The organism is Streptomyces sp. GMY02, assembly GCF_019056675.1.
Taxonomy (GTDB): domain Bacteria; phylum Actinomycetota; class Actinomycetes; order Streptomycetales; family Streptomycetaceae; genus Streptomyces; species Streptomyces odonnellii.
In genome coordinates, this window is record NZ_CP077658.1 from 3,684,313 (window position 1) to 3,799,655 (window position 115,343).

The following is a 115,343-nucleotide window of genomic DNA, read 5'->3' on the forward strand; positions in this document are numbered from 1 at the left end:
CGGCGGCATGGGCCGCTTCGGGCTCGATCCCGTCGCGCCGTATCAGGACATCGGCGACGGCTTCCACCGGTGGGGTACGCAGTGTGAGGTGGCGGCAGCGCGAGCGGATGGTGGGCAGCACGTCCTCCAGGGAGGGCGCGCAGAGCAGCCAGACCGTACGGGGCGCCGGCTCCTCCACCGCCTTCAGCAGCACATTGCCCGCGCCCTCGGTGAGGCGGTCGGCGTCCTCCAGCACGATGACCTGCCAGCGGCCCACGGCCGGGGAGAGCTGGGCACGGCGCACCAGCTCACGGGTTTCCTTGACTCCGATGGACAGCAGATCGGTACGGATCACCTCGACGTCGGCGTGCGTGCCGATCAGGCTCGTGTGGCAGCCGTCGCAGAACCCGCAGCCCGGCTCCCCGCCCAGCGCGCGATCCGGGCTCACGCACTGGAGGGCTGCGGCGAAGGCGCGGGCCGCGGTGGAACGGCCCGAGCCCGGCGGTCCGGTGAACAGCCACGCATGCGTCATCTTCGACGCCTCGGGCGGCGCGGTGCCCGAGGCTTCTGCCGTCACGAGCGCGTCCGCGTCACGGGCGGCGGCGGACAGCGCCGCCTGAACGCGGTCCTGCCCGACCAGGTCTTCCCAAACGGTCATTCGCCGTCACCGCCTCCTTGCCGTCTGCTGTCCTGCGGATACGGATCCGTGACGGCCCTGTACGGATCCGTGCAGCCATACGCGGCCACACGCGGCCGAGCCCAGGCGCACCGCCCACTGTGCCGCCCGGAACGCTCGGTGCCGCTCGGAATCCATTGTGGGGCCGGGGTCTGACAGCCCGGCCCCACCGGCGCGAACACGCCACTCGAACAAACAGCACCGACCGGCGACCACACCACCCGAATCCAGCGCGGCCGGCCGAATCCAGCTACAGCACGGACCAGTGAGCCAGCACCGGCCTACCGGCGGCGGCGCCTGCTGTCGGGCTCGTCGTCGTCCTCGCGCGGGCCGAGCAGTTCGTCCGCCAGGCTCGGAAGATCGTCGAGCGGAGTCTCCTCCGCCCAGTCCGAACGCCGGCGCGGGCGATCCGACCGCTGCTCCGGCTCCCGTACCGCACTGTCCTGCGGGTCGAACTGCGGCAGCTCCCGCGTACGTTCGTTGCCGCCGTCCCCGCGCGGAGCGGTCTCGTCCTCGCGGAAGAATCCCTGCGGCACCCGGTCGGCCGGATCGGCGTCCCGTACGGGCTGCTCGGCCTGTAGCGGCGGAAGCACGGCCGTCTCGTCGGCCTTACGTGCCCAGCTAGGCACCTCCGGCCGCTCCGGCACCTGCGGGATGACCGCCGTCTCCTCGGCGTCCGGCACGTCCCTCTTCCGCAGATCGTGCCGCCGTACCGCCGGAACTTCCTGCGTCACGTCGTCCGAGGCAAGCGGCTGCTTCACGAGGCGCGTGGGCACCGTGATCTCATTCGGCGAAATCCCGGAGCCGGCAGACGCACCCGAAGCCCCGGCGCTCCCGGCGGCTGCACCAGGCCCACCGGTTCCGCCGCCTCCAGCGCCGCCGCCTTCAGCGCCGCCGCTGCCTTCTGCGCCTCCGGCCGACGAAGCCTCTGCCTCCTCGGCCAGCCTCCGTGCCTCCTCGGCCCGGAGCAGTGACTCCTCCGCCCTGCGTTGCTTCTCACGGCGCCGCTCCTCGGCCTCCGCGCGCAGCCTCGCCTCTTCCTGGGCCTGCCGCCTGAGCCGCGCCTGTTCCGCTTCGTACGCGCGCTCCTCGGCCTCCCGCCGCTTGCGCTCCTCCTCGGCCAGCCGCCGCGCCTCCTCGGCACGCTGCCTGGCCTCCTCCGCCTGCCGCTCGGCCTCGCGCTGCCGCTCCTCCTCCAGCTCGCGGCGCTTGCGCTCCTCCTCCTCGGCGCGGAGCTTGGCGAGCTGCGCCTGGCGCTCGCGCTCCAGCCGCTCCTCCTCGGCCTTGCGCGCGGCCTCTTCCTCCGCCCTGCGCCTGGCCTCCTCGATGGCGGCCTTCCGCGCCTCCTCCTGGGCCTTCACCTCGGCCTCGGAGAGCGGCAGCATCTGGTCGAGCCGGTGCCGTACGACGGTGGTGACCGCCCCCGGCTCCTGAGCGGCGTCGACGACCAGATAACGACCCGGGTCGGCGGCGGCCAGGGTCAGGAAGCCCGACCGTACCCGCTGGTGGAACTCGGCCGGCTCGGACTCCAGCCGGTCCGGCGCCTCCGTGAACCGCTCGCGTGCCGTTTCCGGCGAGACATCGAGCAGCACGGTCAGGTGCGGTACGAGCCCGTCCGTCGCCCAGCGCGAGATACGGGCGATCTCGGTCGGCGAGAGATCGCGCCCCGCGCCCTGGTACGCCACGGACGAGTCGATGTAGCGGTCCGAGATGACGATCGCGCCGCGCTCCAGGGCGGGGCGCACGACGGAGTCGACATGCTCGGCACGGTCCGCCGCGTACAGCAGCGCCTCCGCGCGGTTCGACAGACCTCCGCTCGACACATCCAGCAGGATCGAGCGCAGGCGCTTGCCGACGGGCGTGGCACCTGGCTCGCGGGTGACCACCACTTCGTGGCCCTTGGCACGGATCCATTCCGCCAGCGCCTCGACCTGGGTCGACTTGCCGGCGCCGTCTCCTCCCTCGACCGCGAGGAAGAAGCCGCTCTTGGCTGGAGCCTGCGCCGGATCGGCGCCACCACGCAGCGCGTCGCGGAGATCGCGACGCAGCGGCACCCCTGAACGGTCGTCCGTCTTGGCCAGGACGACCGCCGCGACCGGGAGCAACAGCGCGCCTACCAGCATCAGCGTGAAGGCCGCGCCGTCGTGCGCGAAGACAAAGGTTCCATTGGCGAGGCGGTGCGGGCCGATGGCGGCTGCGACGAGGGGGGCGACAACCACGCCGAGCGCGACAAAAACCCTTACAACGGCTTGCAGGTGTTCGGTGACTCGATTACGACGGTACTCCTCCGCCTCCAGGTCGATAAGCGCGTGGCCGGTACTCGCCACGACCCCGGCCGTGAAGCCCGCGAACAGCGCGAGGAACACCACAGTCGCCGTGTCCGGCACCAGCCCCATGGCCAGCAACGCGATCCCGGTGACGGCGATCGCCAGCGCGAACAGACGCCGCCGCGACAGTGAGGGCAGCACCTTCGCGGCGCCGCGGATGCCCAGTGCCGTACCACCGGTCAGGGCGAGGACCAGCAGAGCGAAGGCGACAGGACCGCCGCCGAGGTCCTTGGCGTGCAGTACGGAGACGGCCACGGCGGACGCGACGGCCGCCGCGATCGCGCCGCAGGCGAGGACCAGCAGAGGCAGCGCGCCCGTACGCCCCTTGTCCCGGGCGCCACCACTGCCGTCGGCGCCACCGGCACCGCCGCCATCAACAGCGTCAACGCCCGCGCCGACACCAGTACCGCCCACGGCCGACGGCCTGCGCAGCCCTTCGAGCGGCGACCGCGGCCGGGGCGTGTGCCCGTCCGGCAGCTCCAGGAAGTACAGCGTGGACACGGACGCGGCGAACAGCCCCGCCGCGACATACGAGCCGAGCGCCGCCTGATGCAGCGAGAACCAGTCGACGCCCGTGCCGATCAGGCTGCCGACCAGCGTGGCCACCAGCAGGACAGCCGCCGCGACGGGCACCGCGGCGAAGGTCGTACGGAGGGAGAGCCGGCGCAGCGCGTCGAGGTGGTCGGGCAGCGGCCGTACCGCGGCGCCCTCCAGCGGCGGGGCCGGCAGCAGCGCGGGCGCGGCACTCTCCTTGGCGACCGTCCAGAACCGCTCGGCGACCCCCAGCACGAAAACGGTGCTGAGAAGGATCGGGAGCGCGCGGTCCGGCGACCAGTCGATCCACAGCGGCGCGATGATGAGCAGCACAAGGCGGAGCACATCCGCGACGATCATCGTCCAGCGGCGGTCCAGAGGCCCACCGTCCTTCGCCTGCTTGACCCGCTTGGCCCGCTTCTTGGCCGCCTCACCCGCCCCGTCGGCCGCCTCGTCCACAGGCTCTGCCACGGCCTTGGGAGCAGGCCGTGCGGACCGTACGCCACTGCCCGGCTCGATCAGCGACGACAGCGGCCCGAGCAGGACCGCCCCGAACAGCAGCGTCGCGAGAACCCGGGCGCCGAACACCGCCGCGACGGCGAACGCCGCGCCCCGGTATCCCGCCCCGAACGAGCCCTCGGCGATCGCCGCCTGCAACGACAGCAGCAGAAGCACGAGTACGGCGAGTACGTCGCCGACGCCGCCGGCGAACTGCGCGCCCCACAACCGCCTCAGCGGAGGAAGGCGCAGCAGAGATCGCACGGCACGCTCTCGTGAGTCTGCGGCAAGTGCGTCGGAGTCGGAGGTGGGGCTCACGACCGTTGGCTGCTCGGCTCGCGTCATTCGGCCAGCCTATCGGGAGCTGTTGACTCCCTGGTGTCCCCGTCCGAACATGCGGGCGCCCATTGCCTGCGGCAATCCGGAACAACTCGGACCACCCGCCGCCATCCAGACTCCCGCACGAACCGCGCCGTGCCGTCCCATAAACGAACCGCACCGTGAACGAACCGCATCGCACCGAACCGCACCGCGATCAACCGCAGCGCGGCCAACCCCCCGCCCCCGCACCGCAACCAGCCGACGCGCGCCCTACCGCTCCCGGTCCGTCACTCGTCCGTCTTCGCCGAAGCCGCAGCCTTCGCCGACGCCGTCTTCTTGGCCGCCGCCGCGGTCTTCGCAGCCGCGGTCTTCGACGCCGTCGTCTTCGCCGCGGCCTTCTTCGCCGTCGTCGTCTTCTTGGCCGGAGCCTTCTTCGCCGCGGCCTTGGCCGTCTTCTTCGCGGTCTTCTTGGCCGGACCCTTGGCGCGCTTCTCCGCGAGCAGTTCGTACCCGCGCTCCGGAGTGATCTCCTCGACGCTGTCCCCGGTCCGCAGGGTCGCGTTCGTCTCGCCGTCGGTGACATACGGCCCGAAACGCCCGTCCTTCACCACCACCGGCCGCTCGCTCACCGGGTCCGTGCCCAGTTCCTTCAGCGGCGGCTTGGCCGCGGCCCGCCCGCGCTGCTTCGGCTGCGCGTAGATCGCCAGCGCCTCGTCCAGCGTGATGCTGAAGAGCTGGTCCTCGGTCGCCAGCGACCGCGAGTCCGTGCCCTTCTTGAGATACGGGCCGTACCGCCCGTTCTGCGCGGTGATCTCAACGCCCTCGGCGTCCTGGCCGACCACTCGCGGGAGTGACATCAGCCTGAGCGCGTCGTCGAGCGTGACCGTGTCCAGCGACATGGACTTGAAGAGCGAGGCGGTACGCGGCTTGACCGCGTTCTTGCCGGTCTTCGGGGTGCCGTCCGGGAGGATCTCGGTGACATACGGCCCGTACCGGCCGTCCTTCGCCACGATCTGATGACCCGTCACCGGATCCGCGCCCAGTTCGAAATCGCCGCTCGGCTTGGCCAGCAGCTCCTCCGCGTACCCGACCGTCAGCTCGTCGGGCGCCAGGTCCTCCGGCACATCGGCCCGCTGATGACCCTCTTCGTCCTTGTCGCCGCGCTCGACATACGGCCCGTACCGGCCGACGCGCAGCATGATGCCCTCACCGACCGGGAAGGACGAGATCTCGCGCGCGTCGATGGCGCCGAGGTCCGTGACCAGCTCCTTGAGACCGCCGAGGTGGTCTCCGTCGCCGTTGCCCGCGCCCGATGCGAGCCCCGCGTTGTCGTCGCCCTCGCCGAAGTAGAACCGCTTCAGCCACGGCACGGCCTGGGCCTCGCCCCGCGCGATGCGGTCGAGGTCGTCCTCCATCTTGGCCGTGAAGTCGTAGTCGACCAGCCGGCCGAAGTGCTTCTCCAGCAGATTGACCACGGCGAAGGACAGGAAGGACGGGACGAGCGCGGTGCCCTTCTTGAAGACATAGCCGCGGTCGAGGATGGTGCCGATGATCGAGGCGTACGTCGACGGGCGGCCGATCTCGCGCTCTTCCAGCTCCTTGACCAGCGACGCCTCGGTGTAGCGGGCCGGAGGCTTGGTCGCGTGACCGTCGACGGACAGTTCCTCGGCGGTGAGCGCGTCGCCCTCGGCGACCTGCGGCAGCCGGCGCTCGCGGTCGTCCAGCTCGGCGTTCGGATCGTCCGCGCCCTCCACGTACGCCTTCATGAAGCCGTGGAAGGTGATCGTCTTGCCGGAGGCGCTGAATTCCACGTCACGGCCGTCGCTCGACGTGCCGCCGATCTTGACGGTGACGCTGTTGCCGATCGCGTCCTTCATCTGGGAGGCGACGGTCCGCTTCCAGATCAGCTCGTACAGCTTGAACTGGTCGCCGGTCAGACCCGTCTCCGCAGGCGTACGGAAACGGTCGCCCGAGGGCCGGATCGCCTCGTGCGCCTCCTGCGCGTTCTTGACCTTGCCCGCGTACGTGCGCGGCCTGTCCGGCAGATAGCTCGCCCCGTACAACTGCGTGACCTGCGCACGAGCAGCCGAGACGGCCGTGTCGGAGAGGGTCGTGGAGTCCGTACGCATATAGGTGATGAAGCCGTTCTCGTACAGCTTCTGCGCGACCTGCATCGTGGACTTCGCCCCGAAGCCCAGCTTGCGCGAGGCCTCCTGCTGGAGGGTCGTCGTACGGAACGGGGCGTACGGGGAGCGGCGGTACGGCTTGGACTCGACCGACCGGACCGAGAAGGAGGCGTTCTCCAGGGCGGCGGCGAGCGCACGCGCGTTGGCCTCGTCGAGGTGCAGCGCCTGAGGGGTCTTGAGCTGTCCGTCCGGGCCGAAGTCCCGGCCCTGGGCGACACGCCGGCCGTCGACCGCGTTCAGCCGGGCGACCAGCGAGGACGGGTCGGAGGCGTCTCCGGCGCGGCCGGTGGAGAACGTACCGGTCAGGTCCCAGTACTCGGCGGACCGGAACGCGATGCGCTCGCGCTCCCGCTCGACGACGAGCCGGGTGGCGACGGACTGCACCCGGCCGGCGGAGAGGCCGCGCATGACCTTTTTCCACAGGACCGGCGAGACCTCGTAGCCGTACAGCCTGTCGAGGATACGGCGGGTCTCCTGCGCGTCGACCATGCGCGAGTTCAGCTCACGCGGGTTGGCGACGGCGGCCCTGATCGCGTCCTTGGTGATCTCGTGGAAGACCATCCGCTTGACGGGGACCTTGGGCTTGAGGACTTCCTGGAGGTGCCATGCGATGGCTTCGCCCTCGCGGTCCTCATCGGTGGCGAGGTACAGCTCGTCGGACTCGGCCAGCAGCTCCTTGAGCTTTCTGACCTGGGCCCGCTTGTCGGCGTTGACCACATAGATCGGCTGGAAGTCATGTTCGACGTCCACACCGAGGCGGCGCACCTCGCCGGTGTACTTCTCGGGCACCTCCGCGGCGCCGTTCGGGAGGTCGCGGATGTGCCCGACGCTCGCCTCGACGACATAGCCGGGGCCGAGGTAGCCCTTGATCGTCTTCGCCTTGGCAGGCGACTCGACGATGACGAGTCGGCGGCCGCCGTGTGCGGTCTCGCTGGTCGGGGACAACTTCGCTCTTCTCTCCGGTCGACGCTCGGTGGGCCCGTACGGCACCGTACGGGCGTACGGCACGGCCGGGCGCGGACGGCCCAGCGGTGACGCTGCTTCGCTGCGGAGTGTGACGGTACAACCCGCCCCCGTGTCAAACGGCAAAAGCCCGCAACGGCCACTCGAACGGTAACCCGACTCCAGCCATTCCTGCCGCCCGGACCCCCGGGCCCGTCGCGTCGGGAACCGGTGGCGAAGGTTCCGCCGGGGTGCTTCAAGCTGCCCCGGTCGCGGGGCTCCGAAACCCGTCCGGTGCAGGTCGAGCCGCCTGGCGGCGGTCTGCGCGCACCTGTTCGATCATGGCCCGGGGATTCCGGCCGGGCTCGGAGAACCGGGATCAGACGCGACCGAAGCACCACACGCCGAGAGCGAGAAAGACCACGCCCGAGAGTGTCGCGAGCGTGATGGACGCCGCAGGCCGTATCCCGTGGGCGACGGGTGCGCGATGGAGCACGCGTACCCCGGTCCACAGCAGCAGTCCGGCGCCGAACAGCGCGAATGTCGCCCCCGCGAAGATCGCCGGCCCACTTTCCATGCCCGTACCTCACTCCTTGCGCGATGCCGTCCCGTGGGGCGGCAGGGATCCAGGAGGCCGAGGCTGGCACCTCGGGGCGTCAGCGGTACGAATTCCGGGTGAACGCCCCGCACGCGTTCCCCCGGCCCGCTACGGCCGGTGCGAGGGTGCCGCCCGGCATGCCGCAGCACCAGCCGAGAGCCACGGCGCGCCCGGGGCCGGTCTCGGTCGGCCTCGGCAGCCGCTCGGCCGCCGCCGGACGGTCCAGGCGGCGTTCCGGACAGGGTCGGTCAAGTCCGGTCCAAGCCAGATCGAGCCGGACCGAGTCGGATCGAGCCGGGTCAGACTCGGCCGGATCGGACCGCCTCAAGGCGTCGCTGAGCCCGCATCGGCCCCTGGCGCATCGCCCGCCGCGCGCCTGCGCGCCCGACCGCCCGGCCGATCCCGGGAGCCGTCAGCCCGCATGTCGATCATGTACGTACCGGCCCGATCGCGTGCGTCCGGCCGATCAGGTACGTACCGACCGAGTGCACGCGCCGACCCAGGTACGCAGGCCGGCCCGAGTACGCACCATGCCCGGCCCGCCCGGCACCCCGCGCCGCCCGCCCGTCGTGCCCGCCCGTCATTCAGAAGTCGGTGCCGGTTCCAGAAAGCCCTCCTCCACCAGGAGACGGATCGCCTGCGGCGTACGGTCACGGAGCAGCACCGGATCCTCCTGCATGAGCTGAGCGATCGCGTCCACGATCCGGCCGGCGCTCAGCCTCCCGTCACAGACCCCCGCGAATCCGGCCGCGACCGCGTCGACCTTCGTCGCCCGCCGCATACCCCGGTGCTGCCGCAGCACCACATGCTCCGGATCCTCGGCGCCCGGCAGCCCCACCTGCTCCTGGACGACCTCGGGCGCCAGGACGAAGTGCCCGGTGAGCAGGCCCGCGTCGTCGTGCGCGCGCAGATAGTCCTGCCGCTCGAAGTGCGCACGTACGGTCTCGCCGAGCGGCTGCTCGACCGGGTGCGGCCACTCCTCCACGACAACTGACTGCCGCTGCGCGCCCGACTTCCTGAGAGTGATCCAACCGAAGCCGACGGCCTTGGTCTTACGGGTCTCGAACTCGTCCAGCCACGCTTCGTACCGCGCGGCGTACTCCTCCGGATCCTCCCGGTGGTCCCCGCTGTCCCGCAGCCACAACTCGGCGTACTGCGTGACGTCCTGGACCTCGCGTTGCACGATCCAGGCGTCACACCCGGCCGGCACCCATGAGCGCAGCCGCTGCTCCCACTCCTCCCCCTCCACGTGCTGCCAGTTGGCGAGGAAGTGCGCGAAGCCGCCCTCGCGCAGCCGCTCCCCCGCTTGCTGAACGAGCGTCCGGCACAGATCGTCCCCGCCCATCCCGCCGTCCCGGTAAGTCAGCCTGGCGGCGGGCGAGATGACGAACGGTGGGTTCGACACGATCAGGTCGTACGTCTCGTCCCCGACCGGCTCGAACAGCGATCCCTCGCGCAACTCGGCGGCCGGCGCGCCGGACAGAGCCAGCGTCAGGCGGGTGAAGCCGAGCGCCCGCGGATTGAGATCGGTGGCGGTGACCCGTGTGGCGTGCTGGGTCGCGTGCAGCGCCTGGATACCGGAGCCGGTGCCGAGATCGAGCGCCTTCTCGACGGGAGTACGTACGGTGATCCCGGCCAGGGTCGTCGAGGCGCCGCCGACGCCGAGCACCACCCCCTCGTCATGGCCGCTGGCCCCTGAGGCGCCCCCGACTGCGAGCCCCAGGTCGGAGACGATGAACCAGTCCTGCCCCGCCGGCCCGCCGTACGGCCGGACATCCACCGTCGCGCGGACCTCCGCCCCGTCCCGTACCAGCCAGCCGTCCGCCAGCGTCTCGTCCAGCGGCAGCGCGGCCGCCGCGCGCTCCCCCGAAACCGGCCTCTGGAGCAGAAAGAGCCGTACAAGCGTTTCGAGCGGCGTGTCGCCACGGGTGGCGCGCAGCGCGGGCACGGTCTCGCTGCGGGCCAGCGCGGCGTACGCGGGCGCGCCGAGCAGGTCGAGGAGGCCGTCGACGGTGAAGTCCGCGGCGAGCAGAGCCGCACGGAGTCGGGTCGAGTGGTCGGGCGTGGGAAGGCTGGTCGTACTCACCCGCCCATTGTGGCGGCTGCCACTGACAACGGCCCGCGGCCCGGTCCCTCCGTTCGGGGGGACCGGGCCGCGGTGCGGTGTTCGAGAGCGGGAGTTGCGGGGTTTACAGGAGGTACGGGGGTACGACGTACGGGCCGTGACGCGAGCGGGACACGAGGCGGAGGCGCGCCGCCCAACCCTGGCAGCGCGCCGCCACCGTCACGCCCGTACGGCCTGGTGCCCATCGGGTCGGCCGGGCCCTGGGGAGGTGTCTTGCCGAGGGCCTGGCCGCCGGACCGGGCCTAGCTGCCGTCGGCGGGCGCGCCGGTGCCGCCGGCGTTCGCCGCCGGGGTCTTCTGGCAGCCGGACTGCTTCGCCATCGCCGCGCCGACAGCGCCGGACTGGAGCTGCCGGAGCGCCTGGTCACCGCTCTTGCTGAGCTTGTCCAGCTCGTCCGCGACGTCCTTGAGGCCGTCGGCGAAGTCCGCCTGGTCCTTCGTGTCCAGCCCGTCGACCTTCTTCTGGAGGCTCGCGTACGCCGCCGAGGTGGCGTTGAGTTCCTTCACGGCCTCCTGCTGCGTCTTCTCGCCGTCGGCGACGGGCGGGGCGCCCGCGCTGTTCACGGCGGAACCCAGCGCCTTGTAGGCGCCGGAGATGGACTGGAAGGCCGCGGAGTCGGTCTTCTGGACATCCGCGGGCTTGGTGCTGTCCGAGGTCGCCTGCTGGATGGAGGTGTTGGCGGCCCCGATCTTGCTCAGCTCGGGCTGAACCTGGTCGCAGACCTTCTTGGCCCAGTCGTTCACCTTGCTCTCGCTGTCGTCACTGCAACCGGACAGCGCCATGAGCAGTACCGCACCGCCGGACAGCGCGGCCACAAGCTTCTTGTTCACCGGATGGTCCCTTCCAAGGCTCTCGGCCCCGGAACATACACGCCATGTGGGCGACAACCGCGCCCCAGTAGCCCAGTCTGTGTGCTATTGCAGCCATTTGCACCAAGGGAGAGAACCCTCACGCTCACCACACGTTCCCGGTGGTGCCCACGGGCGGGCGGCGCGTCCCTCCGCGCCGCCCACCCGCTGCCTCTCCGGTACGGTCATGGACCGGCCGGTACGGTCACGGGCCCCGGTCGGACCTCCGGCCGGCCATCAGGAAGCCACCGCCGGATCGGGCGACTTCTCGCTCCCGCCGCCGGAACCCTCGCCGCCGCTGCCGTCCCCGTCGCCCACCGCCACGGAACGCCGCTTGGAGACGTACACGGCCCCGACGATGACGGCGATGGCGAGGACCGCCACCACGGCGCGGATCCCCGCGCTCGCGTCGCTCCCGTAACTGAACTGCACGACCGCCGGCGCGATGAGCAGCGCCACCAGGTTCATCACCTTCAGCAGCGGGTTGATCGCCGGACCCGCGGTGTCCTTGAACGGGTCCCCGACCGTGTCGCCGATCACCGTCGCGGCGTGGGCGTCGCTGCCCTTGCCGCCGTGGTGGCCGTCCTCGACGAGCTTCTTGGCGTTGTCCCAGGCGCCGCCCGAGTTGGCCAGGAAGACGGCCATCAGGATGCCGGTGCCGATCGCGCCGGCCAGGAAGGAGCCGAGCGCCCCGACCCCGAGCGAGAAGCCCACCGCAATCGGGGTGAGGACGGCGAGCAGCCCCGGGGTGGCCAGCTCGCGCAGCGCGTCCTTCGTACAGATGTCGACGACACGCCCGTACTCCGGCTTCTCGGTGTAGTCCATGATCCCGGGGTGCTCGCGGAACTGCCGTCGCACCTCGTACACCACCGAGCCGGCAGACCGCGACACCGCGTTGATCGCCAGTCCCGAGAAGAGGAAGACGACCGCGGCGCCGAGGACCAGGCCCACCAGATTGTTGGGCTGGGAGATGTCCAGGCTGAGGGTCAGCCCGCCCGCCGTGGCGCCCACGTCCGCGACGGCCGTGGCGATGGCGTCGCGGTACGAGCCGAAGAGCGCCGCCGCGGCGAGTACGGCCGTGGCGATGGCGATGCCTTTTGTGATCGCTTTCGTGGTGTTGCCGACGGCGTCGAGGTCGGTGAGCACCTGGGCGCCCGCGCCCTCTACGTCGCCGGACATCTCGGCGATGCCCTGGGCGTTGTCGGAGACCGGACCGAAGGTGTCCATGGCGACGATGACGCCGACGGTGGTGAGCAGTCCGGTGCCGGCCAGCGCCACCGCGAAGAGGGCGAGCATGATCGACGTACCGCCGAGCAGGAACGCCCCGTACACCGCGAGACCGATCAGCAGCGCTGTGTAGACGGCGGACTCCAGGCCGATGGCGATCCCCGCGAGCACCACGGTGGCGGGGCCGGTCAGCGCGGACTTGCCGATGTCCCTGACCGGGCGCCTGGTGGTCTCGGTGAAATAGCCGGTGAGCTGCTGGATCAGGGCGGCGAGCACGATGCCGATGGCGACCGCGACCAGGGCGAGCACGCGCGGGTCGCCGGAGTGCGTCAGGATCGCCTGGTCGTCCACTCCGTCCAGCCCGGCGTACGAGGACGGCAGGTAGACGAAGACCGCGACGGCCACCAGGGCGAGCGAGATCACTGCGGAGATGAAGAAGCCCCGGTTGATGGCGCTCATTCCGCTGCGGTCGGCGCGGCGCGGGGCGACCGCGAAGATGCCGATCATCGCCGTGATCACGCCGATCGCCGGAACGATCAGCGGGAAGGCGAGCCCGAAGTCCCCGAACGCCGCCTTGCCGAGGATCAGCGCGGCGACGAGCGTCACGGCGTACGACTCGAAGAGGTCGGCGGCCATGCCCGCGCAGTCCCCGACGTTGTCGCCCACGTTGTCGGCGATGGTCGCGGCATTGCGCGGATCGTCCTCGGGGATGCCCTTCTCGACCTTGCCGACCAGGTCGGCGCCGACGTCGGCGGCCTTGGTGAAGATACCGCCGCCGACTCGCATGAACATGGCGATCAGCGCGGCGCCGAGCCCGAAGCCCTCCAGTACCTTCGGCGCGTCGGCGGCGTAGACGAGGACCACGCAGGAGGCACCGAGCAGGCCGAGGCCCACCGTGAACATGCCGACCACACCGCCCGTACGGAATGCGATCTTCATCGCCGTGTGCGCAACGGCCGTGAGATCTTTTTGCGGCTCGCCCTCCGCCGGGGTCGCCTCGCGCGCGGCGGCGGCGACCCGCACATTGCTGCGTACGGCGAGCCGCATGCCGATGTATCCGGTGGCCGCCGAGAAAAGCGCACCCACCAGGAAGAACAGCGAACGTCCCGCGCGCTGCGACCAGTTGTCGGCCGGAAGCAGCATCAGCAGGAAGAACACCACGACGGCGAAGACGCCGAGGGTGCGCAACTGCCGGGCCAGATAGGCATTGGCGCCTTCCTGTACGGCCGCCGCGATCTCTTTCATCGAATCGGTGCCCTCGCCGGCTGCCAGGACCTGCCGGACCAGTAGCTGGGCGACAAACAGCGCCGCCAGCGCGACCACCGCGATGACGATCACGATGAGCCGGTTGTCGTCCGTGAGTATCGCGGCCGCGAGAGAAGTGGGGTATTCGGACAGTTGTGGATGGAAGTGCCCCGCCATTCGTCCTCCTTGACGCTCAGCGTTCAAGATGGACGGATTGTAGGGAGCAGAACCTGATCAAAACAGAGCACGCCACATGTAATTGACCTTGACTTATCCGTAAGCAAATGATCGCACTGAAAATAAGTAATGGGATAAACGCATTGATGAAATGATCGACGATCTTCCGGGAAATAGGAAAGGCCCTGCTCAGCAGGGCCTTTCAAGGCAGGACGGCAGGGCCGTTCGATCAGGGCATCGCGGCTCGGAGCAGCACGGCTCAGGGCATCGCCACGGCCGGAGTCGTCGGCCAGCTCATCCGGATGACGCCACCGTCGTCTCCGGAGGTGACTTCCACATCGTCGACGAGCCCGCTGATCACCGCGAGCCCCATCTCGTCCTCGCCCTCGGCGTCGCCGTCATGGAGATCACCGGAGGACGTTCCCTCGGGCGTGCCCGAGTCCGCGCCACCGGCACCGCCACCGGTGCCGGTGACGCCGTCGCCGACCTCGATGGAGAAGTTCTTCTCCTCCTCGGTCAGCACGACCCTCACCGGGGCGGTGATGCCATGGCTGCGGTGCAGCCCGACCGCCCGGCTGCATGCTTCACCGACCGCGAGTCTGACCTCGTCCAGGACTGCTTCGTCGACACCGGCCCGGCGTGCCACAGCGGCCGCCACCAGGCGGGCCGTCCTGACATGTTCGGGCTGGGCGCTGAAACGCAGTTCAACGGTGGCCATGCGATCCCCCTCGAACGTACGAGCGTGCGAACTCACGAGCGAGGGCATCCGGGCGGAACGCCCGGTGCCTCTGCCCTCTTCCGGAAGCTGCGGCCGGCCTCAGTCGGTGGCCGCCACGGCCTCGTCGACCGTGGTGTGGATCGGGAACACCTTGGTGAGACCGGTGATCCGGAAGATCTTGAGAATGCGCTCCTGGTTGCACACGAGACGCAGCGAGCCCTCATGGGCGCGCACACGCTTGAGGCCACCCACGAGCACGCCGAGACCGGTCGAGTCCAGGAAGTCCACGCCCTCCATGTCGACAACCAGGTGGTAGCTGCCGTCGTTCACCAACTCGACCAACTGCTCGCGCAGCTTGGGCGCGGTATACACATCAATCTCGCCACCGACCTCGACGACCGTACGGTCGCCACCAGGGCCGGACACATTGCGAGTCGACAGGGACAGGTCCACGGATCCTCCAGCACCTTGCTATCGAGCGGTCGCCCCTCGGGTCTCCCCGACGGAGCCAGGGGACGTATCGCCAGCCGCGATGGCATTCAATCACTTACCAGCAGTCGCGCACGACGCCTTGAGCCCATTGTCCGTCACACCAGTGACACACTCGATCCCGATGGCCAGGAATCTCCACCCCAGTGGGCCCCCAGCGAGCGGGGGCGACCGGCCCTCCCCGGCCACGGTCCTCGACCGGCTCGCCGCGGGAGCGGGCCGTGCTACGCGCATCACCCATACGGAGCACCTGCCCCCGCGCCCGGGACGTCATGCGGTCTGGCCCGACCGCGTCAGACCCGAAGTGATCAACGCCATTCTGCGGGCCGGGATCGATCACCCGTGGGCCCACCAGGCGGCCGCCGCCGAGCACGCCCTGGACGGCGAGTCCGTCGTCATCGCCACCGGCACCGCCTCGGGCAAGTCGCTCGCGTATCTCGCACCCGTACTGACCACGCTCCTCGACGGGGCCGAGGCCGCCAACGGCCGGGGCACCACCGCGCTCTATCTCGCCCCGACCAAGGCGCTCGCCGCCGACCAGCGCCGGGCCGTACGGACGCTGGCGGACCCGCTCGGCAACCGTGTGCGCCCCGCCGTCTACGACGGCGACACCCCCGTCGAAGAGCGCGAATGGGTCCGGCAGTACGCCAACTACGTCCTCACCAATCCGGACATGCTGCACCGGGGCATACTCCCGTCCCACCCCCGCTGGTCCTCCTTTCTGCGCTCCCTGCGCTATGTCGTCATCGACGAGTGCCACATCTACCGCGGCGTCTTCGGCTCGCACGTGGCCCAGGTGCTGCGCCGGCTCCGCCGCGTATGCGCCCGTTACGGTGCGAATCCGGTGTTCCTGCTTGCCTCGGCCACCGCCGCGGAACCCGCCGTGGCCGCCGGACGGCTGACCGGCCTGGCCGTACGGGAGGTCGCGGACGACGCCTCGCCGCGGGGCGAACTGGTCTTCGCCCTCTGGGAGCCCCCGCTCACCGAGCTGCACGGCGAGAAGGGGGCTCCCGTCCGCCGTACCGCCACCGCCGAGACCGCCGACCTCCTCACCGACCTCACCGTCCAGGGCGCCCGTACCGTGGCCTTCGTACGGTCCCGTCGCGGCGCCGAACTCATCGCCGTGATCGCCCAGGAACGCCTCGCCGAGGTGGACCGCTCCCTGGCCCGCCGGGTCGCCGCCTACCGGGGCGGTTATCTGCCCGAGGAGCGCCGCGCCCTGGAGAACGCGCTGCACTCCGGCGAGCTTCTCGGCCTCTCCGCCACCACCGCCCTGGAACTCGGCATCGATGTCTCAGGACTGGACGCCGTCGTCATCGCCGGCTACCCGGGCACCCGCGCCTCGCTGTGGCAGCAGGCGGGCCGCGCCGGGCGGTCCGGGGAAGGGGCGCTGGCCATCCTGGTCGCCCGGGACGACCCGCTGGACACCTTCCTCGTCCACCACCCCGAGGCGCTGTTCCAGCAGCCCGTCGAGTCCACCGTCCTCGACCCCGACAATCCGTATGTGCTCGCCCCCCATCTGTGTGCCGCGGCATCGGAACTTCCGCTCACCGACGACGATCTGACGCTCTTCGGCCCGGCCGCCCCGGGGCTGCTCCCGCAACTGGAGACCGCGGGGCTGCTGCGCCGCCGCGCCTCGGGCTGGTACTGGACCCGCCGCGAGCGGGCCGCCGACCTCGCCGACATCCGGGGCGAGGGCGGCCGTCCCGTCCAGATCGTCGAGGCTGCGTCCGGCCGGCTGCTGGGCACGGTCGACGAGGCGGCCGCCCACACCTCCGTCCACGACGGCGCCGTCCATCTCCACCAGGGCCGCACCTATCTGGTGAGGCAGCTCGATCTCGCGGACTCGGTCGCCCTGGTCGAGGAGGCGTCCCCGCCGTACTCCACCACCGCCCGCGACACCACCGCCATCTCCGTGCTCGAAACCGAGACCGAGGTGCCGTGGGGCGACGGACGCCTCTGCTACGGCTCCGTCGAGGTCACCAACCAGGTCGTCTCCTTCCTGCGCCGCCGGCTCATCACCGGCGAGGTGCTCGGCGAGACCAAGCTCGATCTCCCGCCGCGGACGCTCCGGACCCGGGCCGTCTGGTGGACGGTGACCGAGGACCAGCTCGACCGGGCCCGGATCAATCCGGAGCAGCTCGGCGGCGCGCTGCACGCCGCCGAACACGCCTCCATCGGGATGCTCCCGCTCTTCGCCACCTGCGACCGCTGGGACATCGGCGGAGTCTCCGTGCCGCTCCACCCGGACACCCTGCTGCCGACGGTCTTCGTGTACGACGGCCATCCCGGCGGCGCGGGATTCGCGGAACGGGCCTTCCGGACGGCCCGCGAGTGGCTCGCGGCCACCCGCGAGGCCATCTCCTCCTGCGAGTGCGACGCCGGCTGCCCGTCCTGCATCCAGTCCCCGAAGTGCGGCAACGGCAACGATCCCCTCCACAAGCGAGGCGCCGTACGCCTCCTCACCGAACTGCTGAGATCGGCTCCGGACCCGGCCGCCGTGGAAACCCCGGAGGCCGAGCCGGTCGGGCCGGTCGCGGAGTAGCGCCACTGCGGGCCGCGCTGTCATCTCATGGCGGCCTCCCCGCCTCCGGGCGGCAGCGTCGCCAGGGGCGGACCCGCGCGGGCCCTGACCGTCGGGGCGTACGGTCCGAAGGCGGCCCGGGCCGTCACATCCGCGATGCCCCCGCTCAGCGCGCACCTCACCACCTCCGCTCCCTGCGCCGACGCCACATCGGCCGCTCTGCGGCAGGCGTCCGCCGACCCCAGCAGTGCGTGGTCGGCCGCGGCGAGGGCCGCCAGATCGGCCGCCGCTGCCGCTCGGTGACGGGCGACCACCGCCTGTCCCATGGCGAGCACCGCCGCGAACACCACGCATATCGCGGTGGCCGCCATCGCCACCCACAGACTCGCCGAACCCCGGTCCCTGGTCACGACGCCGCCTCCACCGGTCCCGTGCCTTCCACGCCGTCCCCAGCGGCCTCCACGCCGTCCTCGGCCGACGCGGCGGCCTCGGCCGTGAGCGTCAGGCCCAGGGCGCCCGGCCCCGGCGTCGGAGCCTCCACCCGCGCCCGCCACAGATCGCCCGTACGCCCCAGCGTCACCTCGGCGCCCTCCGGGGCGGCCGAACGCGCCGCCTCCAGTGCCACGGCCCGTGGCTCGGACCGGGCGGCGGCCCGCGCCGCCGCCCGTGCCGCGTCCACGCACTGGATCTGGGCAGAGGCCGCCATCAGGGCCCAGACCAGGGCCATCGCGAACACCACCAGCGCCGGAAGCGCCACGGCCGCCTCCGCCGTCACCGACCCGCGCTCCGAACGGACGGCCTCAGATCTGCGCATTGAGCGCCTTCCCGAGCACCGACTGCAGCGCGGCCGAGACCGTCGCGCTCGTGACCACCTTGTAGAGCACCGCCGCGAGCGCGCAGGCCGCGATCGTCGCCACCGCATACTCCGAAGTGGCCATCCCGCTGTCGGTACGGAGCCGACGCGCCCACAGCCACCTCGTCCGGCCCGTCCGACCCACCTGACCCGCACGAACCATCCGTCGCATGGTCAACCACATGTCTGCCTCCCCGTAGGAATCGCTGGTTGGAAACTGAAGAGAAATCCCGGCCCAAGAGCCGGGCCGAAGGGCTCAGTTGCCCTTCAGCAGCCCGGTCGCGAGACCGATGACAACCGGGGCCACGCCCACCGCCAGAAACGCGGGCAGGAAGCAGAGCCCCACCGGAGCGGTGATCAGCACCTGAGCGCGCTGGGCCCTGGCCAGGGCAGTGCGCGACCGCTCCGCCCTCAGGCCGTCGGCCAGCCGGGACACCGGCTCCGCCGCCGGGGCTCCCGTGGCCCCGGCCCGCTCCAGGCAGCGGGCCAGTCCCGCCGCGCCCGGTATCGCGCCGAACCGCCCCCACGCCTCGGCCGGTTCACCGCCCAGCCGCAGCTCCGCCGCCGTGCGCGCCAACTGGTCGCCCACGGGTCCGCCCAGCGACTCGCCGACCGCCTCAGCCGCCTCCCGCGGCCCCGCTCCGGACGCCACACAGGCGGCCAGCAGGTCAGCGGCGAGCGGAAGCTGACGGGCCGCCTCTTCGGTCCGGGGACGGTCGTCCGGCTTCCTGGTACGCAGCCATCTCCGCACCCCGTACGCCCCGGCCAGCCCCACCAGCAAGCCGGGCACACCGCCGACCAGGACCCAGCCGCCGATCAGCGCGCAGAGCTGCGGGCCCCAGCGCCGCGCCCACGCCGCCGCCGCCGGTTTCGGCCGCCGCCGTCGCTCCTCGACTGCCAGCAGGGCCACGAGCCGCCCCCGCACCCGCCGTTCACGCCGTACGGCCACCACCGCCAGAGCCGCGCATCCCAGGGCGACGAGCACCGGGAGCGTTCCCCACAGCCTGTGGACGAAGTCCTGGCTCATGACGCCTCCCCGGCCCGTACGATCCGGGCGGCCCACCACAGGCCCACGCTCTCCAGCGCTCCGCCCACCAGCAGCAGGCCCCAGCCCGCCGGGGTGTGCAGCAGCACCCGCAGCGGATCCGCGCCCAGCGCCGAGCCCAGCAGCAGACCCGCCACCGGAAGCAGCGCGAGAAGCACGACCGTCGACCAGGCGCCCGCCAACTGCGCGCGCAGCGCTTCCCGTTGATCCCGCTCGGCCCGCAGCGCGGCCTCCAGCCGGTCCAGCCCCGCCGCGAGCCCCGCCCCGCCGTCGACGGCCACCCGCCAGCAGGCGGCGAGCCCCACAAGGCCGTCAGCGCCCGACTCACCCGCCGCCTGCCGCAGAGCGCGCGGTACGTCACCACCAAAGCGCGCAGCGGCCAGTACGGCGGCCTCGGCGCCCGCCAGCCCGCCCGTGGCCGCCGAGGCGGCCAGCAGGGCCTGTACGGGCTGGAGACCGGCCCTCAGCTCACCCGCCGCAGTGCCGCACAGCGCGACAATCCCGTCGGCCCGGCGCTCCCGCGCCCGCTTCCGCTCCCCGGCCCGCAGTCTCCGCCTCATCAGCGGCACCGCCAGCGCGCCCGCGATCAGCGGCAGCACCGACTCCCCCAGCACAGCGAGCACCACCGCCGGCGGCAGACAGAGCCACTCCCGGCCCAGCCTTCCCGCCCGCGCACGAGCCTCCGCCGCCCAGCGGCCCCGTAAAGGCCCGGCCAGGGCCTGGTCCGGCACGCCTGTGTCCGCGAACAGCAGCCTGGCCCGGCGCAGCCCGCGCCCGTACCCGGCCGTCAACCGGACCGCGGCTCCCGCGCACAGCGCGGCCGCGCATACGCAGGCGAGCATCCACAGGCCCGTCACAGCGCACCCCCGATCAGCTCCCGCAACCGTGGCCAGCCCCGCTCGTACGCGAAGCCCTCGGCTCCCCAGCTCAGCGCGGGCACGGGCACCACCAGCCCGGCGGTGTCCCGCTCCAGCACGTGCACCTCGGCGATCCTGCGGTGCCCGTCCCGGTCCCTCACGAGATGGATCACGGCCGAGAGCGCGGCCGCCAACTGGCTGTGCAGCGCCGTCCGGTCAAGGCCCGCGGCCGTCCCCAGGGCCTCCAGCCGAGCGGGAACGTCCGCCGCTGTATTGGCATGGACAGTGCCGCAGCCACCTTCGTGGCCAGTGTTCAAAGCGGCCAGCAGTTCGGTGACTTCAAGGCCTCTCACCTCGCCGACGACCAGCCGGTCGGGTCGCATCCGCAGCGCCTGCCGGACGAGATCGCGCAGTTCGACCAGGCCCGCGCCCTCCTGGTTGGCCGGCCGGCCCTCCAATCGCACCACATGCGGATGGTCGGGCCTCAACTCCGCCGAATCCTCGGCCAGTACGATCCGCTCCCGCGCCCCGACCAGGCCCAGCAAGGTCGAGAGCAGCGTTGTCTTTCCCGTACCCGTGCCGCCACTGATCAGGAACGACAGCCGGGCCTCGATCAGCGCCCGCAGCACGCTCTCGCCACCCGGCGGCACCGTCCCCGCCGCGGTCAACTCGCCCAGAGAGAACGCCTTCGGCCGCACCACCCGCAGCGACAGATACGTCGAGCCGACCGCCACCGGTGGCAGCACCGCGTGCATCCTGGTTCCGTCGGGGAGCCGGGCGTCCACCCAGGGTCTGGCGTCGTCCAGCCGGCGTCCCGCCACCGCGGCGAGCCGCTGAGCCAGCCTTCGTACGGAAGCGGCGTCGGCGAACGACACCGCCGTCAGCTCAAGACCGCCGCCCCGGTCCACCCACACCCGGTCGGGCGCGGAGACCAGCACATCGGTCACCGACGGGTCGGCGAGCAGCGCCTCCAACGGCCCGGTGCCGACCAGCTCGCACCGCAACTCCTCGGCGGCGCCCAGCACTTCCGTATCGCCCAGCAACCGCCCCTGTGCCCGTAGCGCAGCCGCCACGCGTGCCGGTGTCGGATCCGCGCCGCTCTGTGCGAGCCGCTGCCGTACGGCGTCCAGCAGCCCTCCGGAGGCCGTCCCGGCGGTCATGACGCCACGCTCCCGTCCCCGGCCAGCGCACGCTCCCAGAAGGCCGTACAGAACGCGGCCAGCGGTCCGCGCGCCCGGGCCCCCGGCGGCACCCCGCCGTCCTGGGCCTGCGGCAGGCCCGGCTCCAGTGGCACTTCGCCCGCGAGCGGGAGCCGGAGCGCGTCGGCGATCCACTGCTCGTCCAGTCCGGCCGCGTACGGACCGCGGACCACCGCCCGAAGGTCCGGGAGCACCATGCTCACCACCGAGGCCACCCGGCGGGCCGCCGCGACGGCCCGCAGCTCTGCGGGGACGACCAGCAGCCCCAGATCGAGCTGGGCCAGCGCCTCCGCCACGGCCTCGTCGACACGGCGCGGCAGATCCACGACCACGACACCACCGCGTCTGCGGGCGGCGGCGAGCACCGACCGCATCGCCTCCGGCTGGATCACCACCGAGTCTCCTCGGTCCCAGCTCAGCACCCGCAGTGCGTGGAGACGGGGCAGCGACTCCTCCAGCGCCCCGCCCGCGACCCGCCCCTTGGAAGCCGCGAAATCCGGCCATCGTCTGCCTTCCGCCTGCTCTCCGCCGAGCAGCACATCGAGCCCGCCGCCGAGCGGATCGGCGTCGATGAGCATCGTGCGGCGGCCGGCCCGCGCCGCGGTGACGGCCAGGGCGCACGCCAGCGTCGAGGCCCCGGCACCGCCCCGACCGCCGATGACTCCGACCGTCAGCGCCTGGCGGCCCACGCCCTCTACGGCGTCCGCGATCCGGTCGACGAGCCAGCTCTCCGCGTCGGGCAGCCGCAGCACGCACTCGGCGCCGATCTCCACCGCCCGCCGCCAGACTTCGGGGTCGTCCTGGTCACGCCCGACGAGCATCACACCCCGCCTGCGGGTGGCGCCTCGGCACCGTGCCGCCGCGTCGTCCCCGACGAGCACCATCGGGGCCTCTTCCCAGATCTCCTTGCGCTCCGGCACCGAGTGGTGCACCTGCGGCTCGGCGCCCGCCGCGGCGCACAGCCGCAGCAGATCGTCGAGCAACCCCATGTCCTCGGTGACGATCAGCGGTCCCGCCCCGCGTCCTTCGGCGACCTCCGACCGATCGGATGTCATGGATCCAGCCACGATCTCCGCCCCCTATCTATCTCTGTCCCGATCCGGATCTGCGAACGCTCTCTCGCGATCTCGCACTCATCCGGTATCGGCGATTCCGGCTTCCGCGAACTTCGCGACAGGAATCACCGTGCGGCGGAACGGAAAATCGTGTGGATCTTGCTCGAAAACTGTGGACAACTCACCAGTTGTGAATATCCCGCTCGCTCATACCGGTGACTTCCGGAGAGCAGCGCACCGACTACGCACCGTGACGCGTATACATGGAGAGAGGCCGCCGCACAGAGCCACCGAGAAGAGGAGGACGGCGTGATGGAGAGCCCAAAACGCGTCCGGACATGCGACGACCCCCGCCGGGGGGGAGAGCGGGGGTCGTCCCCACGGCCGACTCGGGGGGGAGGAGCCGGACCGGGTTAGCACGGTCGCGAACGATCCGTGACTTCCATGGTGTACCCGAGAGCCTTCTCAGGCAAACCCACGCGCCCGAGCTTACGCCGAATGGTGGGCGCATATGCTCATGCCCGTGGAAAACCACTCCTTGCCGCGCACAGCAGCCTTCTTTGACCTGGACAAGACGGTCATTGCGAAGTCATCGACGCTGACCTTCAGCAAGTCCTTCTACCAAGGCGGCCTGATCAACCGCCGCGCCGTACTGCGTACCGCATACGCGCAGTTCGTCTTCCTCGCCGGAGGAGCCGATCACGACCAGATGGAGCGGATGCGGGAGTACCTCTCCGCGCTCTGCAAGGGCTGGAACGTCCAGCAGGTCAAGGAGATCGTCGCCGAGACACTGCACGATCTCATCGACCCGATCATCTACGACGAGGCAGCGTCCCTCATCGAAGACCATCACACCGCCGGCCGCGATGTGGTGATCGTCTCCACCTCCGGCGCGGAGGTCGTCGAGCCCATCGGCGAGCTGCTCGGAGCCGACCGGGTCGTGGCCACCCGCATGGTCGTCGGCGCCGACGGCTGCTTCACGGGCGAGGTGGAGTACTACGCGTACGGACCCACCAAGGCCGAGGCGATCGAGGCGCTCGCCGAGTCCGAGGGGTACGACCTGTCCCGCTGTTACGCCTACAGCGATTCCTTCACCGACGTACCGATGCTCCAGTCGGTCGGCCACCCCTACGCCGTCAATCCGGACCGCGCGCTCCGCCGCGAGGCGCTGGCGCGAGATTGGCCGATTCTGGTCTTCAACCGGCCCGTTCGGCTCAAGCAGCGGCTGCCCGCGTTCTCCATGCCGCCCCGCCCGGCACTGGTCGCGGCAGCGGCCGTCGGTGCCGCCGCGGCCACGGCCGGACTGGTCTGGTACGCCAGCCGGCGACGCCAGTCCACACCCGCCTGACCGGAAATTGACGCAGCCGACAGAAAGCCATCAACACATGACCGATTCGCCCTTATTTGAAGCTAAAAGTAAAGAAGTGCGAGTAAGGGTTCCGCATTACCGCAGGCTGGAGTACAAAGGATTCAACGGCCCGCGAGACCAAGGACATCCGAGAGGATCACCAGTTAACGCATAAGGCCCCACGGACCGAAGTATGAAAACGGAGTACCCACGCGACGTCGACCCGTCGAATACGGGCCAGCCGCACCAGGCGACGGGCAAAGCACCCGACCTGATGGGCAACTTATCGAGGACGCTTGGTAACTCGGTGGACATACGGGCGGCGGCGCCAACTGGGTGCCGCCGCAACCCCGTTCGGGCAGCGCCGATCAGGCCGCGCCCCGCTGAAGCGCCTCGCAGACGGCGATCGATTCCCTGACACCCAGCTCCACCGCGCGTCCGCAGTGGGTGATCCACGCCACCATGCCGCCGGGAGTCCCCGAGAGATAGCCCTCGAAGGCGGCGGCGTACGCAGCGCGCCCCAGCTCCGCGTGGCCGACCTCCGCCGGGCAGACCGATTTGGGGTCGAGACCGCTGCCGACCAGCACGACCCGCTCGGCCGCCCGCGCCACCAGACCGTTGTACGAGCCGAAGGGACGCAGCGCGAGCAGTTCGCCGTGCACCACCGAGGCAGTCACCAGGGCCGGGGCGGGGCTCGCGGCGACAATCAGCTCGGACAGCCCCTCCAGCCGTCCCGCGACCTCGTCCGCGGCGGGCAGCGGAGCCTCGGCCAGCGGCCCGCCCGTCCCGGGCACCTCGCTCCCGGGCACCTCGGTCACCGGCTCGCCCGCCAGCCGGGGCCGGCCCACCGTACGGTCCGGGACACCGGCGCCACCCGCGGCCACCAGATGCAACCGGGCCAGAACGCGCAGCGGCGACTGCGCCCAGATGGAAAGGAGTTGACCGGCCTCCGCGTTGAGCCGCAGGGCCGCGCCGACCGTACGCGCCTCGGCATCCGAGCCGAAGTCAGTGCGTCGGCGTACCTCTTCGAGCGCCCAGTCGGCGCCGGACAGCGCTGCGGAGCCGCGTGCTGCGCGCAGGGCCGCCTCCGAGGTGACTTCGTTGCTGCGGCGCCGCATAACACGGTGGCTGTAGACGCGGTCGACCGCCGCGCGTACGGATTCCACCGCGCCGGGGACCCCCGGGAGGGCGGCCAGCGCGGCCAGGGGATCCTCCGGCCGCGGCGCGAAGAAGGCGTCAGAGGCTGTCGTACTCATAAGTAGGGAGGCTACGCGCCCATGGCGTGCGCCCCACCTTGGAGTGGTCTTCGTCACGCCAATTGGTCACCTTGAGCGAGATCACCACTACCCTATGTGAACATGAAGATCGCTTTCGTAGGCAAGGGCGGCAGCGGCAAGACGACGCTGTCCTCGCTCTTCATCCGCCATCTCACCGCCAACGAGGCCCCCGTCATCGCGGTGGACGCCGATATCAACCAGCATCTCGGGGCCGCGCTCGGCCTCGACGAGAGGGAGGCCGCCGCGCTGCCCGCGATGGGGGCGCACCTTCCGCTGATCAAGGAGTATCTGCGCGGCGGCAATCCACGGATCGCCTCCGCCGAGGCGATGATCAAGACCACGCCGCCGGGCGAGGGCTCGCGGCTGCTGCGGGTCCTTGAGGACAACCCGGTGTACGACGCCTGCGCCCGGACCGTCTCGCTCGACAGCGGCGAGATCCGGCTGATGGCCACAGGACCGTTCACGGAGTCCGATCTGGGGGTGGCCTGCTACCACTCCAAGGTCGGCGCGGTGGAGCTGTGCCTCAACCATCTGATCGACGGCCCCGAGGAGTATGTGGTCGTCGACATGACGGCCGGTTCGGACTCGTTCGCCTCCGGGATGTTCACCCGGTTCGACATGACGTTCCTGGTGGCCGAGCCGACCTGCAAGGGGGTGTCCGTCTACCGCCAGTACAAGGAGTACGCCCGGGACTTCGGTGTCTCGCTGGCGGTCGTCGGCAACAAGGTGCAGGGCCAGGACGACCTGGACTTCCTGCGTACGGAGGTCGGCGACGACCTGCTGATCACGGTGGGGCACTCGGACTGGGTCCGGGCCATGGAGAAGGGCAGGCCGGCCCCGTTCGATCTGCTGGAGGCGGACAACCGCTGCGCGCTCCAGACACTCCAGGACGCGGCGGAGGATTCGTACGAGCGCCGCGACTGGGAGCGGTACACGCAGCAGATGGTCCACTTCCATCTGAAGAACGCCAAGAGCTGGGGCAACGCGAAGACGGGTATCGACCTGGCCGCCCAGATCGACCCGGCCTTCGTGCTCAGCGAGACCCTCGCCGTGCCTCAGCCGTCGTAGTACGTACGGCCCCAGCCGCCGCGGAGCGGCCCCGGTCCACGCGGCCGGGGCCACCGCGGGCCGTCAGTGCTTCTCGGCGTGGCCGGACGGCTGGGACGACGGGCCGCCGCTGCCCTTCGGGCCCGCGGCCGCCGTGGCCAGGAAGGATTCCCACCCGCCCTTCGGAGCCTGGCCGACGCGGAGCGTGCGCAGCTTGGCCAATTGCGCCGGGTCCTGTACGTCCAGCCAGTCGGCGAGCTGACGGAACGACACGCACCGTACGTCCTTCTGCACACAGATCTTCTTGATCGTCTGCTCGACGGCGCGCATGTACGTACCGCCGTTCCAGGACTCGAAGTGGTTGCCGATGATCAGCGGGGCCCGGTTGCCCTTGTGGGCGCGGTCGAAGGCCTGGAGCAGACCGTCCCGCATCTGGTTGCCCCAGTAGGTGTGCTGTGACGGGTCGCCGAAGACCGTACCCGACTGGTTCCACATGAAGTTGTAGTCCATCGAGAGGGTCTCGAAGTCCCGGCCCGGTACGGGTACGAGCTGGAGCGGGATGTCCCACATGCCCTCGGTCTTCTTGGGCCAGACCTGGTTGCTGATCCCGCTGGAGTCGTAGCGGAAGCCCACCGTCCGCGCCGCCTTCATCATGTTCTTCTGCCCTTCCAGGCAGGGCGTGCGGCCGCCGACCATCTCCTTGTCGTAGTCGAACGGCAGCGGGGCCTCGGTCTTCAGTCCGGCATTGGTCTTCCAGTTCTTCACGAAGGACATGGCCTGCTTGATCTCGCTCTTCCACTCCTCGACGGACCAGGTGCCGACACCGCCGTCGTCGCCGCAGAAGTGGCCGTTGAAGTGGGTGCCGATCTCATTGCCGTCGTTCCAGGCGGCACGCAGCTCGCGCAGGGTGGCCTTGATCCCCTTGATGTCGTTGAAGCCGATGTCCGAACTGCCGGGCGAGTGCTGGGGCGGTTTGTACTGCTCCGCCTTCTCCTCCGGCAGCAGATAGACGCCGCTCAGGAAGTACGTCATGGTCGCGTTGTACTTCTTGCCCAGCTCGCGGAAGTGGGAGAAGAGCTGCTGGCTGTCCTCGCCGGCCCCGTCCCACGAAAACACCACGAACTGCGGGGGCTGCTCCCCCGGTTTGAGCCGCTCGGGTTTGGCCAGATTGGGCTGGGCGCCGGTGAACGCGGTCGAACCGTCACCGATCAGCTTGACGATCGCCTTGGGGGCGCCGGGTCCCTTCTTGGCCGCGGGGGCGTCCTTCCGGGCTTCCTCCGCCTCCGGCCCGGAGCATCCGGCCATGCCCACGACAAGCGCCGTGACGACGGCGCCGAAGGCGGTTCTCCTAGTAACGGCCAGCATCCGCCCACCCTCTTCCTTCAGGTTTCAGTACCGAAGTGCCGAGCGGCGACTGCCGACACGGCGCCGAGCGTGGACACCGTCGCATCAGGGCCGACGAGACGAAGAAACGACAAGCCGTACAAAATCACTAATCACTGACACAGGTGAATGGTTGACCTATTTGCCCGGAAAATCCTGCCGCAATCTTTACCCTCCATTACGATCCGTTTACCAATAGTTGAGCTGCGCATTCCGCTGCTGCACGCCGTGCCTCACGGCCGCGCTCATGCCCGCGACCGCGCCGCCCCCGGAGGAGACGGAGAACATGTCCAGTTGCGTCAGCACCCGTACCGACCACGCCTCGCAGACGAGCCGCACCACTGCCAGATCCCGATTCCGCCGGATCTCGCGCTTCGGGAGACCCCACAGCCCGCCTCCGGGCGGGCGCCGCTTCCGGATCGCCGGGGCGGATCTGTCCGCCTCGATCTCCGTCTTTCTGATCGCGCTGCCGCTCTCCCTGGGCATCGCGCTCGCCACCGGCGCACCGCTCCAAGCGGGTCTGGTCGCGGCCGCGGTCGGCGGGCTGGTCGTCGGCCGGCTGGGCGGCGCACCGCTCCAGGTCAGCGGGCCCGCGGCCGGACTCACGGTCGTGACGGCCGATTTGATCCAGCGGTACGGCTGGCGCACCACCTGCGCCATCACCATCGGCGCCGGGCTCGCGCAACTCGCCCTCTCGGCGCTGCGGGTGGCCCGGTCGGCGCTGGCCGTCAGCCCGGCGATCGTGCACGGCATGCTCGCGGGCATCGGCGTCACCATCGCCCTCGCCCAGCTTCATATCGTGCTCGGCGGTTCGCCCCAGAGCTCGGCCGTCGCCAATGTGCTGGGGCTGCCCGCCCAGTTGGCCAATCTGCATCCGGGCGCGTTGTCCGTGAGCGCCCTGACCATCGCGGTGCTGCTGGTGTGGCCGCGGATTCCGGGCCGCGTGGGCCGGATCGTACGGAAGGTTCCGGCCGCGCTCGCCACAGTGGCCGTGGCGACGACCGCGGCCGCCCTGGTCGGGCTCAGTCTGGAGCGCGTCGATCTGCCTTCCTGGCGGAGCCATGCCATGCCCGAACTGCCCGAGGGGCCGGTGCTGGGGCTGCTCGCGGCCGTACTCACCGTCACGATCGTCGGAAGTGTCGAGTCGCTGCTCTCCGCTGTCGCCGTGGACAAGCTGGTGGCCGGCCGCAAGGCGCCGCGTGTCCAGATCCCGCCGGCCCGTCTTGACCGGGAGCTGGCCGGGCAGGGCGCGGGCAATGTCGTATCCGGCGCGCTCGGCGGACTGCCCATCACCGGGGTCGCCGTGCGCAGCGCCGCCAATGTGGCGGCCGGGAGCGTCAGCAGGAATTCGACCATGCTGCACGGCCTGTGGATCGCGGTCGCGGCCCTGCTGCTGGTGCCCGTACTCGATCTGATCCCGCTTGCGGCCCTGGCGGCGCTGGTGATGTTCGTCGGAATCCAGATGGTGAACCTCACGCATATGCGGAACGTGCGGCGGAACCGCGAGTTGGTGGTGTACGTGGCGACGCTGGCCGCGGTCGTGTTCACCGGTGTGCTGGAAGGCGTGGTCATCGGGATCGCGGTGGCGGTCGCGCTGTCGCTGCACCGCCTGACCAGGACGCGGATCACCACGGAGGAGCAGAGCGGTGTGCACCGTATCCATGCGCGCGGGCAGTTGACGTTCCTCGCCGTGCCGAGGCTCAGCCGGATGCTGCAACAGGTGCCGGACGGCGCGGACTGTGTCATCGAGCTGGACGGGTCCTTCATGGACCACGCGGCGCATGAGGCTCTGTACGACTGGCGGGCCGCGCATATCGCCCGGGGCGGTACGGCAGAGTTCACCGGCGGCGCGGGCGCGCAGCTCGAACCCGCGGTCGAGTTCCATGCCTGCTGCCGGCCCTGGACGTCCTGGCGCAACCACCACTGCGGCCGGCATCCCACGGATGAGCACGCGACATCGGAGCAGCCAGCCGCCGCGAGATCCAAGGAGCCCAGCTACGCCGGCGTGGGGGCGGTGGGGAAGGAGCACGCGGCCAACGGCCGGACCGGAGGCGGGGCTTCGGCCGACTTCTGGCCGCGCCGCGACCGGCCCGACGGCGCCGAGGCCAACGCTGTCGGGGTCAACACCACCGGGGCCACCGCTGCCGGGGTCAACGCCATCGGGCCCAACGCTGCCGCGGTCCAGGCCACCGAGGTCAAGGGCGCTGTCAACGGCGTTGGATCCGGCGTTGGATCCGGCGGCGATCCGTGGGACGAGACTCACCGGCCCGGCCAAGCCCGGTCGGACGGACAGGAAGGAGCTGAAGGAACTGGAGGCCCGGGCCTGACTCCGGGCATCCGTCAACTGGCCAGCGGGCTCAGCTCTTTCCAGCGAAACACGGCGCCGCTGATGCGCGACGAACTGGCGCGGCTGGCGCGGGAGGGCCAGCAGCCCTCGCAGCTCTTCCTCACCTGCGCCGACTCCCGGCTGGTCACCAGCATGATCACATCAAGCGGCCCGGGCGACCTCTTCACCGTACGGAACGTCGGCAATCTGGTGCCGCTGCCGGGGACGGACGGCGGGGGTACGGACGATTCGGTGGCCGCGGCGATCGAGTACGCGGTCGATGTGCTGCGGGTGGACTCCATCACCATCTGCGGGCACTCGGGGTGCGGTGCGATGCAGGCCCTGCTCAACGCGCCTGACGACGCGGACGACGAGCCTCCGACACCTCTGCGGCGCTGGCTGCGCCATGGCCTGCCCAGCCTGGAGCGGATGAGAAGCCCGCACCACTCCTGGGCCCGGATCGCCGGACGGCTGCCGGCCGACGCGGTCGAGCAGCTCTGTCTCACCAATGTGGTCCAGCAGTTGCAGCATCTGCGGGCCCAGGAATCGGTGGCGCGGAGACTGGCCGAGGGCACCTTGGAGCTGCACGGTATGTACTTCCATGTCGGCGAGGCCCAGGCCTATCTCCTGGCGGACGGCATCGGCACCGGCCTCGGCGGCGGAGCCGGCGAAGAGGTGTTCAACCGGGTGACCCCGACCACGCTGGAGGAGTCGCGCGCCTGAACCCGGCCCCTGCCCCATCCGTGAGAGTGTGTGGCGCCCCTTCCTCATTTGCCCCGGAAGGGAGGGCCGCCCAGCACCGTACGGAACGCCGCAGCGGGGCAGGCGCCGCATAGGTCTAAACCAATTTCCGGAACACCCTTGTCACCCGGGCATCCGCCTGATGAGCTAGGCCCGGGACACATAGGACGCCCTGGGAAAGGGAGATGTCGTGAGCAACGAAAGCCTGGCCAACCTGCCGAGGACGGAGGGGGAGCGATGAGCGAGACTTCTTCCCTCTCCAACCTGCTCAAGGAGGAGCGGCGGTTCGCGCCGCCGGCCGAGCTGGCCGCGCACGCCAATGTGACGGCGGAGGCGTACGAGCGGGCCGAGGCGGACAGGCTTGGCTTCTGGGCCGAGCAGGCGAGGCGGCTCACCTGGGTCACCGAGCCGGCCGAGACGCTGGACTGGTCGAACCCGCCGTTCGCGAAGTGGTTCGCGGACGGCGAGCTGAATGTCGCGTACAACTGCGTCGACCGCCATGTGGAGGCCGGCCACGGCGACCGGGTCGCGATCCATTTCGAGGGCGAACCCGGCGACAGCCGCGCGATCACCTACGCGGAGCTGAAGGACGAGGTGTCCCGCGCCGCCAACGCCCTCGCCGAGCTGGGAGTGCGCAAGGGCGACCGGGTCGCGGTCTATCTGCCGATGATCCCCGAGGCCGCCGTCGCGATGCTGGCCTGCGCGCGGATCGGAGCCGCGCACTCCGTGGTCTTCGGCGGCTTCTCCGCCGAAGCGGTCGCCTCCCGTATCCAGGACGCCGACGCCAAGCTGGTGATCACCGCCGACGGCGGCTACCGCCGGGGCAAGCCGAGCGCGCTCAAGCCCGCCATCGACGAGGCCGTGACCAGGTGCCCGCAGGTCGAGCATGTGCTGGTGGTACGGCGTACGGGCCAGGACACCGCCTTCGACGACACCCGTGATGTGTGGTGGCACGACATCGTGGGCCGCCAGTCCGCGGAGCACACCCCGGAGGCGTTCGGCGCGGAGCACCCGCTGTTCATCCTCTACACCTCGGGTACGACGGGGAAGCCGAAGGGCATCCTGCACACCTCGGGCGGCTATCTCACCCAGGCGTCCTACACCCACCACGCCGTCTTCGACCTCAAGCCCGAGTCGGACGTGTACTGGTGCACCGCCGACATCGGCTGGGTGACCGGCCACTCGTACATCGTCTACGGGCCGCTCGCCAACGGCGCCACCCAGGTCATGTACGAGGGCACGCCCGACACCCCGCACCAGGGCCGCTTCTGGGAGATCGTCCAGAAGTACGGGGTCACGATCCTCTACACGGCGCCGACGGCGATCCGTACGTTCATGAAGTGGGGCGACGACATCCCCGCCAAGTTCGATCTGACCTCCCTGCGCGTCCTGGGTTCGGTCGGCGAGCCGATCAACCCCGAGGCCTGGATCTGGTACCGGGAGAACATCGGCGCGGGCAAGACCCCGATCGTGGACACCTGGTGGCAGACCGAGACCGGCGCCATGATGATCTCCCCGCTTCCCGGGGTCACGGAGACCAAGCCCGGCTCGGCGCAGCGGGCCCTTCCCGGTATCTCCGCGACCGTCGTCGACGACGAGGCCAATGAGGTGCCGGACGGGGGCGGCGGCTATCTGGTCCTGACCGAGCCGTGGCCCTCCATGCTCCGTACGATCTGGGGCGACGACCAGCGGTTCATCGACACCTACTGGTCGCGCTTCGAGGGCAAGTACTTCGCCGGGGACGGCGCCAAGAAGGACGACGACGGCGACATCTGGCTGCTGGGCCGGGTCGACGACGTCATGCTGGTCTCCGGCCACAACATCTCCACCACCGAGGTCGAGTCCGCGCTGGTCTCCCACCCCAAGGTCGCCGAGGCCGCCGTGGTCGGCGCGGCCGACGAGACCACGGGTCAGGCCATCGTGGCGTTTGTGATCCTGCGCGGCAGCGCGACCGTCGACGACGGTCTTGTCGCAGAACTCCGCAACCATGTGAGCACCGCGCTCGGCCCGATCGCCAAGCCGAAGCGGATCCTGCCGGTCGCGGAGCTGCCCAAGACCCGCTCCGGCAAGATCATGCGACGGCTGCTGCGCGATATCGCCGAGAACCGCCAGCTCGGGGATGTCACCACCCTCACCGACTCCTCCGTCATGGAGCTGATCCAGCGGCAGTTGCCCACAGCGGCGAGCGAGGACTGAGCGGCAGCGGTACGGCGGGGCACGCCCCCACCACCACGGGTACGCATGCGCAGAGCGGGGCGCCCGGCACATCCATCGTGCCGGGCGCCCCGCTCTGTGCCGTACCGCTCCGCGTGAAGACCAGGAGATCAGGAGATCATCGGATACATGTTCCGCGCACCCCGGGTAAGGTGGGCAGCGCGTCAATAGCTCAACAAGATTGTGGGTGCGCCGGGAAGTCTGGTCGGCATGCGATCCGTCATGTTCGCCGATCGCACAGAACCGACCCGGAGGTCAAGACCCGTGTCAGCGCCCACGCCCCCCACCCGCAAGTTCCTCGGACGCCTGTCGCTGCCCGAGCGGAACTATCTCGCGGACGCGCTGCGCGCCGAGACCGTCGGCGGTGTGATTCTGCTGGTCGCCGCCGTCATCGCTCTCATCTGGGCGAACACTCCGCTGAGCGGCAGTTACGTATCCCTGAGCGAATTCCACTTCGGGCCCGCCGCCCTGGGCCTCGACCTCTCCGTACAGCACTGGGCAGCGGACGGTCTGCTGGCCATCTTCTTCTTCGTCGCCGGTATCGAGCTGAAGCGTGAGCTGGTCGCGGGCGAACTGCGCGATCCCAAGGCAGCCGTGCTCCCCGTGATAGCGGCGCTCTCCGGTATGGCCGTACCCGCGCTGGTGTACGTACTGGTCAACGTGGTCGGCGGCGGGAACCTGGATGGCTGGGCCGTGCCCGTGGCCACCGATATCGCCTTCGCGCTGGCCGTCCTCGCGGTCATCGGCACCTCGCTCCCCTCCGCGCTGCGCGCATTCCTGCTCACCCTCGCGGTCGTCGACGACCTCTTCGCGATCCTGATCATCGCGATCTTCTTCACCAGCGATCTGAACTTCGCGGCGCTCGGCGGCTCCGTCGCGGCCCTCGCCGTCTTCTGGCTGCTGCTGAGGAAGGGGGTGCGCGGCTGGTACGTGTACGTACCGCTGGCGCTGGTCATCTGGGGCCTGATGTACAACAGCGGCGTCCACGCCACCATCGCCGGTGTCGCGATGGGCCTGATGGTGCGCTGCCACCGGAGGGAAGGCGAGAAGCAGTCGCCGGGCGAGCGGATCGAGCATCTCGTACGGCCGGTCTCGGCAGGTCTGGCCGTACCGCTCTTCGCTCTCTTCTCCGCCGGTGTCCCCGTCTTCGGCGGCGCGCTCGGCGAGGTCTTCACCCAGCCGGAAACCCTCGGGGTCGTCCTGGGACTGGTCGTCGGCAAGGCCGTCGGGATCTTCGGCGGCACCTGGCTGGCCGCCCGTTTCACCAGGGCGGAGCTGAACGACGACCTGGCCTGGCCCGATGTCCTGGCCCTCGCCTCGCTCGCCGGGATCGGGTTCACGGTCTCGCTGCTCATCGGCGAGCTGGCCTTCGCCAACGATCCGGTCCTCACCGACGAGGTGAAGACGGCCGTCCTGACCGGTTCGCTGATCGCCGCCGTCATATCCTGTGCCCTCCTCAAGATGCGGGTCCGCACCTACCGTGTGCTGTGCGAGGAGGAAGAACGTGACGAGGACCTCGACGGCATACCCGACATCTATGAGCAGGACGATCCGGCGTACCACCTGCGCATGGCGGCGCTGTACGAGGCGAAGGCCGCGGAGCACCGCAGGCTGGCGGAACACGCGGGGGCGGCGCGCGGCAACGGCAACAGTCCGGCATGATCGGACATCGGATCCGTAGCACAGAAGCGAGAAGAGGGAGTCACGATGAGCGACCCCGGCAAGCATGTCGCCGACGCTGTCCGGACCGGCACAGTGGTCGAGCCCGTCGGCACCGACCGCAGTATCGGTCAGTTGGTCGCCTCGGCGACCGCCGAGATGTCCGCGCTGGTGCATGACGAGATCGCCCTGGCCAAGGCCGAGATCCGACAGGACGTCAGGCGGGGCGCGATGGGCGGTGCCGCGATCAGCATCGCCGGTGTCTTCGCGCTGTTCTCGCTGCCGGTGCTGAGCTTCGCCGCCGCGTACGGGATCCACAATCTGGGGCTCGGGCTCGCCTGGTCGTTCCTGATCGTCGGCGGAGCGTTTCTGGTGCTCGCCGCGCTGGCCGCCGGGCTCGCCCTGCTGAAGTTCAAGAAGGTCAAGCCGCCGGAGAAGAGCATCGCCTCGGCGAAGCAGACGGCCGCGGTGCTGCAGAACGTCAAGCCCCACCCACGCGAGGTGGGGAAGCGCGTCACGTCTGTGGCACGCTCGTCTGTATGACCGCCGCTGATTCGCCGGCCTCTGCCGTCCGTCTTCCTGGTCCCTGGACACATAGGGATGTGGCGGCCAATGGTGCCCGCTTCCATATCGCCGAGGTGGGCGAGGGGCCGCTGGTCCTGCTGCTCCACGGTTTTCCGCAGTTCTGGTGGACCTGGCGGCATCAGCTCACGGCGCTCGCGGACGCCGGCTACCGGGCGGTGGCCATGGATCTGCGCGGGGTGGGCGGCAGCGACCGTACGCCCAGGGGGTACGACCCCGCCAATCTGGCCCTCGACATCACCGGGGTGGTGCGATCCCTCGGTGAGCCCGACGCCGCGCTCGTCGGGCATGATCTGGGCGGCTATCTCGCCTGGACCGCGGCCGTGATGCGGCCCAAGCTGGTGCGCAGGCTCGCGGTCTCCTCGATGCCGCATCCGCGGCGGTGGCGCTCGGCGATGCTGTCCGACTTCTCGCAGAGCCGGGCCGGTTCCTATATCTGGGGCTTCCAGCGCCCATGGCTGCCGGAGCGTCAGCTTGTCGCGGACGACGCGGCGCTGGTGGGACGGCTGATCCGGGAGTGGTCCGGGCCCGGGCTGCCGGACGACGAGTCGATCGAGATCTACCGGCGTGCGATGACGATCCCGTCGACGGCTCACTGCTCGATCGAGCCGTACCGGTGGATGGTGCGGTCGATGGCGCGGCCCGACGGCATCCAGTTCAACCGGCGGATGAAGCGCGCGGTACGGGTGCCCACACTCCAGTTGCACGGGTCGCTGGATCCGGCCATGCGGACGCGCAGCACGGCGGGATCGGCCGAATATGTGGAAGCGCCCTACCGCTGGAGGCTGTTCGATGGGCTGGGGCACTTCCCGCACGAGGAGGATCCGGCGGCGTTCTCCTCAGAGCTCATCAACTGGCTCCAGGACCCCGAACCGGATCGCTGACCATATAACCCGAATCACCGACCATCACCCGGACCGGTGATCCGAACGGCTGATCAGCAGGGCCGCACGGCGGCGCCCCTGGGCCGTTATGGTCACCCGCTGAACGCTTGTCCTACGAACAGCCAATTGCCTCGCGCATAGGCCAATTGGCCCTCTCCCGTACGGTTACCGACCATGGGGCCCGGGCAGACGTCGGGGTATGGGCTGGACGCACGACTACGGTGACGCAGCACGCAACCGCCGCTCGGCCGCTGGGCCGATCCCCCACAAGAGGGGCGGCGCGGAAGGTCAGGGCCATGATCCGCGGCTCGGCATTTCCCTGATTCTCCGCCGGAGGGCGCGCTGGGTCTCGGCCCGACTCCGCCACCAGCGCAGCTAGGCCCTCTCCCGCGCCAGACCTGTCCGGCACCGGGCCGGTCCGGCACCGGGCCGGTCCGGCACCGGGCCGGTCCGGCGTCAGGCCTGTCCAGTGCCGGACTTGCGACCTCGGGCTGCGACCGGGCCGGTCCGGTGCCAGACCTGTCCGGCACCGGACTTGCGCCTTCGGCTACGACCGGGCTCGGAAGCCTTCCGCTACAGCGCGCACTGGTCGGTGTCGACCTGCTGGTTGGCGGTCCTGCCAAGCGCGATGTCGTCGCGGATCTCATCGGCCGTCAGGGCATAGCCGGTCTGCGGGTCGTCGAGCGACCTGGCGAAGATCACTCCGTACACCTTGCCCTCCGGGGTGAGCAGCGGACCGCCGGAGTTGCCCTGGCGTACGGTCGCGAACAGCGAGTAGACATCGCGTCGCACCTCGCCGCGCCGGTAGATGTCCGGGCCGTTGGCGTTGATACGGGCGCGGACGCGCGCGGAGCGTACGTCGTACGCGCCGTTCTCCGGGAAGCCCGCGACGATCGCGCCGTCGCCGGTCACCGCGTCCGAGTCGGTGAACTGGAGCGGCGTGGCCGGCAGATCGGGCACGTCCAGTACGGCGATGTCGCGCCGCCAGTCGTAGAGGACGACCTTGGCGTCGTACAGCTTGCCCTCGCCGCCTATCTGGACGGTGGGCTCCTCGACGCCCCCGACCACATGCGCGTTGGTCATGACCCGGCGTTCGGCGAAGACGAAGCCGGAGCCTTCGAGGACCTTGCCGCAACTCGGCGCCGTACCGACGACCTTGACTATCGAACTCTGGGCGCGGGCCGCGACCGGGCTGCCCGCGAGCGCCGGGTCCGGGGGCCGGACCGCGGTGATCGGCTCATTGTCGAACGGGCTGAAGACCTGCGGGAAACCGTTCTGCGCGAGGACGGACGAGAAGTCCGTGAACCAGGTCGACGCCTGCGCGGGCACCACCCGGGAGACCCCGAGCAGCACCTTGGAGCTGCGGACCTCCTTGCCGAGCGTCGGCAGTGACGTACCCGCGAGGGCCGAACCAATCAGCCAGGCGACCAGCAGCATGGCCACGACATTGACCAGCGCACCGCCGGTGGCGTCCAGGGCGCGGGCGGGCGACCAAATGATGTGCCTGCGCAGCTTGTTGCCGAGATGGGTGGTGAAGGCCTGGCCCACGGAGGCGCAGACGATCACTATGACCACCGCGACCACGGCGGCCGTGGTGGAGACCTCGGAGTCGGCGGTGAGCCTGGCCCAGACCACGGGCAGCAGATAGACCGCGACAAGGCCGCCGCCGAGGAAGCCGATCACGGACAGGATGCCCACGACAAAGCCTTGGCGGTATCCGACGACCGCGAACCATACGGCGGCGAGCAGCAGCAGGATGTCCAGCACGTTCACCGTCAATTGCCTCGCTAGCCTCGCGGATACGTCTCGGTCGCCCGGCCAGGCCGGCGGTACGGGCCGCCGCCCGGCCGGTGGTGGTACGGCCCCCCGTCCCCGTCCGGTCGGCGGCCGGGCCCGGCGAGCCGTGGCGGAATCCGCCACGGTCACAGGGCCCGGATAGGGTCACCGCCCCCGGAAGGGCACAGCATGAGGGCCAGACTGTCATGTGTGCCAGTCGAGTGGGACCTGCTTCGAGCGGTCCCACGGCCGCTCCCATCCCGCGAAATGCAGAATCCGGTCGATCACCCCGGCCGTAAAGCCCCATACCAGGGCAGAAGCCACCAGGAAGGCCGGGCCGTGATGCCCGCTGGGGTGGCGTGCGATCGCGCGGTTGGCCGGGTCCGTGAGATCCGCCACGGGCACGGTGAAGACCCGGGCGGTCTCCGCGGGGTCGACGACGCCGACGGGGGTGGGGCTGCGCCACCAGCCGAGGACCGGTGTCACCACAAAACCGCTCACCGGGATGTAGAGCCTCGGCAGTACGCCGAAGAGCTGGACGCCCGACGGATCGAGGCCGGTCTCCTCCTCGGCCTCGCGCAGCGCCGCCCGCAGCGGTCCGGTCGTGGCCGGATCGCCGTCCTCGGGGTCGAGGGAGCCGCCGGGGAACGAGGGTTGTCCCGGATGCGAACGCAGACTGGTCGACCGCTCCATCAACAGCAGCTCGGGACCCCGGGGGCCGTCGCCGAAGAGTATGAGCACGGCGGACTGCCGTCCGCGTCCGCTCGCCGGCGGCAGAAAACGGCTGAGCTGCTCGGGCGCCACGGTCTGCGCGGCGCGCTCGACGGGGGCCAGCCACTCCGGCAGCCCGTCGGCGGTCACGGCGATCCCGGTCCTCGGATCGTCGTAGGTCTTGTCGGCTCGTGTCATAGGCACCCCTGTCGCTCAACGCCTTCCACCGGCCGGATCGTTCCGCCCGGGCGGCCTCGTACCGTAGTCCCCCGCGCGTACGCCGCACCGCCCGAGCGGCGCCTGCCGGACCTGGGCCTCCGGATGCCGCCCGCCGTGGCGCGTAAGGCAGGCGTCGCGCCCAAGGCAGGAGCAGCTCGTAAGGCAGGCGTAGCGCGTAAGGCCGGAGCGGCTCGTAAGACAGGAGCAGCTCGTAAGGCAGAGGCGGCTCGTAAAGCAGGAGCAGGTCGTGAGGCAGGCGTCGCCGGTAACGCCGACGCAGCCTGTGACGCGCCTCTCATACGGCACCCATCGGCGCGGCCGCCTTGCCCGGGTAGTCGGGGGGCGGGTTCAGCCGCTGGCCCGGATAGCCGCCCATCTCGTACTTGAGCAGCTTCCGCGCCTTCTCCGGGTCCGTCTCGCCCTCGCCGTACGACGGGCAGAGATGTGCGATCGGACAGGCACCGCAGGCCGGCTTGCGGGAGTGGCAGATACGCCGGCCGTGGAAGATCACCCGGTGCGAGAGCATGGTCCACTCGCTCTTGGGGAAGATGGCCGCGATCTCCGCCTCGACCTTCTCCGGGTCCTCCTGCTCGGTCCACTTCCAGCGGCGGACCAGCCGGCCGAAGTGCGTGTCGACGGTGAGGCCGGGGACGCCGAAGGCATTGCCCAGGACCACATTCGCCGTCTTGCGGCCCACGCCCGGCAGCGAGACGAGATCGGCCAGCCGGCCCGGGACCTCGCCGTCGAAGTTGTCGCGCAGCGCCGTGGACAGCCCTATCAGGGACTTCGCCTTGGCCCGGAAGAAGCCCGTGGGCCGGATGATCTCCTCCAGCTCCTCAGGCACGGCCGCGGCCATGTCCTCGGGCGTCGGGTACTTCGCGAAGACCGCGGGCGTGGTCTGGTTGACCCGGAGGTCGGTCGTCTGCGCGGACAGGACCGTGGCCACCAGCAGCTCGAACGGGTTCCGGAAGTCCAGCTCGGGGTGGGCGTACGGATAGACCTCGGCCAGCTCGCGGTTCATCCGGCGGGCGCGGCGGACCATGGCCAGCCGCGACTCGGGCTTGGCACCCGCGCCCGCACCCGCGCCCTTGGCACCCGCGGCCGGTCCCTTCGCGGTCTCCTTGCCCCGTGCGGACTCCTTGGCCTGTGCGGGTCCCTTGCCCTGTGCGGGCGCCTTCGCGGAACCCTTCACGGAACTCTTCGTGGATCCTTTTGCGGCTTTTTTCGGTTTCGCCGAGGGCTGTTCGCCCACAGCGGAATTTGGCTCCGCTGACACTCTTCCAGCCCCCTTGGCCTGCGCTGTCATCGGCGGATTCGACACTCGGCCAGCCTAAAGCCCCGCACTGACATCCGCCCCGGCCATGGCCGATCACCACCCGAATCGGCACAGGGGGCACCTGAACGCACGTACGTACGTCAAACTTGTGACTGATCGCATGGTTTCGGACAAGCGGAATCCGGCGGAGGGCCGAACGGCCCAGGGATGCCAAGCCACCCGAGAAGAAGCGGCACGTACGGCATCATGGGGACGACGGTTCCCGCGCAGGTGGGGACCACAGTTCCCTGAGCAGGTCGACAAGGAGAGAACACGTGGACGACGTTCTGCGGCGTGCCCCGCTCTTCGCGGCGCTCGATGACGAGCAGGCGGCAGAGCTGCGCGCCTCGATGAGTGAAGCGACGCTCGCGCGTGGTGACGCGCTCTTCCACGAGGGCGATCCCGGCGACCGGCTGTACGTGGTCACGGAGGGCAAGGTCAAGCTCCACCGCACCTCCCCCGACGGCCGCGAGAACATGCTGGCCGTGCTCGGCCCCGGCGAGCTGATCGGTGAGCTGTCCCTCTTCGACCCGGGCCCGCGCACCGCCACCGCGACCGCGCTCACCGAGGTCAAGCTGCTGGGCCTCGGCCACGGCGATCTCCAGCCCTGGCTGAACGCGCGCCCGGAGGTGGCCACGGCCCTGCTCCGCGCCGTCGCCCGGCGGCTGCGCAAGACCAATGACCAGATGTCCGACCTGGTCTTCTCCGATGTCCCGGGCCGGGTGGCGCGCGCGCTCCTCGATCTGTCGCGCCGCTTCGGTGTGCAGTCGGAGGAGGGCATCCATGTCGTCCACGACCTGACACAGGAAGAACTGGCCCAGCTTGTCGGCGCCTCCCGCGAGACGGTGAACAAGGCGCTCGCCGACTTCGCGCAGCGAGGGTGGCTGCGGCTTGAGGCGCGCGCGGTGATCCTCCTGGATGTGGAGCGGCTGGCGAAGCGCTCGCGCTGAGCAACCGCGTACAGGCACTTCCACTCGAAGGGTCTCCTCCAGCCGGAGGGGACCCTTCGGTGTTGCGGCCGACCGAGACTGTCCGCGACCGCCCGGGACCGCCCGGTCCGACGATCGCGTAAATCGTTTAATCGCGCAGGAACTGGCCGGAACCGCACCCCACCCCGCCCCCCGGACCCGCAGCCGGATCAGCGCCCGGATCCCCGCCGGACAGGGACTGGTGCCGGACAGGGACTGGTGCCGGACAGGGACTAGATGAGTCCGTGCTCGCGCAGGTACTGCAACTGCGCCCGTACGGAGAGTTCCGCGGCCGGCCAGAGCGAGCGGTCCACGGCCGCGTACACATGGGCGACCACTTCGGCAGGCGTACGGTAGCCGTTCTCCACGGCCGTCTCGATCTGGGCGAGCCGGCTGGCCCGGTGGGCGAGGTAGAACTCGATCGCGCCCTGGGCGTCGTCCAGTACGGGCCCGTGCCCCGGCAGCACCGTATGGACCCCGTCGTCGACCGCCAGCGAACGCAGTCGACGCAGTGAGTCCAGATAGTCGCCGAGCCTGCCGTCCGGGTGGGCGACCAGCGTCGTACCGCGACCGAGGACGGTGTCACCGGTCAGCACCGCGCGGTCGGCGGGCAGATGGAAGCAGAGCGAGTCGGCGGTGTGGCCGGGGGTGGGGACGACCCGTAGTTCAAGACCGCCGGTGGTGACGACGTCCCCGGCCGCCAGCCCCTCGTCCCCCAGTCGCAGCGCCGGGTCCAGGGCCCGTACATGGGTGCGTGTCAGGGCGGCGAAGCGCGCCGCGCCGGCCGCGTGGTCCGGATGGCCATGGGTGAGCAGGGTCAGCGTGATCCGCTTGCCGGCGTTCTCGGCGGCGGCGATGACGGCCTTGAGATGTACGTCGTCGAGCGGACCGGGGTCGATGACGACGGCCCGCTCGGAGTCCGGCTCCGAGACGATCCAGGTGTTGGTGCCGTCCAGGGTCATCGGGGAGGCGTTCGGGGCGAGGACATTGACGGCGCGCGCGGTCGCCGGGCCGGACAGCACCCCGCCCCGCGGCTGGCCGGGGAGGGCGGCGGCGTCGGTCATCGGGGGCCTCCGGTCGGGGTGTGGCCGCTGCCCGGGTGCTGCGCGCTCGGGCCGGCGGCGGCGGGTACGGCGGTATCAGCGGCAGGTACGGCGGCATCGGCGGCGAGCACGGCAGCATCGGCGGCGGGTACGGCGGCACCGGGCGATACGGCGCCATCGGTGGCTATGGCGTCGGAGGGTACGGCGTCGGAGGCACCTCCGGCATCCGGCCCGCACTCCGAATCAGGCACCTGCCCCGACTCCCGCTCCGGCCCGGACGCCTGCCCCGGCCCTGGCTCCGGCTCACGCCCCAGCCCCAGCCCCTCTACCTGTTCCGAATCAGGCCCGGCAGGTCCAGCAGGCCCGGCCTGTCCCGCCGGGTCCACGCGCTTGGTGAACTCGTCGTGCCCGGGCCAGCTCAGTACCAGTTCCTCGCCCTCCAGCCGCGCCGTCGCCAGTACGGGCGCCATGTCCCGGCCGTCGGCCCCGGCGAGCGCCTCGCCGGCCGAACCGTACGACTGGAGCTGACGCAGCATCGCGACGGTCGGCGGCATCATCAGCAGCTCGCCCCTGTCGTACGCCCGTGTCGCCTCGGCGGGTCGGATCCACACCGTACGGTCGGCCTCGGTGGAGGCGTTCCTCGTACGCTGCCCGGCCGGGAGCACGGCCACGAAGAACCAGGTGTCGTAGCGGCGCGGTTCGAATTCCGGTGTGATCCAGCGGGCCCACGCGCCCAGCAGGTCACTGCGCAGCACCAGCCCGCGCCGGTCCAGGAACTCCGCGAAGGACAGTTCGTGGGCGGCCACGGCGGCCCGGTCGGCCTCCCAGTCGTCGCCCGTGGTGTCGCTCACGACCGTCCCCGCGGACTCGCCCGCGAGGAGGACTCCGGCCTCCTCGTAGGTTTCCCGTACCGCCGCACACACGATGGCCTGCGCGGAGGCGGCGTCGACGCCGAGCCGGCGCGCCCATACGTCACGGGGCGGCCCAGCCCACCGTACGACCCGGTCGTCGTCCCTGGGATCGACCCCGCCGCCGGGGTACGCGTACGCGCCCGCAGCGAAGGCCATGGAGGCGCGTCGGCGCAGCATATGTACGTAGGGACCGGGACCGGCACCCAGATCGGTGCCGGGACCGTGACCGGGACCGTCGGGCCCCGTGTCCGTACTCGTCGAGCCGGGCGGTCCGTCGCGCAGGAGCATCACCGTCGCGGCCCGCCGGGGCTCCGCCGGGGTGATCTCACCGGCGGCGAGGGCGCGGATCCGCATCGGCCATTCGGGCGGGTACCACTGACCATTCGGCATGGCCGGATGCTATGCGCTGGGGCGGTGAGGTTCGAGGGGAACTCAGGCGCAGTGGGGCAACTCATGCTCAGCGAGGCGCTCATGCCCGGCAAAGCGCTCAGGCTCATGGCCTGAGGCACCCGTGCCCAGCAGAGCCGCCCGCCTCAGCCGACCGCCTCTGCCACCTCAAGGAAAGACGGCCGCCCGGTACGCGTCGTACCCCGTGCGTACCGGGCAGGACCGCCGTCGAGCAGGCGCCCGAGAGGAAGAGGAACCCGGAGGCACCCGAAAAGCACCCGCGAGGCACCCCCGAGGAACCCGAGAAGAATCAGTCCTCCGGGACCAGCTCGACCTGGATCTCGACCTCGACCGGAGCGTCCAGCGGCAACACCGCCACGCCCACCGCGCTGCGCGCGTGCACGCCACGCTCGCCGAGGACCTGCCCGAGCAGTTCGCTCGCACCGTTCAGGACGGCCGGCTGCCCGGTGAAGCCGGGGGCCGAGGCGACAAAGCCCAGCACCTTGACCACGCGGGCGATACGGTCCAGGTCGCCGATGACCGACTTGACCGCGGCGAGCGCGTTGAGCGCGCAGGTACGGGCGAGTTCCACGGCCTCTTCAGGACTGACCTCGGCGCCCACCTTGCCGGTGACCGGAAGCTTGCCCTCCACCATCGGGAGCTGCCCCGAGGTGTAGACGTACCTGCCCGTCCTGGCCGCGGGCTGATAGGCGGCCAGGGGCGGTACGACCTCGGGCAGCTTCAGGCCCAGTCCGGCGAGGGCCGTCTCGACGGCTCCGCTCACGCTGTCTTCTCCCGCTTCAGATAGGCCACGAGTTGCTCGGGGTTGTTCGGCCCGGGAACGACCTGGACGAGCTCCCAGCCGTCCTCGCCCCAGGTGTCCAGAATCTGCTTGGTCGCGTGCACGAGAAGGGGCACGGTCGCGTATTCCCACTTGGTCATGGGCCCGACTGTAGCCGCCCCGCGCGGCGGCCTCGTGCGTAGCCCGCGGCCCCACTGGTTAGGCTCGAATACGTGAGCAGGTTCCAGGTCGTCAGCGGCAAGGGCGGTACCGGTAAGACAACGGTCGCCGCCGCCCTCGCGCTCGCCCTCGCGACCGAGGGCAAGCGCACCCTGCTGGTCGAGGTCGAGGGCAGACAGGGGATCGCGCAGCTCTTCGAGACGGAGGCCCTTCCGTACGAGGAGCGGAAAATCGCCGTCGCTTCGGGCGGCGGTGAGGTGTACGCGCTGGCCATCGACGCCGAGCGCGCCCTGCTCGACTATCTCCAGATGTTCTACAAGCTCGGCAGCGCGGGCCGGGCGCTGAAGAAGATCGGCGCGATCGACTTCGCGACGACGATCGCGCCCGGCGTCAGGGACGTACTGCTGACCGGGAAGGCGTGTGAGGCGGTACGGCGCAGGGACCGGCAGGGACGTTTCACTTACGACTACGTGGTGATGGACGCGCCACCGACCGGTCGTATCACCCGCTTTCTGAATGTGAACGACGAGGTGGCGGGGCTGGCGAAGATCGGCCCCATACACAATCAGGCGCAGGCGGTGATGCGGGTCCTGAAGTCGCCGGAGACGTCGGTGCATCTCGTCACGCTGCTGGAGGAGATGCCGGTCCAGGAGACCGCGGACGGCATCACCGAGCTGAAGGGCGCGGAGCTGCCCGTCGGCAAGGTGATCGTGAACATGGTGCGTCCGCATCTCCTCGACGAGGCCGCCGTCCGGGCCGCCGCGGGCGACCGCCGCAAGGAGGTCGCGAAGACGCTCGCGGCCGCCGGGCTCAGCGCGCCGACCAAGCTGGTCGGGCCGCTGCTCGAACAGGCCGCGGAGCATGCGCAGCGGGTGGAGCTGGAACGCGAGCAGCGGGGCGTGCTGGCGAAGCTCGGGCTGCCCACGTACGAATTGCCGCTGATCGGGGAGGGGATGGACCTCGCGGGTCTGTACCGGCTGGCGGCCGAACTGCGGAGCCTGGGGAAGGCCTTCTCGTGAGCCCGGGTTCCTGGCCCGGCCGCGATTCCGGCGCCGGCGGCGCTGCCCGTGACGGCGGTACGGGAGATCCGCTCCGCAGATCCGGCTCCAGCGGCTTCCCACTCCGCACGTCCGGCTCCCGCGGATCACGCTCCCGTACGCCCGGCCCCAGCGGATCCCGACTGCGTACGTCCGGCTCCCGCGGTTCCCGCTTCTGTACATCCGGCTCCCGCCGCTTCCGACTCCGTACGTCCCCTCCGGTTTCCCACCGCTCGTCTCGCGGCTCGTCCCACTGCTCGTCCCGCTGCCGTACGCCTCGGTCGCACCGCCGCCGTATGTGCCACTCCCGCACGATGTCCCACGTACCTCTGGCGCGCCTGCCTCTGGCGCACGTACTCGTGTCGTACCGCCTGCCCGTGTCGTACCGCCTGCCCGCGTCGTGCCGCGTACTCGTGTCGTACCGGGTACACGCGTCGTACCGCCTGCTCGTGTCGCACCGCGTCGTGTCGCACGACGCGTACCTGGCCCACCTGCCCCTGGACCCGAAGGACCGGGAGGTCCTCGCATGACCCTGCACCCGGCTGCCGCCCCGCTCGCCATCGATCCGCTCCTCGACGACCCGGCCACCCGCATCATCGTGTGCTGCGGTTCCGGCGGTGTCGGCAAGACGACGACCGCGGCGGCGCTGGGCGTACGAGCGGCGGAGCGCGGCCGGAAGGCGGTCGTCCTCACCATCGACCCGGCCCGCCGGCTGGCCCAGTCCATGGGGATCGACTCGCTCAACAACACCCCGCGCCAGGTCAAGGGCGTGGAGGGCCCCGGCGAACTGCACGCCATGATGCTCGACATGAAGCGGACCTTCGACGAGATCGTCGAGGCGCACGCCGACGCGGACCGGGCGCGGGCGATTCTGGAGAACCCCTTCTACCAGTCCCTGTCGGCCGGTTTCGCGGGCACGCAGGAGTACATGGCGATGGAGAAACTGGGGCAGTTGCGGGCCCGCGACGAGTGGGACCTGATCATCGTCGACACGCCGCCGTCACGCTCGGCGCTGGACTTCCTGGACGCGCCGAAGCGGCTCGGGTCCTTTCTCGACGGGAAGTTCATCCGGCTGCTGATGGCGCCCGCGAAGATGGGCGGGCGGGCCGGGATGAAGTTCCTGAATGTCGGTATGTCGATGATGACGGGGACGCTGGGCAAACTGCTGGGCGGTCAGTTCCTGCGCGATGTTCAGACGTTCGTGACGGCCATGGACACGATGTTCGGCGGTTTCCGCACGCGCGCGGACGCCACGTACCGGCTGCTCCAGGCACCGGGCACGGCCTTTCTGGTGGTCGCGGCTCCGGAGCGGGACGCGCTGCGGGAGGCCGCGTACTTCGTGGAGCGGCTGGCGGCCGAGGAGATGCCCCTGGCCGGGCTGGTCCTCAACCGGGTCCATGGCAGCGGCGCCGCCCGGCTGTCGGCCGAGCGGGCAAGGGCCGCGGCAGAAAATCTTGAAGACGGCCGCATTGTGGATCAGGAGGCTGGGAAGGCTGTTGAGCGTGGCGGTGCTGCCCCGGACGGCTCTTCTCCCGAAGCCCCCGGGACGTACGAGGCCACGGAAGCCGCCGCAGCCGCAGAATCCCCCGAAGATCACGCCTCGCCCGACCCCGCCGCGCCCGCGTCGAATCCCACGTTCGCGCAGGCTTCTGACGCACGCTCTGTCACAACTGTGGAACAACTGACCGCGGGTCTGCTGCACCTGCACGCCGAGCGTATGCAGGTCCTCGCGCGTGAGCAGCGGACGCGCGACCGCTTCACCGCACTGCATCCCGAGGTGGCGGTGGCCGAAGTGGCCGCCCTGCCGGGCGATGTTCACGACCTCGCAGGGCTCAGGGCCATCGGCGATCGTCTCGCGGACGGTCGTGCTACGACCTGAACGGCGAGGCGTCGCAGGGGCGGCGCGGCTGATCGAGCCGCGACAGCCTTGGACGTGCTTGTACGCGTACGAATGACGAGACGTCTCCTGCGACGACGAGGCGGCGTCTCTTGCTCAGCAGTCTTGCTCAGCCGAAGATCTCGTGGCCCTTGGTCTTTTGCCCGGCTGGTCTCCTGCTCGGCTGGTCTCCTGCTCGGCCGCATCTTTTGGCCAATCGGGTCTCTTGGTCAGCCAAATCTTTTGGCGAGCCGGGTCTCTTGGCCGACCGGGTCGTTGGCCGGCCAGGGAGAACCGTTTCGGCCGTACGGTTCGACCGCCCCCCTGCACCACGTCGTCACCGGACCGCACTCGCCCCACCCGCCGGCGTTGTTGGCCTGCTGACCTGCGGGTCGGCATCATCCGGTCGGACCGGCCGCCACTCGGCGGCTACCCGACGGCGGCGTACGTCTCGTACGTCTCGTCATCCTCCAAGCCCACGGGCAGCAGGCCCGCGCTGCGTTCGTACTCCGTGCGCGCGGTCTCGAGCAGCCGACGCCACGAGGTGACGGTCGGTCGCCTGCGCAGCAGTGCGCGGCGCTCCCGCTCGGTCATTCCGCCCCACACGCCGAATTCGACGCGATTGTCCAGCGCGTCGGCCAGGCATTCCGTACGCACCGGGCATCCGGTGCACACCGCCTTGGCCCTGTTCTGCGCCGCACCCTGCACAAACAGTTCATCTGGATCGGTAGTGCGGCAAGCTGCCTGCGCACTCCAGTCGGTTACCCAGCCCATGCTGGCGCCGTCCTCTCCCGAATTGAGGCTCCCCCACGGCGGCAGCGGCATATTCACCGCTGCCAGTTGAGGACGTTACGGAAGGCGGGCACAGCGCAACACCCCCTTCGGGCCCAATCTTGAATGGCCCGAACGGACTATGCGTACGCGGCAGATCACCCAGGGGAGTGACCCCGGGGCATAACCGGCTTATCCGACATAGCCGGACGCTTCGCTTGAGTCACAACGGGCACCCGACTACAGGCCGGGGCGTACCGGACATCGCTTCCCGCGTTTCGGGTTCACCGGAAGTTCATGTCGGAGGCTTGATGCGCAACCACTCTGCTGTGACAGTTGAGCACAGCTTAGGCCAGAGCCTTGACGCGTGTCCGGCGAATGAGAACGTAGGCTGCCCCCATGCCAAAGAAGCGCTCGGGCGGGGGTCTGACCGGGACCCAGCAGGCCGCCAAATTCCTCGGTGTCAGCGTGCTCGCGGGAGCGGTCCTGGCAGGAATCGCTCTGCCGGCCTTCGGCGCGCTGGGGCTCGCAGCCAAGGGAACCGTCGAGGGATTCGACGAGATTCCCGCCAATCTCAAGACCCCGCCGCTGAGCCAGCGGACCACGATCCTGGACTCGCAGGGCGGCCGTATCGCCACGGTCTACTCGCGCGACCGTACTGTCGTACCGCTCAAGGACATCTCCCCGTACATGCAGAAGGCGATCGTCGCGATCGAGGACTCGCGCTTCTACGAACACGGGGCCATCGACCTCAAGGGCGTGCTGCGCGCGGTCAACCGCAACGCGCAGTCGGGCGGCGTCTCCGAGGGCGCGTCGACCCTGACCCAGCAGTACGTGAAGAACGTCTTCGTCGAAGAGGCGGGCGACGACCCGGAGAAGGTCGCCGCCGCCACCCAGCAGACCCTGGGCCGCAAGATCCAGGAGCTGAAGTACGCGATCCAGGTCGAGGAGGAGCTGGGCAAGAAGAAGATCCTGGAGAACTATCTGAACATCACCTTCTTCGGGCAGCAGGCGTACGGCGTCGAGGCCGCCGCCCAGCGCTACTTCTCCAAGGCCGCCAAGGATCTGAAGCTGGAGGAGGCGGCGCTGCTCGCGGGCATCGTCCAGTCGCCGAGCCGGTACGACCCGGTGAACGACGAGGAGGAGGCCACCAAGCGGCGCAACACCGTGCTCCAGCGGATGGCCGACGTCCGTGACATCTCCCAGGCGGAGGCCGACCGCGCCAAGGCCACGCCGATCAAGCTCAATGTGAGCCGCCCCAAGAACGGCTGCATCACGGCCGTCAGCGGAGCTGGCTTCTTCTGCGACTACGTACGCTCGGTCTTCCTCACCAACCCGGTCTTCGGCAAGGACCGCGAGGAGCGCGCCAAGGTCTGGAACCAGGGCGGGCTGACGATCCGTACGACCCTGGACCCGCAGGCGCAGAACTCGGCGCAGAACTCGATCAAGGACCATGTCTTCCAGAGCGACGCGGTCGCGACGGCGCTGACCATCGTCGAGCCGGGGACCGGCAAGATCATGGCGATGGGCCAGTCGAGGCCGTACGGCTTCGGGAAGAACGAGACGCAGATCAATCTGTCCGTCGACCAGAAGATGGGCGGCGGCGCGGGCTACCAGCCGGGGTCGACCTTCAAGCCGATCGTCGCGGCGGCCGCGCTGGAGCGGGGCATTCCGCCGACGCAGACGTACCCGTCCCCGTACAAGATGACGTACCCGACACCGGTGCAGACCTGCGACGGCCCCTGGACCGACCGGGACGTCCCGGTCGAGAACGAGAACGAGAACGAGGTCGGGCCGTACGGGATGAAGGAAGCGACCGCCAAGTCGGTCAACACGTACTACGTCGAGCTGATCAGCCAGATCGGCGTCTGCCCGGTCACCGAGCTGGCTGACAAGATGGGCGTGAAGCGGGCCGACGGGAAGAAGATCCAGCAGGTCCCCTCGATCACGCTGGGCACGCAGGAGGTCTCGCCGCTGACGATGGCCTCGGCGTACGCCACCTTCGCGAGCCGGGGCATGTACTGCACCCCGGTCGCCATCGAGTCGATCACCGGCCCCAACAAGAAGCCGATGCCGGTGCCGAAGACGAAGTGCGACCGCGCGATGTCCGAGACGACCGCGGACACCGTCAACACGCTGCTGAAGGGCGTGGTGGAGGACGGTACGGGTACGGAGGCGGGCCTCGGCAGCCGGCCGAGCGCGGGCAAGACCGGTACGACTGACTTCCGCTACGCGGCCTGGTTCGTGGGCTACACGCCCAACATGTCGGGCGCGGTATGGGTCGGGGACCCACGTCACTCGAAGAAGATGGTCGACATCACCATCGGCGGTGAGTGGCACGAGAAGGTCTTCGGTGGCGAGGTTCCGGGGCCGATCTGGAAGGACGCCATGTCGGGCGCGCTGGACGGGCGGCCGGCGCTCGGCTTCACGGAGGTGAACATCCCGGACGCGCCGAAGGGCCGGGACGAGGACCCGAACAAGCCGGGCAACGACAACGCGGGTCAGGACAACGGCGGCCAGGACAACGGCGGTCAGGACGGTGCGCCCGGAGGCGGCAACGGGGGCGAGGACCCGGTCTTTCCCGGGGGTCCGCAGCCGGGACTGATCAGTGGCGGTGGCCGCAACGGCGGCGGCAACGGGAACGGCAGCCAGGACGGCGGCAGTAACTTCCCGTAGACGAGCTTTACAGCAGACGCGAGGCGCCCGGTCGGTGAGGAATCACGGACCGGGCGCTTGTGTGTGGGTGGGTGCTTGTTGGTGGGTGCGCGCGTCTGTGTGGGCGGGGTAGGTGTGGGGGCGCGACATGTGCGGTGGTGACGTGTGGGGCCGCGACATGTGTTCTGGGCACATGTGCGTGCGGTACATGCGGGGGGGTAGGGGCGGCCAGCGTAAACACAGCTCGCACGCACGCCCCGTACACACGTCCATACACAGCGCTCGCGAAGGTACGACGGTATGACCGCGGGACGGTCCTACGTACAGCTCATCCGTACAGCTCATCCGGCATATGGCTGATCGGCTGTACGGCTGATCCGGGCCCGGCGCGATCGAGGCGGGCGCCCCCCGGGTCCGGCCCGGAGGGCGCGCCGGACCGTGTCAGGCGAGGGACTGCTTGACCAGGGCGGCGACGCGGCCGCCCTCGGCGCGACCGGCGACCTTCGGGTTCACGATCTTCATCACGGCACCCATCGCGCGCGGCCCCTCGGCGCCCGCCGCCTTCGCCTCCTCGACGGCCTGGGTGACGATGGCGCTCAGCTCCTCGTCGCTGAGCTGCGCGGGCAGATACGTGTCGAGCAGCGCGCCCTCCGCCCGCTCCCGCTCGGCCTGCTCCGTACGGCCCCCCTGGGTGAAGGCCTCCGCCGCCTCACGGCGCTTCTTCGCCTCCTTGGCGATCACCTTCTGCACCTCGTCGTCGGAGAGCTCGCGCGCCTTCGTGCCCGAGACCTCCTCCTTGGTGATTGCGGAGAGCGTCAGCCGGAGCGTGGCGGAGCGCAGCTCGTCGCGCGCTCTGATGGCGTCGGTGAGGTCTTCCTTCAGCTTGGACTTGAGGCTGCTCATGGGCCCAAGTGTGGCAGGTGCACCGTCGCACAGGCCCACGGATTACGCGCCGGTACGGTGTCTGCGACGATGGGCACATGCGTGCACGCTACGGAGTACCCCTGGGAATCGCGGCAGTCGGCGCGGCCGGCCTCGCCTATGCCGCCGGCTTCGAAGCCCGTTCGTTCCGGCTGCGGAGGATCTCCGTACCGGTGCTGCCGCGCGGGATGCGCGATCTCCGGGTACTCCAGGTGTCGGACATCCACATGGTGAGCGGCCAACGCAAGAAGCAGCGCTGGCTCCAGTCGCTGGCGGGGCTGCGCCCCGACTTCATCGTGAACACGGGCGACAACCTGTCCGACCCGGAGGGCGTACCGGAGGTGCTGGACGCGCTGGGGCCGCTGATGGAGTTCCCGGGGGTCTATGTCTTCGGCTCGAACGACTACTACGGCCCGAAGCTACGCAACCCGGCCCGCTACCTGCTGGAGAAGGCCCAGGGGCGGCACGGTCTGAACGGCAACGCTCCGGCCGTCGCCGCGGTGCACAACCCGTGGGAACCGATGCGCGACGCCTTCGACGCGGCGGGCTGGGTGGGCCTCAACAACACGCGTGGCCGACTCAAGATCGACGGCCAGGAGATCGCTTTCACGGGCGTGGACGACCCGCACATCAAGCGGGACAGGTACGAGCGGGTCGCGGGCGGCCCCGACCCGGACGCGGACCTCTCGATCGGCGTGGTGCACGCCCCGTACCTGCGCTCCCTGGACGCCTTCACGGCCGACGGCTACCCCCTGATCCTGGCGGGCCACACGCACGGCGGGCAGCTCTGCATCCCCTTCTACGGAGCGCTGGTCACCAACTGCGACCTGGACACGGACCGCGTCAAGGGCCTCTCCACCCACCACTCCGCGGGCCACACCTCATACCTCCACGTCTCCGCGGGCTGCGGCACCAACCGCTACACCCCCTCCGCTTCGCCTGCCCCCCGAAGCCACCCTCCTCACCCTCACCACCCGCCCGTGACCCCCCGCAGCCACCGCAAAACCGGATTTCGTCTCCGGCCAGCGGTGGGCTAAAGTAATCGATGTCGCCGCCACACGAGCGACATCGGGGTGTAGCGCAGCTTGGCAGCGCGCTTCGTTCGGGACGAAGAGGTCGTGGGTTCAAATCCCGCCACCCCGACAGCCGAAACACCAGGTCAGACCCGGTACTGAGGAATCAGTACCGGGTCTGATTTGCTTTGTGGCCCCGTATTGGGAGCCATTTGGGAGCCAACTGGGTGTGATCTTCGAGATCCGGCTCCCGGGTGGCTCAGCGAGGGGGCGTTCCGCCTTCGAGCGCGCTGTGCGCTGCGTGCGCGCTGGAAGGGTCACCCCACGGCTTGTGCCGAGGAGGCCACAGACGGTACGACGATCGCCATGCGCCCATGGTCCCCGTTGAACGACCGGCAGCTCGCACTCCTCACCCGCATCGGGGACGGAACCGACCCCGTCACGTCGGACAGCCCCGAGCTCGCTCTCACCGCCCGCGCGCTCAAGGAACGGCGCCTGATCACCATGCCCAAGCAGGGCGGGAAGTGGCAGGCGGAGATCACCGACGCGGGACGCTTCTACCTGGAGCACGGCCATCACCCAAACCGGCCGGAGCCGGCTCAGCGCAAGCAACGGTTGACGGGTCCCGAGCAACAGACACGAACGGCCCCCTCACCGCAGAAGCAAGCCGCAGCCCCACCTACCACGAAGCCAGCGCCGCAGCAGGCCACCAAGCCCCCACAGCCGTCGCCGGAGAAAGTCGGAGCAGCTCTGATCGCAGAGGTACAGCAGGCTGGACGGTTCCTCCGGATCCCGAACCCCAGCGACAAGGAACGGGCCCGCTACCGCAGGGCGTTCGACGCAGCCCGGCAGTGTGCCCCTGAGGGATACCACCTGAAGTACAGCGGGCGGGCGAAGGGGGACTTCTTCCTCGGCCTGCTCAGGGTGACCGGCGAGGACGAGACCGAGTGGAACCGGATCCGGCTGGCGCGCAGCCGTGTGATCACCGATGTCGAGGACGTGATCGCCGCAGTCACCGCGGATCACAGCGCCTTCGAGATCTCAGAGGAGGTCCTCCCCCGGGTGCTCTCACTGCTCCGGCTCCTCGCTGAGCAAGCCCTCGCACGCCACGGCGAGATCGCGGTGTCCAAGAAGCGCAAGCAGCCGAGGCCGCTGCTCACTGTCCACGGCCGGACGTACGAGATCAGCTTCCGCGAACGGCAGAAGCAGGTTCGGTATGTCCCCAAGCAGCCGGGCCGCCGTACGTACGACTGGCAACGTGTCACCCCGGCCCACAAGTTCGAGCCGTCCGGCGAATTGGAGCTGCTGGTCAGCCAGCACTCGGATTCCAGCTACAGCTACGGCTGGAAGAAGGAGTGGGCCGACACGGCCAAGAAGCCGTTGGAAGAGCAAATCGGCTCAGTCTTCCGGACATTGAAGGTACGCGCGGAGGAACAGGAGCGGGCTCGGCTGGAACGCGAGGCGGAGCAGCAGCGCCTGCAAGAAGAGCGGAAGCGGCAGGAAGCCGAGCGCAGGCGCCTGGAAGCGGAGCGGGAGGAGCGCGAGCGGCGGGAGTGGGAGGCTGCCGTCAGCGTGGCTTCGATCAAGGCGGTTCACGCGGTACGGGCCGAGCGCTTCGGCACGGCCCTTGAGCAGTGGCAGGCCGCAGGGGACATCCGGATGTTCTGTGCCGCTCTGGATGAAGCCGCCGCGGCGTCGGAAGACGCCCTCGAAGCCGAGAGGCTGCGAGAGTGGTCGGCTTGGGGGAAGGCGGAGGCCAACCGGCTCGACCCCACCCTTAGCGGCAAGGGCTTGGCTTCTCTCAACTTCCATGCGGAGCCGACGGGGGATCAACTGCGGCCGTTCCTCGACGGCTGGCACCCACACCGGCCGGAGAAGGAGAAGAAGCCCGCCACTCAGCCAGCGCCGCCCAAGGCGGAGGCAGATCCGTGGCGCGGTCTCATCGACGCACGTCAGGATCAAGGCTGGAGATATGGACGCCCAGGTCGCGCTCAATGGTGGAGGCGATGACGCCGTGGCCGCGGTCGCGTAGAGCCTTGACCGCCTTCTCCACCAGCTGACCGAGCCTGATGACCTCGGCGCGCAAGGCGACCAACTCGTCGTAGCGGTCGGCCTTGTCCTGGCCGCACCACGCCCGGACGGTTCGCAGGACGGCCGCCTCCGCGTCCAACTTGCGATCGTCACGCCGACTGTAGGAGTACCAGGAGGACTGCGCGCGCTCCTGCTCAATGGCCTGCTGCTTGCGGTCCACCTCCGGAAGGATCTCGTCGGCGAGGCGGCCAGCCGCTTGGCGGGCGACGCGCTCGGTGACCGACCACCCGGCCAGGCACGAGCCGTCGCTCTTCTCGTAGACCATCGGGTCAGCACGTAGTTCAGCGGCGTCCATCCCGATGACGGGTGCCGCATCGTCGACGTGGCCCAACTCCAGGACACCTGCGTCCACAACGCCCCTGCGCAGACGCAGCCTGTTCTTCGGCCGAACGAACCCAAAAATCATGCGCGCGACCTCGAACTCTGTGCTCCCCCGCACCTGGCGTGACGCCTCGGCCAGTGCCAACTCTCCCGCATCGTCCCTGCGGAACACGTCGACGTCCGCCCACGGTGCTACGAGACAGTTCGGATTGACCCACTCCTGCAGACCCGCGTCGTCACCATCGAGGAACCGCACATGGATCCAACCGGACCTGCCGGGGCCGCCCACTCGAACGATCTCCACCTGACGGACCGCACTGCCCAGCTCCTTCGGCGTCGCGCGGTATGCCCAGTGCTCGCCAAACTCCATGTGTCTATTGAGGCAGGTCAGTTGGCGCCATGACACGGCGTTCACCGCAATCACCACGAAGAAATGACTGCGTCGGAGTGACATTGCCCCCCCTCAAGGCACCAGGAGACAACTGTGCCCGGCGATCAACGCGAGGGACACAACGAGCCAAGGGACGCTTGCCCGTGCCGGAGCGGCCCCAGCGGCCGGCTGCCCTCGCTATTGGCGATGGGTGCGGCCTTTTTGAAGTGAAGATCTTGGATCAGGCGGTCAATCCGAATTCGGCCCGATCGGGGCTGATGTAGAGCCGTTCATGCTCGCATGCTGTGTGGTAGGCCCAGTAGGTGTCAAGGCCGGTGAGAGCGCGGAGACGGAGTACGGCTTCGGCTCCTGCCACACCCAAGGCCGACCCCGCCACGCCCCCGCCGCCACGGCCCCGACCGAGGCCGGGATCAGAGGTATCCGCCACTCCTGAGGGGGAAGCACCACCGTCATCACTACTGTGCTGACGCCCCCGCGTCCAAGGCCGCGTTGAAGATGTCGGCGACGGACTGCTTCACCGCGTAGCTGGCACCGCCATCGGCCTCCCACCAGTAGAACGGGAAGCGGCGCCCGGACTCCTTGCGCGCCCGGCCGGTGGTGTTCATGTACCCGGCCAGCACGTTGGGGTTGTTCTTGGTGCCGTCGGGGTTGAGGTTGAACCGCTCCACGACCTCGTCGCAGGAAACCAGGCGGCCGGGGGTGGCTCGCAGGTAGTCGAAGATCTCTTGTGCGGGCTTGGACAGGGCCTCGTAGTAGGCCACAGCCTGAGCGTGGTCCCCGGCCTTCCAGTCGGGGCCGTCGTGGCCCGAGCCACCGTCGTGCTTGTCCCACATGGGGTGGGCGTCGTCGAGGTACACGGGGAGTTGCTCCTTGTCCTTCTTCGGGCGACCCGGTTTCCTGGTCCGGGTCGCGGCGTGGCGTTCGAGGTCCTCGCGGTCATAAATAGGGCCGGCGGCGATGGTGTCGATGGGCTGGGGGGCGTCGTCGCGGGCGAGGAGCCTGCGAGTCTGGGATTTGTCGGCCTGGTAGATGGCTGCTGCTTCGGCGACACCCGCCAGCCGCAGGGGGCGGCCATCGGGCTTGTTCAAGCCCATGGGCTACTCCTCAGGGGTCATCGAGCGGGCCGGATCGACGCCAGCTCGCAAAACCATACCCTATCCGAAAAAAGTCCTCAACATGGACCATTTAAGGGCCGCTGTCGATATGATCGTGCAAGTCTGCTGCGAACCTTGCCCGCCATGTCGACCAGAGCAGGCCCCGTGATTCTGCGACCGCACCGCTCACCCGAGGGGAGCGCACCGTCTGTTCCTTTTCGGAACGGTCCCCTCGCCCCATTACGTAACAACCTTATTGTTACGAAGCGGAACGGTCCTTAACGCCTCTCAGAAACCCCTTGGCCCTGTTCTCTTGGGCAAGCCGGTGAGCCTCATTGAGTTCGGGCACCACTGATGACCGGTCCCACGCTGCCGGGCGCACGTTGCAGACGGTGGCCTTGACGGTGTTTACCTGGCCTGCTCCTGATCTGGCTGCCGCACCGGAGGTTGAGGGGCGAAGCCGTAGGGGTGAAATCAGCGGTGCCCCGCAACCTCGTTGCGGGGCACCGTGGAGCTACCGGAGGGGAATCGCACGTGCGCGCAGGAGGTCGTTTAGCACGCGTACCGGTGACGATGGGTACATCGCCAGCCGGGCGGCGAGTGCCGCCTCCCACTGCCCGGTGAGGCCGAGCATCAGGCGTTTGCGCATGCCCGGGGTGACGTGGGCGTAGCGCGCCGAGACCGAGCCGTCGATGTGGCCCATACGTTCGTCCATGAGCACCTTCTCGGTGCCGAGGTCCTCCATCACGGTCCGGTGGGTGTGCCGGAGACCGTGAGGTGTGAGGCCCTTGGCGATCGGGAGCCAGCAGGCATCCGCCCGATCGCCAGCGCCGCGCCCTCGGGCCGGGACGCCGGGCCACGGCTCGCCGAGCAGTGGTACGGGGCGGGGCTCCTGCGGGGCCTTCTTGGGGTACCAGCCAGAGACCGCGGGGGTGAACAGCCAGGTCGCGAACCCGTTTCGGCGCCAGTGTGCTGCGTGCTGCGCCACCGCGCCGCCCCGAACGAACCCCAGATCCGCGATGGCCTGCTCCACCTGCACCCGCTTGACTTCGGTCACGCGGTCGGGGTGGTTGAGGACGTTGGACACCGTGCCCGTGGAGACTTCGGCGCGGCGTGCGACGTCGACCAGTTTTGCGCCCTGGTGACCGCCGGTGCGGGCCGTGCCCTGGCCTCGGAAGACGTAGGTCTTGCCGTGGCACAGGCAGAGTTTCGGCTTCGTGCGGGCGACGTGGTTGGAGACCAGGGCCGACAGCCAGTCCATCGCGTCGATGGTGCGGTAACTGTCGTCCTTGGGCGGGCAGCGCACCAGCTCGCCGGTGTCGAGTTCGTACAGCTGCCACTCGACGCGGACGGACCCGGGGCGGGCGAACTCTGTCTCCAGGCCGACGATTTCGCCCCAGCGCATGCCGGTGTACCCCTTGAGGACGACGGCGACAAACTCGTCGTCACGGCCGGAGAGCAGGGCGGCGCGCTCGGCGGTGAGCAGGATTCCGAGCGGGTCGGTGACGACCTTCTCCGGGCCGCGGTCGCGGGAGCGGCCGGCGCGCTTGCCGCGTCCGCGTCGTCTGGCAGCCAGGTTGGACGTGATAAGATCTTCGTCGATCGCGTCCTCGAAGATCAGGTGGAGCGTCGAGCGCCAGGTTTTGACGCTGGAAGCCGCGTAGACGGCCTTCTCCTTCTTCTCCCACAGGTCGACGTCCGTGCGCAGGATGCCGGCGAGCGTCTTGTCCTCGAAGTCGGGGAGCAGGTGCTCCTCGATGTGGCGCTTGTAGTTCTGCATGGTCGAGGCGGCCAGGTCCTGAGCCTCGTACCAGCGGTTCGCGTACTCGCCGAAGGTCTCCTGGCCAAGTGCCGGATCGCGCCAGTCGCCGCGCCGGTACTTGTTCTCGGCCTCGCTCGCGGCGCGCTGGGCCTCGCCCTTGGTGGCGAACCGGATCGCCTTGCCGTTGTCATCGACGACCGTGAGGTGCTTGCCGGGCGCCGTCTTGTACCGGCCGCGCCAGTAGTTCCCGCGCTTCTCCGCGAAACCCAACTTCCGTCTTCCTCCCCTGCTCTCGGCTTGTGACTGGGCGCGGGCGTGCTACGCGACGGTCTCGTACTGGGTACGGCGCGGCGGTCGGGCCCTCAGACGCCCTGTCGTCTGAGCCGTAGTCGGCCCAGGAGGCTGGGCGGCACGCGCTCGTGCAGTGGGAGGTCTTGTTGCTGCCGGACTGGCCGACGCGCTGCTGACGGATCGCCTCGGGCGTTCTTCGTAGAGGCGCACGATCTCGGCGAGGTGTGTGACGGTGAAGCGGTAGGCGCGGCCGACGCGGGTGTGCGGGATGAGTCCGCGTCGGGCCCGGTCCTTGACCCACCAGGCGGAACAGCCGAGGGCTTCGGCGATTTCCTCGGGGCGGTAGAGACGGGGCAATGGGGCTCCGCCCTCGGTGCCGGGAAGGTGTCGCACGAGGGCAGGGGGTATGTCGGAGTGGTGCAAGAAGGGCGGGTCCTTACTGGGTCGGAGCGTGCTCTGTCAGCGGCGCTGGGCGGGCCTCGTCACGTGGCGGTCTGCCTCTGCAGCAGCACGAGAGGCGAGACGAGGAGGGCTTCGGCGATCACGACGAGGTCGTCGGCATCACATCGTCGTTGGGCGCGTTCGATGCGGGACAGCATGGTGTTAGACATCGGGTGGCCGAGGGCGGTCACTCGGACGGCCAACTGCCGTTGTGACAAGCCTCGTTCGGTCCGGAGGATTCCGATGGTGCGGGCCGCCTGTATTCCAGCGGGTCCGACTTCCAATGAGCGTGGGAGCATGACTCCAATTGAAAGGCCCAATCGCCGGTTTTGGTAACCGGCGATCGTCGGCTATGTTGCGCTCGCGCGGTTCGCCGCGAAGTGGTTCCCGAGGGACCGGGAACGGCTTGGAGCGGGGCGTCGATCATGGATCTGACGTGGGGTGTTGTGTTGTAGCTTCCCTGCCGGCGGCGCGTCAACGGCTTGCCGATGTGATGCTTCTGGCTGTGCGGTCCGGGCAACTATTTGGTCAACAGCGGATCGTGCCTTACGGTTTTCCTCCCGCCTCCCACCCAGCCCCATTTCTCGCAGCCTTTCTGCCGTGAGAGATTGCGCCGGATAGGGCTGGACTTGCGCGACGGGGGTGTGGCTATGTTGACGACACCCCCGGAAACGCAATCGCTTCCCGGCGCGCGTCCGCGCCAACGTCCCCCGCTCGAATCCCGCCCCGACCGACGGTGAGCCGTGCTGTCCACGCACAGGCCACCGAGTGAGGACCGCCCCGCACTTGGCACGAATCCGCACCATCAAGCCCGAAGCCTTCGTCTCCGAGTCCTTGGCCGCCGTCTCCCTGACCGCCGAGCGCACCTTCCTCGGCCTGCTCACCCAGGCCGACGACCAGGGCCGACACCGCGACCACGCCGCGATCATCGCCGGACAGTTGTGGGTCCTGCGCCCGGAGCACACCCCGTCCGATGTCGAGACGGACCTCGCCCAACTCGCCGACGCCGGGCTGATCTGCCGCTACAAGGCGCCGGATCACAAGCGGTACCTGCACATCGTCACCTGGGGCCTCCATCAGAAGATCAACCGGCCCAGCAAGAGCCGCCTCCCTGCATGCCCGCATCACGAGGTTCCGGCCGGAGTCACACCGGGCCCAGCCGAGGCCGGATTCACGGAGCCCTCACTGCCGTCTCACGGAGCCCTCCGCGAGGGCACAAGGGGAATGCGCGAGCCCGCAGCGAATCCGGGTGCCGCTTGCGAAACCACAGGTCAGGACAAATTCATGGAGGACTCCCTGAGGATTCATGGAGTCCTCCCGGAGCCGTCAGTGAACCCTCACTGCCCGGATCTAGGACCTAGGACCATGGATCTAGGAGATACCCCTTCGGGGGGCGCAAGCGCCCATGCGCCCGACATCGTCTCGGCCAAGCAGCTCCTCGGCGAGTACATCGCGGCGTGCAATCACCGCCCGCCGGACGCCTTCCTGAACCATCTCGGCGGACAGGTGCGCAAGCTGCTCGACCAGGGCATCGCCCCCGCCCACCTCCGGGCCGCCCTCGAACGCCACAGGGCCAAGGGGCTGTCCCCGAGCGTCCTGCCCAGCCTCGTCCACGAGGTCATGAACGCCACCTCCTCCGCCACGCCCGCCGCCCACCGGGCGTGGACGAACCCCACCGACGTCGTCGCCGCCTACGGAGATGAACTCTGACCGCCACCCTCACCCGCGCTCCCCAGCGCGTCGGCCCGCTCGCCGACCGGCTCAACACGATCCTCGCCAACCGCGGCATCGACCCCGCCGCTGCCACCCAGGAGCCGGCGCCCGAGACCGTCACCGCCCTGGAACTCGCCGACGCCCGCATCCCCGCCCGCTACCGCCGCGCCTTGGCCGACCACCCCCAGATCGCCACCTGGGCCGACCAGATCGCCCGCGCCGGACGACCCGGCCCGACCGGACCCGGCATCGCCGAGGGCCCCTCGCTGCTGATCGCCGGCCCCACCGGCACCGGCAAGACCTACCAGGCGTACGGCGCCGTACGCGCCCTCCTCACCCGAGGCGTCCGCCTGCGCTGGGAGGCCACCACGTCCGCAGACCTCCACGCGCGGCTCCGCCCCCGCGCCGGCCACGACGGCGAACGCGAGCTCCAGACGCTGGCCCGCTGCCCGCTGCTGCTCCTGGACGACCTCGGCGCGGCCAAGACCAGCGAGTGGACCGAGGAGCTGACCTACCGGCTGATCAACCATCGGTACGAGCGCATGCTCCCCACCCTCATCACCACGAACCTCCCCACCGCCGAGCTGCGCATCGCGCTCGGCGACCGCGTCGCCTCCCGTCTCGCCGAGATGACCGAGCGGGTCATCCTCACCGGCCCCGACCGACGCCGCACCGCACCCGCCGCCTGACGGATACGCGCTCCCTTCCCACCGCCTCGCCCAACCTCGCTTCCGCCTGCCCTCGAACGCGCGGACCCCATGGAGAGCCTCTGCATGACCCCTGGCACCACCACGCTCATCAGCGTCGAAAGCACCGGCATGCCCGTCCTGCCGCACTGGATCCCTGCGCCTGCGGCCATCGCGACCCTGCTCATCGCCCTCGCACTAGTCACGCGATGGCTGTGGCCGCGCGCCCGCAAGCTAGGCGGCGGAAAGCGGCGTAGCAGCGCCGCCGTCCGGGTCGCCGCTGTCGCCGCGATCGGCTGTACCGCCTACAGCGCGGACACCAGCTGGCGCTTCGCCGCCGACTACCTCGGCATGGGCAGCACCGTCGAGCGCGCCTTCATGTTCGCCACCGCTGAACTAGCCTTGTTCGCAATGGCATTGATGGCACGCCAGAACCTTAAGGGTCCCAGGCAGGCGCCGGGGCCGCCTGGCGTCCTGGTATGGGTGATCACCGGAGGCCAGATCATCCCCGCCTACGCCGAGTCCGGTCCCGTCGGTGGCACGGTCCGTGCCCTGATCGGCCCGGTCATGGCCGCAGTCCTCTGGCACCTGGCCATGGGAATCGAGCTACGCAACCACACCCCCGAGGCCGCCTCACGCAGCCTGCTCGCGATCCTCGGCCGGCAGGCACGCGAGCGACTCCTGGCGCGCCTGGGCGTCCACGACCAGGACGCCGATGCCGCACGACTCATCCGTGAGCGCGCCCTGAGCCGGGCCGTCACGTTGATCCTCCGCGTCGAAGCGATGCCCGAGACGAAGCGCAACAAGGGGCGTGGCCGGCGTGCGACTCGGCGCCTGCACGAAGCGCTGGAGAGGGCCGACGTCGACGGTGATCTTCGCCAGGACGAGCTGCTGCTGCGGAAGCTCGGGACCCGACAGCAGGCCACACGGTTGGCCTCGCTCCCGCTGCCCGAACGGTGGGAGACACCCGGATACCGAGTCAGCCGGCCCCGCACTGCCGCGACGAAGCGGGCAAGGCCCGAGCGCCCGGAGGCCGTACCGAATCCGGGCGACGAAGGCGTACACCGCTCGGACCGCCCGGAATCCATCGTCCGCCCTCAATCCGCTACTGATGCGGGCGCGGAGGTGAGTACGGGCAGAGACGCGGATGCCGAGCCTGGCGAGAAGCCGGAGCCGAAACGCCAGGGTCGCAAGCCCGACCTGCCGCGGGATGCCCTCATCGCGTACGCGGAGCGCATCTACCGCGAGACGGGTCGCCTCTCGCGTGACTCCCTCAAGGCAGCCGTCCGTGCCGACGGCCACCAGGTCGGCACCGACCTTGCCCAGAGCATCGTCAACGCGGTCAAGGCCGAGCACCAGGCGCCCGCCCGTACAGGCCACCCCCACTGAACGCTCCCCCCGCACCTCTAACCACCCATCGCTGAAAGGCACTTCTGCCATGCCCCGTTCGACCGTGCCCGCCTGGACCTGCGACGACGACGCCTGCCCGATCTGCACCGCTCCGGAACGCGACGAGATGAGCATGCTGCGTTGCGCCATTCTCACCCTGCTCGACCAGGGCCGTTGGATGGCCGGCGACGACATTCCCCTGCCCGACATCCTGTCCGCCGGCGGCGACTACCTGAGCCGGCTCAGGGGCTCGACCGGTGAAGGGACCCCGGTGCCCGCGACCGAGCACTGGGCCTGGCTCGCAGCCGAGCTGCGCCTGGTTGTCGCCCGCGCCGCCGGACTGGATGCCGTCAGCACCCTCGACCCGCGCATCGACGACACCCTGACCACCGCCGCTCGCCTCCCGGAGCGGCACCTGGTGGATCTGCTCGACCTCGCCGCCGAGCAGTTCGCCGAGCTCAACACGCAACCGCGTGCCGCCTGAACCCACCACCCCCGCAACCCCGACACAAGGACATCTCTTCGTGCGCGACCGGTACGCCGAACTCCCCATACCCCAAAAGCAGATGGTCACCACTCCCGTCACACGCGCAGCAAGCAATGGCGATGGACCGTCCACAGGCCGGTCCATCGCGGACTCCTCCGCCCCGGGGGTGGCGGAGGAGCAGCTCCGGCACGAGGGCGTGCCGGAGCAGGAGCGGGTGGGGGCTGGCGGACAGCCGACCGTCCCTGCCGCTGGGGCCAAGCAGCGCGTGCCGCACCGTCGCGCGAACCTCGACGCCCAGCGCTCCGAGCACGTCACCGCCCGCTTCGCACCGTACGAGAAGCACGACATCCAGTCGGCGGCGAAGACCGCTCACGTGACCATGGCCCGCTACATCGCCGACGCCACCATGGCCCGCGTCCACGGTGAGATCACCGTCGCCGCTCCTCGCACGGTCTACGACGATGCGGTCGACGAGCTCGCCGCTCTGCGGGCGCAGATCGCCCGGATCGGCAACAACGTCAACCAGATCGCCCGCCGCCTCAACGCGGACGGCGATCCACACCCTGTGGACGCCGCGATCCTCCACCGGGCGGACCGTCTGCTCACCACCGCCCACGACACGGTCCGGGCGATCGACGACGCCGCTTTCCGGGCAGCCGGGCAGAAGTGGGCGGTCTGAGGTGATCGCGAACATCGTCAGGCCGGGCAACCACACCTACGGCGTCCTGAAATACCTCTTCGAACAGGGCCGCTCCAACGAACACACCGACCAGCACATCGTCGCCTCCTGGGACGACTTCATCCCCGACCCCGGGCCGTGGGACAGCCCTGGCCACAAGCAACGGCTCGCCCAGCTCACCAATGCCCTGGACTTGCGGGTCGAGCAAGCCGGCGACAAGGCACCGGAGGGGCACGTCTGGCACTGCTCGATCCGCGCCGCGCCCCAGGACCGCATCCTCACTGACACCGAATGGGCCACCATCGCCCGACGCGTACTGCACGCGACCGGCATCGCACCAGACGGCGACCCGGACGGCTGCCGCTGGGTTGCCGTGCGGCACGCAGAGGACCACATCCACATCGTCGCCACCAAGGTGCGCGGCGATCTGCGCCCGCCGCGGAACTGGAACGACTACCACCGCGCCATGAACGAACTCACAGCCGTCGAGGAAGACTTCGGCCTCACCCGAGTTGCCCGTGGCCCCGAAGCCACTGCCAGCACCTCGGCGGTCAAGCGCTCCACCCGGGCCGAGGAGGAGAAGGCCAAGCGACTGGGCCACGACAAAACCGCGCGTGAGCACCTGCGGCACACCGTGCGTACCGCCCTGTCCCACGCGAAGGACCTGGACGAGTTCTTCAACCTGCTCGCCGATGCCGGCCTTCAGGTCGAGACCCGCACCCTGCCCTCCGGCGACCTCGGCGGCTACAAGGTCGCCCTGCCCGACGACGGCACGCCCATCTGGTTCTCCGGCTCCAGCCTCGCCACCGACCTGTCCCTCCCCCAGATCCGCCAGCGCCTAGCCGCCACCGAGGCACAGCCCACAGCAACCCCGTCACCCCGCCAGCACCGCCCCAACCCCTGGCACGTGGCAACCGCTGCCGCCGAACGCATCCCCCACCACCTCGCCCACGCCGACGACGGCGCCGTCCAGGCCCACCTGACCGTCTTCGGCGAAGTCCTCTACGCGCTCCCCGCCCATGCTCCTGCCGGACTCCGGGCCGAACTCCAACGTGCGGCTTCCGCCTTCGAACATGCCGCCCACACCCGCGCCCGCGCCGACCACCAGCACGCCCGCGCACTGCGGGGCGCGCTGAAGGCCATGCGCTACCAGCCCGCGGACCACACCGGGCTGGCCATGCTCTTGAACACCGCCATCCTCATCGTCCTGGCAGTCCAGCGCCGCAGCGCACTGCACCACCACGACCGGCAGGTGGCCGCCGCCCGTAAGACGCTCACCCACCTGCAAGCCGCCTACGACCAGATACGCCCCGCCAGCCTCGCCGCACTCGCCAAGCACAGTCCCTCCGACAACACGGTGCACCGGTACGCGCGCATCCTGAACGAGGTCCTGCCCCTCCACGCCGAACAGATACTCACCGAAAACGCTTGGCCCGCCCTCACCGCCACCCTCGCCGCCGCCGAAGCCGCTGGCCACAACCCGGCCACCGTCCTCCAACAGACAGCCCAGCACCGCTCCTTGGACGACGCCAAGTCAGCATCCGAAGTCCTCGTCTGGCGCATCCAGCGTCTCGGCGACCGGCACGCACCCGGCCCCGGCGCACGAACCGCGCAGGCTCGCCGCCTCGGCACTCAGACCGCCCCGCAGACCGATTCCGGGATCCCAAGCGCGTACGCGCCGCCCGCATCCCACGCCGGACGGTCGCGCTGAGCCGCAGCCCCTGGCGCGGGCCACGAGGAACGACACCACGCGTAGCCACGGACCACTACAAAGCCGACGCGTCGTAGCTACACATCCCCGGTTACCGAAACAGGGGATTCTCCGGAGCCCATGTGTTGCCCCACCGCCCCATCCCTCAACAAGGAGCACCCCCATTCCCCTCACCGAACCCCGCCGACACGTCGTCCAGCTGTGCGGCGCGTACTTCAAGTCCCACATGGGCACCAAGACCTGGTTCCACCACGATGGAGGCCCCTTCACCAAGGCGGAACAGGCCGCCGCCCTCGCGCCCACCATTGACGAGGTCAAAGAGGCGAAGAAGCAGATAGACCGGTACCACAAGTACCTGCAGAGCTGGATCGAAGCCTCCGAGGACCTGGACCGCTTCCTCGCCCCCTTCCTGGACCAGGCCGACACGAAGTCCTTCGGCAACGCCATCAACCTTATGAACGACAACGAGCGCCTGAAGCTCCAGCGCTTGGTCAACGCGGCGACTGAACCTGTCCGCCCGTTCACCCCGTACGTCTTCTGACAAACGGCGGCACGGACCGCATCGCCAGATGAGGAAGGGGGTCGGTGACCGGGAAACCATCCCGGTCACCGGCCCCCTTCGCGTCCTCCGAAGTCACCGTGTGCGCTTTATTTTGTCAACGGCCTTCGCCAGGTACGCGTCGACAATGCCCGGCAAGCCAGAAGCGACCACAGCCACCGTCCCGGTACGGACGGCCGTCTGCTTGACGATGCTCCTGCTCCCGCCGGAGGAGAAGGTCAGCAACTGGCTCCACTGCTCGTCGCCCAACTGGGCGGCGTGCGCCTTCTGAGCCGTGACCGTGACGGAGGTGCTGCCGCCGAGGATCTGATACGTGGGGCAGGAGGTCATCGCGTCGAAGATCCGGGCCGCCCCCTTCGAGAGCCTGGTCTCGGTGTCGCTGTACAGCTCCTCGGACACCTGGGAACCACCGTCACCGACGTAGGCGAAGGACACCTTCGCCTTGTGGGAGAAGTCGAGACTGCCGCCGACCGCAGCCTCGCCACCGAGCTCCTCCAGCGCCGGACAGCCAATCACGGAGACGCCATCGTGCCGCTCTGCACGCTGCGGCTGCCGAACGTAGCCCTCGCCCAGATCCCTCTCGTCCAGGAGCCGCTCCACCAGCGCAGACGAGGACAGTGGAGCGGGCACCGAGGCCCTCGCGCCCTCTGAGCGCGCCGAAATGGCTGTCGAGGGAGTGGGGCCGTTTGGAATCAGCACTTCCGGTCGAACACCCTGTCAGGGCGAGGGCCGTGACGCTGAGGACGGTCGTGGTGTGAAGGCGCATGCGAACCCCTTGGTGATCTGCGGAGCGGGCAGGTTGACCAGGCCGGTCCTCTGAGCGCCGGCAGGGAAACGGGATCGGGGTTCAACTGGATTCCGGGGTTCAGTGGCCGAGGTGACGCAACCCTTCCTCAAGGGTGGGGTGCCAGTGATCGGCCGGACCGGAGTGGCGGTTGTACCAGGCCGCGTCCAAGCCCAGCTCCTTCGTCGTATGGCCAGCACGGCATCGCAGCCACACCGAGTCGTCGCGCATGCAGAGGACAACCCAGGTCCGGTACGCGCCGCACTGGGGGCACTCGCGTACCTCGCCGTCAATGACAAGCGGCTGGTCCCAGCGCATCATGAAGCCAGCGATGTCCTGTCGGGAGGGCGCCCGAAAATCCGGCGGCAGGAAGTCGGGCTCCACCGCGGCCTCGGTGGCGTCCTGGGCGGTAGCGGCGGCCGAGCCAACCGCATCGGGCCAGGGCATTTCGGTGTGCATCTGCAACAACGCCTTGCCCGCACGCTGGGCATCACGGAGCTCACGGTCGAAGCGAGCACGTTGCCGGAATATTCGGAACATAGAGGTCTCCATCTCTGCCAGCTGGCGAGTTCGAGGGACAGGCCGGTCACGGAAATCGGCGGTCGGCGAGGAGCAGCACAACAGCCACTCCCAGGGCTCGGGTCGTCAGCTGCGGCGGACGATCAAGAGCCGTCCTACGGCTTCCTCGGGCAGGGTGCGGCGGGGCACCAGGGCTGGCGACGCCAGAGAGGAGGCGAAGGCGGCGACCAGGTCGTGGGGGACGCTGGCGCTGAAGCTGGCGCACCACAGATACGGGGCGCCGAGAACGGGTTCCGCCCACGCCTGCCATCCCATCAAGTCAGGGCGCGGGTCCGCGTCCTGGACAAGCGGCGGCTGCAGTCCCAGGGAGACGACTGCGGAGAACCCGGGGTCCATAGCGGTGGTGTGGGGGCTGTCCAGGTCACGGACCCAGCCTTGGGCAGCGAGCGCGTTGAGGACCGTCTCGGGCCCCTCGAAGCCGATGTCGGGTGCCTCGCGGGCGTCGATCGCCACGAGGAGATCGGCGAGAACCTCGTACGGGATACCCGCGGTGAAGTAGGCATTCCACTCGGTCATGGCGGTGTCGGCATGCGGGCGAGCGCTGAGGTGCCAGGCCACGGGCAGTCCGCCCAGTTCGGACGGGTACGCCGCGAGAATCCACTCGGCGCCGCACAGTTCGTCCGGGCTCACGTACAACAAGGTGTTGCGGGAGGTGGGCCACATGCGCCAGCCGAGGCCGGTCAGGGTGGTCCCGATCTGCTCGGCGAGAGCACTGTCGTCACCGGCCAGGTGGCGAGGGGTGACCCAGTACACCGGATCCGTCGGAGAGGGGAGGGAAGGGTCCGTGGGGTGGTGCGGGTGCAGGGGCGCCTCCATGGGCTCGGAGCAGATCTTCCAGCGGAGCGTTGTACGTTGACATGCCGTGGCGCGGCATGCCAGTCATTGAGGGATGTTTCCTGTCTGCCGTCGGCGAACCGCTGTCCTTGACAGCGAAGTCAGTCGTGGGTAACCCGCTGACCTGCGCGGACTGGGTTGAATGTCCACGACCTTGCCCGCGATGGCGCCGTTCTGCATCGTGCGCATCAGTCAGTTCGGTGTTCAACCTCGGCAGTGTGGAATCAGGGTGTCGATCACGCAGAAGGCGGGATGAGCCCTTCGCCCTAGCGCGGCGCGCTGGACATGGACGCTCCGGTGGCGAAGTACTGGCCGGAGTTCGCCGCGAACGGCAAGGCAGACATCCCAGTGCGCTGGCTGCTGTCCCACCAGGCCGGCCTGATCGCACTTGACCAACCCGTCCCGTTGAACGAGGCGTTGGCCTATCATCCCATGGCCGCCGCACTCGCCGCTCAGCGTCCCCAGTGGACTCCGGGCACGACGCGCGGATACCACGGCCGGACCTGGGGCTGGCTCGTCGGTGAAGTGATCCGCCGGGTATCAGGCCACATGCCGGGCCGCTTCTTCGCCGACGAGATCGCCGCCCCCCTCGGGCTCGACTTCTTCATCGGACTGCCGGCGCATGAACGCGAACGGGTCAGCCGCATGGTGTATCAGCGACCGGCCATCGACCTCACCACCGTGCCCGCCGAGTCCGTTCCCGAGGAACTCCGCGAGCAGGTTGCCGCGTGGCGCGACCCGGACTCGTTCAGCAACAGGGCGTACGCGGTCACCGATCCTGCCGAGATCGACTTCGGCTCGCCCGAGGTGCAGGCCGCGGAACTCCCGGCCTCCAACGGCATCGGCACCGCGCACGGGCTGGCGCGCATGTACGCCGCGTTGATCGGCGAGGTGGACGGCGTGCGCCTGCTTACTCCGGAGACCTTGGAATCGGCGACCAAGGAGCAGGCGAGCGGGAAGGACCAGGTGATGCTGATCCCGAGCCGATTTAGCAGCGGATTCATGCTGCCCACCGAGACCAACCTCATGACTGGCCAAAATGCCTTCGGCCACACCGGCCGAGGGGGCTCACTCGGCTTCGTCGACCCTGAGCATGGCATTGCCTTCGGTTACGCAATGAACAACATCATCGGAGGAGCCAGCGATATACGTGCTGAATCTTTGGTAGACGCAGTGCGAAGGTCACTGTCGTAACCAGTCCAGGTTTAGACGCAACCCACCAATAGCAGCTGATTGCTCGGATTGCCCCGTGCCTATCGCCTACAGGCGCCCTGCAACGGTTACCAAGGACAGGACACGGCCGTCGGCCCAAGCACTTGACTCCTGACAGACGGAACAGCACGTCTCGCCATCACTGGAGTCAAGGTGCATAGCAGAAAAATGCCAGCCAAATCCGAGCGCCCACACTGGCCCCACTCGGGCAGACCGCATGCGGTCCACACCCACGTACACAATGGTGACGATTAGGAGCAGGGCTTGCGGGATATCTGAAATTGATATCAAGCACCCCCGCCGGTAGACGAGAGAGTGTCACCCAGCTGAAAGCGCGATCTGGGCCAGGCGGCGGGCCCCGAGGACAAGAACCCCTTGCAGTACGACCTCTTCGTCTACTGGCAGGCCCGATGCACGGAGTTCGCTCTGGACGTACGCTTTCGCCGCATTTCGATATTCGATGCATGCCTGTCGGGTAACGCCAGCCACAACGCCCGGCGCCCGTCCGCGACCGATTGTTTCGAATTGCTGAGCAAGCCAGCGATACGCCGCAAACTGAAGGCTGTGTTCTGCGGCGTCCGCCATCACTCGATCATCTCGCAAGTAAGGACTGTCGGGATCTGAGATCATCTTCCAGGCGCGCTGTTCAGAGCCCGTTAGGGTCTCTGAAGGGATACCGCCCTCGGCGAGCGTCGTCGAATTCCCTGTCAGCTCGGCAATCGGGCACATGGCCGCAAGGGAAACCAATCCCTTGACGCCATTGGCACCCACCTTAGTGTAGTTGACATTGCGGTCACCCTTAATTCCGGTTCCTAGCCAGAAGTCAGGGTTGGCGAGATAGGGAGCAACCCGCGCGTTCATTCGTTCGATCCAGCGATCCAGGACAGCAAATCTATCCGATGAACATTCCCACTCGCCGGAAAAGTCAGACCGGGCGATATCAAACCTGACCGCCGAGAGGAGGATGCCGCGCTGAAAGATCACGGCAAATGCGTTATCGCCAGATTTCACATTCTCGGCGATACTGCGGGCAAGGTCACTCGGGTCATTCCCCGTGCGGGTTTGGAATGCCTGCTTTCCGTACTTGTCGAAGCCAAGCCAGAGCTCCAAGGGGCCGCCGATCAGCCCTGCCGCCTGATAGCCCTCCCGCAGCTTTTTGTAGGGCTCCAGCTGTAGGAGGGGGCGCACGATCGCCTGCCCAACACCGCTCGCGAAAGCATCCGCAACTGCAGAGACTTCTTCAGCAGAAAATATGAATGGCAATGCGTCGTCTTCATACTTACTCACCCTATTACGCAGGGCAAGCTCCGACCAGCGCGAATCACCTGTAGGGCCGATGAGCGCACTCACCTTGGTGATATATTCACGTAGACCCTCATAGTCCGACTCGTCGCAACGATTCGGATAGATCTGCCGGATGGTTTCATGCAATCCGAGGACACTTGTAAGATGAAGACTCCGATCGAATTTTGCCTGATCCGAGTGCCAATCGACGAGGGCCAGCGGAATTCGATCAATCGAATCTTGGCCATCGCGACCATTTCCGACTTCCGACGTCAAGAGACGGCGCATGCTTACGGACACAAGGTCTTGATCGTCAAGCAGATATGTGCGTGTCTTTGAGACCGCCACGGCATGCTTGTTTAGGGCGACGAAAATGCTCCTGCAGGCATGGAGCAGCCTGTCCTGATCTCGAGCAGGAACGAATCCGGCTCTCTCGTCAAGAACCAAAAGAAGTACAGGAATTTTCGTGGTATCCGGCTTGAGTAGGTTGGTCTGCGGTGAGTCGAGGATCTTCTTCAAGGCCAGGAAGCGGTGTTGGCCATCGAGAATCACGGCACGAGCAAGCTTAGTACTCCACCGGATGAACCCGATATCCGTTCCGGGCAAGTTGTCGATTTGGACGGGGCCGATCGACGTACGCTCCAGATCACCATCCGGGGTTTCAGCTGGGGCGGCTGAGTCTTCAATGTAGCTTTCAGCGACTGTGTCGGCCTTGTCTGGATCGACTGGTAGGAGGACGACGGTGAAGGCGTTGAAAAACTTGAGTGAGCCGGGTTGCCTCAAGTAAGTAGCGATCGGGCCGGCGGCACGGTCCTCGTCAACCGTTCGCTGAAACAGTTCCTCGAGTTTTACGGGCTCGTCGTCACTAAATGCTAGCTCCCGGGCCAGGCGCAGGTACTGATCTGCTTCCCTGATGGTCATCGAGATGGAGAAGTAGGGGACTTTCTCATCACCGATGGCGTATTCGCCTCGGACGTAGGAGTATTGGTCGGTATAGGCTGGGCGCCGACGACTTAGTGACGAAAGGCTCATGGGTTAGTCCATCTTCATATTCAGCAAAGGGTGGGCGGCGCGAATGGTCAGCGACTCAGCAAAACGCACCAGCTGATCTGCTTGTCTCAACTCGGGGGCTGCTGCGGCGTCAAGTTCGGAGTCTGAGAAGAGAGCTTCATCGTCTTCGGCGTCCAAATCGTTACCCCCGTCATCGTCCTCGTCTGCGCCGTCATATTCTCCTGCGTTAAGCATATTCCTTGCGGTCGGTTGGGCCACGCCGGCCGCCCGCAAGGCACGAGCGCGTTCCTCTTCAGCTGCCACAAGGTCCGCGATATTGTCGGGTGATTTCACAGGGAGCATGAGTACCGCACAGTCATTGACTGTCAGCCCGAGGCGTTCAAGCTCGCCACTGAGGTGAGAGTCCGACTTCATGTGCGCTTTTAGGCGCACCGACAAGTTGACAGCCTTACCTACGTACAGCGGCCTCTGAAACAACGTCGCGCACAGAAAAGCCCATTCAAGATGCAGGTTGCGAGCCTTTATCATCTCTTCCACCCGGACAGCTGAAGCACGCGTCAGCTCAGGCGGGACATCCTGAATGAGGACATTTCTATACCGTCCAACCATTCCAATTTCGAGTGGCTCACCACGGGGCGCGCTGATTCTCGTCTGAATGAGAGAAAATATGTCTTCCGGTTCGTGCTCGAGTGCTGTCTTTCCGATATCAGTGAAGTCAAGTGTCCAGATATAGATGCCAGGCACTCTTGGTATCAGCTCGGAACGTTCCCGTCCCATCGCCAAGTACTCGCGAACGTTCAGCACGCGCGTTTCGAACGCAGTGAACACCCATCCCCCCATGGTGCACGGACGCGCGGATCCGCTCGCTCTGCCGGAAGTCGATCCCATACCCTAGCAGTTGCCCTCTTCAACTTGCGCGGGAACTTGCCGACTTGGTGGCGGATGAGGGTCTGAAAGGGATGACACGCCAAAGACTCCTGGGCACCAGCGCCGGGATCCACATGGGCTGGTCATTGACGTTCGCCCAGTTCGGCGCTTAGGTTCCTGCCTCCCTCCAGCCCGACTGGCGCCACAAGATGCCTCATCGCGCAGAGCGACATCCAGTTGAGTAGTGGCCCTGCCACTGGTTCCGCCGCCGTCTGACTGACCGCTCGCGGCCCGGGGCACAGGTGGCTTCGCGGGCGCTAACTACCCGGAAAGAGCAGTGGCCCGGCTGGGCAGACCGAGCCGGGCCACTTACCTGTATCTACGCCTCAGAGGTGGCAGACGGAGCACCCGGCCTCGTCGTCATCGGAGTCAAGTGCGTCGGACAGGACTTCCAGGAGGGGCCTGTTCGGCTTGACGCGCTTGGCCGCGCGGTCCAGGGCCGCCTGGTGCTTAGCCTCGATCTCATCCTTGCGCTCTATGAGCTCCGGGAGCGACTCGCCCTGTGACCAGGTGTAGTTGCGGCCCTTCATGGCCGTGTGGCGGAACCGGACCTTGTCCTCGTACTCGACGGCCTTGTCGTACAGATCGGGGTGACGCTCCTTCAGACCGACCCACTCGTGCTTGCGCTGGAAGAAGCAGAAGTAACAGCCCGAACGCGTGCGCCACTCGTAGTAGCCAGGAAGTCCGATGCCAGCCTCGTCGAGGATGCGCATCACGCCGTCCTTGTCGATGCCGTCCTCACGAAAGGGGAAGACGGCATCGATGTTCGGCTTGGTGCTGACATAGCCGAGGCGGTTCTCGTCGGCCCGGATCGCGACGTATGAGATGACCTTGTCGTCGCCGACCCACTCCTCCAGCGGCTTGATCTTCAGATTCTTGGTGCACCAGCGCATCTGCGGGCTGGGCAGGGTGCCCTGGTAGACCTCCATCCAATGATCGAAGTCCCGGTCGGCGTTGAGTCGCTCGATGGGCTTGCCGAGCGCCGCTTCCAGCCGGTTGAGGTACTCGTACGTCTCTGGCAGTTCAGCACCGGTGTCGCAGAAGAAGTACTCCATCTCCGGCACGCGATCGCGCATGTAGATGGCGAGCGCCGACGAGTCCTTGCCGCCTGAGATACCCAGGACGTGGCGAACCTTCTCCTGGGTGACTGGATCCGTCATGGCCCCTCCTTCGTTTCAGTTGCTGTAACAGCTGGCCCATCGGCAACGCGTTGTGCAAGAGCGGCGAGCAGGATCCGTGCGCCGTCGGGTCCGAGGGCCTGCTCAGCCTGCTGCAGTACGTCGGCCGCGAGCTGGTTGGCCTGGCCGCGAGACTGTTCCGGCACGTAGATCAGCGTCCGTCGTTCGGCTCCTGTCTTGTCCGTCAAGGTCAACAGCCGCGTCTCCAGATTTACTTCCTGCTCGCGGGTCTCGCTGCTGTCCTGGTAGAGGTGGGCGACACGGTCGAGGGATGCGGACATCTCGCGGGCAAGGCGAGGGAACATGCCTGCGTCCCGGTCGTCCCAGTCTCCGAGGGCCTTGTTGGTGAGGCGGACGACGATCGGGTCGAGCCAGTCCTCGTCAGCGAGGCTTTCGCTGAGCACGAAGTCGACGAAGCCCCGCAGCTCCGGGTTCAGTGACACCGTCGCGAAGCCGCTCAGCCGCGCGGCGAGTGTCGACCGCAGCTCGTGAAGGGTCGTGGGCAGACGGAACTCTTCGGCGAGAACCGCGACCACTTCTTCCCGCAGCGTGCGTTCGATTCCCGTGATCTCGTCTGCCGCTGCGGTCAGCCTGTCGGCATACTCCGCGGCGGTTGCCGCGTTGGCGCGGGTGCCGGCTTCGATAGGGGCGAGGCCCAGCGCCTTGGGCAGAGCCCGGAAGAGCAGGTCGTCCGGATCCTGGGAGTTTGCCAGGGCGTTGCGCACGGCGAGTGCATCCGGAGAGATGCGCTTGGTCTTGCGAGCGTAGCTGTTCAAAACCATGACGCGTTCGAGCAACGCCCTGGCTACGGACAACAGATCTGGGTTACGCAGTGCCTGTGAGCGTGGTGGTTCGACCTTCAGGGAGACCAGGAGCTTCTTGATCACGCTGGCGCGCTGCCCCTGTCCGACCGGCGTGTATTTCACGTCGAAACGGGCGGGGGCGGCGAGGATGCGGTCGACGACGTCCGGCGTCAGCCGGGGCAGGTAGGAGCCTTCTTCGAAGAGGGCGACATCGTGTCGGCGGATCACCAGGGCGGTGACGACCAGCAGCGGCCAGATACCGGCCTTCACCCCGTAGGGCGGGCTCATCAGGACCCGGATGATGTGGTCGATGCTGGTACGCCGGGTTGCTGCGTCCAGCGCCTCCTGCAGCGCCTCCCAGACGGGCTGGGCGTGTTCATGGCCCTCGCCTGGAGCGGAGAAGCCGTACGGCAGCAGGCTGTTGGGGGAATTCTCTGCCTGGATTGTGCCGTTGGCCCGGTGCAGGCCGAGGTAGGCCAGCGCGCCGCTGTAGATGGCTCGCTCCGGACCGTATCTTCCGGCCGTCGCGTCGAAGCCCAGGTACTGCTCGCCGGAGCGGTTGAGCATCGCGTCCAGCACATCGCTGCGGGCACGGGCGGCGTTGCTGGTGAGTGAGTGCCGTCCGAGCATCTCGTTGCGAATGTGCGGAGTGTGCGGGTAGACGCTCTCGCAGGCCAGGGAGACCAGGCCGCTGAGGCTGCGGGCTGGCAGGCTCGAGCTGTCGGGGTCCGTCCCCGGGGCGAGTCCGGCGTTCCACAGGTTCCAGGTAGCGTCCTGGGTCGGCGGGTAGAAGGCCGCCTGAATGACCTCCCGCAGCTCGGCCTCCGCCTGGACGGCGCGGTCGGTGACCTCGCGCCGGGCGACGTGATCGAGTTCCTTGTCTTCGAGCAGCTCTTTCAGGGCGATGAGGTGCGTGGCGGAGTTGAGTACCACGTCGGGGTGGGTGGTTGTTCCGAGGATCACCGGCAGCGCCGAATTGACGGTGGGCAGCCGGTCCCGGGGGCCAAGGTGGAAGACGAGGAGGCCGTCGGCCGGGTCCTTCAGCTCGTCCGGCGCCTGGATTTCGCGGGTCTCTGGGCCGCTGACGGCGGTGAGGAACACCCGCATCATCCCGGTGACCTGGCTGTGGCGGCCGGCGACCACGGCGCTGGGGAGGTGTGCGCCAAGGCGCTGGACGATGGAGGCATCGTCGAGGTGACTGATGATCTCCTTCAGGCGGGCGTCGATGTCGAAGTCTGTGCCCTGCCAGACGCGATACTCACCGCTGAACTCCCGGTGGACGAGGAAGCCGCGGCGGACGAGGTCGGCGAGCTGCTCCTCAAGGCGGGCGAAAGCGCCCGCGTCGGTCAGATCGGTCGGGTCGTGGAGCGCGAGGTGGATCATCTCGCTGGTAGCGCTGAGCGCGCCGTCGGCGTCAATGAGGTTCAGAACGCCGATGGTCTTCAGCAGCGCCTGGTCGGCGTCGGGCAGTCCGTTGGCTTCCTTGATGCGCGCGTCGACTTCGATCCAGCGGCCGGCGTTAGAGGCCGCGAGCAGCGAGGTCCGGCCGGAGTTGAGGAAGTAGTCGTACAGCTGTGGCAGCTGCACTGTGCTGGCGAGTTCGGCATGCGGCTGGGAGTGTGCGGCCAGCGAGTCGCGGACGGTGTTGGGCTCTCCGCTGTTGAGGAAGCCCGACAGGCTGCGGTCGTGCTGGCCGATTTGCGCCGCCAGGATCGGCGCAGCGATCGCCGTCAGTGGGTGCAACGGGTAGAGGCCGACGAAGTCGTCGCTGGCCAGCTCAGTAAGGACGTTCAGACCGTGGTTCTTCCACGCGAGGGCTGATGCCTGGGCCGAGGCGCGGATGAGGTCCTGGCCCGCTGCGTCGACCGCGGAGTGGTCGAGACGCCGGCGCAGGAGCTGCAGGGAGTCACCGTGGTGCGGGACGAAGGTGACGTCCTCGAAGCGGCCCTGGATCTTTGCCCATTCGCGGATCTTGAGCTCACTGGACCGTGACGCGTAGTCCATGAACGACAGGTGCTGCAGGGTGACCAGGAAGACAGGCAGGCCGTTGGGCCCGGCGCTGTGCTCGGCGAGCTCCTGCAGGAGGAAGAGATCGTGCTCGGCGCCGGAGAATTCGTTGTGTCCGGCAAGGTGTTCCAGGGTCTTGCCGAACTCGTCGATGATCAACAAGAGCGGCTGCTGATTGCCGGTCAGGGCCTTGATGGCGGCCATGACCTGCTTCGTCTTCGGCCCGGTCGTCGTCGGGTCTTCGCAGGCCGCGAGTGCTGCGGCGATGTTCTTCGGGATGCGCTTGCCCCAGCGGCGCTTTGCCGCGGTCTCCAGCGCACGGGTCACAGTGGCGACCAGCGGTTCACGCCGCGCGGTGGCCACGGCTCCGAGGAACCCGGTGCCCGTCCGCTCAGCCCGAGCCGTGGCGAGACGCTCGGCGAGGGCTGGGCTGGTGTCTGCAAGGATCTGGTGAGCCTCGTCGCGGCGGTCCTCGTCGCGGCCGAGAAGCGCTTCGATCAGGTTAGCCAGCGTGGACTTCCCGGAGCCGTAGGGTCCGGTGAAGGACCAGGCGCGGGGACGCCGCAGGTCGCTGACTGCGTTGGCAATGCGCTCCAGTACGTCAACTGCCTTCGCGCCGACATACGGTCCGTGCAGTTCGTCCTCGACGTCGCGTTCGAGGTTGGTCGACCGCATCTGGGAGCCGACCAGTTCGATTCCGGAAGGGAACTGAGGGGTTGCCTCGTCCTGCGGGGTGCGGGAGGTCCGCGTGGGAGCTGCGGTGGTCACGCGATCTCCTGAGTCGTGAGCTGGTGGTCCTGGGGCTTGCGTTCGGCCTTCTCAGCCTTCTCGGCCTTCTCTGCTTCGGCCAACTGCGGGTACTGAGCGCTCCATTCGTCCCGGGTGGGAAAGCCGGGGCGCAGGGTGACGTGGTCGTACTGTTCGTCGAGGATGTCCCAGGCGAGTGCCCTCGGATCGCTGGAGAAGGACATGGTCCGCTGGCCGACGGCGTCCACCCTGTTGAGTTCCGGGCGACCCACGGCGACCTTGTCCAGGGCGGCGACGATCTCAGGCTCGCGGACCCGGAAGGCCCGGCCGGGCGCTCCGGGCTCGTTGGCAAGCCGCGCCAGAGAGATGGAGCCGGAACCCTGAGTGTCGCGGGCGGCGTAGTCGAGGCACGCATAGACCAGGACGTGGGCGGGGAGAGAGGTGCGCGTGCCAGTGGTGAACTGCCACTCCTGCTTGCCCCGGGTGCCCACGGAGGTCAGCAAGTCCAGCTCACGGAAAGGGCAGGCCAAGAGGTCTTCATAGGTGGCGCGGGAACCGCTCTGTTCGACAGGCGTGCGCGCATACATCTTGGTCAGGCACTCGACATCCCGGGTGATCGACGCCTCCACCGGCCCATCACTAAAGGAGAAGTTGACATGCCGCGTCACGACCTGCGTCATATCCGCGACGGTGAAGCGAGAGAACGGAGCAAGGTGAAACGCCGTGTACCACGCGGGGGCCCAGCATTTGGCGCCCGGCCGCGACGACACGAGCCACCAGTGCAACAGCCACAAGCTGCCAGGTTCCTCAAGGTAGGGATCGGCGCCATCCTTCTCGTCGAGCAGCCACCGCGCTTCCCAAGTCGGGGACGCGTACTGGGCCTTCGTCTTACCCGCCGGGTCGGCGTGCTCGCGGGTCAGCTTGAACGCCTTTGACCAGTACCGCATGGCATGGACCATGTTCTTACCCACGCCGAGCAGGACCGGAGCATCTTCGGCAAGGAAAGCAGCCGGATTGTCCTTGACCTGCAAGTACGCCTTATGCAGCCAGCCGAAGCGTGGGGCGAAGGTCTCATGGCGCGCGAAGCTGGAATGTGCGGCTTCCGCGAGCCTGCTGTCTGCCATACGAGGGCCTCTCAATATAAGAAGAGATAAAGGGAACTGCTGAAGTCAGTGAGCAGCGGCGCCGGCTGCCGTTGCCATGGCGGCGCGCACCTGGTGGACCGCACGCACCACCGCCTCGGCAGCTGCGGCGGTCTCGTCTGCGGTTGTGGCGTAGCCGAGGGAGAAGCGCACAGTGCACTCTGCTTCCTCCCGGCTCAGCCCCATAGCGAGCAAGACGTGGCTGGGAGTTGGGGCTCCCGAGGCGCAGGCGCTTCCGTCGGATGCGGCTATGTGCGGCATGGCGGCCATGACTGCGTCAGCCGGGGCACCCGCAAAGGTGATGCTCGCCACACCGGGCAGGCGGGGGGCTCGTTGCCCGTTGATACGGCATCCGCCCACAGCCGTGGTCACCATGTGTTCGAGCTGATCGCGCAGTTGGGTCACGCGGGCGACGTCGTCGGCAAGGTCACGGCTGACGGCCGCAGCGGCAGCTCCGGCACCGGCGATTCCGGGCACGTTGAGGGTGCCGGCCCTCCACCCCTTTTCCTGCCCGCCACCGGTGATCAGCGGCCTGAACGGCAACGGTGTGCCGCGTCGTACGAACAGTGCGCCAACGCCTTGAGGGCCGCCGAACTTGTGGGCCGACAGGGACAGAAGATCGACGTCCACGTCGGAAAGGTCCAGAGGCAGCCGGCCGATCATCTGTGTGGCGTCCGTGTGGACCAGTGCGCCTGCAGCATGCGCCGCCTTGACCACCGGCGTGAGGTCGGTGAGAACCCCGGTTTCATTATTGGCCGCCATCAGGGAGACGAGACCGACGTCGCCCCGGCCGAGCTCTTCCTCCAGGGCCACGGTTGCCACCACGCCGTCCGCCCGCATCGGCAAGACGGTCAGTGATCCCGGCTCGTTTTGGGCCAGATCCCGGGCTGTCTCCAGCACCGCAGGGTGCTCTGCACCACTCGTCACAATCCGGGCCCCGCGGCGATGAGCCGCGCGCAGCGCGAGATTGTTCGCTTCGGTTGCCCCCGACGTGAAGATGATCTCCCCGGGCGAGCAGTTCAGCAGGTCAGCAAGGTGTCGACGAGCGACCTCTACGCGATGGGCGGCGCCCCGGCCGGGATGATGCACGCTCGACGCGTTACCGACGGCCTGTAGGGCGTCCACAATGGCCGCCAACGCCTCGGGCCGAATTGGCGCCGTCGCGTTGTAGTCGAGATACGCCGAAACCGGCCCATCAGACTCATCCCTCATGCCCCACCTCGTCTCGCTCAACACCGCACACAATCTACTCCTGGTGGAACCCGGACGTGCGCACCGGGGACAGCACCAGGAGTGAATCGCGATCGTAGCGATCGAGATCGATCAGTTCGCGAAACCGACACTCAGGCCGGAGCGCAAACCGGAACTCGAACTAATGTTCCCTATTGCTTGGGTGCCTGCAACCGATATCGGGAAAGGGCATCGGTGCAGAGGCGGCACGGGATCCTCCAGGGGGCCTACCGCACCTCATCAGCGCCCCTGAGCTGCGAATATCTATCACTGAGATCCGAGTGTCAGTGCGTGGGTTTATGGTGATCGGGCACTGTAACTCTGGGGCAACTCAGAGTTGCGGGCAGCTCTGCATGCACAGAACTGAGGCGGGGGCTCCGCAAGTTGACGGTCATTCAGGCAGTGGGGGAAATCTCCCCTGTTCCGCAGGGGTGGTGAATCGATGACAGCGTGGTCGCCCGGCCTGTCCTTCCAAGCCGTGCTGGACAGCGCTCCCATGCCGTACATCCGCGAGCGACTCGGCAAGCACATGTGCGCTCTGCTCGACCTCATCGACGGCGGAAGCGCTGGCGATGAGCGGCTCCGAGCAGTCGCTGCCGTGGCGGTGGACGCCGAGACACTCGTGTCCAATCAGACGGACCGCGAGGAGCTGCTGCGGCTCCTGCCCGCCGACAAGCAGGCAGAGCTTGCCCAACGTCTTGGGGCGGACGGCGCGGGCACCGATGCCCTGGTCTACCTGGACGGTCTGAAGTGGGCGAGTGAGCAACAGCGGGAGCTGCTGGAGTTCTTCGGCTTCAGCGTCGACAGGGCACCCGCGCTGCCCCCGCTCTTTCGGCAAGACTCCGAACCCGAGTACGGGTTGTTCCCCCACCAACGGCGCGCAGCCGCATGCGTGAAGGAGTTGCTGTACGACGGGCCGCGGCGGGTTGTCCTCCACCTGCCGACAGGCGTGGGCAAGACCCGCACCGGAATGAACCTGATCTCCGACCATCTGCGGCAGCACGAGCCCACGCTCGTGGTCTGGCTGGCGCGTGGGCAGGAACTGCTGGAGCAGGCAGCTGCGGAGTTCGAGCGCGCGTGGTGCAAGCTCGGCGACCGTCCGATTGCGGTTGTCCGGGTGTGGGGTGAGGCGCCCACCGATGTGGCGGCGCTGACGGACGGCCTTGTCATCCTGGGGCTGGAGAAGGCCGTCTCCGCGGACAAGAGCGATCCGGAGCTTCTCCGCAAACTCGCATCACGCAGCACTCTCACCGTCTTCGACGAGGCCCATCAGATCATCGCCCCGACCTACCAGCGAGTGGTGGACGCCCTCACCATCCGCCCCGATGCCAGCTTGCTGGGCCTGACGGCCACCCCCGGCCGGACCTGGGCGGACGTCACGCAAGATGAGCGACTGTCGGACTTCTTCGCCCGCCAGAAGGTCATGCTGCAGATCGACGGATACAGCAACCCGGTAACCGCCCTCATCGAACAGGGCTACCTGGCTAAGCCCATCATGAAGACCGTCGCCTCCGAAGCCGGCCTGCATCTGTCCGCGCGCGATCAGCAGCTGCTCGCGAAGTCCTTCGACATCCCGTCGGACATCATCGCGTCGCTGGCCAGCGACGAGCAGTGGAACCTCAAGGTCGTCCAGACCGTGCTGGAGCTACTGGAACGCCAGCACCGCAGGATCCTTGTATTCGCGGCCTCCGTTGACCATTGCCGCCTGATCGCCGCCGTCCTGTCGGCGCTCGGCCTCGATGCCGACTTCGTCACCGGCGAGTCCTCTGCCCGGCACCGGAACGATGCCATCAGACGCTTCAAGGGCGCCGGCCGACGCCCCATGATTCTGTGCAACTTCGGGGTCCTGACCACAGGCTTCGATGCCCCGGCGGCCAGTGCTGCCATCATCGCCCGACCGACCAAGTCGCTGGTTCTGTACAGCCAGATGGTCGGCCGGGTCATCCGCGGCCCCAAGGCCGGCGGAACCGCCACCTGCGAGATCGTCACCGTCGTCGACCCGGAGCTTCCCGGGTTCGGAGACGTGGCCGAGGCATTCACCAACTGGGAAGACGTATGGGAGACCGCGTGACCGGCGAGGGAAGCAAATACCGGATCGTCAGCCCTTCGCTGACCGTCAAGGCCATGCGCGACAGCGGCTACAAGAACACCGCCTATGCGCTCGCCGAGCTGATCGACAACAGCATCGACGCGGAAGCCACACTGGTACAGGTCTTCGCTTGTGAGAGCCCGGTGCAGGGCGCCACCCAGACGAGACACCGTGTGGACGCCATAGCTGTCCTCGACAACGGCAAGGGCATGGACGCCGAACTCCTGCGGCGCGCCCTGAAGTACGGCGACGGCCTCGGGGGCGACCGCAACCGCATCGGACGCTTCGGCATGGGGCTGCCCAACTCCAGCATGTCCCAGTGCACCAAGGTCGAGGTCTGGTCCTGGACCAATGGGTCCCCGAACGCCATGTACACCTACCTCGATCTCGAGGAGATCAACGGCGGACTCGACGACGTCCCCCCTCCCGTACACCGCCCCGTGCCGGAGTACTGGAGCGACCTCAGCGAAGCACCCCTGGGCACCACCGGCACGCTCGTGGTCTGGTCGGACCTTGACCGGGTCAAATGGCACGGCGCTGGCGCCACCCTGCGAAACACTGCCGAGCTGATTGGTCGTGTGTACCGGCACTACCTCCACGACGGCAGGGTGGAGATCAAGATGGCGCCGGTTCGCGAAGGGAAGGTACTCGAAGGGGACAACGGAGCGTACTTCGCCGAGCCCAACGATCCCCTGTACCTCATGGACTCAACCGGGACGCCGGCGCCGTTCGGGAACAAGCCCATGTTCGAGCCCTTCGACATGGGCAACGAGAAGGAACCCGGGGTCGCCTACTTCCCGATCACGGTCGACGGGACGAAGCACAGCGTGAAGGTGCGGGCATCCATCGCCCGGCCCGAGGCCCGCCGGGCCGACGTCGAAGGTCACCCGTGGCCCGACAATGCGAACCCCAACCGCGATGCCGGTTTCCACCCATGGGGTCAGCATGCTCGACGGAACATCGGGATTTCCCTTGTCCGGCAGGGGCGCGAACTCGACCTCGATTCGAAGTGGGCCATCGGGTACGACCCCGTCGAGCGCTGGTGGGGCATCGAGGTGGAATTCCCCCGGAGCTCGACGACATCTTCGGCGTCACGAACAACAAGCAGACCGCCACGGTCTTCTCGTCTCTCGCCCACTTCGACTGGACAGCCGAGGCCGAGGGGGACGAGACGCCCAAGGCGTTCAAGGACCGTATTGCCGAATTCGGCGACCCGCGCCTGCCCCTGATCGATCTCGCGCTCTACCTGGAGAAGAACCTTCTGCCCAAAATACGGCGGAAGCTGAAGCAGCACACGCTGGGCAACCGGGGAGGCAAGAAGCGCCACGACGACGTCGTCACGTCCAAGGCCACGGACGCGGTGAAGCGCCGGCAGGAGGACGGTCACACTGGAACGACCGACCGCCTGGCAGAGGAAGCCACCGAGAACGACAAGCGCCAGGAGCAGTTCGCGGCGCTCACCGAGCGGCATCACCTCGACGAGGACACCGCTCAGTCCATGGTCGACGAGGCTCTGGAGAAAGACTGGCGTGTCCGCTGGATCTCCAGCCCGCAGGACTCCACGGCATTCTTCAACATCGACCTCATGGCCGGCATGCTGCAGGTGATCTTCAACACCGAACACCCCCTGCACAGCGAGCTGATGACCGTCCTTGAAGACGTGCCCGAAGACGCGAGCGAGGCCGAACTCCGCCAACGCCTCGCCCGCGCCTCCGACACCTTCAAACTCCTCGTCTTCTCCTGGGCCCGTATGGAGGACGAGATCCCCAACAAGCGGGACCGCGCCAGGATCTCGGACGCCCGGCGCGACTGGGGCCGCTACGCCCGCGACTTCATCGAAGACGGGAGCGATGACGAGTGAGGCAGCCGGACCACATCTGGCAGCAGATAGCCGACCTGATGAAGCGCGCCACCACGCGAGTGATCCTCGTGGCGCCCTTCATCAAGAAGGCCGTCTTCGAAGAGACCCTCGCCTCGGTGCCGACCTCGGTGGAGAAGATCGAATGCGTCACGCGCTGGACTCCGGCGGAAGTAGCCGCCGGAGTCTCCGACCCCGAGATCATCGAGGCGGCGGAGCGGGACGAACGCGTGCAGATCTCTCTCTGCCCGTCGCTGCATGCCAAGATCTACGTCGCCGACGACCGATGCCTGGTCGGATCCGCGAACCTGACCGGCAAGGCCACCGGCCGAGTCCCCAACGCCAACGTGGAGCTCTTGCTGGATGCACCCGTCACGCATCCTGAAGTGCAGCGCGTCCTCAGTCAGATCGACGCCCGCTCGACAGCGGCCACGCCCCTGGTGGCCGCCCTTGTTCGGCAGCAGGCAGAACTGCTGAAGGAAGAACGCATCACGCCCCCGGCCGAGGGCGAACCCGCCTCTCTCTGGTACCCAGAGACGAGGCGCCCGGAGAACGTGTTCGCGCTCTACAGCGGGCGAACACGATTCACCTCGCCGGTTGAGGCCGGCATCATCCAGGACCTTGCCATGCTCGATGTCCCGGCAGGTTTGGCGGAGCACGACTTCAACTCGGCAGTCGAAGTTCGGCTGCACGCCATCCCAGAACTCCACAAGCTGCTCGTCGGCAAGCGCCTCGGCAACATCGAGCTCCAGAAGGCCATCGTGGACCGGACAGGAGACCCAGAAGACCAGGCACGGAGGACGACCGAGACACTTGCGTCCTGGCTGCAGCACTTCGGCCGCTATTACACCGAGGTGGGCTCGTGGGAGCTGCGGCCAGGACGGGAGCACACCTAAGATCTGCGTGCACGGCGTAGAGCGGCGGAGCAACTCCCCCGCTCATCGCCACCCCACGGAGACGAAGGTGATGGGGAGGCCCCCTCATGGCACAGGTGCGGGTCCCGTTCCTGCTGGGCCATGCCGAAATCGCCTCCCTCTATCGAGTGGAGCGCCAGACATCGCAGAAATGGCGGACAGAGGGCGCCCTCGCTGCACCTGACCTGATCGCGTCCGGCAACCCGTACTGGCTGCTAGTGACGGTGTTGCAGCTCGACGGTGTCGGCGACCGCCGGGTGGCGCAAGACCGGCTGACGTCCTACAAGGCCAGCATCCCCTGTGGCTACGACGTCCAGGAGGAGCAGGACCTGCCTGTTGTCCTCGGCATCCAGGAGGCGGCCCGCGTCCTCGACAGAGACGCGCAGGCGATCTCCCGATGGCGCAACCGTCGGCAGATCGCCGAGGCCGACCTGGTCCTCTCCGGCTCGCCTCTCTGGCTCCTCTCGAGCATCCTGAATGATGCGCAACAGCGGCAGCGCACCATCCTCCCGTCCGAGGTCGAGCTCCTAAGCGCAGGCCACCGCGCCCCGCAGAAACCACGTGGCCGCAAGCAACGAGCGACCGTCTCGCAGCCGTCACGCAAAGCGCTGCCCCCAGCTCGGGCATTCACCAGAGCGGAACAGACTGCTGCGGCAGAGTTCCTGACAGCAGTCCTGGCGGAGGGACACTCTGTCATCATCGAGCCACGGCCTTAGCTCGCCTTCCGTTCCGAATTGAGGCGGACTCCCAAGAGAACACAGCGCCGCCCGCATAGCAGTGTTCGCCGACAGCTGCGAGAGAAACACTTGATTCCCTAAATCTCTATCCATACTGTCTCTCACATGGCGATCTTGTCACGCACACCCGGAGCCCCCCCACGACAACACAACGGAAACCGGCCCACAGACCGTCACCGACCGAGCCGCTCACCAGTCAGGTGACCGCCCGATGAAGGTCGTCTCCTACGGAGGCGGTGTCCAGAGCACAGCCCTTCTCGTGCTGGCCGCTCAGGGGGAGATCGACTTCCGCACCTTCCTGTTCGCCAACGTCGGCGACGACAGCGAGCACCCGGCGACCCTCGCGTACGTTCGCGACATCGCTATCCCATACGCGACACGTGTGGGACTGGACATCCACGAGCTCAAGCGACGCCGCCGCGACGGGGCCACGGAAACGCTCATGCAGCGGCTGAACCGGCCGGACACCCGGTCGATTCCCATCCCGGTCCGCATGGCCAACGGCGCACCCGGCCGCCGCAACTGCACAGCCGACTTCAAGATCAAGGTAGTCGGGCGATGGCTGCGGGAGCACGGCGCCACCGCCGACAACCCGGGGGAAGTGGCCATCGGCATATCGCTCGACGAAATCCATCGCGCCAACCGCCGGCGGCGGGAAACCCACGAGGTCATCGAATACCCCCTCCTCGACCTCGGGCTGCGCCGGGACGACTGCGAGCGCGTCATCGCCGAGGCCGGCCTGCCTGTGCCGCCCAAGAGCTCCTGCTTCTTCTGCCCCTTCCGTACCGTCGACGCCTGGCGCCACCAGCGTCGGCACGAGCCGGAGTTGTTCTCTCAGTCGGTCCGACTGGAGGAGACGATCAACCGACGGCGGGCCGCACTCGGACGGGATGCCGTGTATCTCACGCGGTACGGGGTCCCGCTCGCTCAAGCCATCCCCGACGAGAACCCAGGGGAAGTCGACACCGATGAGGACGAGGGGGCATGCGACTCCGGCTGGTGCATGACCTGATACGTGCCGAGCAGGCCACGGCGGGTGGGCCCGAAGACATCGCGCTTCGGGCCCACCCGCCGTTTCGCTCCAGGGCTGCCGACATTGCCGCCGTGGGGCACTGCAGGTGGCGGAATCAGAGCTCGGGCGGCTCGCCGGGCTGTAGGTGCAGAACGGCGAGGTACTCGCCGTAGGGCATCTCTCCGTCTACCCAGCGGCTGCCGCCTGAGGCGTCGGGAATCCACATGCCGTCAAGGAGGTACTTGTCGTCGAAGTCAGCGACGCGGTCCTCCTTAACCGCTGCCGCCAGGAGCAGCTGCATCGCCAGCATCAGCATCGTGCAGGCTTCCTTGACCGCGCAGACCTCGGCGTGCCCTGTAGGAAAGACCTTCCCATCCTCGTCGCTGTCCGGCTCGGGGACGGAAGCGGATCCCCGGACGGCCATCTCGTGCAGGGCAATCGCCTGAGTCACCGCTGCCGCCACCGACGTGCCGACGCCCGATGCACCGTCCGGTGCGTGTGTCCGCAGATGGTCGGCGACCGCATGAGCGTGTACAGGCCATGCACCGACGTGTTGGTGCAGCTGCTGCTCGGCGGTCTCGACGGCCAGCCCCGGCTCCACCGTGTCCGGGTACAGCAACCGGACGAATCCTTCGAGCGCCGCGCGCAGGTAGCCGAGACGGATCTGGTGCTGCTGCCACTCCTCCATCATCTCGGTCCAGACGGCGTCGAAGTCGAGGCCCGCCGAGCACATGCCGCCGTCGTCGTACGACATGTCGAACGTCACCGTCCGCAGGCCCTGGGCGAGGCGCAGCCACTTGTAGGCCGTGTCCCAGCTGTTCTGCGCCCCGGGGGCTCCATTAACGGCGGAGGCGTGCTCCACCCAGTCGGTGAGTTCACGGACGTGGTCCTCCGGCTCGGACAGCGCGAGGGTCGGCAGCGTGCGATATGAGGGCAGGCAAAGGCCCTCCGCCTGGGGAGTGGTCATGGGTGCAGCGTGGCACACAGCACTGACAATCGCTCCATGCCGAGAGCCGGTGCGATGCTCAAGTGCTGGTGCTGCGCCGTACGAGCCGGTGGCCTCGCAACTCCCGCTCACAGCGTACAAGTTCGCGTTCCCAGCCTTCTTCCGTGCCGATCAGGTGCGGGCTCTCGTACAGGCCGGCGCGTACCTCGGCGTCAGTGAGCCGCCGGTACTTGGGTGCGTCGGGATCATCCTCGGCGAGGAACTCGTGTTTGCGATGCAGCAGGGGACGGTTGGTGGAGTCCGCGTACGAAGTGAAGGAGGACTTGAGGGTCTTCAGGTCGACGGCGTACGAGGCCGCGATACGCGGGTGGGGATCCGATTCGAACTGGGGATAGTCGAGCCAGCTGACACCACGGCCCTGGTGGCGGAGTTTGACGACAGACCACTCCCCGGGACGGCCGGCAGCGACGCTCGCGCACTGCTCGTACAAACGCAGCACGGCCGGGATCCGGTGGAGTGCCCGGCGGTGAACGTACAAGGCAGTCGCCGTGAACTTGCCAGCGATAGATCCGTTCATCGCTCGGCGGACGTAGGCATCGTCTCGCAGCTTGAACAGCAGGCGATCGGCTCGCTGGCACGCCTCGGTGTATGAGGGGAAGAACGCCCTGATGTCCAGCTGTACAGGCAGGGGCAGACTGCTCACGGGGCCTCGGCCGTGGAACAGTTCTAGGGCGAGGAAGAGCAGCGTATCGAGGGCTCCGCGTTCGGCGCTCCGTTCCACCTTGACGGGGTCCGCTTCCTGCTCGGCGAGGCGCTTCAGTTCACCGGGGCGCAGGTGGCCGAGCAGTCGGATGGTGGGCTGCGGCATTTCCTCAAGTTGAGGCATCCGGCCCCGCTGTTCGAGATGAGCGACGACGGAGGTGATCGCCGAGGCCGTGTCCTCAGAGGCCAGCCAGCCCCCGTCCGGGGCGACCTGGCGGGCGAGGTAGCTCAAGCGCGCCGTATCGTCCTTGAAGGCGTAGACGATGCCCGGTGCCGCCGACACGCAGCGGACGCTGGTTGCTTCTTCGATGTAATCGCGGAGCTCGCCAGCAGCGTAGAGGTGCTGGAAGGTGCGGCGCTGGGTGAGGATGCCGTCGCCGTACTCCGTGCCTTTGATCTGGTTGCGCTCCCACCTCAACCGTGCGGACACCACGAGCACGGACTTCGTGAGTTCCCAGGCACTCAGGAGTGTGTCTCGTCGTTCAGCGGGATCCTCGATGACGTTCAGGACATAAGTGAGCAGGACCACCTCGGCCGCCTCGCGGAGCCCGTCCGGGAAATGCACCGGGTCCCATCCTGTGGCATCGAGGCCGAGGTGCCGAAATGCCCGAACGTCGCCGCCCCGTCCACACCCGTAATCGAGTACCCCCGTGGCTGGTTCCAGCTGAAGGTCGCCAACGGCACGACGAGCGGGGAGCGACAGGCCGACACGACCGATGGCGGTGTGATGTCTCTGACTGGTCCAGAGCTGCTGGGTCATCGGTGTTCCCTGATTCACGGATAGGCCAGCGTGCGACAGCTCCGAACTTTACGTGACACTCGCTCCAGAGGTCCGGCTTACAGGCGAGGCGTGTGCCAAAGCTGATCGCATCCCACACAGCTCGGGGTAACCGCCGTCGACCACACCACGGGCATAGCCTTGGTATCAAAGCGACCCGTCCGAGTGATGACTCCCCTGGGAGCCATCTGGGAGCCGGATCGCTCGCGGGAACCCTCCCGGACTGTCCGAGAACACCCCACGCCAACGCCCTGAACAGGCAAAACAGCAAACCGCCCGGTGGTGATCCCGCCCGGCCCTCATTCGCAGAGAAGGTGCTTCAGGCATACGCGTACGCCTGCGCTTTCTGCGGCTTCGACGGCGCGCTCGGACGCAACCCCGTCGGACTCGAAGCCGCACACGTCCGGTGGCACAGCCAGGACGGCCCGGACGAGGTGAACAACGGCCTGGCACTGTGCTCTCTGCACCACGCCCTGTTCGACCTCGGCGTCCTCGGACTGACACCCGCCCTGCACATACAGGTCTCCCAGTCCTACGTAGCACGCAGCCACGCGGGCCGGACCATCGACGCTCTCCACGGCCAGCCCATCACTACGCCGCGCCCCGGACTGCCCGGCATCGACCCCGACCACGTCGTGTGGCACGGACTCCAGGTCTTCAAACGCCCCGCGACCCGGACCGCCTGAAAACGCACGGATCAGCCCTCGGCGCCGAGGCCCGCCCCGTTCTCCAGGTAGACGGTCGCCGATCGCGCACGGGCACCGATCGCCGCGTGGACACGGCGGGCCAACCGGGGGATGAGCAGCCCGTCGATCTGATCGGCCTGGTGGAAGCCGAACTGGTCGACTTCCACGCCGTCCAGGACGATCCGGGCCCGCTGGTCAGCCGGGAGGATGCCTCCGTCGAAGACGAACAGCAGCTTGTCGCCCTCGGCCGGGTGGGGCGCCCAGTCCGCGACGAGGAGGCGGCCGATGGGCGGGGTGATACCGATCTCCTCCTTGACCTCCCGAGCCGCGCCTTCGCTCGGGGTCTCGCCCGGGTGGAGGTAGCCGCCGGGAATCTCCCAACCGGGTTTGTACGTCGGCCTGACCAGAAGCACCCGCCCGGCCTCGTCGAAGAACAGCACCCCGGCGGCGGTGCGCGGCCGGGCCACCGCCTCGTGGGCTTCCAAGTCGCTCATGACAACGACTGTAGTCATCGCACACGGACCACCCGACGACACGTAGCGGCTAAGCCACACTGGCCAGCAGATGGCTTCCCGCGCTGTTGCCGTACCCAGACGGTCACCAGGTGGCGGGAGATGAAGTGGTAGCGGACCTGCTCGGGCGCGAGCTCCTCCGCGTCCAGGACGAGGGCGAGAGCTTCGTCCGTGCGGTTCTGAGCACTGTACGCGCGGGCCAGTTCGAGGGTGTGCCGGACGCGACGCTCCGAGGGCAGGGTGGAAGAGTCCATGCGTGGCCCATGGTCGACGGCGATCTGGACGTCGCCGAGTTCCACGGCTGTTGAGATGCGGTGGATAGCGACATTGGTCGGGCTGAACGCCGTCCACATGTGGTTGGCGCCATGTCCGAGACGCTGAGCCGTCTGCTCGGCCTCTGCGAGGAACCTGTTCGCCGTGGCCCGGTCCTCAATCCGGGCGGCGGCCATCGCTCCGACGAGCAAGAGTGTGCCGTAGATCGACAGGTACGTCGGCGAGGCATCTGCAAGACCGCCTTCAGATAGCCCACAGAGACCACCACGAGGTTTCGGACGGCGGACGGGCGGCCATTGGCGAGCAGACCGTGGGCAACCGACCGGAAGAGCGAGCCAGTGACGATGAGATTCCCTGGCTCCTGCGCTACGGCGAGCCGCCAATCGGCGGCCATCCGAGCAGCGATATCACTGGCGTAATGGTGTCCCATACAAGCCCCGGGTCAGGATTTTCCTTCTGATCGGGAGGCAGTCGTGGCATATATGGCAGAACGTAGGTGCGATCGGTGCGGGCTTCCCTTGAGCCGGTACAACGCAGACGTGCGATGCTCGGCGTGCACTCGGGCCGCCGGCAATGAACCTGCGGCGTCCGTGAGTGTGCCGGATCGAGTGTGGCAGGACCCCTCGGTCACCGCGGCCCTGGCCGACTGGGACTTCGGCACGGCGTTCCGCCTGATCCGGCAGATCGCAACGCTGCGCCAGGAAGACATGGCCGCGATCACGGGGTTGAGCCAGTCTTTTCTCTCCACCCTGGAGTCCGGGGCGCGCAGACTCGTCAACATCGAGAAGATCATCATCGTCCTGGACCGGCTGGGTGTCCCTCCCCAGGTCTCGCCCAGCCCGCGCCCCTCGGCACAGCACTCCGCGCACGACTCCGCTTGGTCACCAGCGCCGGCGTGGGAGAGCCCGCTGGACATCGCGAAGCGACTGAACAGCACGACCTCGACCAACATCGACCCGACGACCGTCGCCTTGCTGGAACAGGGCATCGCGGAGCTGGTCGGCCGTTACGAAGCCGAAGGCCCTCACCGCCTCGCCCCGGAAGCCGTCGACCTGCGCAACTACGTGCAGCAGCAACTGAACGGCCGACAGCCGCCACGCCAGCGGGAGGCCCTGTTCCGGCTCGCCGCCCAAGCCTCGGGGTTGCTCGGATATATGGCCGTCAACGCCGGGCGTGAAGCCGTGGCGGAGGCGTACTGCAAGGAAGCGGAGGGGCTGGCAACGGAGATCGGCGATCGGGAAGTCCTCATGTGGACGCACGGCACCCGATCGCTCAACGCCTACTACGCGGGCAGATACCAGCAAGCCGTTCAGTGGGCAGACGCCGGGCTCGCGATCGAACCGAGTCATCCGCAAGCCATCCGGCTCCAGTCCAACGGACGTGCTCGGGCACTGGGCAAGCTCGGCGACCGCACCGGCGCCGAACGCGCGATCGCATCGGCCGAGGAGCTGAGCGACCGGCACCTCGTTCCCGTGGGGTTGACGTCCTGTATCTCGTTCGAGCCGTACGGGAAGGCACGAACCCTGGCCAACGCGGCGACCGCCCATGTGTCGCTGGGCGACGCACCACGCGTGCTCGCCTACGCCAACCAGATCGACTCACTGGTCGAGGAGTCCGACTCAGCCTGGAGCCGGGCACTGGTCCGACTCGATGTGGCCACCGCGCTTCTCTCCGGTCCGCACCCGGAAGTCGAGCACGCCATGGTCCTCGGCCACCAGGTCCTCAAAGCCGGTGGCGGGCCACTCATCCGATCCGTCGTGCAGCGCGCCGGTGAACTCCATGACCGAGCGGAGGCTTGGCGGGAACTCACAGCCGTACGGGAGTACGGCGATGCCCTTCGGTCTTGGCAGTCGACCCCGCACACCCGGGACCTGGCGCTTTCTGCGAGCATGGCGCGCCAGAGCAAGCGGACGAAAGAGGCGGTGGATGAGGCTCAGGGCCGATCCGGAGGCGTTTCCTCCGACGCCTCCCCCCAGTACTACTGACGCGGCGGTGATCGCCGCACACGACTGGGCCTCCTTCGGCACCATCACGGAGATGACCAACCACTGGGACCGGCCCGGCTGGACCGAGACCACCCGTGCCTACTACTGGATGCTCGCTTTCCCCGACACCCCCTCGCTCATCAGACACGCGCGAGGCTGCCAACTCGCCCTCCAGCGGCTCGGCTTCGACAACATCGACGAACGCGGTCTGCACATCACCCTCGGAAGAGTCGGCGCCGTGCACGAGACCGCCGCCACCGATCTCGACGATCTGATGGCGTCCCTGCGCGAGGTCCGGCCGGAAGCCTTCACTCTCCGAGCAGTGCCGCTTACCGCGTCCCGCGGAGCCATCCGATACAGCGTCGCACCGTGGAAACCGATCGTAGAGCTGCACGCGGCTCTCTCCGTGGCAGGAGCCGCCGTAGGGCTGCCGCCGCGCAGACGGACCTCCGCGCTCCGACCACACCTCGGCATCGCCTACTGCAACCGCTCCATGCCCGCCGACGTCGTCCGCGAAGCCGTTCGCCCCCTCCGTGATCTCGATGGAGTGGACATACGGGTCCCGGAGGTCCAGCTCGTCGAACTCCGGCGTGAGGCTCGCGCCTACCGCTGGGAAGTCATCCACGCGGTGGAGCTGCGGTGATCGTGCCCGATGCCATGTCGACCAGTGATTCGTCGATCACTCCATAACGCCAGCCCAGAGTCGCCAGGTGCGGGTCGTTGATCGCGTTCACATGGCGTCTTAGAAGTGCGATCCGCTCGCCGGCCGTCTCGTGCGGGAACCGACACGTGTCGGCCACCTGCCGCGCCGAGGCGCCGGAAGCGATGAGACGCCATATCTGGACTTCGGCCTCGCTGAACTCACCGTCGAAGGTCTCCAGTTGTGGCCGGGGCAGCTGCTTGGTCAGATAAGCGGCATGCACGAGTGCGGCCCGGCCGCTCACCCCGAGCTTCCGGCTGATGGCCGCCAGCTGCGCGCTGACGGTACCCGAAGTGACGATGAGTTCGTGTGCGGTCTCACCTGTCGTCTTCCCTTCGGCGATCTTGCCGAGAACGCGGATCTGGGCAGGTGTGAGGGGCAGAGGCGTCGTACGGGGTTGGCCCGGCATGGAGGTCAGACATCCCTTCGTCTTGTTCGATAAGAAGCGGCGGTACGTGGCGGTTGCGGGGATCAGGCTGGCGATGATCCGGGCCGTAGCCGTACAGGCAGGGTCCGCATGCCGTCGGCGATGAAGGAGCCGACAGGCTCAAGGCCGTGAGGCGGAGCGGCGAGGGCCAGTTCGGGGTAGCGGTCGAAGAGGACCGGGAGCGCGGTGCCGGCTTCGAGGCGGGCGAGAGGTGCGCCGAGGCAATGGTGGACGCCGTAGCCGAACGCCAGATGGTCGAGCGCGGGGCGGGTGATGTCGAACTCACCTGCTGAGGAGCCGTATTGGGCTGCGTCACGGCCTGCTGCCGCGTACGTGGCGAGGATCGCATCTCCCGCCCGGATGGTGGGGCCGCCGGAGACATGGATGTCGTTCACGGCGTAACGCATGGGAAGGCTGGCGATGCTGGGGGCCCAGCGAAGCGTCTCCTCGATGACATCGCTCCACGAGGCGGCACCCGTACGTACGAGGCGAAGCTGCTCGGGATGGGTGAGCAGTGCGTGGACCGCGTTCCCGATGAGGTTGACCGTGGTCTCATGGCCGGCGCCGATGATCAGCAAGAGGGTGTCGAGGAGTTCGTCCTCGCTGAGGTGCGAACCGTCCTCGTCACGGCTGGCGACCAGGACACTGGTCATGTCCTCACCCGGCTCCGCGCGCTTACCCGCCACCAGATCAGCGAGGATGGCGCGCACCTCGGCTTGAACGGCCAGGGCCTCTTCGGAGGTGATGGTGGTGTCCATGATCCGCTCGATGAAGCGGGCCATGCTGTCGCGGGACTCTTCCGGAAGCCCGAAGAGTTCACAGATGACCCGCATCGGCAGCGGGTGGGCGTAAGCCGCACGAAGGTCGACGGTCCCACCCCGGGGTGTGTCCGCCATGGCATCGAGGAGTGTGCGGGTGATGCCCTCAACGCGCGAAGCCATTCCGGCCGTACGGCGAGCGGTGAAGGCGGGGGCGACGAGCTTGCGCAGCCGACGGTGATCGGGACCGTACGCGGTGAACATGTTGGTCACACCGACCCAGTTACGCAGCCAGGTGTCGCGGTGCTCGCCGTTCATCCAGGCCGGCCAGTGCTGGTTGGGATCTTTGGACACCTGGTCGTTGGTGAGCAACGCTTTGAGGAGCGCGTGACTGGTGATGTACCAGGAGGGTATTCCGCCGGGCAGGATCACGCGGACCGCGGGCCCGAGGCTTCGGAGCTGGTCGGCCTCGGCGTGGATGTTGCCGCCTGTGGCGTCAAGGATGAAGGGCTGCTGCTCCATGGGGTGACTCCTGCCTGGTCGGGAGTGATCGGAGTGAAGCGCGCCGGGAGGTGGGCCAGAGCTCGGTGAAACGGGCCGGGCCGCCAGCTCAGGCGCTCCCAGGGCAGGGGTCGGTACCGCTGATCACTGGGTGTAAATCTGACGCCCACGGGCCATAGCCCGACCGCCACGCTGGGTTGAGCGTGTGAGCGCGAGAAGGTGGTGGAGTTCCGTGCTGTCCGTGTGAGGGCGCACGCCCTCATAAGGAAAGAGCCATATGCGGGCGCATGGGTACGGAGCTGATCGCGGTTCCACCACGGAACATGGCGACGCGCCCGGTCGGCACAGCGTCTGCGGGGCGTGCCACCGGTGGGCGGTGCCGGACTCGACCGGGATATGCACGAGCGCGTGAGTCAAGCAACACCGGACGGGGCCCACCGGTATAGCGCGACCGCGCGCCTCTTCCAGCGCCCGCAGTCCCACACGCATGCCGGTCTGCACCATGTCGACAGGGCCGAGCGGTGGGGCGGGATACTCGTCGAGTACAGCCCGCCAAGGCAGTTCAGTCAGGGTGTCGGGCAACAAGGTTGACTCCGGTGAGAGAAGACCTCAGAGAGAGTCCGACACCTCCCGTCGAGCCATGGCGGATGAACGGTCGATCGGTCGGACGTCGGCTGAGCAGCAAGACTGTTCGACGAAAAGTGATCCCGCACATTCCGTGGGTGATATCACTGGAGTGATCGTGTTTCCAGGAGCGGGCGTTAAGGTCATTCGGGGAGCTCTCGGGGAGGCAGTGGGGTGGCTCAGGGACCAGGACGGCGATGCCCCCAGTGCGGGTGTGAGCTGAGCCGGTACAACCCGGACTCCTTGTGCGCGGCATGCGTGCGTTCAGGACGAGCGACACGCCACGTTTTCCCCGCCGTGCCCGACAGAGTGTGGCGCGACCCGGAGGTACGTGAGGCTCTGGCCGCTTGGGAGTTCGGGCAGGTCAGCCGCCTCGTACGACAGCGTGGCTCGCTCCGGCAGGATGACATGGCTCAACTGACCGGGCTGAGCCAGGCGTTCCTGTCGATGATCGAGTCCGGGGCACGCAGACTCACCAGCATCGACAAGATCATCCAGTTTCTGGCCGGCCTGGGCACACCTGCGGATCTGGTTTCTCTCCCCCTGCCGCGAAGCGAGGTCCGCTCGACCGGAGAGAGCCTGCCGGAGCCGCTCACCGACGAGCTGGACCCGTCCTTGCCATGGACCGCGAACCGCATGGTGACGGCACTGAACGACGCGGCAGGAGGTGTCTCTGTGGAACGGCGTGAGTTCCTCGGTGTGACCGGCTTCGCGCTGACGGAGTACGTGCGCCATTGGGGCAGCGCGGAAGCCGAGCCGTTCATACGTAACGGAGCAGGCGGCAGAATCTCGGACTCCTTACTGGGCAATCTGCAGGGAACGACGGACGAGCTGCGGATCATGGACGCGAGTGCCGGCAGCGGCTCTCTTACCGAGATGGGCGAAGCTCACCTCGGACTGCTCAAGCGCATCGTCAAACAGGCTTCCTACAGTGAGGCCACCGGGCGGGCTCTCGCGGCGATCGTCGCCGATACAGCCACGCAGACCGGCTGGTTCGCCTTCGACTCCGGGCAACACAACACAGCTCGGAAGTACTTCCTCGGCGCCTTGCGCGCGGCGAAGGCGTCCGGTGACGCGAGGCTGGGTGCCGGCGCCCTGTCGTACCTCGCTATTCACGGCTATTCCACGGGTGCTCCGCAGGATGCCGTGGAAGCGGCCCGAGGAGCCAGAGAGCGGGTCAAGGGACTCGGCACGCCTTTCTTGGAGGCCATGCTCCTGACTCGCCAGGCCCGCGGTCACGCCAAGCTCGGAGAACGGGAGGCCACCCTCACCGCGCTGGGCAAGGCCGCCGAGCTCTGCGCACAAGGCCGCTCCGAGCACGATCCCCGGTGGCTGTACTGGATCAACGAGGGTGAGATCCACGGGCAGGCCGGCAGCTGCCATCTCGATCTCGGGGATTCGCGGCGCGCGGCCGACAGCCTCGTCCAGGCACACAGAGCGCTCAGCCCAACTGATCTCAGAACCCGGGGTCTGGTCCTCTCCCGAGCCGCTTCCGCACAGATTCGGGGTGGTGACGCGGAAGCCGGAGCCGCCACCGCGCACGCGGCGATCGATCTGGCCGAACAGCTCGACTCGGCTCGCCTTACGGAGCACGTCCACGATGTCGTGGGTGAACTCACCCTGTTCAGCGACGCCCCGTACGCTCGTGACCTGCTTGAACGGGCAGCCACCCTAGCTGGATGAGGAGCAGAGCGTGACCGAGGCCGAACCGGTCCTGGTGCTGTGGGACATCGACCGCACGCTGCTGTACGTGGGAGACATCGACCGGCAGGTCTACCGGGAGTGCTTCGCCGAAATCGTCGGCCGCCCGGCGGAACGCCTTCCGGCGCGCGGGACCGGGATGACGATGCCACTCGCGATCCGCGGGCTTCTGCTGGACAACGGGGTACCGGAGCAGAACGTGCCCGGACTACTGGAGAAGATGGTCCAGCTACTACCGAAGAAACTGGCCGATCACTCGGAAGAAATGCGACGTGAGGGCATCCTCATGCCCGGGGCCGTCGCCGCGCTCAGCGCTGTCGCCGACGCCCCGCCGCTGGTGGCGACGATCGTCACCGGCAATCTCAAGGCCAACGCCCGCTTGAAGCTGGACGCCTTCGACCTCGTCCGGTTCGTTGACACCGAGATCGGCGGCTACGCCTCCGACAGCGGCCATCGGCCCTCACTCGTAGCCGTGGCCCAGAACCGAGCCAAATCCCGTTACGGAAGCCCGTTCACCCGAGCCAACACCGTGATCATCGGTGACTCCCTCGAAGACGTACGAACAGGGCGCGAGGGCGGAGCGTCCGTCATCGCCGTCGCGAGCGGCACAACTCCGGTGGAGGATCTCGGGGCGGCCGGCGCGGACATGGTGCTGGACAGCCTTGAAGACGTTGAGCGGTTGATGGCGGCCATCAGCACGGTCACAACACGGCACTGAGCGGCCCTGCAAGCTGGCGGAACATCTCGGGCTACGGGTGCAACACGTCGTCGAGATAAGCCTGTACCGGCTCGAAGAGGCCGTACGGCACATACTCCGGAATCTCGGCGAGGGAGCACCAGATCAGTTCCGCCAGTTCCTCCGTGTCGGCCACGTACGCGGTCCCGGATACGACCTCGCACGCCGTGTAGGACATATGGCGTTGAGTCTTCGGATGGACCCGGCTTCCCAGTGCCCTGACGGCTTTGACGGTGAGGCCCGTCTCCTCCTGGGTCTCCCGGACCGCCGCGTCCTCGTCCGACTCTCCGGCCTCAACCTCTCCCGCGGGGAATTGCCAGGAGAGCTGCCCCTCCTTCACCCGTCGCCGCACCATCAGAACGCGGCCTTCGCTGACGACGATCGCCGCCGCGATGCCCGGTCGTTCCTCAGCACTCGCGTGCGTCATGGGGCTTCCTCCAGAGCTGCCAGGATCGGTGGGAAGATCCTATCGGCGGGTATGAGCCGGGTGACCGCGGTTTTCGCGACCCACAGCACATCGACGTTTTCGAGGACATCGCTGTTCTTGGCCTCTCCCGCCAGGAACTCACAGAGGAAGTATTCGCATTGCACGCCGGTGACCGGGTGCAACCGGTTACCGAGATTCCGGACAACGGCGCAATGCACACCCGTTTCGTCCAGCGTCTCCCGAACGGTGGCCGTCTCCGCTCGCGCCCCTGGTTTGATGACACCGGCCGGGAATTGCCAGGTGAGGCCCGAAGCATCGTCCTCCCGTCGGCAGACCAGCAGCGTCTGGTCCGCACGGATGACGACGGCGACAGCGACGCGCAGCGGCTGGACCGCGGGGGAGCCCGCGACGGCAGCTGTGCCTTCACTCGATGCCAGCAGGGCGAAGCGTCGGCGCACCGCTGGAGAAGCTGTCTCGTAGACCTCGTCGAGGAGCTGCTGCATCTCCGCACGCGGGACGACGGCGGGATTGGTGTGCCAGGTCGCGACCGTGCGCTGAGCGATACCGAGACGTTCCGCGAAGGCTTCATTCGTCATGCGCAGCGCGGCCTGAAGCGTGCACGCGTGCTGACCGCTCCAGATCTCGACCACGTCCATCCGAGCCTCCCCCGGCTTGCTCCTGGGTTCTGCATGGTCACTGCACCGCGGGTGCACTCTCGTTGCACTGTCGGTTCGTGGCGGGCCGGCCGCGGATCCGGTTCACTCGTGGCATGGACAAAAGCCCTCCTCAGCGGTCGTGACGCGCGCCGAGAAGTCCACGGATCGGTCCAGCCCGTTGCCTGTGAACCCAGGTTTTCCCGCCTCAAATGCTAGTTCACGAGGCACAGGGGATTGGTTGCTTCCGTCAGTGGCTCGCGCGATGGCCGGATGCTTCCCCTGCCGGCCCTCAATTGGACAGGACGACAGTGATCAATCCAGATCACGGTTGTCATATCACCAGCGTGATGTGCGCTGCCGACAGCGCGCCGCGATGATCTCTCTCAATCAGCGGTGCGGTGCGCCCACGGATGTGTGGGATCACAGCGGCCAGGCAGTCACAGCAAGCGGCAGCTTCCTCACGGCGTTCGCCAACGGCACGCCCTTCCGGCGCGGGTAACCTCGGCTCGATGATGGGCTGAATGCTCGTCATATCGCACGCCTGAACGCCGAAAGGGAACTGATGGCCCAGGATCAGGAATACACGGTGGAGCGCACTCTCGTACTTCTCAAGCCCGACGCACTCGTGCGCGGTTACGCCGGAAAGATCATCGGCCGATTCGAGGACGCGGCATTGAAGATCGTCGGCGTCAAGATGAAGCAGATGGACGCCGAGTTCACCCGACGCCATTACTTCGACCTTGAGGAACGACTCGGCTCCGCCGTCTACAACATGACCGCCACGTTCATGCAGCAGGGGCCGGTGATCGCCCTCGTCCTGGAGGGGGGCGACGCGGTGGCGACCGTCCGCAAGATCGTCGGAAGCACGTACCCGAACGAGGCGCCGGCCGGGACGATCCGCGGGGACTTCTCCCACTACAGCAAGGCCGCCAGCGTGGCCTCGGGAAAGGCCGTCGCGAATCTGGTCCATGCCTCCGGCAACAAGCGGGAGGCCGAGCAGGAAGTGGAGCTGTGGTTCGAGAAGGACGAGCTTCACGACTACCGCACCCTCGCCGAGATCTTCACCTACTGAGCGGCCCGACGTCACCGAGCCGGCGTCGACGCGTTGAGCACCACCGGGGACCACCCGAGGAGAGAGGGCACCCATGACCAGCGAAACCCGCGTCGCGTCCGTAGAGGAGCTGGAAACCGGCTTCCAGAGGGAACTGGGGACCGATCGTTGGTCCGCCGCCGAGAGCGCCTACGCGCTGGCGGTTCGGCACCGTGACAACGGCGACTGGGACACCTCTCGCGAGTGGGTGAATCAATGCCTGCTCCTGCTGGAGGGCTTCCCCAGCGACACGCTGGAGGACGTTGCCACCAAACGCATGTCGGTGGGCGGGGTCCAGCTCCCGGCCTATCTGCACGACGGCGTCGTACGGGACCGATTCGGCGACGGCGCCTGAGGAAATTCTCCGTGCCGTGAGAAGACGGCGCGGTCCGCCGACCGGCGAACCGCGCCGTCCCTCGGCGGTACAGCGTCACACCACTCAATCCGCGGCGCCCGAGCCCGCTCAGTCGGTTCGGCCGGGATCAGCCATGCCCACACGCGAAAGGAAAGATTTGTGCCTGTCGAGATCGAAATGCGAGCCCGCTTCACCCGAGAAGATCACGACCAGCTCATCTCGCGTCTGGAGCGGGATGGCGAGGACCTTGGGTGTGACGACAAGCGCATCTACTTCTACGTGCTTCCCGAGCAGCTCCTGAAAGTCACCGACAACATCGCGACAGGGTCCGCCAAGATCACCCTCAAGGGCAACAAGATCGGACAGGGCGCCGCGTTCCCGGAGACGGAGATCGCCATCGCCCAGGACGACGTGGCTGCGGCCGTACGTATCTTCAACGCGCTCGGGTTCGAAAGCACGATGCATCGGGCGTACAACCAGCGGCGCAACTTCCGCTTCCGTGGGGTCGAGATCGCTGTGAAGTGGAGCGAGGCATGGGGCCACCACGCCGAGTTCGAGGTACTGCTCGGCGACGATCCGAGTCCCGCGGCGAAGAGCGAGGCCGGCGACCGCATCGCCGCCGTCGCCGACGAACTGGGGGTGACGTTGATGACCGAGGCGCAGCTCGCGGAGTTCACCGCGGCCTTCGAAGCGTCCGAGCGAGCCCGTCAGGAACAACCCGCCGGTTCCGCGCACAGCACCGCTTGACCCATTCTTCGCCTCAGACCACCGCAAGGGGTGCGACAGATGAACACGACCCCGTCGCCCGTCAGCCTGGTCGAACTGGCCGCGAGCAAGCAGCTCCCGCGTCACCAGTTCACGGACCACGCCACGGTCCGCTGGATCGAAGCGCACCGGCCTGACCTGCCCGACATCCAGCCGCCACCTATTCGGGCCGCGTCCAAGCGGCTGCTCCGCGGCTCCGCGATACCAGTGGACTGGCTCGCGGAGGCCGCACTCGCCGATTCACTGCATGGAATCCGGCACGCCATGCGGACCGCGGCCCTCGCGGCCCTCCTCGCAGAGCTGGCCGAACTCGACGACACCGACGCGGCCACACTCATCACGGCGGCTGCCGTTCACGACTGCCGCAGGATCCACGACAACGGCGACCCCGGCCACGGCGCGCGAGCCGCGATCTGGCTGACCGAGAACGCCGATGCCGTGTGGGGCCACTTCCATCTGGATGCCACCCCGCGCGCCATCGACCAGGCCGCCACGGCCGTCCGGCTCCACGACCTTCCCTACGCGTCGTTCACCGCTAATGACCTCGCTGACCACCAGCGGGCCGAATCCATCAGTGACCTCCTCAAAGCGGCCGACGCCCTCGACCGCTACCGGCTGCCCAAGCTGAAGTGGTGGCCGAACCCCGCGCGGGTACGAGTCCCCCACTTCGCGCGGCTGCGGACCATCGCCTTCGATCTTGTCGTGTGCTCCGACGCTTCGTTCCTCGCCGGCCTCTCCAGCTCGGAGGCCGTCTTCAAGGCCCTCGAACAGCGGGAGCTGATCGGCTGATGGACTTCCTCGACACCTACCACCTGTGGGCGGACGCGCACGCGTTCTTCGAAGCGCCGATCATCCCGGGCCCAGCGGGGACCGGGGACCCGCTGGCCGAGCAGACGTCGGCCTGGGACACCCGTCTGTCCCAGGAAACCCCGAACGGATCCCTCATGAGGAGCAACGCCCTCTTCGACTCCCTCAGCGGAAGCGGCAAGCTCCACCTCCTGCACGTCACCCACGCCCTGGAAGAGATCAGCAAGGACGGCATCCTCTATCCCTCCGGCGGGTGTCTGGTCGGCAGCATCTACTGCGCCCCGCTCACGGTCACCGACAACGGCTACCGGATGCACAACCTCGGCTCGTACGTGCTGAACAAGGAAGCCCCGGCCTTCCTGAAGAAGGTAGGCAAACCGGAGCGCACTCCCACTCCGCTCATCTTCGAGATATCCGTGCCGCCCCAGGCGTACCGCGGTCTGGCCGGAGTGGACTACCTGCGACTCGGCGCGATCCACCTCAACATCTACAGCCATCTCGAATACCTGCTCTCGAAGGCCGAGCGGCACCAGCTGCGCGAAACGATCGTCAGCCGTACGAAGAACTCCGCCGGATTCCTGGCCCTCGCCTCCGCCGTCGCCCACCAGGGCGCGGCCGTCTCCTCGCACTCGTTCCTGCAGCTCCTCGACGAGACGATCCCTCGCCTGCCGATCCTGGGATACATCTACTTCGAAGCCCTTGCCGAGTATCTGATGCTCCACTCCACCAGTGGCCGGACCCGGCGTGCGGCAGAGCACGGAGAGTTCAACAACTGGCTCTACAAGGAGATGCTGTTCGCGTCCTTCCCACACATGGCCGGGAAGTTCGACCTCGCCAAGTTCCGGCCCTCGCCAGGTGATCTGGACGGCCTCCTCACACAGGTCGACGCGACCGTCGACCCGGCGCACGCGCGTGAGTACCTCGTCGAGCGCATCAGCTACCTCGTCGCCGCGCGCTTATTCACCCCGGGACAGATCCCCGAGGCATGGCACCACAGGCGGTGGGAGTTCGACAGTCTCGCCGCCCAGCTCGGGCCGTTGCTGGGCCATCTGATCCATCGCGAACTCCGGACCTTCGGCCGGTACCCGGACTTCTATTTCTACTTCGACCAGCACAAAGCGCTCCAGGCGTGGAACTACTGGAACCACATGGACATCGTCGTGCCGTTCAACGGCACGATCCCCAAAGGCGAGGTCGGCATCAACCCCGCGTATCCCGACCTTGAGTACCGGGTCTGGCTCGCCGAGCAGGACGCTGCCGGCCAACTGGTCCCGACGGAGCAGTTGGAGCTGACGATCGCTCCGCGCCTCGTCGACATCAAGTACACGCTCATGCGCAACAACCAGTGGACGACGCCGACGCCCAGCGCCGCATGACCTACCGCGAGGAGAACAAGCCCATGTCCGCGCACGACACAGAGTCCTCATCCTCCGTCGACGCCCTCGCCCAGCAGATCGCGGCTCTCCTGCGGAAGCCATCGACGACCCACGGCCTCGCCCGCACGCTGCGTGCCGCGGCAAAAGAGATCAATCTGCACCGCCACCACTCGGCCAGCCAGAAGGCGTGGCCCAGCGGTCATATCGACCAGATGCCCCGCAAGGTCCAGATCGGAGGCGGCTCCCACCGCATCGATGGCTTCTTCAACATCGACGCCGTACCTCCCGCCGATCTTCTCTGGGACGTTCGGGAGGGCATTCCGCTCCACGACGGCACGGTGCGGGAACTGTTCTCCGAGCACTTCCTGGAGCACATCGACTATCCGCGCTCAGCCAAGTACTACGCCCGCGAGGCGTACCGGGTCCTTGCCCCACGCGGCCAACTGATCACCGGTGTACCGGACGCCTCCTTCGTCCTGGACCCTTATCCGATCGGTACGAGCGAGAGCACCGAGATGATCAGGAGGTGGTACGGCAACCGGGACTGTCTGGCCGACATCAACACCCACCTGGACCTGATCAACTATGTCTTCCGCGACCAGGACGACGACCCCAAGTACAACCCGCACTACTGGGCGTACGACTACGAGAAGCTCGTCCAGCTCTTCACCGAAGCTGGGTTCAAGAGGGTCGAGCGATGGGACTTCGATCCGGAGATCGCCTCCCCCAAGCGGCAGTGGGGCAGCGTCTACGTCATCGCGACCAAGTAGCTCACCGGGCTATGGCGCCAGGTCCCTTCACAAAAGGGAGACGGCACCTTGGTGGGGCCGAGCATGACCCGAAGCAGCGAACACTGACGCTCCAAGCACCTTCGGTACCGGCCGCGGCCGAAAAGGCCATCTTGGCGAAATGGCGGGGTAAATCCAGACTGCCCACCGGCCCATTCAGGAGGACGGTACCGATGCCCAAGAAGAAGGGGCGTCACACGAAGGCGGGACGCCGGCGCGAGTTTCGTCAGCGTGCGACCCTGGCCGTGGTCGGTCTTGCCGCAGCACTACTCATACTGTGGCAAGCGCCATGGGTGCTGCTGATCTGCCTCGGCGTCGGCTCGGCTGGTGTCGTGTGCTGGTTTCTGTGGAACGCTCATCAGCGTGAGCTGGCTGGCGATCGTGTCTGGCGCGAAGAAGATCGGCGCGTTGAACTGGAACGCTCGATGACCGCCATCGACGCCATGAGGTGGCAGGACTTCGAGTACTACGTGGCGGAGCTGTGTCGCCGGGACGGATGCACGGACGTCGCCGTGGTCGGTGGCACCGGCGACCTCGCCGCGGACATCATCGGCCGCATGCCCGATGGACGACGCCTGGTCGTCCAGGTGAAGCACTACGCGCCCCACCGCAAAGTACCCAGCGGCGACATGCAGAAGTTCATCGGCATGGCCTTCAAAGAGCACCACGCGGACGTCGCGCTCTTTGTCGCGACCTGCACGTTCGGTAAGGCGGCTCGCGACCTCGCGTTACGGCACAACGTCACCGCGCTCAACCGAAACTTGTTCGGCTCGTGGAACGCCGGAGCCCGGCTGGAGTCCTTGCTGCCCCTCAGCGGAACTGGCGAGGGGCTTCCACGCCGCCGCGAGCCCCGGAAGCGAGAGCAGGGCACCTCCTGAACACTGGATATGAGGCGGCGACTACCGCAGAGCAACGGTGTCTCGACCAGCTCCTCGCGCGCCACCACGAGGTCGCCTCAGAACGTACGGACAAGTGTTTACGCTGCCTGGTGACTCGAAGCCGCCCGCGCAGCTTCCGCACCCGACGCGACGCTGACTTCAAACCAGGTCGTCTTGCCAACGGGCTCCGGCGTCGTGCCCCAGACATCGGAAAGGGCCGCGACGAGGACGAGGCCGCGGCCACCTTCATCGTCGGGCCCGACGGCTTGGGGATGAGCCACGGACTGGTCAGGATCGGTGACCGCCACCCGGAGTCGCTCCCCGATCCCGCGCACATACACCGCGCACGCGGCCCCGGTGTGGATGACGGCATTCGCGATCACTTCGCCGGCCATCAGCTCGATCGCGGCCAGCGTGTCTTCGTTCACCGGCAGATCAAGGCTCTGCACGATGGCGCGAACCCGGCGACGTGCCGGCGGCACGGCTTCGATCGCAGCTGACACCTTGAACCCGTACGACCACTCATAGAGTGCGTGGGTCGGCATGGTGGAGACCTCTCGCAGGAACGGTCTGGAAAGTTCCGCGATCTCTTCATTGGACTGATCACGGGAAGCCATCGGAGAAGACCGACCGGAAAATTCTGCCGGATACTTTAAACTTCCCCGACGGCAAGCCCCACCATCTCAACTAATTCCGTTGCACACCCATCACGCCAGAGATATCTCGCCGGTAATCTCCAGGAGCCGAGAAACACCTATCGCCCGACGGTCAAGGCGCCAGCGTGTTGCTCCGCGCCAGCCAAGAGCCCAACGCCGATACGACCGAGTGCCGCCGCCACTCACTGAAAAGATGCTCCTGCTCATCGGCGGGCAGGGCCGACAACGTGGTTTCAGCGCCCTCCGGCACAAAGATCGACCACAGATCGGACCACGAACGCTCACCGGTCCCGCGCCTCGGCTCGGCCGCCACAGTGCCCGGTTTCCGCATGTCGTCGGCGAACGCGTGGAGTTCTCCTTCCGGGTCCACGTAAACAACGGCACTCGCAAACCGGCACGTCCGGGTGGCTGTCAGGTCCGCGAGATGCGTCAGCCCCCGTGGACCGAAGGCGTCCAGGGCGTGCCTGACCATAGGGCCTGGCCAGCCGTTGAACTCCTCGATGTAGAAGCCGGAGTCCTCGACAAACAGTGGTCGCCGGAAGAGCTCGAACGCCTGGCGGGCCTTATGTCGGGCGATCTCCTCGACAGACGTCGTCTGGATCTCATCCAGCTCCACGGCAACCTGTTCGATCTCGATCCCCCACGGAGCGAGATGCTCCAGCGCGGTCGCGAACTTTCCAGCGTTTCCGGTACAGAAGGCCAACTTGCTAGTAGGCATAGACGGGACAAATCCTTTCGTAAGCGTGATTCCACTGATGCCGACAGTGACGCCCTCGCCGCAAGGGCGTTTCAGCGTCTCTGAAACATGACGGACTCATTGTGGCCCCATCGAAGGCGTCCACGCGGCAACGATCCAAGGAGCGGGCCATGACGCTCACCAGAGGGTCGGTACGGCTGTGAACCGTGCCGGTTCCCTCGTGGAGCGTCACACAGCAGAGGAAAACCCGAAGTGGCTCGATTGGTTGGGCAAGGCACAGCTGAAGTCAACCGAGGGCAGGCCAGCTTGAGCACGCCACGAATTCGCTGGAAATCTCCGTGAAGAAGGCTGCTCCCCGAGACAAATCCGTACGGCCGAAGCGCGCCTTCCTGGGATTCAACCAGCGAATCTACACAAGGGCACCGAACCCTACGCTGTAAAGATATTGGGAGCCATTCCTCGACGCTGGGGTCGTCGGTCGTCCAAGGGAACATCGGCAGCAGGAACCGGGGCGGACAGGAAGCCCGCCCCAAGGGCTCGCGGTGTCCAGGGATCAAGAGAACACAACAGGATCAGGCATTGCCAGTCCAGACAACTCTGCCTGCGAAGCCGCCCCTCGCCTCAGCCTTCTGCGCTCGAAGCTCTTCCAAGTGGCGCAGCGTCATGCCCAGGTCGATGGCAAGTGCGTGAACCACTTCAAGGATGTCTGCCAGCTCCTCTGCAGCAGCCGAGTCGTCTGCGGCGAGGAACTCGCTCACTTCCTCACTAAGCTTGTGGCGCAGCCGCCTCCGGTACTCGTCCGGGCTGGCAACGTAAGCCATCGGCTCCCCACCGCCTGCGCGGATAATCTGGGGAATCAGGTCTCGTACAAGCTTGCCGTCTGCCATCGGGAATCCTCGAATGTAGTCCAGTTGGTGTGGCGCTCCTGCGCCATACCAAGCAAGTCTGCCCAGCTTTCCTCCCAGTTCCGGCCTCGGGTCTTGATCGCGTAGCAGTCGGGCACAGTTCAACCAACCGGCCGGGATGGTCGTGTCCCCCGCGGGCAGTCCACAACGTGGTCGACCTGAAGCATCGGGCGTCCTTGGCCGTCCCGTCGGCGGACTGCCCCGTGGAGCTCGGGTTCTTGCCCTCACGGTTCTCAACGATCAGACACAGCCGGTCGTACTGAGCTGCCGCGACTACCTGAAGCCGCAACTCGATGCCGGCAGCGGCAAGGTCGTCCGCCTGCGAGTGACTCCAAAGCTGCCACTCGAACGCTGCAACGCCCACGTATGGTTGTGGCCCCGCCATGCGCCGCCAAAAGCTGATGCGTAGTCCCGTGCGGTCCCTGCGGAAGGAGACTGGGCTGGCCGCCCCACGCTCGCCCGACACAGACGCTGGGAGAAAACCAACCCTGGCCGTCCCAAAACACGTCCACCACTCCTCCCTACCGACCAACGACAAGCGCCGGTTCGCCGATCCGAAGGTGTGGCATCCAGCTAGTCCGGCACAAAAAGTCAACCCGCGGCTGGTCGAGGAGAGCCTCCGGCTGTCCGCGCGCCGGGGCGGAGACGTAGCTGTGCGATGCTGGGAGAACCTGGACAACCCGTGCCGCATATGGGAACGCATCGTTGAGAACGAGCTGAGGGACAAAGCTGTGGACGACCCGGAGAAGTGCTGGCGCTCGTACCGCAAGGAGATGGACCCGGCCGCGGACGGCAGAACGTCCACAGTGCGCTGCAGCTGTCGGACGGCACGATGGTCTCGGTCGAACAAGGACGGGTGGCGTTCCACAACCCGTCGATCGAGGACTATCTCCGTTTCCACCTCGACTCTGGCCGCGCCCGCTTCCCGGAACTGCGGGAAGCCTTCGCCCACGCCACACTCCGCGACGCCGCCTCCTGCCACCAAGCCATCGGACGCTCCCGGGACGCATACGAGCCAGCCCGCGGCCAAGAGGGCGAGGCGCCTTCCTGGGTCCGCTACCTCGACGAGACGAAACTGATCGTCGACACAGGAATCGCACTCGCCAAACTGGACGAGTCAGAACGCGCCGAGCCACTGATCGCCGAGGGCCTGCGACGGGAAACAGGCGCACAACAGCGAGGCCGCGCATTCCACGCCTTCTGGCTTGCCACAGCCCAGCTCCAGCAGGGCAAGCTGGATGCCGCGTGCCACAGCGCCGGGCTCGCCCTGGACCTCAGCGCATCCCTCGACTCGCCACGGGTCGCGGGCCACGTCCACGAGTTCCACCAGCGCCTCGCCCCCCACGGCCGCGAGACGCCCGTGCTCGCCTTCGAGCAGCGCATGCGCGAGGCCCTCGGCTAACTCGCAGCGCTGGTGGCCTCGTCCAGCAGCAGGTACAGCAGTCCGACCAGGCTGCCGCTGCTGACCACCTCGCGACGGTCGATCATGCCGCGGATCTCGGAGATCGGGATCCACTCGATACGGTCCGACTCGTTCAATTCGGTTGGCGGGCCCGCATAAGCGGCAGCCTGAGCACGGAAAACGTGATGTTCCGAGTCGGTGATGCCGTTCGCCGGCTGCGCGTACACCAGAGGCTTCAGGCCCTCCACCCGCCAGCCGGTCTCCTCCTCCACCTCACGGGCCGCCGCCTGCTCCGGCGTCTCGTCGGCCTCGATCAGGCCCATCGGCAGTTCCCAGCCCCACGTGTCCGTGATGAACCGGTGGCGCCACATCATCAGCACCCGCTTCTGCTCATCCACCACCGCAGCGACCGCGAGATGCCGCATCCGCACCACATGGTGCTCCCAGCGCCGGCCATCCGGCTGCTGAACATCCACGAGCCAGAGGTTGACCCACGGGTTGCTGTAAATCTGACGCTCGCCATGAACCGTCCACCGCATGAGCCAACTCCTTTTCGCCGCCGTGCAGCTCCAAGAATGTCACTTGGACGAGAAGTCGTCTGCACTGTCGATGACTTCCGGCCGGTACTCTCGAGATCCGTTCGAAGCCGCCTTGGCCCGGAGTCCGCGTTGAGCCCGCGTTCCTCGGTGTGGGCCGGCCGACTTATGGTGCTATCGGCGATGGCGACGGTCACTTCGCCGATGCGGGGCGCGGTGGCTGCTGCGGGTGTGGTGGTTCGACTGGCATTTCCGCTCCGGGCCTCACGCCGAGCCCGCTCCTCAGCAGTCAGTCCACCGCCGTCGGGGATACCTCATCCCCCGGGGTACCCCACCGAGGATGCTGTCCCCTCAGCGTTCTTTGAGGAGACAGCATCCCTCTATTTGGACTCATCTACCTTGAAGCGGATTTCATTCGCTGCCGAAGCCATCCCCCGCGAGGTTCTGGCAGTGAACTCTGTCTGTGCTCCGTTCCGGAGCATCGCTCTCGGCGAGTGTAGAGCACCCGTTATAGACAGATGCCCCCCTCTTCTTTGAACTTGGCTTGATATCCGTTCCGATCAGACGATGCAGTTAGACTTAGTCCGGCCAATGCAGCGCCAGCAGCAAGGCACTGAACGAATTGATTCCCACCGCTTGCCGTGCCAACCGCAGGCTGCATGAAAGCCGCACCCAGTGCCCCACCCGCAAAGATTGATAGTGGAAGCCCCACGCGCGTGCAGGAATGCAGCGAGGAGGACTCAGCAGACTCCGAGACGCCATCATTTTCGCGGTCATCCTTTTCCAATTGGTCCTCGACACGGTCAAGGAGTGCTTCCCAGGTGACGGAGTCAATCCCGCCATGTAGTTGCCGGGCAGCCTCTCGGCTGTCCTCCGCCACACGGCGGAGTAGTTCGAAGGTGTCGTACATCCGGTATGCCCCTCCCGGTGGGTGTGCGTGTGGTGGTTCGTGTTGACGCTTATTGGTTGCCATCCTTTAAGCGCTGTTCCTTGTCGTTGTACGGGTCGCTAGGACCCAACCTGGGCTCACGGGAGGCGGCTTGCTGGCCCCCTCCCGTGAGCCCGAGTAACGGCACTAGCTCGTCACGTCGCCAAGCACCTCGTCATGGATCGTGTCCTTGTAGAGCTCCAGCGCCTCGCGCACCTTCTTGTAGCGACGGGCCACCGTGTGCCGGTCGATGTCGAGGTAGTTGGCGATCTCGCTCTGATTGAGCCCCTCGACAATCGCGAGGCGGCCGACCTGACACAGCTTCTCGGGAAGCACGCCCGCAAGGAACTTGTCGATGGACCGGAGCCGATCGGCGCTGACGTGCGCACCCTCGTCGGGCGCAATCGAGATCTCGGGGAAGTCATCCACCGGGAACGAGAGGTCTCGGTCGTTGCTCCTCGCCGCATCAGCGATGACGTCTCGCATCACTTTGCGAGCGAAAGCACGCCCGCCGTCCTGTCGGTCCAGGACAAAGTCCGGTTTCGACCACGCGCGCACCAACTGGACTGCGCAGGTCTGCACCAAGTCCTCCATCAGGTATTCCATGCGCACCTGGCGCACCATCCCCTCAAGGAAGGGCTTCAAGCGCTGCAGTTCCTCAACCTGCTCCTCCGTCAGCCGACGGCGGCGCTTGGCCTCCGGTGAGATACGCGCCCCGGGAACCAGGTGCTGCGGCGTACTCGGTAGGTCGTGCGGGTCCGTCGGCCCTCGAACATCGGGGGCGTTGCGCATCTGGGACCAGTCCTTCCCGTAACTCGACTAACTCGGCACTGAGACGCCGTAGTTCGCGTCTCCCACCCAGCCATGCCGTGAAGGCGGGCCAGTGTGGTGCATTTGAAGCCTGTGACTTCGGGTGACCCCATGGGCTGAGCCTCGCCCAAGTGCTCGACGAGGCTCAGGAAGAGCAGAAGGCCCATGTGGCCCTTGGTGGGGTGCTCATCCGAGGATCTGATGGACGAACATCGCGACTCCGATCCCCACCAGGAGCGCAACCCCGAGCAGCGGGCTAAGAAAAGCCACATAGGTGACCAGGCCCGCGATGATCAAGATCAGCAGAACGCGGTCGAGCTTCTGGACAGGGTCCATGCGACGTACTCCCAAGGCGACGACCGACGGTGGTCGGTGCTGATGTGGTCGGCTGGCTGCCGGTTCACCAAAAGAGGCCGCCTACACGGTGCCCGAGGGGGCGCCGCTCGTGGTGGTAATCCTCACCCTGCGCGCTGCACCCGCTGCACCGTGCGAGACAGTTTCGATAGCCGGTGGGCTGCTTGTCGTCCTGTGTACCGGAATGACACCAGCCAACCAGCCAACCAGACGGCGCTGACAGCGCTGCACGGGTCCGGTTAGATGCCGTCCTTGACCACCAAGGCAGCCTGGTGCGAGCCAGATCTCGTCTGCGCCGCCTACGCCGCCTCAGCCGTATCCGCGATCTGCAGCAGCCGGGCCAGTTCCTGCCGCCCGCGTCTAATCAAATTGACCGCCGCAGTCGGGTCCCTGTCCGGCGGCAGCGGGGTATCGGTGAGGAGATCCGTAAGGGTGTAGCTGCCGAGCAGCCACCGCTGCAGTGCGCGCCAGTCGGTGCCCCGGTCGAAGGACAGGTCCTCGGCCCACGGCATTGCCTCGTATCGGGTGCCATCGGTGCCGTTTGCGTGGAGTAGCCCGGAGCGGCGCACCAGACACGGGAAGCAGACGCCGCAGTTGGCTATCGGAGGGCCGCCGCTGCGGCGGGTGGGCGGCTTGCCGCAGCTCAGGGTGGATTCCAAGTCGGACGAGGTAAGGCCCGCGACACGTGCAGCCTTGCACACCTCGCCTTTCGTCAGCTCTGCCAAGGGGTTGACCACCCGTACCGCGCTTCCGGTATCACCCACGACGGTTACCAAGGCGTTCAGACGGCCCAGTGTCCACGGGTGCACGGAACGGGTGGAGCAGGCCGCCGAACGCGCGGGCGTCAAGGGCGGGTTGAGGGCGAGCTGGCCGTTCCCGGGGATGTGCACGGTCGCCACTCCGTGCGCTGTAGCGGCGCGGATCGCGCCGGCCGCGTAGAGCAGACCGCGGGTGCGGGAGGAGGTTTCAAGCCGCAGGCCGGAGCCGTCGCCCGCCGGGGTCTGGCTCATTGGTAGCAGCATCACCGGCCGTGGTCCTTCCAACCGCTCGACGGCCCCGTACACCCGCTGCTGGAGACGAAGCAGGCCGATCTCGCGGAACATCACGAGCAGCAGCGGTCGGGAGTCGTCGGCGCGCGAACGGGTGGCGGCCCAGCTGAGGAAATCCAGTCCACCGGAGAACAGCGCTACTTCCGAGGCACGCGGTTCGTCGGGGGAGAGCATCGCCTCCTCGACGTAGTGACCGGTGAGAGGCCGGAAGTCCACATTCCATAGGTCCCCGGTGAGGATCTGGAGGAGTGCGGTGAGGTGGGTACAGGCGGCTGCGCTCTGCCATCTCTCGTGTTCCGTGACGGGCACGGCCAGGCTGATGCGGCGGGTCCACCGGTCCCGTTCGGCGGTCCGGCGTACGTACTTGTCGGCGATGAACGCGGCCCTGGCGACGCGGAACAGGTCCTCGGCCCAGTCGGAGACCGGACCGGGGAGATGGTGCCGGCCAGTAATGCGGCGCTCCTTTTCTTGGAAGGCTTCCGCGCCGATCTCCGTCCAGCGGGCATCGCGAGGCCGATCCCCGCGGTGGCCGCGCCACCACAGGAAATGGTCGGAATCGGTCATGCCGCGGCTCCTTCTCCACCGGTGATCTCCTCGGTGATCAGGCCCAGTACCTTGCCGACCGCCCGAGGTACCAGCAACTCGGCGATCTTGAGCAGCGCGGCCGACGGATCCTGCACATCGCCCACCACCGACTGCGCGGTGTCCGCGGCCTGTTCGAGATGCGTAGCTTCGGCGGACTCCTCACAGGGATTCGGGACCAGGTCCACCACCTTCTCCGCGACCCAGTCCGCGATCCTGCCTTCCGGATCGGTCGCGATGAGCACCGGCACTGTCAGTTTGACGTGCTCAGCAACAACGGACCGGAGGAACTCCCCCACGATGTCGGCGAAGAAGACCTGGTAGAGATCACAGAGGATGTCCCAGGTGAATCCGCCGCGCGTGCCACCCGCCTCGATGGCGTTGTCCGGCCCGAGATGCCTGTCCCAAACATCGCGGACCGCCGTGGCCACAGCCCTGCGCACCGCGGCGTCGGCGAGTGTGCCACCGTCTCCGCCGAGCTCCGAGACGAGGCGCGCGACGAGCGCGTCCTCCGACTCCGCGCCCTCTGCGGCCAGCGAGCCCAGGATGCCAGCGAGCCGTTCACCGGCCGCACAGGCCGTGTCGTACAACCCGAAAGCCGATCGATCGGCACGGAGCGTCTCGTGCAGGGCGCGTAGATGGTCCGCGGCTATCTCCTCCAGCCGCTGATCCGCATTGCGCGAGTCCTTTCGCCAGCGCGCCAGCCGCCTCGCAGCGGAGCTCCACTGGTCGCCGTTCGGCCCCTTCCACCGCGTGGATGTCCCCACAGCGCCCCCAACCCGACGGTGTCCCGACCCGCTCTCCCAGCCATGGCATCAGACCAGACGATCCGCAGGTAGAGCGGGACTCGGCCAGGGCGGCACGGAGCGGCCCGTCGGCCAACCGGCCCGGGATATAACTTTCTGTGACACATACACCTGGTAGCGTGACGAGCCGTAGCGCTGGGTCACAGACATCGCGCAAGCCACCGGTTCAGGGCCCGTCCACTGGCTGGCAAGATTGGTCCTTGCACCGTGTGAGCGTGGTTCGTGCCTGCCGCGGAGCGTTAAGTCAGCTGCGCATGGCTCAGCGGAAGGTCGAACTGCTCGCCGCAGGGCCTCGGTGGACACGGCGGGAAGGCCGGACTCAGCGGCCGCTGGCTGAGGTCCCACTGGGAGCCATTTGGGAGCCGATCCGCTCCCCAAGTTCCTCCGAGACCACCCGACACCACCCCGCCCCAACGCCCTGACCAGGCAAAACAGCAAACCGGCCGGTGTCGATCCCGACCGACCCTCGTTCGGGACGAAGAGGTCGTGGGTTCAAATCCCGCCACCCCGACAGTCGAAACACCAGGTCAAGGGCCTGATCCGCATCGCGGGTCGGGCCCCTGAGTGGTTCCCGGGGGCGTCCTGAGCCGTTCGAGCTGAGGCCCCCGGCGGCGCGCCCCGCGTACCTCTTGTTGGACGGCGTCGGCGGCTTCGGCCCCGTCAGGCCGTCCGTCGGGTTGCACGTGCAGACTCGCGTCGGGCCGGCGTCGGCGTCGGCGTCGGGCTGTGCCATATGCGCCGGGTGCCGTCGTGGAGGTGGATGGTGCGGGTGGCTAGGCGGGTGAGGGCCGGGCGGTGGGTGGTCATGATCGCTGTGCGGCTCTCGACCAGGCGGCCGAGCGCGCGGACGACGAGTTCTTCGGCGGCGTTGTCCAGTCCCGTGGTGGGTTCGTCGAGCAGTACAACGGGGGCGTCGGCAAGCAGGGCGCGGGCGATGCCGACGCGTTGGCGCTGGCCGCCGGAGAGTCCGGCGCCCCGGTCCGCGAGCCGGGTGCCCAGGCCGTCGGGCAGGCGTTCGGTGAACTCGGTGACCAGGGCTGCCTCCGCCGCCCGGGCGACCTCGTGCGGCCCGGCGTCGGGTCGGGCGTAGCGGATGTTGTCGGCGATGGTGCCGGAGAACAGGAACGTGTCCTGCAGCACGACTGCGATCTGGCGGTGCAGCCAGATGGCGGGGATGTCGGTGAGGGGAAGCCCGTCGAGGAGCAGGTGGCCGCGGGTGGGCGGGTAGAGCCCGGCGATGAGGGAGAGCACGGTGGATTTGCCGGAGCCGTTCGGTCCGAGCAGCGCGATGTGTTCGCCGGGGTGGACGGTGAGGTCGAAGTGGTTCAGGACGGGACCGCGGCCGTAGTCGAGGGTGATGTCGTGCAGGTCGATGCGGCCGGTGGCGCGGTCGGGCAGGCGCCGACGCGATGTCGGGGGCGGCGGTGGCTGGTCGAGGATGGCGGCGACGCGTTCCGCTGAGGCCGCGCCCTGGGGGAAGGTGATCGAAAGGCGGGACATCGATCGCATGGGCTTGATCATGTCTTTGAGGTAGCTGGTCACCACGACCAGCAGACCGACGGTCCACCAGTGGTTCACGACACCGAGGCCGCCCGTCCACAGCAGTGCCGCGGTGGCCACCGCGGCGGCGGCTTCGAGCAGTGGAGTGAATCGGGCCCGCAGTTCGACGCTGCGCA

Annotated in this window: 96 protein-coding genes, 1 tRNA gene and 6 pseudogenes (2 of these 103 only partly in view); 44 read left to right on the top strand and 59 right to left on the bottom strand. The window is 68.1% G+C overall.

Going from position 1 to position 115,343, the window contains the following annotated elements:
• From KQY30_RS15440 to KQY30_RS15485, 9 genes are all read right to left on the bottom strand, one after another.
• Positions 1–637, bottom strand: partial view of a DNA polymerase III subunit delta' gene (locus KQY30_RS15440; protein ID WP_217307316.1) — the 5' portion only. It extends 569 nt beyond the left edge of the window; the window shows 637 of its 1,206 coding nt (coding positions 1–637); the start codon lies at positions 635–637; its stop codon lies beyond the left edge, outside the window.
• Between the two features lie 299 nt (positions 638–936).
• Positions 937–4,359 carry a dTMP kinase gene (gene tmk, locus KQY30_RS15445; protein ID WP_254407140.1) on the bottom strand — a complete coding sequence of 1,141 codons (3,423 nt, stop codon included), beginning with the start codon at positions 4,357–4,359 and terminating at the stop codon, positions 937–939.
• A gap of 263 nt (positions 4,360–4,622) precedes the next feature.
• Entirely contained in the window at positions 4,623–7,466 is a 2,844-nt protein-coding gene (gene topA / locus KQY30_RS15455; RefSeq protein ID WP_217307317.1) for a type I DNA topoisomerase, read from the bottom strand.
• Between the two features lie 376 nt (positions 7,467–7,842).
• Positions 7,843–8,040: a hypothetical protein gene (locus KQY30_RS15460; protein WP_046496615.1), complete on the bottom strand. Its 198-nt coding sequence runs from the start codon at positions 8,038–8,040 to the stop codon at positions 7,843–7,845.
• Positions 8,041–8,641: 601 nt separating this feature from the next.
• Complete coding sequence (locus KQY30_RS15465; protein WP_217307318.1) at positions 8,642–10,147, bottom strand: class I SAM-dependent methyltransferase; 1,506 nt, start codon at positions 10,145–10,147, stop codon at positions 8,642–8,644.
• A 281-nt stretch (positions 10,148–10,428) separates the two neighbouring features.
• Positions 10,429–11,016, bottom strand: coding sequence for a hypothetical protein (locus KQY30_RS15470; protein WP_046496611.1), 588 nt, complete (start codon positions 11,014–11,016; stop codon positions 10,429–10,431).
• A gap of 255 nt (positions 11,017–11,271) precedes the next feature.
• Positions 11,272–13,683 (bottom strand): sodium-translocating pyrophosphatase, encoded by a 2,412-nt coding sequence (locus tag KQY30_RS15475; RefSeq protein ID WP_217307319.1) that lies wholly within the window; start codon positions 13,681–13,683, stop codon positions 11,272–11,274.
• A gap of 259 nt (positions 13,684–13,942) precedes the next feature.
• Positions 13,943–14,401: an ATP-binding protein gene (locus KQY30_RS15480; protein WP_217307320.1), complete on the bottom strand. Its 459-nt coding sequence runs from the start codon at positions 14,399–14,401 to the stop codon at positions 13,943–13,945.
• Between the two features lie 99 nt (positions 14,402–14,500).
• A complete protein-coding gene (locus KQY30_RS15485) occupies positions 14,501–14,854 on the bottom strand; it encodes an STAS domain-containing protein (RefSeq protein WP_003967428.1) in 354 nt (117 codons plus the stop codon).
• Between the two features lie 79 nt (positions 14,855–14,933).
• Between KQY30_RS15485 and KQY30_RS15490 the strand changes: the two genes are divergently transcribed.
• A complete protein-coding gene (locus KQY30_RS15490) occupies positions 14,934–17,435 on the top strand; it encodes a DEAD/DEAH box helicase (protein WP_217307321.1) in 2,502 nt (833 codons plus the stop codon).
• 20 nt (positions 17,436–17,455) lie between these two features.
• Here the strand turns inward: KQY30_RS15490 and KQY30_RS15495 are convergent, their stop codons facing one another.
• From KQY30_RS15495 to ssd, 7 genes are all read right to left on the bottom strand, one after another.
• Positions 17,456–17,785, bottom strand: coding sequence for an Rv3654c family TadE-like protein (locus KQY30_RS15495; RefSeq protein WP_367997479.1), 330 nt, complete (start codon positions 17,783–17,785; stop codon positions 17,456–17,458).
• A gap of 35 nt (positions 17,786–17,820) precedes the next feature.
• A complete protein-coding gene (locus tag KQY30_RS15500; protein ID WP_217307323.1) occupies positions 17,821–18,228 on the bottom strand; it encodes a TadE family type IV pilus minor pilin in 408 nt (135 codons plus the stop codon).
• A complete protein-coding gene (locus tag KQY30_RS15505) occupies positions 18,215–18,430 on the bottom strand; it encodes a DUF4244 domain-containing protein (RefSeq protein WP_254407141.1) in 216 nt (71 codons plus the stop codon). Before KQY30_RS15505 ends, KQY30_RS15500 begins: the two co-directional genes overlap by 14 nt.
• A gap of 93 nt (positions 18,431–18,523) precedes the next feature.
• Entirely contained in the window at positions 18,524–19,294 is a 771-nt protein-coding gene (locus KQY30_RS15510; protein WP_217307324.1) for a type II secretion system F family protein, read from the bottom strand.
• Positions 19,291–20,154: a type II secretion system F family protein gene (locus KQY30_RS15515; RefSeq protein WP_217307325.1), complete on the bottom strand. Its 864-nt coding sequence runs from the start codon at positions 20,152–20,154 to the stop codon at positions 19,291–19,293. The genes KQY30_RS15510 and KQY30_RS15515 overlap by 4 nt, the downstream gene beginning before the upstream one ends.
• 11 nt (positions 20,155–20,165) lie before the next feature.
• Entirely contained in the window at positions 20,166–21,329 is a 1,164-nt protein-coding gene (locus tag KQY30_RS15520) for a TadA family conjugal transfer-associated ATPase (protein WP_217307326.1), read from the bottom strand.
• Positions 21,326–22,423 carry a septum site-determining protein Ssd gene (ssd, locus tag KQY30_RS15525; RefSeq protein WP_217307327.1) on the bottom strand — a complete coding sequence of 366 codons (1,098 nt, stop codon included), beginning with the start codon at positions 22,421–22,423 and terminating at the stop codon, positions 21,326–21,328. Before ssd ends, KQY30_RS15520 begins: the two co-directional genes overlap by 4 nt.
• A gap of 511 nt (positions 22,424–22,934) precedes the next feature.
• Here ssd and KQY30_RS15530 point away from each other — a divergent pair.
• Positions 22,935–23,771 (top strand): HAD family phosphatase, encoded by an 837-nt coding sequence (locus KQY30_RS15530; RefSeq protein WP_217307328.1) that lies wholly within the window; start codon positions 22,935–22,937, stop codon positions 23,769–23,771.
• Positions 23,772–24,139: 368 nt separating this feature from the next.
• On the opposite strand, the gene KQY30_RS15535 is transcribed toward KQY30_RS15530, so the two are convergent.
• A complete protein-coding gene (locus KQY30_RS15535) occupies positions 24,140–25,027 on the bottom strand; it encodes an oxidoreductase (protein WP_217307329.1) in 888 nt (295 codons plus the stop codon).
• A gap of 102 nt (positions 25,028–25,129) precedes the next feature.
• Between KQY30_RS15535 and KQY30_RS15540 the strand changes: the two genes are divergently transcribed.
• Positions 25,130–26,116, top strand: coding sequence for an ATP-binding protein (locus KQY30_RS15540; protein ID WP_217307330.1), 987 nt, complete (start codon positions 25,130–25,132; stop codon positions 26,114–26,116).
• Positions 26,117–26,179: 63 nt separating this feature from the next.
• Here the strand turns inward: KQY30_RS15540 and KQY30_RS15545 are convergent, their stop codons facing one another.
• The gene (locus tag KQY30_RS15545) at positions 26,180–27,460 is read right to left on the bottom strand and encodes a hypothetical protein (RefSeq protein WP_217307331.1); all 1,281 of its coding nucleotides are present in this window, start codon (positions 27,458–27,460) and stop codon (positions 26,180–26,182) included.
• Between the two features lie 265 nt (positions 27,461–27,725).
• Here KQY30_RS15545 and KQY30_RS15550 point away from each other — a divergent pair, with 265 nt between their 5' ends.
• The 6 genes from KQY30_RS15550 to KQY30_RS36430 all read left to right on the top strand — a co-directional run bounded on the left by KQY30_RS15550 (position 27,726) and on the right by KQY30_RS36430 (position 36,263).
• Positions 27,726–30,527: a bifunctional SulP family inorganic anion transporter/carbonic anhydrase gene (locus tag KQY30_RS15550; protein ID WP_254407142.1), complete on the top strand. Its 2,802-nt coding sequence runs from the start codon at positions 27,726–27,728 to the stop codon at positions 30,525–30,527.
• Between the two features lie 255 nt (positions 30,528–30,782).
• Positions 30,783–32,741, top strand: coding sequence for an acetate--CoA ligase (gene acs, locus KQY30_RS15555; RefSeq protein ID WP_217307332.1), 1,959 nt, complete (start codon positions 30,783–30,785; stop codon positions 32,739–32,741).
• Positions 32,742–33,023: 282 nt separating this feature from the next.
• Positions 33,024–34,421: a Na+/H+ antiporter NhaA gene (nhaA, locus tag KQY30_RS15560; RefSeq protein WP_254407143.1), complete on the top strand. Its 1,398-nt coding sequence runs from the start codon at positions 33,024–33,026 to the stop codon at positions 34,419–34,421.
• Between the two features lie 45 nt (positions 34,422–34,466).
• A complete protein-coding gene (locus tag KQY30_RS15565; RefSeq protein WP_217307333.1) occupies positions 34,467–34,961 on the top strand; it encodes a phage holin family protein in 495 nt (164 codons plus the stop codon).
• A complete protein-coding gene (locus tag KQY30_RS15570; RefSeq protein ID WP_046496574.1) occupies positions 34,958–35,884 on the top strand; it encodes an alpha/beta fold hydrolase in 927 nt (308 codons plus the stop codon). The genes KQY30_RS15565 and KQY30_RS15570 overlap by 4 nt, the downstream gene beginning before the upstream one ends.
• Before the next feature lie 199 nt (positions 35,885–36,083).
• Positions 36,084–36,263 carry a hypothetical protein gene (locus tag KQY30_RS36430; RefSeq protein ID WP_079023004.1) on the top strand — a complete coding sequence of 60 codons (180 nt, stop codon included), beginning with the start codon at positions 36,084–36,086 and terminating at the stop codon, positions 36,261–36,263.
• A gap of 194 nt (positions 36,264–36,457) precedes the next feature.
• Here the strand turns inward: KQY30_RS36430 and KQY30_RS15575 are convergent, their stop codons facing one another.
• From KQY30_RS15575 to nth, 3 genes are all read right to left on the bottom strand, one after another.
• Complete coding sequence (locus KQY30_RS15575) at positions 36,458–37,657, bottom strand: MarP family serine protease (protein ID WP_217307334.1); 1,200 nt, start codon at positions 37,655–37,657, stop codon at positions 36,458–36,460.
• 207 nt (positions 37,658–37,864) lie between these two features.
• Positions 37,865–38,569, bottom strand: a complete 705-nt coding sequence (locus tag KQY30_RS15580) for a CoA pyrophosphatase (protein WP_217307335.1) — start codon at positions 38,567–38,569, stop codon at positions 37,865–37,867.
• Between the two features lie 316 nt (positions 38,570–38,885).
• On the bottom strand, positions 38,886–39,866 hold the full coding sequence (nth, locus tag KQY30_RS15585) for an endonuclease III (RefSeq protein ID WP_217307336.1): 981 nt from the start codon (positions 39,864–39,866) through the stop codon (positions 38,886–38,888).
• 314 nt (positions 39,867–40,180) lie between these two features.
• Between nth and KQY30_RS15590 the strand changes: the two genes are divergently transcribed.
• Positions 40,181–40,855: a Crp/Fnr family transcriptional regulator gene (locus tag KQY30_RS15590; protein WP_015034542.1), complete on the top strand. Its 675-nt coding sequence runs from the start codon at positions 40,181–40,183 to the stop codon at positions 40,853–40,855.
• 251 nt (positions 40,856–41,106) lie between these two features.
• Here the strand turns inward: KQY30_RS15590 and KQY30_RS15595 are convergent, their stop codons facing one another.
• The 4 genes and pseudogenes from KQY30_RS15595 to KQY30_RS15610 all read right to left on the bottom strand — a co-directional run bounded on the left by KQY30_RS15595 (position 41,107) and on the right by KQY30_RS15610 (position 44,156).
• Positions 41,107–41,937, bottom strand: a complete 831-nt coding sequence (locus tag KQY30_RS15595; protein ID WP_217307337.1) for an MBL fold metallo-hydrolase — start codon at positions 41,935–41,937, stop codon at positions 41,107–41,109.
• Positions 41,938–42,293: 356 nt separating this feature from the next.
• A pseudogene (locus KQY30_RS15600) lies at positions 42,294–43,217 on the bottom strand (NUDIX hydrolase); the annotation flags it as partial.
• 307 nt (positions 43,218–43,524) lie between these two features.
• On the bottom strand, positions 43,525–43,998 hold the full coding sequence (locus KQY30_RS15605; RefSeq protein ID WP_217307338.1) for a RidA family protein: 474 nt from the start codon (positions 43,996–43,998) through the stop codon (positions 43,525–43,527).
• Positions 43,995–44,156, bottom strand: coding sequence for a DUF4177 domain-containing protein (locus tag KQY30_RS15610; protein WP_093601778.1), 162 nt, complete (start codon positions 44,154–44,156; stop codon positions 43,995–43,997). Before KQY30_RS15610 ends, KQY30_RS15605 begins: the two co-directional genes overlap by 4 nt.
• 72 nt (positions 44,157–44,228) lie before the next feature.
• Between KQY30_RS15610 and KQY30_RS15615 the strand changes: the two genes are divergently transcribed.
• The 3 genes from KQY30_RS15615 (at position 44,229) to KQY30_RS15625 (ending at position 47,091) form a co-directional block, all read left to right on the top strand.
• Complete coding sequence (locus tag KQY30_RS15615; RefSeq protein ID WP_217307339.1) at positions 44,229–45,194, top strand: ArsA-related P-loop ATPase; 966 nt, start codon at positions 44,229–44,231, stop codon at positions 45,192–45,194.
• Positions 45,195–45,526: 332 nt separating this feature from the next.
• Positions 45,527–45,742 carry a hypothetical protein gene (locus KQY30_RS15620; RefSeq protein ID WP_217307340.1) on the top strand — a complete coding sequence of 72 codons (216 nt, stop codon included), beginning with the start codon at positions 45,527–45,529 and terminating at the stop codon, positions 45,740–45,742.
• A complete protein-coding gene (locus KQY30_RS15625; protein ID WP_217307341.1) occupies positions 45,739–47,091 on the top strand; it encodes an ArsA family ATPase in 1,353 nt (450 codons plus the stop codon). Before KQY30_RS15620 ends, KQY30_RS15625 begins: the two co-directional genes overlap by 4 nt.
• Positions 47,092–47,517: 426 nt before the next feature.
• Here the strand turns inward: KQY30_RS15625 and KQY30_RS15630 are convergent, their stop codons facing one another.
• A complete protein-coding gene (locus tag KQY30_RS15630; protein WP_030353248.1) occupies positions 47,518–47,862 on the bottom strand; it encodes a WhiB family transcriptional regulator in 345 nt (114 codons plus the stop codon).
• Between the two features lie 396 nt (positions 47,863–48,258).
• Here KQY30_RS15630 and KQY30_RS15635 point away from each other — a divergent pair, with 396 nt between their 5' ends.
• Positions 48,259–50,535, top strand: coding sequence for a transglycosylase domain-containing protein (locus KQY30_RS15635; protein ID WP_217307342.1), 2,277 nt, complete (start codon positions 48,259–48,261; stop codon positions 50,533–50,535).
• Between the two features lie 420 nt (positions 50,536–50,955).
• On the opposite strand, the gene KQY30_RS15640 is transcribed toward KQY30_RS15635, so the two are convergent.
• Entirely contained in the window at positions 50,956–51,417 is a 462-nt protein-coding gene (locus KQY30_RS15640; RefSeq protein ID WP_217307343.1) for a GatB/YqeY domain-containing protein, read from the bottom strand.
• A gap of 77 nt (positions 51,418–51,494) precedes the next feature.
• Here KQY30_RS15640 and KQY30_RS15645 point away from each other — a divergent pair.
• The 3 genes and pseudogenes from KQY30_RS15645 to KQY30_RS15655 all read left to right on the top strand — a co-directional run bounded on the left by KQY30_RS15645 (position 51,495) and on the right by KQY30_RS15655 (position 54,458).
• Positions 51,495–52,419, top strand: a pseudogene (locus KQY30_RS15645) (metallophosphoesterase).
• 85 nt (positions 52,420–52,504) lie between these two features.
• A tRNA-Pro gene (locus KQY30_RS15650) sits at positions 52,505–52,578 on the top strand.
• Positions 52,579–53,372: 794 nt separating this feature from the next.
• Positions 53,373–54,458, top strand: a complete 1,086-nt coding sequence (locus tag KQY30_RS15655; protein WP_254407144.1) for a hypothetical protein — start codon at positions 53,373–53,375, stop codon at positions 54,456–54,458.
• Here KQY30_RS15655 and KQY30_RS15660 read toward each other — a convergent pair.
• The 5 genes from KQY30_RS15660 to KQY30_RS15675 form a co-directional block, all read right to left on the bottom strand.
• Complete coding sequence (locus tag KQY30_RS15660; protein WP_217307345.1) at positions 54,388–55,230, bottom strand: PE-PGRS family protein; 843 nt, start codon at positions 55,228–55,230, stop codon at positions 54,388–54,390. The two genes, KQY30_RS15655 and KQY30_RS15660, sit on opposite strands and share 71 nt — an antisense overlap.
• A gap of 476 nt (positions 55,231–55,706) precedes the next feature.
• Positions 55,707–56,345, bottom strand: a complete 639-nt coding sequence (locus tag KQY30_RS15665) for a DUF6416 domain-containing protein (protein ID WP_217307346.1) — start codon at positions 56,343–56,345, stop codon at positions 55,707–55,709.
• Between the two features lie 514 nt (positions 56,346–56,859).
• Complete coding sequence (locus KQY30_RS15670; protein WP_217307347.1) at positions 56,860–58,377, bottom strand: LacI family DNA-binding transcriptional regulator; 1,518 nt, start codon at positions 58,375–58,377, stop codon at positions 56,860–56,862.
• Between the two features lie 48 nt (positions 58,378–58,425).
• Positions 58,426–58,791 carry a helix-turn-helix domain-containing protein gene (locus tag KQY30_RS36435; protein ID WP_254407145.1) on the bottom strand — a complete coding sequence of 122 codons (366 nt, stop codon included), beginning with the start codon at positions 58,789–58,791 and terminating at the stop codon, positions 58,426–58,428.
• Between the two features lie 89 nt (positions 58,792–58,880).
• On the bottom strand, positions 58,881–59,138 hold the full coding sequence (locus tag KQY30_RS15675) for a helix-turn-helix domain-containing protein (RefSeq protein WP_217307348.1): 258 nt from the start codon (positions 59,136–59,138) through the stop codon (positions 58,881–58,883).
• 487 nt (positions 59,139–59,625) lie between these two features.
• Here KQY30_RS15675 and KQY30_RS15680 point away from each other — a divergent pair, with 487 nt between their 5' ends.
• The 7 genes from KQY30_RS15680 (at position 59,626) to KQY30_RS15710 (ending at position 66,045) form a co-directional block, all read left to right on the top strand.
• Positions 59,626–60,549 (top strand): hypothetical protein, encoded by a 924-nt coding sequence (locus KQY30_RS15680; RefSeq protein WP_217307349.1) that lies wholly within the window; start codon positions 59,626–59,628, stop codon positions 60,547–60,549.
• A complete protein-coding gene (locus tag KQY30_RS15685; protein WP_217311086.1) occupies positions 60,546–61,241 on the top strand; it encodes an ATP-binding protein in 696 nt (231 codons plus the stop codon). The genes KQY30_RS15680 and KQY30_RS15685 overlap by 4 nt, the downstream gene beginning before the upstream one ends.
• Before the next feature lie 84 nt (positions 61,242–61,325).
• On the top strand, positions 61,326–62,627 hold the full coding sequence (locus KQY30_RS15690) for a hypothetical protein (RefSeq protein WP_217307350.1): 1,302 nt from the start codon (positions 61,326–61,328) through the stop codon (positions 62,625–62,627).
• 49 nt (positions 62,628–62,676) lie between these two features.
• Positions 62,677–63,111 carry a hypothetical protein gene (locus KQY30_RS15695; protein WP_217307351.1) on the top strand — a complete coding sequence of 145 codons (435 nt, stop codon included), beginning with the start codon at positions 62,677–62,679 and terminating at the stop codon, positions 63,109–63,111.
• Positions 63,112–63,151: 40 nt separating this feature from the next.
• Entirely contained in the window at positions 63,152–63,793 is a 642-nt protein-coding gene (locus tag KQY30_RS15700; RefSeq protein ID WP_217307352.1) for a MobC family plasmid mobilization relaxosome protein, read from the top strand.
• Position 63,794: 1 nt separating this feature from the next.
• Positions 63,795–65,504, top strand: a complete 1,710-nt coding sequence (locus KQY30_RS15705) for a relaxase/mobilization nuclease domain-containing protein (protein ID WP_217307353.1) — start codon at positions 63,795–63,797, stop codon at positions 65,502–65,504.
• 226 nt (positions 65,505–65,730) lie between these two features.
• The gene (locus KQY30_RS15710) at positions 65,731–66,045 is read left to right on the top strand and encodes a hypothetical protein (RefSeq protein WP_217307354.1); all 315 of its coding nucleotides are present in this window, start codon (positions 65,731–65,733) and stop codon (positions 66,043–66,045) included.
• Positions 66,046–66,138: 93 nt separating this feature from the next.
• On the opposite strand, the gene KQY30_RS15715 is transcribed toward KQY30_RS15710, so the two are convergent.
• The 3 genes from KQY30_RS15715 to KQY30_RS15725 all read right to left on the bottom strand — a co-directional run bounded on the left by KQY30_RS15715 (position 66,139) and on the right by KQY30_RS15725 (position 68,242).
• Entirely contained in the window at positions 66,139–66,693 is a 555-nt protein-coding gene (locus KQY30_RS15715; RefSeq protein WP_367997422.1) for a hypothetical protein, read from the bottom strand.
• 235 nt (positions 66,694–66,928) lie between these two features.
• Positions 66,929–67,387 (bottom strand): hypothetical protein, encoded by a 459-nt coding sequence (locus KQY30_RS15720; RefSeq protein ID WP_217307355.1) that lies wholly within the window; start codon positions 67,385–67,387, stop codon positions 66,929–66,931.
• Positions 67,388–67,492: 105 nt separating this feature from the next.
• Positions 67,493–68,242: a DUF317 domain-containing protein gene (locus KQY30_RS15725; RefSeq protein ID WP_217307356.1), complete on the bottom strand. Its 750-nt coding sequence runs from the start codon at positions 68,240–68,242 to the stop codon at positions 67,493–67,495.
• Positions 68,243–68,530: 288 nt separating this feature from the next.
• Here KQY30_RS15725 and KQY30_RS15730 point away from each other — a divergent pair.
• Positions 68,531–69,454 (top strand): annotated as a pseudogene (locus tag KQY30_RS15730) (serine hydrolase domain-containing protein); the annotation flags it as partial.
• 336 nt (positions 69,455–69,790) lie between these two features.
• Here KQY30_RS15730 and KQY30_RS15735 read toward each other — a convergent pair.
• From KQY30_RS15735 to KQY30_RS15760, 6 genes are all read right to left on the bottom strand, one after another.
• Positions 69,791–71,788, bottom strand: a complete 1,998-nt coding sequence (locus KQY30_RS15735; protein WP_217307357.1) for a DNA sulfur modification protein DndB — start codon at positions 71,786–71,788, stop codon at positions 69,791–69,793.
• Between the two features lie 3 nt (positions 71,789–71,791).
• On the bottom strand, positions 71,792–72,595 hold the full coding sequence (locus KQY30_RS15740) for a hypothetical protein (protein ID WP_217307358.1): 804 nt from the start codon (positions 72,593–72,595) through the stop codon (positions 71,792–71,794).
• Between the two features lie 425 nt (positions 72,596–73,020).
• Positions 73,021–73,854 (bottom strand): phosphoadenosine phosphosulfate reductase family protein, encoded by an 834-nt coding sequence (locus tag KQY30_RS15745; RefSeq protein ID WP_126272101.1) that lies wholly within the window; start codon positions 73,852–73,854, stop codon positions 73,021–73,023.
• Positions 73,851–77,450 (bottom strand): KAP family NTPase, encoded by a 3,600-nt coding sequence (locus tag KQY30_RS15750; RefSeq protein WP_217307359.1) that lies wholly within the window; start codon positions 77,448–77,450, stop codon positions 73,851–73,853. The genes KQY30_RS15745 and KQY30_RS15750 overlap by 4 nt, the downstream gene beginning before the upstream one ends.
• Complete coding sequence (locus KQY30_RS15755; protein WP_217307360.1) at positions 77,447–78,553, bottom strand: DUF4007 family protein; 1,107 nt, start codon at positions 78,551–78,553, stop codon at positions 77,447–77,449. The genes KQY30_RS15750 and KQY30_RS15755 overlap by 4 nt, the downstream gene beginning before the upstream one ends.
• Before the next feature lie 45 nt (positions 78,554–78,598).
• On the bottom strand, positions 78,599–79,783 hold the full coding sequence (locus tag KQY30_RS15760; protein WP_254407146.1) for a cysteine desulfurase family protein: 1,185 nt from the start codon (positions 79,781–79,783) through the stop codon (positions 78,599–78,601).
• A 460-nt stretch (positions 79,784–80,243) separates the two neighbouring features.
• Here KQY30_RS15760 and KQY30_RS15765 point away from each other — a divergent pair, with 460 nt between their 5' ends.
• The 5 genes from KQY30_RS15765 (at position 80,244) to KQY30_RS15785 (ending at position 86,411) form a co-directional block, all read left to right on the top strand.
• On the top strand, positions 80,244–81,872 hold the full coding sequence (locus tag KQY30_RS15765; protein ID WP_254407147.1) for a DEAD/DEAH box helicase family protein: 1,629 nt from the start codon (positions 80,244–80,246) through the stop codon (positions 81,870–81,872).
• Positions 81,869–83,119: an ATP-binding protein gene (locus KQY30_RS15770; protein ID WP_254407148.1), complete on the top strand. Its 1,251-nt coding sequence runs from the start codon at positions 81,869–81,871 to the stop codon at positions 83,117–83,119. Before KQY30_RS15765 ends, KQY30_RS15770 begins: the two co-directional genes overlap by 4 nt.
• A 628-nt stretch (positions 83,120–83,747) precedes the next feature.
• Entirely contained in the window at positions 83,748–84,644 is an 897-nt protein-coding gene (locus KQY30_RS15775) for a phospholipase D family protein (RefSeq protein WP_217307362.1), read from the top strand.
• Positions 84,645–84,730: 86 nt separating this feature from the next.
• Complete coding sequence (locus KQY30_RS15780; protein ID WP_217307363.1) at positions 84,731–85,378, top strand: hypothetical protein; 648 nt, start codon at positions 84,731–84,733, stop codon at positions 85,376–85,378.
• 232 nt (positions 85,379–85,610) lie between these two features.
• The gene (locus tag KQY30_RS15785) at positions 85,611–86,411 is read left to right on the top strand and encodes a phosphoadenosine phosphosulfate reductase (RefSeq protein WP_217307364.1); all 801 of its coding nucleotides are present in this window, start codon (positions 85,611–85,613) and stop codon (positions 86,409–86,411) included.
• Positions 86,412–86,526: 115 nt separating this feature from the next.
• Here KQY30_RS15785 and KQY30_RS15790 read toward each other — a convergent pair whose 3' ends face one another.
• Complete coding sequence (locus KQY30_RS15790; protein WP_217307365.1) at positions 86,527–87,378, bottom strand: hypothetical protein; 852 nt, start codon at positions 87,376–87,378, stop codon at positions 86,527–86,529.
• Positions 87,379–87,436: 58 nt separating this feature from the next.
• Positions 87,437–88,879 carry a DNA phosphorothioation-associated putative methyltransferase gene (locus KQY30_RS15795; RefSeq protein WP_217307366.1) on the bottom strand — a complete coding sequence of 481 codons (1,443 nt, stop codon included), beginning with the start codon at positions 88,877–88,879 and terminating at the stop codon, positions 87,437–87,439.
• Between the two features lie 320 nt (positions 88,880–89,199).
• On the opposite strand from KQY30_RS15795, the pseudogene KQY30_RS36440 reads away from it, so the two are divergent.
• Positions 89,200–89,583 (top strand): annotated as a pseudogene (locus tag KQY30_RS36440) (HNH endonuclease); the annotation flags it as partial.
• 11 nt (positions 89,584–89,594) lie between these two features.
• Here the strand turns inward: KQY30_RS36440 and KQY30_RS15805 are convergent.
• Together KQY30_RS15805 and KQY30_RS15810 are read right to left on the bottom strand one after the other, a co-directional pair.
• Positions 89,595–90,077, bottom strand: coding sequence for an NUDIX hydrolase (locus KQY30_RS15805; RefSeq protein WP_217307368.1), 483 nt, complete (start codon positions 90,075–90,077; stop codon positions 89,595–89,597).
• 14 nt (positions 90,078–90,091) lie between these two features.
• Entirely contained in the window at positions 90,092–90,559 is a 468-nt protein-coding gene (locus tag KQY30_RS15810) for a hypothetical protein (RefSeq protein WP_217307369.1), read from the bottom strand.
• A 399-nt stretch (positions 90,560–90,958) separates the two neighbouring features.
• On the opposite strand from KQY30_RS15810, the gene KQY30_RS15815 reads away from it, so the two are divergent.
• Positions 90,959–92,353, top strand: a complete 1,395-nt coding sequence (locus KQY30_RS15815; protein ID WP_254407150.1) for a helix-turn-helix transcriptional regulator — start codon at positions 90,959–90,961, stop codon at positions 92,351–92,353.
• A 7-nt stretch (positions 92,354–92,360) separates the two neighbouring features.
• Positions 92,361–92,996, top strand: coding sequence for a 2'-5' RNA ligase family protein (locus KQY30_RS15820; RefSeq protein WP_254407151.1), 636 nt, complete (start codon positions 92,361–92,363; stop codon positions 92,994–92,996).
• Here the strand turns inward: KQY30_RS15820 and KQY30_RS15825 are convergent.
• The 3 genes and pseudogenes from KQY30_RS15825 to KQY30_RS36445 form a co-directional block, all read right to left on the bottom strand.
• Positions 92,971–93,462: a helix-turn-helix transcriptional regulator gene (locus tag KQY30_RS15825; protein ID WP_217307371.1), complete on the bottom strand. Its 492-nt coding sequence runs from the start codon at positions 93,460–93,462 to the stop codon at positions 92,971–92,973. The genes KQY30_RS15820 and KQY30_RS15825 overlap by 26 nt on opposite strands.
• A 62-nt stretch (positions 93,463–93,524) precedes the next feature.
• Positions 93,525–94,760 carry a cytochrome P450 gene (locus KQY30_RS15830; RefSeq protein WP_217307372.1) on the bottom strand — a complete coding sequence of 412 codons (1,236 nt, stop codon included), beginning with the start codon at positions 94,758–94,760 and terminating at the stop codon, positions 93,525–93,527.
• A pseudogene (locus tag KQY30_RS36445) lies at positions 94,667–94,867 on the bottom strand (cytochrome P450); the annotation flags it as partial. The gene KQY30_RS15830 and the pseudogene KQY30_RS36445, both read right to left, overlap by 94 nt.
• An 805-nt stretch (positions 94,868–95,672) precedes the next feature.
• Here KQY30_RS36445 and KQY30_RS15835 point away from each other — a divergent pair.
• Together KQY30_RS15835 and KQY30_RS15840 are read left to right on the top strand one after the other, a co-directional pair.
• Positions 95,673–97,046 (top strand): helix-turn-helix domain-containing protein, encoded by a 1,374-nt coding sequence (locus tag KQY30_RS15835; protein WP_367997480.1) that lies wholly within the window; start codon positions 95,673–95,675, stop codon positions 97,044–97,046.
• 10 nt (positions 97,047–97,056) lie between these two features.
• Complete coding sequence (locus tag KQY30_RS15840; RefSeq protein WP_217307374.1) at positions 97,057–97,782, top strand: HAD family hydrolase; 726 nt, start codon at positions 97,057–97,059, stop codon at positions 97,780–97,782.
• A 31-nt stretch (positions 97,783–97,813) separates the two neighbouring features.
• Here KQY30_RS15840 and KQY30_RS15845 read toward each other — a convergent pair whose 3' ends face one another.
• Positions 97,814–98,227: an NUDIX hydrolase gene (locus KQY30_RS15845; protein WP_217307375.1), complete on the bottom strand. Its 414-nt coding sequence runs from the start codon at positions 98,225–98,227 to the stop codon at positions 97,814–97,816.
• Entirely contained in the window at positions 98,224–98,883 is a 660-nt protein-coding gene (locus tag KQY30_RS15850; RefSeq protein ID WP_217307376.1) for an NUDIX hydrolase, read from the bottom strand. The genes KQY30_RS15845 and KQY30_RS15850 overlap by 4 nt, the downstream gene beginning before the upstream one ends.
• A 562-nt stretch (positions 98,884–99,445) precedes the next feature.
• Between KQY30_RS15850 and KQY30_RS15855 the strand changes: the two genes are divergently transcribed.
• The 7 genes from KQY30_RS15855 (at position 99,446) to KQY30_RS15885 (ending at position 104,942) form a co-directional block, all read left to right on the top strand.
• On the top strand, positions 99,446–99,955 hold the full coding sequence (locus KQY30_RS15855) for a nucleoside-diphosphate kinase (RefSeq protein WP_217307377.1): 510 nt from the start codon (positions 99,446–99,448) through the stop codon (positions 99,953–99,955).
• A 73-nt stretch (positions 99,956–100,028) separates the two neighbouring features.
• Positions 100,029–100,328: a hypothetical protein gene (locus KQY30_RS15860; RefSeq protein WP_217307378.1), complete on the top strand. Its 300-nt coding sequence runs from the start codon at positions 100,029–100,031 to the stop codon at positions 100,326–100,328.
• 159 nt (positions 100,329–100,487) lie between these two features.
• Entirely contained in the window at positions 100,488–101,075 is a 588-nt protein-coding gene (locus KQY30_RS15865; protein WP_217307379.1) for a hypothetical protein, read from the top strand.
• A 39-nt stretch (positions 101,076–101,114) separates the two neighbouring features.
• Positions 101,115–101,882, top strand: coding sequence for a hypothetical protein (locus tag KQY30_RS15870; protein ID WP_217307380.1), 768 nt, complete (start codon positions 101,115–101,117; stop codon positions 101,880–101,882).
• Positions 101,882–103,276 (top strand): hypothetical protein, encoded by a 1,395-nt coding sequence (locus KQY30_RS15875; protein WP_217307381.1) that lies wholly within the window; start codon positions 101,882–101,884, stop codon positions 103,274–103,276. The genes KQY30_RS15870 and KQY30_RS15875 overlap by 1 nt, the downstream gene beginning before the upstream one ends.
• A 23-nt stretch (positions 103,277–103,299) precedes the next feature.
• Positions 103,300–104,046, top strand: a complete 747-nt coding sequence (locus KQY30_RS15880) for a glycosyltransferase (RefSeq protein WP_217311089.1) — start codon at positions 103,300–103,302, stop codon at positions 104,044–104,046.
• A 191-nt stretch (positions 104,047–104,237) separates the two neighbouring features.
• Complete coding sequence (locus KQY30_RS15885) at positions 104,238–104,942, top strand: restriction endonuclease (RefSeq protein WP_217307382.1); 705 nt, start codon at positions 104,238–104,240, stop codon at positions 104,940–104,942.
• A 98-nt stretch (positions 104,943–105,040) separates the two neighbouring features.
• On the opposite strand, the gene KQY30_RS15890 is transcribed toward KQY30_RS15885, so the two are convergent.
• Together KQY30_RS15890 and KQY30_RS15895 are read right to left on the bottom strand one after the other, a co-directional pair.
• Entirely contained in the window at positions 105,041–105,559 is a 519-nt protein-coding gene (locus tag KQY30_RS15890; RefSeq protein WP_217307383.1) for an ATP-binding protein, read from the bottom strand.
• 151 nt (positions 105,560–105,710) lie between these two features.
• Positions 105,711–106,316: a non-canonical purine NTP pyrophosphatase gene (locus tag KQY30_RS15895; protein WP_217307384.1), complete on the bottom strand. Its 606-nt coding sequence runs from the start codon at positions 106,314–106,316 to the stop codon at positions 105,711–105,713.
• 151 nt (positions 106,317–106,467) lie between these two features.
• On the opposite strand from KQY30_RS15895, the pseudogene KQY30_RS36450 reads away from it, so the two are divergent.
• Positions 106,468–106,669: pseudogene (locus KQY30_RS36450) on the top strand (transcriptional regulator); the annotation flags it as partial.
• 198 nt (positions 106,670–106,867) lie between these two features.
• Here the strand turns inward: KQY30_RS36450 and KQY30_RS15900 are convergent.
• Positions 106,868–107,182 carry a nucleoside triphosphate pyrophosphohydrolase gene (locus KQY30_RS15900; RefSeq protein WP_217307385.1) on the bottom strand — a complete coding sequence of 105 codons (315 nt, stop codon included), beginning with the start codon at positions 107,180–107,182 and terminating at the stop codon, positions 106,868–106,870.
• An 874-nt stretch (positions 107,183–108,056) separates the two neighbouring features.
• Between KQY30_RS15900 and KQY30_RS15905 the strand changes: the two genes are divergently transcribed.
• Positions 108,057–108,602, top strand: coding sequence for a hypothetical protein (locus KQY30_RS15905; protein ID WP_254407153.1), 546 nt, complete (start codon positions 108,057–108,059; stop codon positions 108,600–108,602).
• Here the strand turns inward: KQY30_RS15905 and KQY30_RS15910 are convergent.
• The 6 genes from KQY30_RS15910 to KQY30_RS15935 all read right to left on the bottom strand — a co-directional run.
• Entirely contained in the window at positions 108,599–109,141 is a 543-nt protein-coding gene (locus KQY30_RS15910) for an NUDIX hydrolase (protein WP_217307386.1), read from the bottom strand. The two genes, KQY30_RS15905 and KQY30_RS15910, sit on opposite strands and share 4 nt — an antisense overlap.
• Before the next feature lie 1,072 nt (positions 109,142–110,213).
• Positions 110,214–110,858, bottom strand: coding sequence for a sigma-70 family RNA polymerase sigma factor (locus tag KQY30_RS15915; RefSeq protein ID WP_217307387.1), 645 nt, complete (start codon positions 110,856–110,858; stop codon positions 110,214–110,216).
• Between the two features lie 204 nt (positions 110,859–111,062).
• Positions 111,063–111,212, bottom strand: a complete 150-nt coding sequence (locus KQY30_RS15920) for a hypothetical protein (protein ID WP_217307388.1) — start codon at positions 111,210–111,212, stop codon at positions 111,063–111,065.
• 317 nt (positions 111,213–111,529) lie between these two features.
• Positions 111,530–112,843, bottom strand: coding sequence for a 7-cyano-7-deazaguanine synthase (locus KQY30_RS15925; RefSeq protein WP_217307389.1), 1,314 nt, complete (start codon positions 112,841–112,843; stop codon positions 111,530–111,532).
• A complete protein-coding gene (locus KQY30_RS15930; RefSeq protein ID WP_217307390.1) occupies positions 112,840–113,628 on the bottom strand; it encodes a hypothetical protein in 789 nt (262 codons plus the stop codon). Before KQY30_RS15930 ends, KQY30_RS15925 begins: the two co-directional genes overlap by 4 nt.
• Before the next feature lie 699 nt (positions 113,629–114,327).
• Positions 114,328–115,343: the 3' portion of an ABC transporter ATP-binding protein gene (locus tag KQY30_RS15935; protein ID WP_217307391.1), read on the bottom strand. The gene runs 934 nt beyond the window's last position; the window shows 1,016 of its 1,950 coding nt (coding positions 935–1,950); its start codon lies off the right edge, out of view — the gene reads right to left on this strand; it ends in the stop codon at positions 114,328–114,330.

Excerpts from the sequence above, each read along its gene's own strand:
- tmk (WP_254407140.1), bottom strand. The coding sequence starts at position 4,359 with ATGACGCGAGCCGAGCAGCCAACGGTCGTGAGCCCCACCTCCGACTCC.
- KQY30_RS15460 (WP_046496615.1), bottom strand. The coding sequence starts at position 8,040 with ATGGAAAGTGGGCCGGCGATCTTCGCGGGGGCGACATTCGCGCTGTTC.
- KQY30_RS15475 (WP_217307319.1), bottom strand. The coding sequence starts at position 13,683 with ATGGCGGGGCACTTCCATCCACAACTGTCCGAATACCCCACTTCTCTC.
- KQY30_RS15480 (WP_217307320.1), bottom strand. The coding sequence starts at position 14,401 with ATGGCCACCGTTGAACTGCGTTTCAGCGCCCAGCCCGAACATGTCAGG.
- KQY30_RS15490 (WP_217307321.1), top strand. The coding sequence starts at position 14,934 with ATGGCATTCAATCACTTACCAGCAGTCGCGCACGACGCCTTGAGCCCA.
- KQY30_RS15495 (WP_367997479.1), bottom strand. The coding sequence starts at position 17,785 with ATGGCGGCCACCGCGATATGCGTGGTGTTCGCGGCGGTGCTCGCCATG.
- KQY30_RS15500 (WP_217307323.1), bottom strand. The coding sequence starts at position 18,228 with ATGCGCAGATCTGAGGCCGTCCGTTCGGAGCGCGGGTCGGTGACGGCG.
- KQY30_RS15505 (WP_254407141.1), bottom strand. The coding sequence starts at position 18,430 with ATGGTTCGTGCGGGTCAGGTGGGTCGGACGGGCCGGACGAGGTGGCTG.
- KQY30_RS15510 (WP_217307324.1), bottom strand. The coding sequence starts at position 19,294 with ATGAGCCAGGACTTCGTCCACAGGCTGTGGGGAACGCTCCCGGTGCTC.
- KQY30_RS15515 (WP_217307325.1), bottom strand. The coding sequence starts at position 20,154 with ATGCTCGCCTGCGTATGCGCGGCCGCGCTGTGCGCGGGAGCCGCGGTC.
- KQY30_RS15520 (WP_217307326.1), bottom strand. The coding sequence starts at position 21,329 with ATGACCGCCGGGACGGCCTCCGGAGGGCTGCTGGACGCCGTACGGCAG.
- ssd (WP_217307327.1), bottom strand. The coding sequence starts at position 22,423 with ATGACATCCGATCGGTCGGAGGTCGCCGAAGGACGCGGGGCGGGACCG.
- KQY30_RS15530 (WP_217307328.1), top strand. The coding sequence starts at position 22,935 with ATGCTCATGCCCGTGGAAAACCACTCCTTGCCGCGCACAGCAGCCTTC.
- KQY30_RS15535 (WP_217307329.1), bottom strand. The coding sequence starts at position 25,027 with ATGAGTACGACAGCCTCTGACGCCTTCTTCGCGCCGCGGCCGGAGGAT.
- KQY30_RS15540 (WP_217307330.1), top strand. The coding sequence starts at position 25,130 with ATGAAGATCGCTTTCGTAGGCAAGGGCGGCAGCGGCAAGACGACGCTG.
- KQY30_RS15545 (WP_217307331.1), bottom strand. The coding sequence starts at position 27,460 with ATGCTGGCCGTTACTAGGAGAACCGCCTTCGGCGCCGTCGTCACGGCG.
- KQY30_RS15550 (WP_254407142.1), top strand. The coding sequence starts at position 27,726 with ATGCCCGCGACCGCGCCGCCCCCGGAGGAGACGGAGAACATGTCCAGT.
- acs (WP_217307332.1), top strand. The coding sequence starts at position 30,783 with ATGAGCGAGACTTCTTCCCTCTCCAACCTGCTCAAGGAGGAGCGGCGG.
- KQY30_RS15565 (WP_217307333.1), top strand. The coding sequence starts at position 34,467 with ATGAGCGACCCCGGCAAGCATGTCGCCGACGCTGTCCGGACCGGCACA.
- KQY30_RS15570 (WP_046496574.1), top strand. The coding sequence starts at position 34,958 with ATGACCGCCGCTGATTCGCCGGCCTCTGCCGTCCGTCTTCCTGGTCCC.
- KQY30_RS36430 (WP_079023004.1), top strand. The coding sequence starts at position 36,084 with ATGGGCTGGACGCACGACTACGGTGACGCAGCACGCAACCGCCGCTCG.
- KQY30_RS15580 (WP_217307335.1), bottom strand. The coding sequence starts at position 38,569 with ATGACACGAGCCGACAAGACCTACGACGATCCGAGGACCGGGATCGCC.
- KQY30_RS15595 (WP_217307337.1), bottom strand. The coding sequence starts at position 41,937 with ATGACCGACGCCGCCGCCCTCCCCGGCCAGCCGCGGGGCGGGGTGCTG.
- KQY30_RS15610 (WP_093601778.1), bottom strand. The coding sequence starts at position 44,156 with ATGACCAAGTGGGAATACGCGACCGTGCCCCTTCTCGTGCACGCGACC.
- KQY30_RS15620 (WP_217307340.1), top strand. The coding sequence starts at position 45,527 with ATGTCCCACGTACCTCTGGCGCGCCTGCCTCTGGCGCACGTACTCGTG.
- KQY30_RS15625 (WP_217307341.1), top strand. The coding sequence starts at position 45,739 with ATGACCCTGCACCCGGCTGCCGCCCCGCTCGCCATCGATCCGCTCCTC.
- KQY30_RS15630 (WP_030353248.1), bottom strand. The coding sequence starts at position 47,862 with ATGGGCTGGGTAACCGACTGGAGTGCGCAGGCAGCTTGCCGCACTACC.
- KQY30_RS15635 (WP_217307342.1), top strand. The coding sequence starts at position 48,259 with ATGCCAAAGAAGCGCTCGGGCGGGGGTCTGACCGGGACCCAGCAGGCC.
- KQY30_RS15640 (WP_217307343.1), bottom strand. The coding sequence starts at position 51,417 with ATGAGCAGCCTCAAGTCCAAGCTGAAGGAAGACCTCACCGACGCCATC.
- KQY30_RS15660 (WP_217307345.1), bottom strand. The coding sequence starts at position 55,230 with ATGGAGTTTGGCGAGCACTGGGCATACCGCGCGACGCCGAAGGAGCTG.
- KQY30_RS15665 (WP_217307346.1), bottom strand. The coding sequence starts at position 56,345 with ATGGGCTTGAACAAGCCCGATGGCCGCCCCCTGCGGCTGGCGGGTGTC.
- KQY30_RS15675 (WP_217307348.1), bottom strand. The coding sequence starts at position 59,138 with ATGCTCCCACGCTCATTGGAAGTCGGACCCGCTGGAATACAGGCGGCC.
- KQY30_RS15690 (WP_217307350.1), top strand. The coding sequence starts at position 61,326 with ATGACCCCTGGCACCACCACGCTCATCAGCGTCGAAAGCACCGGCATG.
- KQY30_RS15695 (WP_217307351.1), top strand. The coding sequence starts at position 62,677 with ATGCCCCGTTCGACCGTGCCCGCCTGGACCTGCGACGACGACGCCTGC.
- KQY30_RS15710 (WP_217307354.1), top strand. The coding sequence starts at position 65,731 with ATGGGCACCAAGACCTGGTTCCACCACGATGGAGGCCCCTTCACCAAG.
- KQY30_RS15720 (WP_217307355.1), bottom strand. The coding sequence starts at position 67,387 with ATGTTCCGAATATTCCGGCAACGTGCTCGCTTCGACCGTGAGCTCCGT.
- KQY30_RS15725 (WP_217307356.1), bottom strand. The coding sequence starts at position 68,242 with ATGGAGGCGCCCCTGCACCCGCACCACCCCACGGACCCTTCCCTCCCC.
- KQY30_RS15735 (WP_217307357.1), bottom strand. The coding sequence starts at position 71,788 with ATGAGCCTTTCGTCACTAAGTCGTCGGCGCCCAGCCTATACCGACCAA.
- KQY30_RS15745 (WP_126272101.1), bottom strand. The coding sequence starts at position 73,854 with ATGACGGATCCAGTCACCCAGGAGAAGGTTCGCCACGTCCTGGGTATC.
- KQY30_RS15755 (WP_217307360.1), bottom strand. The coding sequence starts at position 78,553 with ATGGCAGACAGCAGGCTCGCGGAAGCCGCACATTCCAGCTTCGCGCGC.
- KQY30_RS15760 (WP_254407146.1), bottom strand. The coding sequence starts at position 79,783 with ATGAGGGATGAGTCTGATGGGCCGGTTTCGGCGTATCTCGACTACAAC.
- KQY30_RS15765 (WP_254407147.1), top strand. The coding sequence starts at position 80,244 with ATGACAGCGTGGTCGCCCGGCCTGTCCTTCCAAGCCGTGCTGGACAGC.
- KQY30_RS15780 (WP_217307363.1), top strand. The coding sequence starts at position 84,731 with ATGGCACAGGTGCGGGTCCCGTTCCTGCTGGGCCATGCCGAAATCGCC.
- KQY30_RS15785 (WP_217307364.1), top strand. The coding sequence starts at position 85,611 with ATGAAGGTCGTCTCCTACGGAGGCGGTGTCCAGAGCACAGCCCTTCTC.
- KQY30_RS15790 (WP_217307365.1), bottom strand. The coding sequence starts at position 87,378 with ATGACCACTCCCCAGGCGGAGGGCCTTTGCCTGCCCTCATATCGCACG.
- KQY30_RS15795 (WP_217307366.1), bottom strand. The coding sequence starts at position 88,879 with ATGACCCAGCAGCTCTGGACCAGTCAGAGACATCACACCGCCATCGGT.
- KQY30_RS15805 (WP_217307368.1), bottom strand. The coding sequence starts at position 90,077 with ATGAGCGACTTGGAAGCCCACGAGGCGGTGGCCCGGCCGCGCACCGCC.
- KQY30_RS15825 (WP_217307371.1), bottom strand. The coding sequence starts at position 93,462 with ATGCCGGGCCAACCCCGTACGACGCCTCTGCCCCTCACACCTGCCCAG.
- KQY30_RS15830 (WP_217307372.1), bottom strand. The coding sequence starts at position 94,760 with ATGGAGCAGCAGCCCTTCATCCTTGACGCCACAGGCGGCAACATCCAC.
- KQY30_RS15845 (WP_217307375.1), bottom strand. The coding sequence starts at position 98,227 with ATGACGCACGCGAGTGCTGAGGAACGACCGGGCATCGCGGCGGCGATC.
- KQY30_RS15850 (WP_217307376.1), bottom strand. The coding sequence starts at position 98,883 with ATGGACGTGGTCGAGATCTGGAGCGGTCAGCACGCGTGCACGCTTCAG.
- KQY30_RS15855 (WP_217307377.1), top strand. The coding sequence starts at position 99,446 with ATGGCCCAGGATCAGGAATACACGGTGGAGCGCACTCTCGTACTTCTC.
- KQY30_RS15860 (WP_217307378.1), top strand. The coding sequence starts at position 100,029 with ATGACCAGCGAAACCCGCGTCGCGTCCGTAGAGGAGCTGGAAACCGGC.
- KQY30_RS15870 (WP_217307380.1), top strand. The coding sequence starts at position 101,115 with ATGAACACGACCCCGTCGCCCGTCAGCCTGGTCGAACTGGCCGCGAGC.
- KQY30_RS15875 (WP_217307381.1), top strand. The coding sequence starts at position 101,882 with ATGGACTTCCTCGACACCTACCACCTGTGGGCGGACGCGCACGCGTTC.
- KQY30_RS15880 (WP_217311089.1), top strand. The coding sequence starts at position 103,300 with ATGTCCGCGCACGACACAGAGTCCTCATCCTCCGTCGACGCCCTCGCC.
- KQY30_RS15885 (WP_217307382.1), top strand. The coding sequence starts at position 104,238 with ATGCCCAAGAAGAAGGGGCGTCACACGAAGGCGGGACGCCGGCGCGAG.
- KQY30_RS15890 (WP_217307383.1), bottom strand. The coding sequence starts at position 105,559 with ATGGCTTCCCGTGATCAGTCCAATGAAGAGATCGCGGAACTTTCCAGA.
- KQY30_RS15895 (WP_217307384.1), bottom strand. The coding sequence starts at position 106,316 with ATGCCTACTAGCAAGTTGGCCTTCTGTACCGGAAACGCTGGAAAGTTC.
- KQY30_RS15900 (WP_217307385.1), bottom strand. The coding sequence starts at position 107,182 with ATGGCAGACGGCAAGCTTGTACGAGACCTGATTCCCCAGATTATCCGC.
- KQY30_RS15910 (WP_217307386.1), bottom strand. The coding sequence starts at position 109,141 with ATGCGGTGGACGGTTCATGGCGAGCGTCAGATTTACAGCAACCCGTGG.
- KQY30_RS15915 (WP_217307387.1), bottom strand. The coding sequence starts at position 110,858 with ATGCGCAACGCCCCCGATGTTCGAGGGCCGACGGACCCGCACGACCTA.
- KQY30_RS15920 (WP_217307388.1), bottom strand. The coding sequence starts at position 111,212 with ATGGACCCTGTCCAGAAGCTCGACCGCGTTCTGCTGATCTTGATCATC.
- KQY30_RS15925 (WP_217307389.1), bottom strand. The coding sequence starts at position 112,843 with ATGACCGATTCCGACCATTTCCTGTGGTGGCGCGGCCACCGCGGGGAT.